This is a genomic window from Pseudomonas sp. rhizo25, assembly GCF_031931935.1.
Lineage (GTDB): Bacteria > Pseudomonadota > Gammaproteobacteria > Pseudomonadales > Pseudomonadaceae > Aquipseudomonas > Aquipseudomonas synxantha.
Genome location: NZ_JAUJXA010000003.1, coordinates 403,227 through 518,569, shown reverse-complemented (window position 1 = coordinate 518,569; position 115,343 = coordinate 403,227). Strand labels below are relative to the sequence as shown.

Genomic DNA, 115,343 nt, shown 5'->3' with positions numbered 1-115,343 from the left:
TTGCACAAGTGCGGGTGGTGTATGTCCCGGTAATAGGGGACAACGCACTTTAATAGTGCGAATGATGGCTCTTTAATGCTGCCATTGACACCGTGACAATATATTGGATCCATTATTCAAGTGCGCCGCTCAACTCGAGCGGCTTTACTGCTATTTAATATTTAAATATCACCGCGTCAAACGAGGCAGCTAAAAAGCAAGGGTTCCCAGTAAACACTACGTGCGACTTACTCAAGTTGAACCTGCGTCACATTTTAGCCGTGGAAATAGTGGTAGACGAAAGATTTCAAGTTGTGTCAGTTTTCTTACGCCTTCAAAAGAGGTGAGTGATAGGACTATCCTCGCCCGCGAGGTTCCTATCGAACAAAGACTGATGCACTTGCAAACAAGGAAGTACGTTTATGTCAAAAGTAAAAGACAAGGCTATTGTATCTGCCGCGCAAGCCAGCACTGCTTACTCGCAAATCGATAGCTTCAGCCACTTGTATGACCGTGGCGGCAACCTCACGGTCAATGGCAAACCGTCCTACACCGTCGACCAGGCAGCTACCCAGCTGCTGCGGGATGGCGCCGCGTATCGGGACTTTGATGGCAACGGCAAGATCGATCTGACCTACACCTTCCTCACCTCGGCTACCCAGAGCACCATGAACAAACATGGCATCTCAGGGTTCAGCCAGTTCAACGCCCAGCAGAAAGCACAGGCCGCACTGGCCATGCAATCCTGGTCGGACGTGGCCAACGTCACCTTCACCGAGAAAGCCAGCGGTGGTGATGGTCACATGACCTTCGGCAACTACAGCAGCGGCCAGGACGGCGCGGCGGCGTTCGCCTACCTGCCCGGCACTGGCGCAGGCTACGACGGCACCTCTTGGTACCTGACCAACAACAGCTACACGCCGAACAAGACCCCGGACCTGAACAACTATGGTCGGCAAACCCTCACCCATGAAATCGGCCACACCCTGGGCCTGGCTCACCCTGGCGACTACAACGCCGGGAATGGCAACCCGACCTACAACGACGCGACCTATGGACAGGACACGCGCGGCTACAGCCTCATGAGTTACTGGAGCGAGAGCAACACCAACCAGAACTTCAGCAAAGGTGGCGTCGAGGCTTACGCTTCCGGCCCGCTGATCGACGACATCGCCGCGATCCAGAAGCTCTACGGTGCCAACCTCAACACCCGTGCCGGTGACACCACTTACGGGTTCAACTCCAACACCGGGCGTGATTTCCTCAGCGCCACATCCAATGCCGACAAGCTGGTGTTCTCGGTCTGGGACGGTGGTGGCAATGACACCCTGGACTTCTCCGGTTTCACCCAAAACCAGAAGATCAACCTCAATGCCACCTCGTTCTCCGACGTTGGCGGGCTGGTGGGCAATGTGTCCATCGCCAAGGGCGTCACCGTCGAAAACGCCTTTGGTGGCGCGGGCAACGACCTGATCATTGGTAACCAGGCCGCTAACCTCATCAAGGGCGGGGCTGGCAACGACCTCATCTACGGTGGTGGCGGTGCGGACCAACTGTGGGGCGGCGCCGGCAGCGATACCTTCGTGTACGGTGCCAGTTCCGACTCCCGGCCAGGCGCTGCGGACAAGATCTTCGACTTCACCTCGGGTTCGGACAAGATCGACCTGTCCGGTATCACCAAGGGTGCGGGCGTGACCTTCGTCAATGCATTCACCGGGCATGCCGGCGATGCTGTTCTGTCCTACGCCTCAGGCACCAACCTGGGTACGTTGGCCGTGGACTTCTCCGGGCACGGCGTGGCGGATTTCCTCGTTACCACCGTCGGCCAGGCAGCGGTCAGCGATATCGTAGCGTGATGTAAGCGCGCGGTGCTTCGGCGCCGCGCTCTATGATGGAGCTTGAAATGCCGCGTTTTTCCCATTTGATCGCCTGTGTGTCGCAGGTGTTGTTCGTGTCGGCAGGAGCCCATGCAATGGCGAGCAGTCTGGTTTTACCCACCACCGCGCAATTGGCCGGGCATTGGGAGTTGAAGCAGCAGGATAAGGTGTGTGCCCTGGAGTTGCTGGAGCAGGCCAATTCCCTGGATGGCGATATCGCGTGTGCCGCGCAATGGCTGGGCGATAAGCCACTGACCTGGTCGCCCACACCGGATGGTATATGGCTGTTTAACGCTGAGGGCTCAGGGATTACGCACTTGAATCGCCAAAGCGAGGGTGAATATCAAGCCCGCACTAAAACCGGGGAAGTTGTCGAGCTGAAACGGATACCTTAGTTCAAGTTATAAGCATATAACTCGATTTAATAGTTGGCCGAGCCCTGTTTGGGGCAAGGGTGATTATTGCGCGTCATTCGCTCCAAGGAAGATCAAATAATATGGCGAAGTCCCATAAGGTTGCGCCCTTATACAGGGCGTTGGGTGAATACAAGAGTATTTTGATCAGCATCGGCTGCTTTACGGCGCTGATTAACCTGCTGATGCTGGTGCCGTCGATTTACATGCTGCAAGTGTATGACCGTGTGTTGTCCTCCCAGAATGAAACCACGCTGGTGATGTTGACGCTGATGGTCGTGGGCTTCTTTGCATTTATCGGCCTGCTGGAAGTGGTGCGCAGTTTTGTCGTGATCCGTATTGGCAGCCAGTTGGAGCGGCGGTTCAATCTGCGCGTCTACAAGGCCGCGTTCGAGCGCAACCTGCAGCGCGGCCAGGGGCATGCCGGGCAGTCCCTGGGCGACCTGACCGCTATCCGCCAATTCATCACCGGGCCTGCGCTGTTCGCATTCTTCGATGCGCCGTGGTTTCCGATCTACCTGTTCGTGATTTTCCTCTTCAACGTGTGGCTCGGCGTACTGGCCACGGCCGGTGCGGTGCTGTTGATTGGGCTGGCGTGCCTGAATGAATACCTGACGAAAAAGCCGTTGGGCGAGGCGAGTATCTTCTCCCAGCAGTCGACCCAGTTGGCTACCAGCCATTTGCACAACGCCGAGACGATCCAGGCCATGGGCATGCTCGGCGCACTGCGCCAGCGCTGGTTTGGGGTGCACGCGCAGTTCCTCGGTTTCCAGAACAAGGCCAGCGACACCGGTTCGGTGATCAGCTCCCTGAGCAAATCCCTGCGCCTGTGCCTGCAATCCCTGGTATTGGGCCTCGGCGCCTTCCTGGTGATCAGGGGCGAAATGACCGCCGGCATGATGATCGCAGGCTCCATTCTGATGGGTCGCGTACTTAGCCCCATCGACCAGCTGATTGCCGTGTGGAAGCAATGGAGCTCGGCCAAACTGGCCTACCAGCGCCTCGACGAACTGCTGCGCGAATTCCCCCCGGAAGTCGAGCAGATGGCCTTGCCGGCACCCAAGGGCCAGGTCAGTTTCGAGCAGGTCAGCGCCGGTCCGCCGGGGCGACGCATGGCGACTTTGCATCAGGTCAGCTTCAACCTGGCGGCCGGGGAAGTGCTCGGTGTGCTGGGCGCGTCGGGCTCCGGCAAGTCCACCCTGGCTCGGGTGCTGGTGGGCGTCTGGCCGACCCTGGCCGGCACCGTGCGCCTGGACGGCGCGGATATCCATCGTTGGGACCGCGACGACCTCGGTCCGCATATCGGATATTTGCCCCAGGACATCGAGCTGTTCAGCGGCAGCATCGCTGACAACATCGCGCGCTTTCGCGACGCCGACCCGGAGCAGGTGGTCAAGGCCGCGCAACAGGCCGGTGTACATGAACTGATCCTGCGCCTGCCCCAAGGCTATGACACCGTGCTGGGCGACAACGGCGGCGGCCTGTCCGGTGGCCAGAAACAACGGGTGGCCCTGGCCCGTGCCCTGTACGGCAACCCGCGCCTGATCGTGCTGGATGAGCCCAACTCCAACCTCGACACCGTCGGCGAAGCCGCTTTGGCCAGCGCCATCATGCAGATGAAAGCCCAGGGCAGCAGCGTGGTGCTGGTGACCCACCGCTCCTCGGCGCTGGCCCAGGCTGACAAGCTGCTGGTGCTCGGCGAAGGCCATCTGCAAGCGTTCGGGCCGAGCCAGGAAGTGCTGCGCGCATTGTCCGGGCAGCAGGAAGCGCCGAAAGAAAAAACCGGTGTCAGTTTCAGTCGTCAGTACCAGGCCGGAAGGAATCCAGGCGCATGAGCAGCATGACCGTTGAACCTCGTTTTAAAGAACACGACGCTGGCTTCTTCGTAAAAATGGGCTGGCTGCTGACCGTTGTCGGTGCCGGTGGGTTTTTCCTCTGGGCCAGCCTCGCGCCGTTGGACCAGGGCATTCCTGTCCAAGGTACCGTAGTAGTGTCCGGCAAGCGCAAGGCCGTGCAAACCTTCAGCCCCGGCGTAGTCAGCCGAATCCTGGTGAAGGAGGGCGAACTGGTCAAGCAAGGCCAGCCGCTGTTTCGTCTCGACCAGACCCAGAACCAGGCTGACGTGCAGTCGTTGCAAGCCCAGTACCGCATGGCCTGGGCCAGCGTGGCGCGTTGGCAGAGCGAGCGCGACAATCTTGCCGGTGTCACCTTTCCCGCTGAGCTGAGCGCCAACCCCGACCCGGCCCTGGCGTTGGTACTGGAAGGCCAGCGCCAATTGTTCAGCAGCCGCCGCGACGCGTTTGCCCGTGAACAGGCCGGGATTCGCGCGAGCATCGAAGGCGCCACCTCACAGTTGGGCGGCATGCGCCGTGCCCGCAGTGACCTGACCGCCCAGGCCCAATCCCTGCGCGATCAGCTCGGCAACCTGCAACCTTTGGCCGACAACGGCTATATCCCGCGCAACCGCCTGATGGAATACCAGCGCCAGTTGTCCCAGGTGCAACAGGATCTGGCGCAGAACGCCGGGGAAAGCGGGCGCATCGAGCAGGGCATCCTCGAGTCGCGCCTCAAGCTGCAACAGCACGGCGAGGAATATCAAAAGGAGGTGCGCAGTCAATTGGCCGATGCACAATTGCGCAGCCTGACCCTGGAACAGCAACTGACCTCTGCCGGTTTCAACCTGCAACACAGCGAGATCAACGCGCCGGCCGATGGCATCGCGGTCAACCTCAGCGTGCACACCGAAGGCGCCGTGGTGCGCGCCGGTGAAACCCTGCTGGAGATCGTGCCCCAAGGCACGCGCCTGGAAGTGGAAGGGCATCTGCCGGTGCATCTGGTGGACAAGGTGGGGCCCCATTTGCCGGTGGACATCCTCTTCACCGCCTTCAACCAGAGCCGCACGCCCCGCGTGCCGGGAGAGGTCAGCCTGATCTCCGCCGACCAGATGCTCGATGAAAAAACCGGTGCGCCGTATTACGTGCTGCGCACCAGCGTCAGCGAAGCGGCGATGGAAAAACTCCATGGCTTGGTGATCAAGCCCGGCATGCCCGCCGAGATGTTCGTGCGCACCGGCGAGCGGTCGTTGCTCAATTACCTGTTCAAGCCGCTGCTGGATCGCGCCGGCTCCGCGTTGACTGAGGAATGAGCATGAAGTCAGTGTTCATTTCGCTGGTGCTGGTGTGTGGCAGTGCCCAGGCCGCCATGGGCCCGTTCGATGTGTACGAGCAGGCCCTGCGCAACGACCCGGTATTCCTCGGTGCTATCAAAGAGCGCGACGCCGGCCTGGAAAACCGCACCATCGGCCGCGCCGGGCTGCTGCCGAGGCTGTCCTACAACTACAACAAGGGTCGCAACAATTCCGAGGCGCACCTGCCCGACGGGCGTGGCGGCAGCTATCGCGACGACCGCAACTACAACAGCTATGGCTCGACCTTCAGCCTGCAACAGCCGCTGTTCGATTACGAAGCCTATGCCAACTACCGCAAGGGTGTAGCCCAGGCGCTGTTCGCCGACGAAAGCTTTCGTGATAAGAGCCAGGCGTTGCTGGTGCGGGTGCTGAGCTACTACACCCAGGCACTGTTTGCCCAGGATCAGATCGACATAGCCCGCGCAAAGAAAAAGGCCTTCGAGCAGCAATTCCAGCAGAACGAGCACTTGTTCAAGGCCGGCGAGGGCACGCGTACTGACATCCTGGAAGCCGAATCGCGCTATGAACTGGCCACCGCCGAAGAGATCCAGGCCCTGGATGAGCAGGACGCCTCGCTGCGGGAATTGGGCGCATTGATTGGCGTGCAAAGCGTCAACATCAATGACCTGGCGCCGCTGAACCAGAGCTTTGCCGCGTTCACCCTGACCCCGGCCAACTACGACACCTGGCATGAACTGGCGCTCACCAACAACCCGGTGCTGGCCTCCCAGCGCCAATCCCTGGAAGTGGCGCGCTATGAGGTAGAACGCAACCGCGCCGGGCATTTGCCGAGAATCACCGCCTATGCCACTTCGCGCAAACAGGAATCCGACAGCGGCAATACCTACAACCAACGCTACGACACCAACACCATCGGCGTCGAAGTGAGCATGCCGCTGTATGCCGGCGGCGGCATCTCGGCCTCCACCCGCCAGGCCAGCCGCGCCATGGAGCAGGCGGAGTACGAGCTGGAAGGCAAGACCCGCGAAACCCTGATCGAATTGCGGCGTCAGTTCAGTGCCTGCCTGTCGGGGGTGAGCAAGCTGCGCGCTTACCAGAAAGCCTTGGTCTCGGCCGAGGCCCTGGTGGTTTCGACCAAGCAGAGCATCCTCGGCGGCGAACGGGTCAACCTCGATGCGCTGAATGCCGAGCAGCAGCTGTACAGCACCCGCCGCGACCTGGCCCAGGCGCGGTATGACTACCTGATGGCCTGGACCAAATTGCACTACTACGCGGGCAACTTGCGCGACACCGACCTGGCCAAGGTGGACGAGGCCTTCGGCCCTGTGAAATGAGCATCCATAACAACAAATAAGGATGGTTTAAATGATCACTGATTCACCGCGTTTCAAACCCTTCACCGCCGGCTCCTTGCTGCTGCTGTCCGTTGCGGCACAGGCGCAATACGCCGAGACCGGCCAACCGGGTAACCCGGCCAGCTGGCGTTCGGCCGAGTACCAGAGCGACTGGGGCCTGGGGCGGATGAAGGCCGACGAAGCCTACGCTGCCGGGATCAGCGGCAAAGGTGTGAAAATCGGCGCGCTGGACTCGGGTTTCGACCCCAACCACCCCGAAGCCGCCAAGGACCGCTTCCATGGGGTGACCGCCACCGGCACCTACGTCGACGGCAGCGCCTTCAGCACCACGGGCGCGCTCAACCCCAACAACGACTCCCACGGCACCCACGTCACCGGCACCATGGGCGCCGCCCGCGACGGCGTGGGCATGCATGGGGTGGCCTACAACGCCCAAGTCTATGTGGGCAACACCAACGCCAACGACAGCTCCCTGTTCGGGCCGACCCCGGACCCCAAGTATTTCAAGTCGGTGTATAGCGCCCTGTTAGATTCCGGCGTGCGCGCTATCAACAACAGCTGGGGCAGCCAGCCCAAGGACGTCAGCTACCAGACCCTGGATGACCTGCACAAGGCCTATGCCCAGCACTACAACCAGGGTACCTGGCTGGACGCCGCGGCGGATGTGGCCAAGGCCGGCGTGATCAATGTGTTCAGCGCCGGCAACAGCGGTTATGCGAATGCCAGCGTGCGCTCGGCCTTGCCGTATTTCCAACCGGAACTGGAAGGCCACTGGCTGGCGGTGTCAGGGCTGGATAAAGCCAATAACCAGAAGTACAACAAGTGCGGCATCGCCAAATACTGGTGCATTTCCACTCCCGGCGCGCTGATCAACAGCACCATTCCCGACGGCGGTTATGGGGTCAAGTCCGGCACCTCAATGTCGGCGCCCCATGCCACCGGGGCGTTGGCGCTGGTGATGGAACGCTATCCCTATATGACCAATGAGCAGGCGCTGCAGGTGCTGTTGACCACCGCCACGCAGCTCGACGGCTCGATCACCCAGGCGCCCAACGCGATCGTCGGCTGGGGCGTGCCGGACCTGGGCAGGGCGATGCATGGGCCGGGGCAACTGCTCGGGGTCATGGATGTGAGCCTGGCAGCCGGGCAGGGCGATGTGTGGAGCAATGGCATCTCCGACCAAGCCTTGCTCCAGCGCCAGGCCGAGGACCGTGCCGAGCACACCGCCTGGCAGCAGACCTTGATCGACAAGGGTTGGCAAAACGGCGTGGGCGCCAATGCCAGCCAGCAGGACCAGACCGACTACGCCATTGGCAACGCCCGCGACCAGGCCGCCGCCAAACGCGTGTACGAGGGCAGCCTGATCAAGTCCGGCGCCGGCAGCCTGGTGCTCAGCGGCGACAGCACTTATCGCGGCGCGACCACCGTCAACGGCGGCCTGCTGGCGGTCAATGGCTCGCTGACCTCGGCGGTCACGGTGAACAACAGCGGTACCCTCGGCGGCTCCGGGCGCATCGCCGCGCTGTCGGTGAACAGCGGCGGCCGCGTGGCACCGGGCAATTCCGTGGGCACCTTGCAGGTGGCGGGGGATGTGAATCTCGGTGCGGGCTCGACCTATGCAGTGGAACTGACGCCCACCAGCAGCGACCGCATTGTTGCGGGCGGTAAGGCGGTATTGGGCGGCGGCACCGTCACCCTGGCGATGGAAAACAGCCCGACGCTGCTCAGCCAGAGCCAGGTGCAAAGCCTGATTGGCCGGCAATACTCGATCCTTGAAGCGGCGGGCGGTATCCAGGGCCAATTCGGGCAAGTGCTGCCCAACTATCTGTTCCTCGGTGGCACCCTCGACTACGCCGCCAATGCTGTACAGCTGAACGTCGGGCGCAACGACGCGAGTTTTGCCAGCGTTGCTGCCACCCGCAACCAGCGCAACGTAGCGGCGGCTGCCGAGCAACTGGGCGCTGGCAACCCGGTGTATGAAAGCCTGCTGCAGTCGCAGTCGGTTGCCACCGCGCAACAGGGCCTGCAGCAACTGTCCGGCGAAATCTACCCTGCTGTTGGCGCGATGCTGATCAACGACAGCCTGCAACTGCGCAACGCTGTGGGCGAGCGCCTGCGCCATGTGCCGGTGAGCGGTGAAAGCAACCTGTGGTTCAAGGCCCTGGGCGCCTGGGGCAAAAGCGACAGCCGCGGTGAAACGGCGGGTTCCACCACCTCCATCGGTGGCCTGCTGGCGGGCGTGGATGGCGCACTGGATGAGCAGACCCGTGTGGGTGTGGTCGCCGGCTACAGCGACAGCTCGTTGAACATGGGCAGTGGCACGCACTCATCGGCGTCCATCGACAGCTACCACTTCGGCGCATATGCCGGGCGCGAACTGGGCGACTGGCGCCTGAGTGTCGGCGGTGCCTACAGCTGGCATCGCGGCGATGTGAAGCGCGACCTGCAACTGGGGGACGTCAGCGGCAAGCAAAAAACCAAGCTGGATGCGACCACCGCGCAACTGTTCACCGAAGCGGCGTACCGCATTCACTTGCAACCGCTGGCGTTGGAACCGTTCGCCAACCTGGCCTACGTGCATTTGGACAGCGAGTCATTCCACGAAAAAGGTGATGCCGCCGCCCTGGAGCGTGGCAGTGACCGGCGCGATGCGGTGCTCAGCACCCTCGGCGTGCGTGCCTTGAAAACCCTGGCCCTCAATGACCACCAGCAACTGGAACTGTCCGGTTCGTTGGGTTGGCAACACAGCCTGACGGCGGTGGAGTCGGAAGAACATTTGGCGTTTGTCGCAGGCGGGCCTTCATTTGCCGTGCGCAGTGCGCCGTTGCTGCGTGACGCCGCCCTGGTGGGCGTACAGGCCAGCCTGGCGCTGAATGCGTCGACGCGGGTCAACCTGGATTACAACGGCCAATTGGGTGGGCGCGAGAAAACCCAAGGCGTGGGCTTGAGCCTGAACTGGCAGTTCTGAAGAAAATGTGGGAGACGCAGCCCTAATACTTGTAGGAGCGAGCTTGCTCGCGAAAAAACCATAGGCGACGCGTTTATTCAGGAAGCACGCGTAATCGTTGACGTTTTTCGCGAGCAGGCTCGCTCCTACAGTCATCCCACAGGGAAAGTGATTCACCTACCGGCAATAAGAAAACTAAGGAAGGTCACCGTGAAAAAACGCAAGTCAGGGTTAACCATCGCCATCCACACCGGCCCGGGCTACCCGCTCAAGGCGCTGAGCTGCGTGCCATACGGCGCGCTGCTGTGTTGCCTGGCCAGCCTGGGAACCGCCCAGGCCGCACCCTACGTAGAAACTGGCAAGCTCGGCGACGCCGCCAGTTGGCGCAGCAATGAGTTCAAGGCCGATTGGGGCCTGGGCGCCGTGCACGCCGACACCGCGTATGCCGCCGGCTACACCGGCAAGGGCGTCAAGCTTGGGATCTTCGACCAGCCGGTGTACGCCCAGCATCCGGAGTTCGCCAGCCCCGACAAGGTGGTGACGATTGTCACCGAGGGCATCCGCCAATACACCGACCCGTATATCCCGGTGAAGGCCGGCGATGCCTTCCGCTACGACGGCACGCCGTCCAAGGACTCCAACGGCAAGCTGGGTAACCACGGCACCCACGTCGGCGGCATTGCCGCGGGTAACCGCGATGGCGGGCCGATGCATGGCGTGGCGTTCAATGCGCAAATCCTTACCGCCGAAAACGGTGACCCGGGTCCGGAAGACGGAATCATCCTCGGCAACGACGGCGCGGTGTACAAAGCGGGCTGGGATGGGCTGGTCGCCAGTGGCGCACGCATCATCAACAACAGCTGGGGCATTGGCATTGGTGATCAATATGCCAAGGGCGGCCGCGATCCGGCGTTCCCCAATTTCACCGTCAATGAAGCCCAGGCGCAGTTCAATACGATCCGGCCGATCCTCGGCACGATCGCAGGCGGTGCTTATCAAGGTGCCATCGATGCGGCGCGCAGCGGTGTGCTGACAATCTTTGCCGCCGGTAACGACTACAACCTCAACAACCCGGATGCGATTTCCGGCCTGGCCTATTTTGTGCCGCAGATTGCGCCGAACTGGCTGTCAGTGGCGGCGTTGCAGCAGAACCCGGACACCACCAGCCCCAATCCCTATGTGATCAGCACCTTCTCATCGCGCTGCGGCTATGCGGCGAGCTTTTGTGTGTCGGCACCCGGCACCAAGATCTACAGCTCGATCATCAATGGCACCGACCTCACCAACCTGACCACCGACTGGGCCAACAAAAACGGCACCTCCATGGCAGCGCCCCATGTGGCAGGTGCTGCAGCAGTGCTGATGGAGCGCTTCCAGTACATGAGCGGCGACCAGATCTCCACGCTGCTCAAGACCACCGCCACCGACCTCGGCGCGCCGGGCATCGACTCGCTGTACGGCTGGGGCATGATCAACCTGGGCAAGGCGGTCAACGGGCCGGGGATGTTTGTCACCGCAGAGGATATTCCCGCCGAGTTCCGTATCGATGGCGCTTACGGCAGCGGCCAGTTCGTGGCGGACCTGCCGGGGATCGGCGCAGTGGTAGATGCCGGTAAGCCGACCCAGCGGATTTGCAACGATGTGCACTGCGGGCTGGATGTGTGGAGCAACGACATCTCGGGCCATGGCGGCCTGACCAAGCAGGGCATCGGCACCCTGGTGCTGACCGGCACCAACACCTATAGCGGCCCGACCCTGGTCAACCAGGGCTTGTTGGCAATCAACGGCTCGCTGACTTCCGACGTCAGCGTCGGCCAGGCCGGCGTGCTCGGTGGCTCGGGGCGCATCGGTTCGCTGACCGCAAAAAACGGTGGCACCGTGGCGCCGGGTAATTCCATCGGCACCTTGAACGTGGCGGGTAACGTCACCTTTGAGCCGGGCTCGACCTATGCCGTGGAGTTGTCGCCCACCAGCAGCGACCGCATCGTCGCCGGTGGTACCGCCACGCTTAACGGCGGCACCGTGACCCTGGCCCTGGAAAACAGCCCGACGTTGTTGAGCGCGACCCAGGCCCAAAGTCTGATCGGCCGCCAATACAACATCCTGCAAGCGGCAGGTGGTGTGACCGGCAGCTTTGGTGCGGTATTGCCCAACTACCTGTTTGTTGGCGGCACCTTGAACTACGCGGCCAATGGTGTGCAGCTGGACGTGACGCGCACCAACAGCTTCGCCAGTGTGGCCGCTACGCCGAACCAGCGCGCCGTGGCCGCCGCCGCCGAGCAGTTGGGCGCGGGCAATGGTGTGTATGAAAGCTTGCTGCTGGCTCCCACGGCCGCCTCGGCCCAGGGTGCATTCCAGCAACTGAGTGGTGAAGTCTACCCAGCGCTGCAAACCGCATTGGTCAATGACAGCCGCTACGTTCGCGAAGCGGTAGGCGAGCGCCTGCGCAATGGCGAGATGGGCGCCACCAGCCAAGCCATCGACACCCGCGGCAACGTGTGGGTCAAGGCCCTGGGCGCCTGGGGCAAGACTGACAGCCGTAGCGACACGGCAGGCTATAACACCTCCATCGGCGGCATGCTCGCCGGGGTGGACGGGGCGCTCGACGACGCCACGCGCATCGGCCTGGTGGCGGGTTACAGCGACACGTCGTTGAACATGGGCAGCGACACCCACAGCCGTGCCTCGGTCGACAGCTACCACTTCGGAGCCTATGCCGGGCATGAAATCGGCGCCTGGCGCCTGAGCGGTGGCGCAACCTACAGCTGGCACCGTGCCGATGTGAAGCGCGACCTGCAATACGGCGATGTCAGCGGCAAGCAAAAGGCCAAGGTCGATGCACACAGCACCCAGGTGTTCACCGAGGCGGCGTATCGCATCAACCTGCAACCGCTGGCCCTGGAGCCGTTCGCCAACCTGGCCTACGTGCACCTGGACACTGACAGCTTCAAGGAGAAGGGCGATGCCGCTGCGCTGAAAAGTGGCGATGACAGCCGCGACCTGGTGTTGAGCACCCTGGGTGTGCGTGCCTTGAAAACCTTCAACGTCAACGACCAGCAGCAACTGGAGGTGTCCGGCACCCTGGGCTGGCAGCACAACCTGAGCAGCACCGATTCCGAGCAGCACCTGGCGTTCGCTTCCGGTGGCCCTTCGTTCAGCGTGGAAAGTGCGCCGATGGTGCGCGATGCCGCACTGGTCGGGGCACGGGTCAGCCTGGCGTTGAGCAAGGAGGCGCGGGTGAACTTCGACTACAACGGCCTGCTGGCCAGCAAGGAGAAAGTGCACGGCGTCGGTTTGAGCCTGGACTGGGCGTTCTAAAGGCGTCACTCCCCTGATGGCGCCCACGGTGGCCATCAGGGGGCTACTGGTGTTTTGGCTTTCTCTACAAATCCAACAACAGAGAGGCACTACCAATGGGTATCTTTGACTATAAAAACCTCGCTACCGAGGACTCCAAGGCGCTGTTCGCCGATGCCCTGGCGATCACGGTGTATGCCTACCACAACCTGGATCACGGCTTTGCCGTCGGCTACCAGAACAATGGTCTCGGCCTTGGCCTGCCGGCCACACTGGTCGGCGCGCTGATTGGCAGCAGCGATTCCCAAGGGGTGATCCCCGGTATCCCCTGGAACCCCGACGCGGAAAAAGCCGCCCTCGATGCGGTACAAAAAGCCGGTTGGACCCCCATCAGCGCCGATACCCTGGGTTACAGCGGCAAGGTTGATGCCCGGGGCACTTTCTTCGGTGAAAAGCCTGCCTACGCCACGGCGCAGGTCGAGGTGCTGGGCAAGTACGATGACGCTGGTAAATTGCAGGAAGTCGGCATCGGCTTTCGTGGTACGTCGGGACCTCGGGAAAACCTGGTCACAGACGCCATCGGCGACGTGATCAGCGACCTGCTGGCCGCGTTCGGGCCCAAGGACTATGCGAAAAACTACACGGGCGAAGCCTTTGGCAACTTGCTCGGCAACGTCGCGGCCTACGCCACGGCCCAAGGCCTGAGTGGCAACGACGTGGTGGTCAGCGGCCACAGCCTGGGCGGCCTGGCGGTCAACAGCATGGCCGACTTGAGCGACGGCAAATGGTCGGGGTTCTATAAGGACGCCAACTACGTGGCCTATGCTTCACCCACCCAGAGCGCCGGCGACAAGGTGCTGAACGTCGGCTATGAAAACGACCCGGTGTTCCGCGCCCTGGATGGCTCGTCATTCAACCTGTCGTCCCTGGGTGTGCACGACACGCCCCACGAATCGAGCACCGACAATATCGTCAGCTTCAACGACCACTACGCGTCAACGCTGTGGAACGTGCTGCCATTTTCCATCCTCAACCTGTCGACCTGGGTTTCACACTTGCCCACCGGTTACGGCGACGGCATGACCCGCATCCTCGATTCCGGCTTCTACGAGCAAATGACCCGCGACTCCACGGTGATCGTCGCCAACCTGTCCGACCCGGCACGGGCCACCACCTGGGTGCAGGATTTGAATCGCAACGCAGAGGCGCACAAGGGCGACACCTTTATTATCGGCAGCAATGGCAATGACCTGATCAAGGGGGGCAGGGGCGCGGACTTTATCGAAGGCGGCAAGGGCAATGACACCATCCGCGACAGCAGCGGGCACAACACGTTTTTGTTCAGCGGGCAGTTTGGCAATGATCGGGTGATTGGCTATCAAGCAACCGACAAGCTGGTATTCACCGATGTGCAGGGCAGTACGGATTATCGCGAGCACACCAAGGTGGTGGGCGCAGACACGGTGATCAGCTTTGGCGCGGATTCGGTGACGCTGGTGGGTGTGAGCAGTGTGTCGGGGGAGGGGATTGTTATCGCTTAAGTTGGAATGCGGTTGAAAACTGTGGGAGGGGGGTTGCTCCCTCCCACATTTGATCCTGGTTCGCCTGGAAAGATTAGTTTTCCTTGCGCACCGTGGCCACATCATCGGCCTTGATGCGAATGCGCTTGCCGGCAATATCGGTGAACTCATAGAAGCCGTCGGCTGTCTTGGCGTTGGGTGTGTCCTTGGTCAAATACTGCGTACCATTTTGCAATGTCACGACGGTTTGCGTGGAGCAACCGGCCAATACCAGAAAAGTGAGCGCAACCAGTGGAAGCCCCAAATTCTTCATGTTCATTACCCTTACCTTAACCCTGAAAAGTCCCGCCACCCATGGCTGGGGGCGACAAATATTACGCGATCAACTCCCTCATCTGATCGCTTTTTTACAAAAAGTTGCAGGGACCATTTATCTATTACCGATTGCAACAAGCCCTTAGCAGCGGCACTCTGTATGCATAACCAGTATTTGATTGCCTTGCGCCATGGTCAACACCCTCGAAAACCCCTTGTATTACTTGCATAACTTCCGCCAGGTGCTGGCTTGGCTGGGGCAGCGCTATGCCGATTTGCTCGAGGCGCACGAAGAGCATTTCATTCAGCAATTTGACAGGTTGCCCCAGGCGTCACAGGCGTTATTGGTGCGCATGGTGATGCGCAAGGGCGTGCATTTTCGCGGTGCCAAGCTCAATTACCTGGAAATCGGTTGCCCCCATGCAGCGGTGGGCCCGTTGCGCGAACTGGGCTGGGTGGACGACCAAAGTCCGCTGCCGTTTGCGACCTTGTTCACCTTGCTGCAAAAAGGCGAAATCCTGAATGCGTTCAGGCCCTGGATCGACCAGCCCAAGGCCAACAAGGCAGCCTGGCTCGAGCCACTGGCCACGCAGTTCAGCGAACAGCGCAGTTTTGCCCAATGGTGTCCCGATGTCGACGATGTGCTCTATAGCCTCACGGTGATGGAGTTGTGTGATCGCCTGCGCCTGATGTTCTTCGGCAATCTGCATCAGGACTGGTCGGAATTCGTGCTGGCAGACCTGGGCATCTACACCTATGAAAAAGTCCCGTTCTGCGCCGAGTCACGTGGTTTGCGCACCCGTGACGACGTGCAGGGCTTCCTGTTCCTGCACCAATGTCAGCAAGCCTTTGAAGCCGGTGAGGCATTGGATGCGGTGCTGGCACACATCGCCACGCTGCATACCGATAACCCCTGGCTGGAAAAACGTCGCGCCAAACTGCTCTTCCAGATCGGCCAGTATGGCGAGCGCTGTGGCGAGTTGGCGCTGGCTGAACAGGTTTACCGACACTGCACCTATCCCGGCGCACGGGCGCGGTTGATCCGTGTATTGGAGCGCCAGGAGGATTACGCGCAGGCCATGGCCTTGGCGATCGCCGCCCAACAAGCCCCGGAAAGTGCCGCGGAGCACCAGCACCTGCTACGGGTGCTGCCCCGCTTGCGGCGCAAACTGGGCGAGCCGGCGCTGCCCAAGGCCAAGCCACAGGCCGTTGCGCGCCTGGACCTGGCACTGGTGCCGGAGCCGATGATGTCGGTGGAATTTTGCGTGCAGGCGCATCTGAACGAGCCGGACGCACCGGTGTATTACGTCGAGAACGGCCTGATCAATTCGCTGTTCGGCCTGTTGTGTTGGGACGCGATTTTCGCGCCGCTGCCGGGGGCGTTCTTCCACCCGTTCCAGCGTGGGCCGGCGGACCTGCACAGCGAGGACTTCCATCAACGTCGAGAAGCCTTGTTTGCTGCCTGCTTCGAGCAACTGGAGGATGAGCGCTACAAGGCCACCATCCGCCAACGTTACGCGGACAAATGGGGCATCCAGTCGCCGTTCGTGTTCTGGAACCTGCTCAGTGAAGAGCTGCTGGAACAAGCCCTGGCCTGCCTGCCCGCCGAACACCTGCGCCATTGGTTTGCGCGCCTGCTGGTGGACATCCGCGCCAACCGCGCCGGGATGCCGGACCTGATCCAGTTCTGGCCCGCACAAAAGACCTACCGCATGATCGAGGTCAAGGGCCCCGGCGACCGCCTGCAAGACAACCAATTGCGTTGGCTGGCGTTCTGCGCCGAGTACCAGATGCCGGTCACGGTCTGCTACGTGCGCTGGGCGGAGCAGAGCGCTTGAGCTACAGCGTGGCCGTGCGGGCGTTGTGTGAGTTCACCGCCAAGGTCGGCGACCTTGACCTGCGTTTTACGCCATCGCCCAGCGCCCAGGAAGGGATCGTCGGTCACCGCACGGTGGCTTCCCGGCGTAGCGCGCACTATCAGAACGAGGTCGCCCTCGAGGGCGAATACCTGCAGCTCAAAGTGCGGGGCAGGGCGGACGGCTACGATCCCGACGCCAACCGCCTGGAAGAGGTCAAGACCTACCGTGGCGATCTCGCCGCCCAGCCCGCCAACCATCGGCAACTGCACTGGGCGCAGGTCAAGGTGTATGGCTGGCTGATGTGCCAGAAACTCGGCCTCGACGACATCGACCTGGCGCTGGTGTACTTCGATATCGTCGGCGAAGGCGAGACCCTGCTGAACCAACATTTCAACGCGCCAGACCTGGAGCACTTCTTCAAGCAGCAGTGCGCGCTGTTCCTGGACTGGGCCCGGCAGGAAATGCAACACCGCACCGCACGTAACAGCGCCGCCCAAGCCCTGGCGTTTCCCCATGCCGAGTTTCGTCCTGGGCAACGTGCCTTGGCTGAATCGGTCTACAAAGCCGTGAGTACCGGCCGTTGCCTGATGGCCCAGGCGCCCACCGGGATCGGCAAGACCGTCGGGACCATCTTCCCGCTGCTCAAGGCGCTGGCGCCACAGCAACTGGACAAAGTGTTCTTTCTCACGGCGAAGACCCCTGGACGCAAGCTTGCCCTGGACGCTGCCCAGGTGCTGTACGCCAGCAGCCCCGATCTGCCGCTGCGGGTACTTGAGCTGGTGGCCCGGGACAAGGCATGCGAGCACCCGGACAAAGCCTGCCACGGCGAATCCTGCCCCTTGGCCAAGGGCTTTTACGACCGTCTGCCCGCCGCGCGCCAAGCCGCGTCCCAAGTGCGCCTGCTCGATCAACGCAGCCTGCGCGACGTTGCCTTGGCCCATGGGGTGTGCCCGTATTACCTGAGCCAGGAAATGGCGCGCTGGAGCGACCTTGTGGTCGCCGACTACAACTACTTTTTTGATTTCGGCGCCATGCTGTTCGGCCTCGCCCAGTTGAACCAATGGCGCGTCGCAGTGCTGGTGGACGAGGCACATAACCTGGTGGAACGGGCCCGTTCGATGTACAGCGCCAGCCTTGACCAATACAGCCTTAAGACCCTGCGTGACACGGCGCCCGAGGCGCTGAAGAAACCCTTGCAGCGCCTGAACCGCGAGTGGAACGCCCTGCACAAGGAGCAAGTCGCACCGTACCAGGCCTATGCCAGCCGGCCCGAAAAACTGCTGCAAGCCCTGAGCCTGTGCATCAGCGCCATGGGCGACTATTTCAACGATCACCCCGAAGCCCTCAGCGGCGACCTGCAGGCTTTCTACTTTGAAGCCCTGCAATGGGCCAAAGTGGCGGAGCTGTTCAATGAACATTTCATCTTCGATATCAGCAAGCGCCAGTTCAACGGCAAGCGCAGCAGCTCAACCCTGTGTCTGCGCAATGTGGTGCCGGCCGAGTTCATCCGGCCCCGATTGACCGCAGCCCGCAGCAGTGTGCTGTTTTCCGCAACCTTGAGCCCGCGTCACTATTACGCCGACTTGCTCGGCATGCCAGCGGACACCGCCTGGGTCGATGTGGAGTCGCCGTTCAAGGCCGAGCAATTGCAGGTGCGTATCGTCGATGCCATCTCCACCCGGTTCGTGCATCGCCAGGCCTCGCTTACGCCTATTGTCGAGCTGATTGCGCGGCAATTTGTCGAGCAGCCGGGTAACTACCTGGCGTTCTTTTCCAGCTTCGATTACCTGCAACAGGTGGCGCAGTTGTTGGCCGAGCGGCACCCGCAGATTGCGCAGTGGCTGCAATCTCGGGGCATGGCCGAGGCCGAACGCCAGGCCTTTCTCGACCAGTTCACCCAGCACAGCCAAGGCATTGGCTTTGCGGTACTGGGCGGTGCGTTTGGCGAAGGCATCGACTTGCCCGGTGCGCGCTTGATCGGCGCCTTCATTGCGACCCTGGGCCTGCCGCAACTGAACCCGGTCAACGAGCAAATGAAGGCACGCATGGGCGCGATCTTCGGCGCCGGCTACGATTACACTTATCTTTATCCTGGCCTGCAGAAGGTCGTACAAGCCGCGGGCAGGGTGATCCGCAGTCAACAGGATCGCGGTGTGGTGATGTTGATCGATGACCGTTTCGGCGAAGCGCGGGTACGGCAATTGCTGCCGCGTTGGTGGGCGATCGATAACTGACAGACGTACGGCGGTCAAAATGTGGGAGGAGGCTTGCCCCCGATGGCGGAGGGTCAGCTACAGATGTGCTGACTGACACACTGCTATCGGGGGCAAGCCCCCTCCCACATTTGGATCGCATAGGTATCTACACAACTTCGTAGCAGCCGACCGTAACCACGATGCGCAGCGAGCCGCTCCTGATCTTGATCTGCTTTTGATTTTGATCTCAGGCGCCCCGTTAAACCACGCTGGCCGGAATTCGACAGGGATTTGGGGGGTAAGCCGGCAGGGATGCCGGTTTAGCCGCCCCGCGCCATGGATGGCGCGTGGCGGCGGCCCCCCAAATCCATGGCGGATTACGGGCACACCGAGCCTGGGCGAGGTGCCGAGTGGTGGGGCAAGAGCGCTTGGTTACTTTGCGCTTTTCAAAGTGACCCGCTGTAAAAGCGGAACCAATAGTGGCCGTTGCCCAAATAACGGATATGTACTCGGTCTGATCCAACATTCTGCTCGGCTGTCAGGCCGCCATCGGGGGCAAGTCGAATCGTCGCACCGCCCCTCCCACATTTGGATCGCGGTGCTTCAGTTAGATAGCTATAAGCTCCCTTGCCAGAGAAGCAGCGGTGTACCAAAGTTGTGTAGATACCTATGGCTGTCGGGGGTAAGCCCCACATTCAAAGCGTGTTCGTTCCACCCTGGGCGTGAACAAACTTGAACTTCATCGAAGCCCACGTCTTCTAACCAGATTAGTTATCGTGTGGAGCCCCGTCGTGCCCAGAATCATCTCTCCAAACACGCCCGAAGCGGCCCTGACCGACCACAGCGAGCACAACGCGAAGATCTTCGGCTCGCCCAAGGACCGTCTCGACTTCTATCGCCGAGAGATCCAGTACGAAACCTCCATCCTGGCCAACCGCACTGACGCCTACCTCACGGCGCAGTCATTCCTGGTCATTGCCTTTGTCTCCGGCATGGGCAACCTCAACCCGGAGTGGGGCAAACTGTTCACCCTGGTGGTGCCGGTGATCCTCGCCGCGCTGGGTATCTTAAGCTCGCTCAACGCCTGGCCTGGTATACGTGCCGCCTATGAAATCATCGACCACTGGCACTACAAGCAAAGCGAGTTGCTGCGCAGTGAACCGGTGATGGGCATGGCCTACGATGAATCGCCACTGTTCTCCGAGATGGAGTCGACGCACAAGGGCTATCGCAAGTCGCTGCTGTTCTCCATGCGTGCGCCGTGGTTGTTCATGGTGTTCTGGCTGGTATTGGGGATCTATGCCTTCTATATCCAGGTCGACAACCCGTTGCGATGAGCAATTGGAATGAACTTCATTGCCTGACGTGGCGCCTTACCTCTATGCCGTACAGTTTCCCCCAGCGCTGCAAAGAGGTGCGCCATGACCAACAGCAAAGACCCCCAGCTCGACAATCGTAATGATCCCGCCATCGACGGTGGCGAGCCGGCTCCCGGCACCGCTGCCGATGCCCCCAAAGACCCCAAGGCCGATAGCGACCCCAAGGCCAAGGAAAACGACTACAGTCCAGACTTCAAGCCTGAGCGCGAGCCCAAGCCTGAAACCGATGCGGATATCGATACCCAAGGCGGCTAGAGGAGAGGCTCATGTCAAAAGAACTCGACGACGAACTCAACGATCCGGGCAATGAAGACCCGGGTTCATTGATGGATGATGCCGAAGTCCCGCTTAATGATCTGGATGAGGCGGCGGACGTCGGCAATACCGAAAATCAGGACTGACCCTTCGCCCCGGCACGTCGTTCATACCAGCCCAGCATCGGCTGGGTACTCAGGCCGTGAACGACGATGCTCAGGGCGATCACCGACAGGGTGAGGTTCACCGCCACCGTGCTGCTGGTGCCGATCAGCCCATGGTTGAGCGCGTAGAACAGGTAGTAGATGCTACCGATCCCGCGAATCCCGAACCAACTCATCAGCCCGCGTTGCCGACGGTCCAGCAGGCCGCCCCAAGGCATGGCAAATACACTGACCGGGCGAATCACCCCGAACAGCAACGCCGCCACCGCCAGCGCGCGCCAGTCCCAGTGGCTGACCAGCACGATGCCCAACAGCGTCACCAGGAACACTTCCATGGAACGCTCCACCAGGCTGCCGAACGACAGCATGTCGTTCATCATCACTCCGGCGGCGATTTGCGTGTCCTGCAATTGGCTGACGTCGCCGTGCAGGGCCTGTTCAGGTTCCACCTCAAGGTGACCCACCACCGGTTGCGCCAGGTGTTCGGCCGGTGTATCGGCGTTGCCGGTGGATTTGACCTCCGCTTGGCGCAGACCCAAGCCCGCCGCAAACACGGCAAGGAAGCCGTAGCCGCCGACGGCTTCAGCTGCCACGTAAGCCAGGGCGATCAGTGCCAGGGTCAGGTAGTCATTGGGCGACAAGGTGCTGTCGGCATTGGTGATGCGCATGCGCAACGTGACCCGGCCAATGCCACGCCCCATCCAGTAGCCAATCAGCAGCCCCGCCGGCACCGCCCATAGCAGGTTTTTCAGTACCCAGCCGCCCAGCCAGTCGCCGTCAAACCCGCCGTGTTGCATGAACAGCAGGCCGAATATCACAAAGGGGAAGGCTGTACCGTCGTTCAAACCGGCCTCGCCGGACAAACCGAAGCGCAGGGCGTCATAGTCCTGGGCATTGTTGACCTGCACCAGGCCGGCCAGCACCGGGTCGGTCGGCGCGAGCATGGCGCCCACCAGCAGCGAGACGCCCCACGACAGTTGCAACAGGTAGTGCAGCACCAGGCAGGTGCCGAGGATGGTCAGCAACATCACTGGCCCCGCCATGCCAAACGCAATGCGCCAAGTGCGATGGCGCAGTGGCAGGCGTAATTTCAAGCCGCTGACAAACAGCGAAAACAGCACCGCGACTTCGGTCAAGTGCTCCATCCAGCGCGCCGAGCCCTTGATATCCAGGTGCAACAGGTCCACGCCCAACGGGCCGATGGCGATGCCCAGCAGCAGGCAGACTGCCGAGGTGGTCACGGGCATCCAGCGCAGGTAGGAGGAGGTGAGGGCGAGGGTGAGCAATACGGCGCCGAGCACGGCCATCCAGAGAATAAAAGTCATCGAGCGTGTTCCAGGGCCGTGGTCTATGCAGGTTTGAGGACGGCCGAGGGATGCAGGTTCAATGTGATTACAGCCACATGTTGGCCGTTGAACGAGTGCTGGGTATGCACTATGTTGAATCCTCCTTCCCGTTCACCTATTAACGGGTCCACGCTTTTTCATTTTGAACCAGAGGCCCTGGCATGCGGTTTTCCCCCTTCGTCGAACGAATTGCAGGGCAGGGCGTCGCCGCCTGGGATATCCACCACGCTGCGTTCCAGGCGGCCAGCCAGGGCGAAGACATCATTATCCTCAGCGTCGGCGACCCGGATTTCGCCACGCCATCCTTCATCACCGACGCCGCCGTCAACGCCCTGCACATGGGCGACTCCCATTACACCGAAATCCCCGGTCGCCCGGCCCTGCGCGAGGCGGTCGCGGCGCGCTACAGCAACACCCTGGATCGCCCGCTGACGGCCGACAACGTGATCATCGTTGCCGGTGCGCAGAATGCGTTGTTTATCAGCTCGCTGTGCCTGCTGCAGGCTGGCGACGAGGTATTGGTGCTCGATCCGATGTACGTCACCTACGAGGCCACGCTCAAGGCCGGCGGTGCGACCTTGGTGCGAGTGCCATGCAGTGCGCAATCCGGCTTTCGCCTGGATTCACAACTGCTCGCTGCTGCGATCACCCCGCACACGCGGGCGATGTTCTTTTCCAACCCGAACAACCCCACCGGTGTGGTGCTCAACCCGCAGGAACTGCAAGCCATCGCCGACCTTGCGATCGCCCATGACCTGTGGGTGGTGGTGGATGAGGTCTACGAAAGCCTGGTGTTTGACGGCCAGTACCACAGCCTTGCGGCGCTGCCGGGCATGGCTGAGCGCTGTGTCGTCATCGGCAGCTTGTCAAAGTCCCATGCCATGACCGGTTGGCGTATCGGTTGGCTCATCGCCACGCCACAGATGGTGAAGCACGCCGAAACCCTGATGTTGAGCATGCTCTACGGCTTGCCGGGCTTTGTGATGGAGGCGGCGACGGCGGCGGTGTTGGCCCATGACCAGGTGACTGAAGGCATGCGCGAGATCTACCGGCGCCGACGCGACCTGGTGGTGGCTGGACTGAGTGCTTGCCCAGGCATCCAGGTACAGGCGCCGCAAGCGGGCATGTTTGTGCTGGTGGATGTGCGTGGCACAGGCCTCAGCTCCCTGGAGTTTGCCTGGCGCCTGTTTCGCGAGGCCGGGGTGTCGGTGCTGGACGCGGCGGCCTTTGGCGAGCCGGCCCAGGGGTTCGTCCGGCTGTCGTTTACCTTGGGTGAGGAGCGTCTGGCCGAAGCCTGTCGGCGAATTGCTCAGTTTGTCGCTAATCAGCCAAGGGCGGTAAACGCCGTTTTACCGGTGTTTTCTTGACGATCGCGGTGTTGGTTTCGGCATAGGCATTGAGCCGGTCGAGCAGGACGTCCAGATGCTCCATCGTGCGCACATGCAGGCGTGCGATAAAACAATCCTCGCCGGTGACCTTGTCGCATTCGGTGAACTCGGGGATCGCCTGGATCTGACGTTCCACCTCCTGCAATTTGCCGGGCAGGGGGCGGATGCGCACGATGGCTTGCAGCAGATAGCCGAAATGCCTGGGGTCGATAACGACGGTGTAGTGAGTCAGCACTCCGCGTTCTTCCAGGCGTCGCAGGCGTTCGCTGACGCTCGGTGAAGACAGCCCGGTGATGCCCGCCAGCGCCTTGAGGGACAGTCGCGAGTCGTCCATCAAGGCCGCGATCAATTGCTGGTCGATGGTGTCGATCATGCTATCCGCCTAATAAGGAAAGGTGTTTTTCAGGTTTTGCCTTTTTTAGTCACTGTAGCCGTGTCGAGCAGATTGCCATAATTGAGCCTCACTTGAGGAGTTTCAATCATGGATTCATCCCTCCGTCGCGGGTCGTGGGAAATGGTCGCCGCCATGCTGATCTCGGGCAGCATTGGCTGGTTTGTGCTGGTGTCTGGCGTGTCGGTGATCGAAGTGGTGTTCTGGCGCTGCGTGATCGGCGCGCTGACGCTGTTGCTGGTCTGCGCATGGCTGGGTTATCTGCGCCTGGACCTGCTGAACTGGGCGACGCTCGGGCTGGCAGTGCTCAGCGGCGTGGCTATCGTCGGTAACTGGTTGCTGCTGTTCGAATCTTATTCGCGTGCATCGATTGCCATCAGTACGGCGGTATACAACGTGCAGCCGTTCATGCTGGTGATGCTGGCAGCGCTGTTTCTCGGTGAAAAAATCACCGTGCAGAAACTGGCGTGGTTGAGCGTAGCCTTCCTGGGCATGTTGGCGATTGTCACCGCCCATGGCGAGCAAACGAGCGGCGGCAATTATCTGGTGGGTATTGCATTAGCCCTCGGCGCGGCCTTCTTGTATGCGATAGCCGCGTTGATCATCAAGCGCCTCAAGGCGGTGCCGCCGCATCTGATGGCTCTGATCCAGGTGGTCACTGGCGCAGTACTGCTGGCGCCGCTGGTGCCCTGGAATGGCTTGCCGACATCCACCAATGCCTGGGCCGCATTGGTGACGTTAGGCGTGGTACACACAGGGCTGATGTATGTGCTGCTGTATGGCGCGATCCAGAAACTGCCAACCGCGATCACCGGCGCACTGTCGTTCATCTACCCGATTGCGGCGATTTTCGTCGACTGGATTGCCTTCGGGCATCGCCTGGGTTGGCTGCAATGGCTGGGGGTGGCGGCGATTCTGCTGGCGGCGGCAGGGTTGCAGCGGGGCTGGTGGTGGCCCCGCTCCCCCAGGGTCAGTGCGTGCCCTGATAGATGAGGTTTTCCGGGTTGAAATGCTCTACGGCGCTGCCCGGTTGCGGCAACCCAAGGATATGCCCCTTGATCTTGCCCACCACATGCATTTCGCAGGGCTTGCAGTCGAACTTCAAGGTCAGCACTTCGTCGCCGTGAATCAACTGCATCGGCGCTACCTTGGTTTTCACCCCGGTCACGCCCTTGGCCTGTTTTGGGCACAGGTTGAACGAGAAACGCAGGCAATGCTTGGTGATCATCACCGGTACTTCGCCGGTTTCTTCGTGGGCTTCAAAGGCCGCGTCGATCAGCTTGACGCCGTGACGATGGTAGAAGTCCCGGGCTTTCTGATTGTAGACATTGGCCAGGAACGACAGGTGCGCCTCGGGGTAGACCGGCGGTGGCGAGGTTTCAGCCTTGCGCCCGCCCCGTGGGTGCGCCTTGATGCGGGCAGCGGTCAGCGCCTCGATCACTTCACGGCGCAGTGCCTTGAGCTGCGAGTTGGGGATGAAGAAGGCCTGCGGCGCATCCAGCTCGATGCGGGTGGCGTGGTATTCGGTGGTGCCGAGCTGGCCAAGCAGGTCGCGCAACGTGTCGAGCGCCTGTTCCGGCTTGTTGGCCACGCCAAACGGGCCGGGCAGGGTGACGTTGGCGCTGATGCCTTCTTCGCTGGTGGCGGTGACTTGCAGATGGTCTTCACGCAGGCGTGCCACCCATGACAGGCCGATACGGCGCTCGGCCGAGGTCTTCAACAGCGCCTGTTGCCAGTTATGGTCCAGGTTGCGGTTCAGCGGGTGGTTGGGGCGCAATTGATGCAGGCCGGCGGGCATTTCATTCGGTTCGACGCGATAGCGGTAGCGCTTCTCGCCGTCTTCTTCGAACTCACCCTTGGGCTCGGCGATATTGGCGCGGAACCCCACCACTTCACGCTTGACCAGCACATTCAGGCCATCACCGTTGGACAGTGGCTCCTGGGTGACCACCTGCAAGTCACGCTTGCCGGCTTTTTCCACCACACCCACCGGCAGGCCGGTAAAGGTCGGGGTGTCGAACGCGCCGATGTCGATCTTGCGGTCGGTGACGAAGTAATCGGTGCTGCCACGGTGGAAGGTTTTTTCCGGGTCGGGCACAAAGAAATGCGCGGTACGGCCGCTGGAAGCGCGGGCAAGGTCCGGGCGGTCTTCGAGGATTTCGTCGAGGCGCTGGCGGTAGTAGGCGGTGATGTTCTTCACATAGCCCATGTCCTTGTAGCGACCTTCGATCTTGAACGAGCGCACGCCGGCTTCGACCAGGGCACGCAGGTTGGCGCTCTGGTTGTTGTCCTTCATCGACAGCAGGTGCTTTTCAAACGCGACCACGCGGCCCTGGTCATCTTTCAATGTGTACGGCAGGCGGCACGCCTGGGAGCAATCACCGCGGTTGGCACTGCGGCCATTTTGCGCATGGGAGATATTGCACTGCCCGGAGAACGCCACGCACAGGGCACCATGGATAAAGAACTCGATGGCGGCATCGGTCTCGTCGGCGATGGCGCGGATCTCTTGCAGGTTCAGCTCTCGGGCCAATACCAATTGCGAGAAACCGGCCTGGTCGAGAAATTTGGCGCGGCCCAGGGTGCGGATGTCGGTCTGGGTGCTGGCGTGCAGCTCGATGGGCGGAATATCCAGCTCCATCACGCCCAGGTCTTGCACGATCAGTGCGTCGACACCGGCATCGTAGAGCTGATGGATCAGCTTGCGCGCAGGCTCCAGCTCGTTGTCATGCAAGATGGTGTTGATGGTGGTGAACACGCGGGCGTGGTAACGCCGGGCGAATTCCACCAGTTGAGCGATATCGCTCACCTCGTTACAGGCATTATGGCGCGCGCCGAAGCTCGGCCCGCCGATGTAGATGGCGTCGGCGCCATGCAGGATAGCCTCGCGCGCAATGGCGACATCGCGGGCAGGGCTGAGCAATTCCAGGTGATGCTTGGGCAAGGACATAGTTTTTTTAGTCAGGCTTGTCACGGTCGAGGCGCGCATTGTAGCCGTGAAATGCCTGGGCGGCATCTACCGCAGGGCTGTCGGCCCCCAGGCCACCCCGGACTCAACAGGTGCCCCCCACACCGGATTGGCCAAACCAGTCAGCCAGGTTGAAGGCTTTGACCATTGCCGCTGCAACGCTCTGGAGCGACTATTCCAGCTGATTTATCGAGTCAAAAAGTCCTGAAAATAAAAATACAGAAGGATTGGAAACGATGCGTGAGTATTTGGCTGCCACCACCGGGTTTGATTACCAGCACACCGTCGACGCCGCGCTGGCCGGCAATCTGCAGGCGTTGAATGCCTGCGTAGAATGCTGTGACCGCCACGTGCTCCCCGGGCGTATCGCTTTGTTCTGGGAAGGCAAAGATGGGCGCAGCGCCACGTCGACCTTCACCGAGCTGCAGGAACAGGCCGCACGTTTCGCCAACTTCCTCCTGTCCCAGGGCGTCAAGCGCGGTGACAAGGTCGCCGGCCTGTTACCGCGCACGGCCGAGTTGCTGGTGGTGGTGCTCGCCACCTGGCGCATCGGCGCGGTGTATCAGCCGCTGTTTACCGCCTTCGGCCCCAAGGCCATCGAGCATCGCCTGAACAGCTCCGGGGCAGCGCTGGTGGTCACCGACGCGGTCAACCGTCCCAAGCTGACCGAAGTCGCCGGCTGCCCGACCATCGTCACGGTGGCCGGGGCCAGGGGCGAGGGCATCGTGCGCGGTGACTACAGCTTCTGGGCCGAACTGCCCAACCACGCCAACGTCTGCGAGCCGGTGATGCTGGGCGCCGACGATCCGTTCCTGCTGATGTTCACCTCGGGCACCACCGGCCCCTCCAAGGCGCTGTCGGTGCCACTCAAGGCTATTGTTGCGTTCCAGGGCTACATGCGCGACGCCGTGGACTTGCGCCCCGAAGATGCGTTCTGGAACGTCGCCGACCCGGGCTGGGCCTACGGCATCTATTTCGGCGTGACCGGGCCGCTGGCCATGGGGCATCCGATCACTTTCTACGATGGTCCGTTCACCCTGGAAAGCACCTGCCGGGTCATCAATAAATATGGGATCACCAACCTCGCCGGTTCGCCCACGGCGTACCGCCTGCTGATTGCCGGAGGCGAGCAGTTCGCCCGTTCGATCAAGGGCAAGCTGCGCATCGTCAGCAGTGCCGGCGAGCCATTGAACCCGGAGGTGATCCGCTGGTTCGCCGATAGCCTGGGAGTGACCATCCACGACCACTATGGCCAGACTGAACTGGGCATGGTGCTGTGCAATCACCATGGCCTGGCGCACCCGGTGCATGTGGGTTCGGCGGGCTTCGCCTCGCCCGGACACCGCATCGTGGTGCTGGATGAACAGCATCAGGAACTGCCCGCCGGCCAGCCCGGGATTCTCGCCATCGACCGCGAACAATCGCCGATGTGCTGGTTCGCCGGCTATGAGGGCGTCAAGACCAAGGCCTTTGTGGGCAAGTACTACCTCAGTGGCGACACCGTGGAGCTGAACCCGGACGGCAGCATCAGTTTTGTCGGGCGCAGCGATGATGTGATCACCACGTCCGGTTACCGCGTCGGTCCGTTCGATGTGGAAAGCGCCCTGGTCGAACACCCCGCCGTGGTTGAAGCCGCCGTAGTCGGCAAGCCTTGCCCGGAACGTACCGAGCTGGTCAAGGCCTTCGTGGTGATCAGCGAGCAATATCGCGCCACCCCGGAGTTGGCCGAAGAGCTGCGCCTGCATGTGCGCCAGCGCCTGGCTGCCCATGCTTACCCACGAGAAATCGAATTTGTCAGCGACTTGCCCAAGACCCCGAGCGGCAAGTTGCAACGTTTTATTTTGCGTAATCAGGAAATTGCCAAGGCCCAGGCGGCCGTGGCTTGATCCCTTTCAAAGGAAACAATGATGCAGATTGAAAACAAGGTATTCCTGGTCAGCGGCGGTGCTTCAGGCCTCGGTGCGGCCACAGCTGAAATGCTCATTGCGGCCGGCGCGAAGGTGATGTTGGTCGACCTGAATGCCGACGCTGTGGCGACCAAGGCTACCCAGCTGGGCGACAACGCCCGTAGTGCCGTAGCCGATATCAGCCAGGAAGCCGCTGCCGAAGCGGCCGTTAACGCGGCTGTCGAGGCGTTTGGCGGTTTGCACGGGTTGATCAACTGCGCCGGTGTAGTGCGCGGCGAGAAGATCCTCGGCAAGAATGGCCCCCACGGGCTGGCGAGCTTTGCCCAGGTAATCAACGTCAACCTGATCGGCAGCTTCAACCTGTTGCGCCTGGCCGCTGCGGCCATTGCTGAAACCGAGGCGAATGCCGATGGTGAGCGCGGTGTGATCATCAATACCGCCTCGGTGGCGGCGTTCGATGGCCAGATCGGCCAGGCGGCGTATGCTGCCTCCAAAGGCGCGATTGCCAGCCTGACCTTGCCCGTTGCCCGGGAATTGGCGCGGTTTGGCATCCGTGTGATGACCATCGCCCCGGGCATCTTTGAAACCCCGATGATGGCGGGCATGACCCCGGAAGTACGCGACTCCCTGGCTGCTGGTGTGCCATTTCCGCCACGTCTGGGCAAACCCGCCGAATATGCCGCGCTGGTGCGACATATCCTTGAAAACAGCATGCTCAATGGCGAGGTGATCCGTCTTGACGGCGCCTTGCGTATGGCGGCCAAGTAAGGAGCCACCTGTATGAATGACCCAATCGTTATTGTCAGCGCCGTGCGTACCCCCATGGGCGGGTTCCAGGGCGATCTCAAGAGCCTGACCGCGCCGCAACTGGGCGCGGCCGTGATCCGCGCCGCTGTCGAACGTGCCGGTATCGCCACCGACGCCGTCGACGAAGTGCTGTTTGGCTGCGTGCTGCCGGCCGGGCTCGGGCAGGCACCGTCCCGTCAGGCCGCCCTGGGCGCCGGGCTGGACAAGGGCACCCGCTGCACCACCCTCAATAAAATGTGCGGTTCCGGCATGGAGGCGGCGATTCTTGCCCACGACTCACTGCGTGCCGGTAGCGTCGACGTGGTAATTGCCGGTGGCATGGAGAGCATGTCCAATGCGCCGTACCTGCTGGACCGCGCACGCAGCGGTTATCGCATGGGGCACGGCAAGGTGCTCGACCACATGTTCCTCGACGGCCTGGAGGACGCCTACGACAAGGGCCGCCTGATGGGCACCTTTGCCGAGGACTGCGCCGAGCACAACGGTTTTACCCGTGAAGCCCAGGACGCCTTCGCCATTGCTTCCCTGACTCGTGCGCAGGAAGCCATCACCCATGGCAGCTTCGCCAGCGAAATCGTCCCAGTGCAGGTCACCGTGGGCAAGGAGCAGAAAACCATCCTGCACGATGAACAACCGCCGAAAGCCAAGCTGGACAAGATTGCCAGCCTGAAACCGGCGTTCCGTGAAGGTGGCACCGTGACGGCGGCCAACTCCAGTTCGATCTCCGATGGCGCCGCTGCGCTGTTGCTGATGCGCGAATCCGAGGCCCACAAGCGCGGGCTCAAACCGCTGGCGGTGATTCACGGGCATGCGGCGTTCGCCGATGAGCCGGGGCTGTTTCCGGTGGCGCCGGTGGGGGCGATCCGCAAACTGATGAGCAAGACCGGCTGGAACCTCGATGAAGTCGACCTCTTCGAAATCAACGAAGCCTTCGCCGTTGTGAGCCTGGTGACCATGAGCAAGCTGGAGATTCCCCACGACAAGGTCAATGTCCACGGCGGGGCCTGCGCCCTGGGCCATCCGATTGGCGCCTCCGGCTCACGCATCCTGGTAACCCTGTTGTCGGCCCTGCGCCAGAAGGGCCTCAAGCGTGGCGTTGCCGCCATCTGCATCGGCGGCGGTGAAGCCACGGCCATGGCCGTCGAATGCCTGTACTAAGGACTGCTTATGCTGCCCAATGACGAACAACTGCAAATCAGCGACGCCGCCCGGCAATTCGCCCAGGAACGTCTGAAACCGTTCGCCGCCGAATGGGATCGCGAGCATCGCTTCCCAAAGGAAGCCATTGCTGAAATGGCCGAACTGGGCTTTTTCGGCATGCTGGTGCCAGAACAGTGGGGTGGTTGCGACACCGGCTACTTGGCCTATGCCATGGCCCTGGAAGAAATCGCCGCGGGAGATGGCGCCTGCTCGACCATCATGAGCGTGCATAACTCGGTGGGCTGCGTGCCGATCCTCAAGTTCGGCAATGACCAGCAAAAAGCCCGGTTCCTCACGCCCCTGGCCAGCGGTGCCATGCTCGGCGCCTTCGCGTTGACCGAGCCCCAGGCCGGTTCCGATGCCAGCAGCCTGAAGACCCGTGCGCGCCTTGAAGGCGATCACTACGTACTCAACGGCTGCAAACAGTTCATCACCTCCGGGCAAAACGCCGGGGTTGTGATTGTGTTTGCGGTCACCGACCCGGCAGCGGGCAAGCGTGGCATCAGTGCGTTTATCGTGCCTACCGATTCACCGGGCTATACCGTGGCACGGGTTGAAGACAAGCTCGGGCAACATGCCTCCGACACCTGCCAGATCCTGTTTGAAGACGTGAAGGTGCCGGTGGCCAACCGCCTGGGTGAGGAGGGCGAGGGCTACAGGATCGCCCTGGCCAACCTTGAAGGCGGTCGCGTCGGCATCGCGTCGCAATCGGTGGGCATGGCCCGTGCGGCCTTCGAAGCAGCCCGCGATTACGCCCGTGAGCGCGAAAGCTTTGGCAAGCCGCTGATCGAACACCAGGCGGTGGCCTTTCGCCTGGCGGACATGGCCACGCAGATTGCCGTCGCCCGGCAAATGGTGCATTACGCCGCCGCCCTGCGCGACAGCGGCAAGCCGGCCTTGGTCGAAGCGTCCATGGCCAAGCTGTTCGCTTCGGAAATGGCCGAGAAAGTCTGCTCAGCCGCCTTGCAAACCCTGGGCGGTTACGGTTACCTGAGCGACTTCCCCTTGGAGCGGATCTACCGCGATGTGCGGGTCTGCCAGATTTACGAAGGCACCAGCGATATCCAACGCATGGTCATCTCACGCAATCTTTAAGGAGCCGATACATGAGTTACGAAACCATCTTGCTTGACGTTCAGGGCCGTGTCGGGCTGATCACCCTCAACCGCCCCCAGGCGTTGAACGCCTTGAATGCACAACTGGTCAGCGAGCTGAACCAGGCGCTGGACGGCCTGGAAGCTAACCCCGAGATCGGCTGCATCGTGCTGACCGGCTCGAAGAAAGCCTTCGCTGCCGGTGCCGACATCAAGGAAATGGCCGAGTTGACCTACCCGCAGATCTACCTGGACGACCTGTTCAGCGACAGCGACCGCGTGGCTAACCGCCGCAAGCCGATCATCGCGGCGGTAAACGGCTTTGCCTTGGGTGGCGGCTGTGAACTGGCGCTGATGTGCGACTTTATCCTGGCCGGCGACAGCGCCAAGTTCGGCCAGCCGGAAATCAACCTTGGCGTGTTGCCAGGCATGGGCGGCACCCAGCGCCTGACCCGCGCAGTGGGCAAGGCCAAGGCCATGGAAATGTGCCTGACCGGTCGCTTTATCGATGCAGTAGAAGCCGAGCGCTGCGGCATTGTGGCGCGTATCGTGCCGGCCGATGAGTTGCTTGAGGAGGCGCTGAAGGTCGCTACCCTTATCGCTGGCAAATCCGTGCCGATCAGCATGATGGTCAAGGAAAGCGTGAACCGCGCCTTTGAAGTCAGCCTGTCCGAGGGCGTGCGTTTTGAGCGCCGGGTGTTTCATGCGGCATTCGCGACCCAGGATCAGAAAGAAGGCATGGCGGCATTCGTGGCCAAGCGTGCGCCGCAGTTCAAGGACAAGTAACACCGTCTCTACCGCACTGGAGATGCAAATGTGGGAGGGGCGGTGCGACGATTCGACTTGCCCCCGATGGCGGTGGGTCAGCCACAGATGTGCTGACTGACACGGCCTCATCGGGAGCAAGTCGAATCGTCGCACCGCCCCTCCCACAGTTTTTAGGCGCTGTCTTAGTCAGAGCTGGTAGTTTTTCAGCTCCCTGGCAATCACCATCCGCTGGATTTCGCTGGTCCCTTCATAGATCTGTGTGATCCGCGCATCCCGGTAGTAGCGCTCCACCGGGTAATCTTCCAGGTACCCATACCCGCCATGGATCTGCATGGCCTTGGAGCACACGCGCTCGGCCATTTCCGAAGCAAACAGCTTGGCCTGTGAGGCTTCCGATAAGCACGGCTTGCCGGCAGTGCGCAGGCGCGCAGCGTGGAGGATCAGCAGGCGCGCAGCATTCAGCTGGGTTTGCATGTCGGCCAGCAGGTTGGCCACGCTCTGGTGTTCGATGATTGCCTTGTCGAACTGCACCCGATCACGGGCGTAGGCCAGCGCCGCTTCAAAAGCCGCGCGGGCGATGCCCAGGGCCTGGGCGGCAATGCCGATGCGCCCGCCTTCCAGGTTGGAGAGGGCGATAGCCAGGCCCTTACCGCGCTCACCCAGCAAGTTGGCCTCGGGCACGCTGCATTGGTTGAGGGTGACGGCGCAGGTGTCCGAGGCTCGAATGCCCATTTTGTGTTCAGTGCGATCAACCACAAAGCCCTGGGTATCAGTAGGCACCAGGAACGCTGAAATACCCTTCTTGCCCAGTTCCGGGTCGGTCACCGCAAACACGATGGCCAGCTTGGCGCGCTTGCCGTTGCTGACAAATTGCTTGGCGCCGTTGATCACCCATTGGCCGTCTTTCAATTCAGCACGGGTACGCAGGTTATGGGCTTCCGAGCCAGCCTGGGGTTCGGTAAGGCAGAAGCAGCCGATGGCCTGGCCACTGGCGAGTTCGGCCAGCCAGGTTTGTTTTTGCTCTTGTGTGCCGTAGTTGAGGATCGGCCCGCAACCCACTGAATTATGGATACTCATCAGGGCGCCGGTGGCACCGTCACCCGCGGAAATTTCCTCGACCGCGAGGGCGTAGGCCACGTAGTCCACATAGGTGCCACCCCATTCTTCCGGGACCACCATGCCGAGCAGGCCGAGCTCGCCCATCTTGGCGACCAGGGCGTCGTCGATCCAGCCGGCTTTTTCCCAGGCCTGGGCATGGGGGGCGATTTCGCCGCGGGCAAAGTCCCGCGCCATGTCGCGGATCATGACTTGTTCTTCTGTATATTCAAGATCTTGCATGGCTTATTTCTCAATCTGCACGAAGTCGCGGAAGAAGCTTTTGACATGAGCGGCGTCCAGCTCATTAACGCTCGACGGATTCCAGCGCGGGGTTTTGTCCTTGTCGATGATCAGCGCACGAACTCCTTCGATCAGGTCGCCGCGCTCGAACCACTGGCGGTCCAGGTGCAACTCCAGGTCAAAGCACTGTTCCAGCGTCAGGTGGCGACCACGGCGGAGCATTTGCAGGGTAACGGCCATGGCTAGTGGCGAGCGGGTCTGCATCAGGTGGGCGGTGGTCAACGCCCATTCATGGGTGTCGGCGATCGTGACTGCCTGTAACTGCTCGATAATGCTCGGTACATCCGGCAAGGCGAAGAAATGGTCGATGACCGGCCGCAAGGTCGCCAGTGGCGCATCGGGCAATTGCTGCGCGGCCAGTTTGGCGAGCACGCCCTGCAGGTCCTTGAGGGGCGAGTCGTGCCATTGCAGACGATCAAGCTGCTGGTCCAGTTCGGGGAGCGTTGCGCTGTCAATATACCAGTCGGCCAATCCGCAATATAGGGCGTCCGCCGCGCGGATCTGCACCCCGGTGACGCCCAGGTAAGTCCCCAGTTCACCGGGAATACGCGACAGGAAATAGCTGCCGCCCACGTCCGGGAAGTAACCGATGGCCACCTCCGGCATGGCCAGGCGGCTGCGCTCGGTAACCACTCGCAGGTCTGCGCCTTGTACCAGCCCCATGCCGCCGCCGAGGACGAACCCGTCCATCAGCGCCAGCACGGGTTTAGGGTATTGGTGGATGATCAGGTCGAGCGCATATTCCTCGACGAAGAAATCCTCGTGCAGGGTGTTGCCGTTCTTGAAGCTGTCATACAGGGAACGGATGTCGCCGCCGGCACAAAAGGCTTTCTCTCCGGCGCCGCGCAATACAACGGCATGGACCTGCGGATCATCGGCCCAGGCCCGTAACTGCGTGGTCAGCAGGCGCACCATGTGCAGGGTGATGGCATTTAATCCGGCGGGGCGATTGAGGGTGAGGTGGCCAATATGGTTGCGCACTTCAGCTAAGACATCTTCCTGAAGACCCTCGCTGCGGCTTGCTTCGGATAAAACCTGAGCAGTCATCTGTAACTCCCTGCTTTTATTGTTCTTTGTATAAATGTTCGCGGACGAACCATCCCGTGATCGTACCAGTGCAAATTTGCCCCGTACAACCCGGAATCATGCAGGTCGTTTTTGCATTTATGCAGGGTTGGGGCCTGGGGGTGTCCCGCCGCCAAAATGCTTCGCCAGGGCGTGCGCACACTGGAGGATGGCCTTGCGCGCAGCGAGGTGTTCACCAGGGTAGTTGATAAAACCGTGGTCCATGCCTGGATACTCTGTGTGTCTTACTTGCACGCCGGCTTTTTTCAACCGGCGTGCATAAGCCCGGCCCTCATCACGCAGTAAATCGCAGCCGGCGGTGAGAATCAGCGCTTTTGGCAAGCCCTGTAACGAAGCCCGGTGCGCAGGCGACAACCAGGGGTGGTCCAAAGATTGCCCTTCGCCCACATATTGGCCCAGATACCAGGTGAGCATTTCAGCGGTCAGGCCGGATCTACCCGCGAACTCGGCCCGGGAACGAGTGCGCGCCAGACAATCGAGAAGCGGATAAAGCAGCATTTGGAAACCAATGGTGGGACCGTGGCGTTCATGGGCAATCTGGGAGATAACCGCTGCCAGGCCACCCCCGGAACCTCCACCGGCGACTGCGATCCGGCGGCTGTCCAGTCCCAGAGTCGTGCCTTGGGCGGCCACCCATTCGGTGACGGCGTAGCAATCTTCCACGGCGGCGGGAAAGCGAGATTCCGGTGGCCGGGCGTAATCTACGGCAACGACCGCGCACCTGGCCCACTCGCACATGATCCGACAGAAGCTGTCATGGGTATCCAGGTCACCAGCTACCCAGCCACCGCCATGAAAATACAGCAGGACCGGGGCAGGCGCGGTTGTCGACTGCCGGTACAGGCGTATACGCACCGAGCGCGGCGCCGTCTCGACCGAGCAATCCTGAACGCTCATCACCACAGCATCACGCACCGCGGCGCGGACTTTCTCGGCTGTCATCACTGGCCGGTCCATGCCTGGGCCTCTATTTCTATGAGATAGGCAGGCGCGATCAATTGATTGACGCCCAACAGCATGGTGGTCGGCGGACAATGGCTGAAAAACTCCTGATGAGCCTTGGCGATCTGCGGCCACCAGGCGACATCAGTGGTGTACATGCGTGTGGCGACCACAAGAGTCCTGTCGACTCCCAGCTGCTTGAGCGCGGTTTCGATGATTTCCAGGCAGCGTCTGGTCTGGCGGTATACATCACCGGGAGCGTAGGGATTGCCCTGCTCATCGAACGCCACCGTGCCACTGGTGACAATCAGGTTGCCAGCGCGTAGCGCTCGACAGTAGCCGCCGTTCTTTTCCCACGGTGCTGCGGAAAAGCAACGCGTGATGGTCGCGCCAGCCGGTTGCAGCGCGACGTGGATATGACTCAAACCACGAAATTGCAGACTGTTGGTACGCCATGCTGGCTGTTGCTCGTCGATCAGGCGCACATCGGGAAAGCGTTGCAGCAGGCGAGTAAATGCAATCCTTGCTTCGAGCTTGAAAAGCAGCGTGCCCATGCAAAAATGCGGGCCACGGCCGAACGCCAGGTGGTCATGTTGCTGGCGATGGATGTCGAAGCGATCAGGGTCGTTGAAATGCCGCGGATCACGATTGGCCGCGGCGCGGACCAGGTATACCAGGTCACCCTTGTGCAGGGTCTGGCCATGCAGCGTGACGTCTTCGGTGACGACCCGATGACTCAACTGCCCGGCGGGGCAAATGCGCAATGCTTCCTCGATGGCATTGGGGATCAGCCCCGGGTTGGCCTTGAGTTCGGCCAACGCCTGTGGATGGGTGAGCAAATAGAACAGGATAATGCCCAACTGATCGGCGCTGGTCGTCGTGGCTGCTACCAATATAAAGGCCAACTGAGCCACGAAGTCGTCTTGGGTCATCCCGGCCTGTTCGCCGGCGGCAATCACTTGGCTGACCAGATCAGCGCCAGGTGATTGGCGACGTTCATCGACGAGACGCGAGAAGTACTCGTACATCTCTTCCATCGCCTGCAAGGCCTCTCGCGGCCCGAATGCCGGATCAGTGCTACCCACCATGAACACGATGATCGCATCCGTCCAACGCCTGACCTTCAGTGCTTCCTGCGCAGGTATGCCGAACATGCGCGCCAGGATCAATGCGGGAATCTTATTGAACAGTTCTGTCATCAGCTCTGGCTGGGGGCCTAATTGCGCCAGCAAGTCATCGACGATCTGCTCGATATCATCTGCCAGTGCCTCAATGGCACGCGGGGTAAAGGCCTTGCCCAGCACCTTGCGCCCGGCTTCATGGGCCTTGCCGTCCTGGGCGTACATCCAGCGCGAAGCCTTGTCGATGAAAGGTTCCAGTGCCGCTCGCTGGTGCGGGGGTACCTGGGCATTTACCAGTTCGCGCATGCGATTGGAGGAGTAACGGCGGGCATCGGCCTGTGCGGCGGATACGTCGTCAAACCGGGTTAGCAACCAGGCCTTGTAGTGTTGCGACCAGAACAGTGGGTGGTGATGACGCAAGTAGGCAAATGCTGCGTAGGGCTCACCTATGGTTTCAGGGTCGGCAAAATCCGGTAGTGACTGGAGTTCCATGTCAATGCTCCTCATAGAGCGCGCGGGTGAACTGCTGGACATAATCAGGTGAATCGATCAGTGCGCTGACCAGCACCTGGGGCGGTTTGAGCTGCGTGACCAACGCTTCGATCTGCGTTGAGCTGACCTCCACGCCAATCCGTTGAGGCTTGCGCACTCCCCATGGATACAGTTGATCAGCAAACTCACCGATCAGGTCCTCGAGGGTCGCAGGTGGCAGCAGCCCGAGCGCTTCGGCCTCCTGAATCACCAGATCCAGTGCCTTGGCATAGGCCAGCCCCACAGCCTGTGCATGGGTGAACCCGGTGGCCTTGCGACATTGCTCGAGGATCTGCACTTCGACGCTCTGGGCGATGTTGGCGGGCGGGCTGTCGACGAACCGTGGCCGCGCCAGGGCGCTCTTGATCACTTGATAGGCCATGATCGAGCTGTCACCGGCAAAGGTATTGGCAACCTCGCAATCCATGCGCTGAGTGACGATCTGGTTGTAATGATGGAATCCCTGGGATCCACACAGCTCTCTGGACAGGGCGATCACTTCGAGTCCTTGCCATGCACCCACTGCCTTGCACAAGGCTGCCAGCACGTGGAGTTCCTTGCGCTTGGCCTCCTGTGCCCAGTCGGCTTCAAAGCGCTTGCGCACTGCCTGCTCCAGGTACTTGAGCGCGAGCGCCTTGAGCTGTATGGCATAAAGGCGTTGACGAAACATCGGCTGGCTCAACAACGCCACTTGGCCCGAGGGCGCCTGGATGAGGCGGTGATGGGCGAAACGGTAGCTCAGGTGAGCGGTCAGGCCGGCAATGTGGCGAATGCCTGCGATGAAGATCAAGCGCTCTTGCAGGAACGTTTTCAGCGCCTCGATAAAACGCAGAGGTAACGGTAGGTCGCTGACGAACGTGCCCTCGTCAGTGAAGTGCGCATGGCGTTGCAGCAGCGCGTCAACGGGCAACTTCACCTGGCAGAAACGTATTGCCGCCACTTGGTTGGCGTGTATTCCACCCTTGGGATCACACGTCATTATTTTCACGCCATTGAGCAGTCGACCATTTTCGCGCTTGCGAATAACCACGCGAAACCAATGGTGGCCTTGATCCTCTCCGTCGACGATCAGGCGGGCAAGTACCATCAGTACCTGGGCGGCGCGCAAGGCGTTACCTATCCAGCATTTGCAGGCCTCGGGCGAAGGGGAGTCGAGCACCAGGCTATGGTTTTGCCGGTCGTACGTCACCGTCGTTCGCACATTGCGCACGTCGGTTCCCCCTGCGACTTCCGTACAGCCGAAGGCGTAGACCTTGCGCAGGTGGATCACTTCGTCTCGATAGCGCTTTACCTGTGCGGCAGAGCCATGGTTGAACAACGTGTCGACGGCAATCATGTGATCGACTATCGAGGAGTGGAGCGCGTAATCGAAGGCGCCCACGTACCCCATCAACTCACAGAGCGAAGAAAACTCCGATTGCCGTGGTTGGCCCAACCACAGTTCGTTATTGATCAGGCCGGTGTCAAAGATCGCATGCATGCGCTTGATGGTCAGGTCCATGTAGCTTTTCAGCGGCATGTGATGGCGTTGGCGCGGCTCGAACAGAGACGAGCCGAGTAATTGTTCGAATAGGTCGTTCAAGGTGAAGCTCTCCTGTTTCGAATGAGCATTTCGAAACACCCGAGCAGGAGCACTGGCAGGAAAACTACGAGGAGGGCATCAGATACCGAAGTGATGGAGGCAGCTGCTGCTATTGATCCAAAGCCAGACATTCCTTGTCTTCGCTACTGGTACAGCAAGGCCCCAGACATCTTTTGAACTGCAGACGACTTCAAGTGCTATGTAGACTCTAGTCGTCATCCGCCAGGTCGCAAGCGGCGCATTGCACCATTTGTCGTGTGGTGCGGATAAGGCCTCAGCCCACACGACTTGCCAGCACCTCGCCGATACTGCGCCGCCGCGCATGGACTTCGGCGGCATGAATCAACTGTTCCAGCTCCGTGGGTTCGACATCGAAGAATTGCTCCATCTCGGCCAGCGCCAGCTTGAGATCGGCAGCGGTGATAGCCGGATCGGTCACGGGGGGGCTGCCGATGAAAACCGGCGCAGGTTCGACAGGGCCTTTGGGGTAACGCGTGCGCGTGGCGTTGTTGTAGGCCAGGGCACAGGCCAGCAGGGCGCCGGCGCCGAGCATCACCGGCGCCAGCTCGTGCCAGCCCAGTGCGATTGAGGCTGGGTCGGCCAATACCAGGGTCATGGCCAGGCCGCCGGCGGGTGGGTGCAGGCAGCGCAGCCAGCAGATCAGGATCACCGTCATGCCGGCCGCAAGGCAAGCACTGCCCAAGGTGCGCCCCAGCACCCGTGCTACCAGCAACGCCACGATGCCGGCGCAGAGATAACTGCCCATGATCGACCACGGCTGGGCCAGGGCCCCGGATGAGACGGCAAATAGCAGCACCGCCGAGGCCCCAAGCGGGCCGAGCAGGTGCAGGGCGACCTCCATGCCGAACACTTGGGCACAGGCCCAGACACTGAACATTGTGCCCAGCGCCATGCCGATTGCGGCACGGCTCCATTCGGAGGGGCGGGTATTGATTGCAGCGGGTAACCAGCGAGCGAGCATTGAAAGACGGTCCATAAACAGCGGGCGAAAAAAAAGGCCTGCCTGGTTTCCCGGTACAGCCCTTTGAAAGTTCCAACGTTTGGGGGAGGAACACTGCGCAGTGTGCCGCTGATAAGGCGTCGGCACCACTGCATATTAATGAGGTTTAAATGCAAAAATGATGCAGTCAAACACTATCGCCATAGGTAATCGGCCCGACCGGTGTTGGCGTGGCCGTGCAGATTTTACCCAGCACACGGATGCTTGCTTCTTCATTGAACAGGCGGGCCTGCAGGTCTTCCCGCAGCTTGGGGTCGTCTGCCAACGGCCCCTTGAGTGCCACCAACGCGTCGCGTAACTCCATCAAACGATCCAGTCTGGGTAAAGGTACAGTGAACAGATCCTCTCGCACGGCATTGTCCTCTTAATGAAGTAAGCCATCGCGTGGGCAGCCTACAGCGTCCTTGTTGTCATGGAGTGCCTTGGCCCGATTGACAGCAGATGAGCCCTGACAATCGGGTAGTAGATATTTAGTGCACGTGGCAGCGAGTCTACAGTTGGGTTCCAAGCGCAGGAAGGGAAAGTGCACCAGCCATTACGCAAAGGAATGTAGGTGTTTTCTTGGTGCCTTTGATGAAAGACGCCCACTGGCTGAAGAGTGGGCGTTCTTTCTTACGTTGCCATGGGAAAAGCACTCAAGGCGCCGAAGTGGTAGCCAAATGCAGCAGTACATAAGGGGTCTTGTCGAACTCGCCGGTGAGCGTCGGCGTGATCGCACGCAGACGTGGATCGTCCAGCGTTTCAAAGTCTGCCTGGCTCATGACGACCCAAGCCGGTGCCAGGATCGGTTTCAAATCGGCAGGCAATTGGGTAAATAACGGCACCTTGTCACAATCGTAATTAACCATGAACTTTATGGCTTTCGCGTCTTTGCCCAATGCGTGCAGTACCAGCGGGGCCGGCTGCTGCAGGACCCTGGCTTTGACGGCAAGACTGAACGTGCGGGTGTCGTACAGCCGGCGTTCCAGGGGCTCAACCACCATGATGTAGGTGGTCCAGAGCGCCAGCACGGCGGCCAAGGCGGGACCGTAGTGGCGTAGCCGCGCCTTGAGCAGTGCCAGCAAAGCCACGACCTGGAGCAGCCCGAGCACGACGAAGATCAGCTCGAGGCTGGCCAGCGGCTCTGGATAACGTCGCCGCGCCACCACCAGGCCAATCGCCAATAGTGTTGGCAGCAGCGTCCAGAGACCCAGCGTCAGCCCACGTAGCCAGGCAAAGAGGCGGCCTTGGCTGACCTGGAAAGGGTAGGCGGCGATGATGGCTGCAAACGGCAGCATCGGCAGGATATAACGCGCCTTCTTGGCCTGGGGCACCGACAGGCCCAGCATCACCAGCACACCGGCGGCGGCGCAATAGCACACCAGACTCAACGCCGGGTCCGGCCCGCGCCGGCCGCCAACCACCACGGCCAGCAGCACCAGTAATGCCAACGGATAGGCCAAGGCGTAGTTGCCCATGGAGCTGGTGAAGTAATACAGCACGCCGCCGGAGCCTTCGCTGCCGTCCATGCGCCCAAGGAACTGCATGCGAATCACGTCATGCATGAAGTCTTCGCCGCCACTGAGCTTGGCCAGCAGCAATAACAAGCCGACACACGCCGCCAGCAGCGCCAGTGACAGCAGGCCGAAGCTGAACAGCTGGCGCCATTGGCGGTTGATCAGGTAATAGCTGCACAACACGCCAGTGGGGATTACCAGGCCAATCGGCCCACGGATCGCAAACCCCAGCAACAGCAATAGAAACACCCAATGCAGGCGTTTGGCGGCAGCGAAGTGATCATGGGCATACCCCAGGTAAAACACGGCCAGAGCCACGGCAGCTAGCATCTGGTCCAGGGAGACCGAGCGGGTTTCGCTGACAAAAGTGCTGCTGAGCAGCAACATCGCAATGCTCAGCAGGCCCCAGCGCGGCGAGTAGGGCGCGATCAGGCGATACACCAGCATCACGATCAGCGCCGATGCGAGCGCGGTAGGCAGCCATGCCGTCAGGCTGGTGACTTGGCCGAAAGGCAACGACAACAGCCAGGTCAGCAGGGTCGACGTCGCCAGGTAGTCGGCATAGGGCTGACCGTAGGTGGTGGGGAAAAAGCTTGGTCCATGGCGCAGCATTTCCTGGGCAAAGACCACGAAGCGCGAATCGAAGCCGATGATCGCCTGGTGCCAGTTGCCGGCAATGAACAGCACCAGCGCCAGGAGCCCAAGCCCCAGCGACTGGCGGCGGATCGTTGCACTCTGCAGGGACGGGAAAACCTTGTTCACCTAGCCGACATCCCTGACCTGTTCCACCCAGTTTTGCTGGGGAATCGGCAACTCGCAGGAATCGCCACGGCCGATGGGGAAATACTTGAAGCCTTTGCGTGTCAGGCGCTCACCGTCATACAGGTTGCGGCCATCGAAGATCACCGGGGTTTTCAGGCGTTGGTGAATCAGGTCGAAGTCCGGTGCCTTGAATTGCTGCCATTCGGTACACACGATCAGTGCATCGGCGCCGCCCAGGGTGGACTCCGGGGTGCCCATCAGCATCAGCCGCGGGTCATCGCCGTAGATGCGCTGGGTTTCCTGCATGGCTTCGGGGTCGAAGGCGCGCACATTGGCGCCGGCAGCCCAGAGGGCTTCCATAAGCACTCGGCTGGGGGCGTCGCGCATGTCATCGGTATTGGGTTTGAAGGCCAGGCCCCACAAGGCGAACGTCTTGCCCTTGAGGTTGCCCTTGAAGAACGCGTTGATACGCTCGAAGAGCTTGCTCTTCTGCCGCTGGTTGATGGCTTCCACGGCTTCCAGCAGGTCGCTGGAGCAATTGGCTTGCTTGGCGCTGTGGATCAAGGCACGCATGTCCTTGGGGAAACATGAGCCGCCATAGCCGCAGCCCGGGTAGATGAAGTGGTAGCCGATCCGCGAGTCGGCGCCAATGCCCAGGCGCACTGCTTCAATATCGGCGCCCAGGTGTTCGGCCAGCTCGGCGATCTGGTTGATGAAGCTGATCTTGGTGGCCAACATGCAATTGGCGGCGTACTTGGTCAGCTCGGCACTGCGCAGGTCCATGAAGATAATGCGGTCGTGGTTGCGGTTGAACGGGGCGTACAGGTCGCGCATCACTTCACGCACTTGCTCACGTTCGCAGCCGATGATGATGCGGTCCGGACGACGGCAGTCGGCGACGGCCGAGCCTTCCTTGAGGAATTCCGGGTTGGAGACGATATCGAAGTCCAGGTGACGGCCTGCAATATGCAGGTTCTTTTCGATATGGGCGCGCAGGGTGTCGCCTGTACCGACGGGCACGGTGGACTTCTCCACCAGGATCACCGGCTCCACGCGGTGGCGGGACACGGCGTCACCCACCGACAGTACGTATTTCAGGTCGGCCGAACCGTCCTCGTCGGACGGCGTACCCACGGCGATGAACAGCACTTCACCGTGCTCGACGGCGAGTTTTTCGTCGTAGGTAAAGTGCAGGCGTCCGCTTTCCAGGTTGTCCTTGACCATCGCGGCCAGACCCGGCTCGAAGATGGTCACGTGGCCTTTTTGCAGCGACTCGACCTTGCTCTTGTCAACGTCCATGCAAATGACATCGTGACCGACTTCGGCGAGCACAGTGGCCTGTACCAAACCAACGTAACCACTACCAAATACACTGATTTTCATGGGGTATTCCTGGGACTTGAGGTGCTAGCACGACGAGAGTTGATAACCAGTACACCGAGGATGACCAAGGCCACCCCCAGGGTTTTTGAAAGCGAGAAACCTTCGTTGAACACCGGCAGGCTGGCGGCCAGCAGGTAAACCAGCGCGTAGCTGATGCTGAGCAACGAATAGGCGCGGCCAAGGGGCAAGTCCTTCAGCGCGCCGAGCCAGCAGAGCATCGACAGCGCATAGGCGCTGATCGCCAGGATCACCACGCCCAAGGCGCTGAGGTCGATGCTGTTGCTGGTGAAGGCTGCCAGCCATTCGGCGGGCAAGGGCAGGCGAGTCATGCTCCAGCGCATGCCTAACTGGGCGCCACTCACCAGGCCGACACTGCCCAAGGCCAGGGTGAAACCCCGTGCGCGGCTCATACCTGGCGCCCCAGCAAGGCAACACCGGCGATCACCAACACCACACCCAGCCAGTGACGGCCATCGATGGGTTCGTGAAACACAAAGCGCGCCACCAGCGTGACCAGCACGAAATTCAAGCTGAGCATGGGGTAGGCAATGCCCACTTCCAGGCGCTGCAGCACCAGCAGCCACACCAGCAGGCCCAGGCCCAGGCACACCAGCGCCGACCATAACCACGGCGAGCGCAGTTTCAACGCCCAACCATCCGGCACGTCACGCCAGCTTTCTACGGCGAACTTTTGCGAGACCTGGCCCATGCAGGTGAGCAGGCAGGCTGTGAGCAACAGCAGCAGGGTGATCATGGCGCGACCTGCGGGAAAATCAGGATCACGATCTTGCCCTGTGCATAGCGCTTGCCATCGGCAGGCAGCAGCGCGAGTTCTTCCTTTTCGCCGGCGCTATTGACCCGCATCACCACGCCAACAGCGCCGGTACGCCGGGTTTGCTCCATCCATGCCTGAATCGCGTTGCGGTCCACCAGGCGCGGGGCCGTATCCGCATAAGTCAGGCCGTACTTGACCTCTCCTGAGGTGTTGTACAGCGTGATATCGGGGCGTTTCAGGCGCCATGACAGCGCTGAGGCGGCGCCAAGGTCATTGCTCAACAGGGCGACGGTGGGCTGCAACTCGTCGATGTGATCAATGATGAACTGGTCAGGGGTCTTGTTATAAACCACCGAATGGGGCAACGCCGCAGGCACCAAGACCACCAGCAACCCACTGCCGATCAGGGGCGCGGCCCACAATGTCAAGGGGCGCGCCGCTTGCAGAAGATTGACGACGATCCAACCGAACAAGAAGGTGAACACCAAGACCAGGCTGAGGGTTTCCTCGCCGGGTTCGTACACCGGTTTCTTCAACTGGAACCAGCTGAGGGCCAGCAGCACCAGTACACCGATCGCCAGGTTCAACCAGCCGTTGATGCGCAGGACGCGGCCGTGACGCTGAGTGAGTTTGTCACTCAGGGTCGAGCCCATCAGCAGCGCCAAGGGCAACATGCACGGCATGATGTAGGAAGGCAGCTTGCCCTTGGCCAGGCTGAAAAACGCCAGGGGCATCAGCAGCCAGAGCAGCAGGAACGCCGTCTTTGGCACGCGTTTTTGCAGCCACGCCTCTTTGGCTGTAGACGGCAGCAGCGCAACCCATGGCAGCGCGAAAGCTACCAGCAGCGGCAGGTAATACCAGAACGGTTCGGCATGCTGAGCGTCTTCACCGGCGAAGCGTTGGATATGCTCGTGCCAGAAGAAGAAGTGCCAGTAGTCCGGCTCTTGCAGGTGCACGGCCAACGCCCACGGCACGCTGACCACAATCGCCACCAGCACGGCCACAACACCGAACTTTAACAATTCACCCAAGCGTTTTTGCCAGAGGGCGTAGGGCAGGGCGACCAATACCGGCAGCAACCAGGCCAGGAAGCCCTTGGTCATGAAACCCATGCCGCACGCGAAACCCAGCAGGGCCCAGGACCACAGTCGACCACGCTGCGTGCTGCTGTCGAAGCAGAACCACAACGCCACGCCGGTCAGGTTGACCCAGAAGGTGAACTGCGGGTCCAGATTGGCATAGCCGCCGAGCGCCGCGACACTGACGAAACTCATGTACAGAACGGTGCTGACCAGGCTTTTCTGCGGGTCGTTCCACAGCCGGCGAGATACCAGGTAGACCAGCAGAATGCTCAAGGCGGTGCTCAAAGCCGAGGCAAACCGTACGCCGAACAGGTTCTGCCCGAAGAGCGCCTGACCCAGCGCGATCATCCAATAGCCTGCGGCGGGTTTTTCGAAGTAGCGGATGCCCATGAAGTGCGGCGAGGCCCATTTGCCGGTCAGCAGCATTTCCTGGCTGATCTGCGCATAACGGGTTTCATCCGGAATCCACAGGCCATGGGTGGCCAGCGGCAGCAGGTAGACCACAGCAAACACCAGCAGGAGCAGGGGCAAAGCCCAGCGGCGGATCATGCTTGCTGTACTCCGAGCCAACCCTCGCGGCCGCTCAATGCGCCGCGCACCAGCTGTTGCTGGGGCAGGGTGGCCACATCTGCAGGCAACAACTCACCCAGGGGTTTGAACTCGATGCCACGCTGCCCTGCCTGGGCGAGCAATTGGCGAAAATCATTGGCCATCAGAATCCCTTCTACTTCTGCGTGGATCGTGTAGACGTTGAGCTTCGAGGCGTTGAACCGATCAAGAATGAAGCTATTGAAGTCCTTGGCAGCCACTACCGGCCCGACGATCTCGTCGAAGGTCGGCAGGTCAACCGGAATTTGTGGGGTGCCCGCACTGCCATCGGCCAAGGTCGGTCGAAACAGGCTGGTGCCCCGGCAATCACTGTTGTAGCGAAAGTTGAACCCTTGCTTGGCTTGCACCACACGCTCATCGGCACGCCAACCGGCGGCCGCCGAACAATCCACGCGCTCACCAAGGATGTCGCTCAAGGTCTGTACACCGCGGCGAATCTGCTCGACCAACTGTGCCTCGCTCCAGCGCCCGGCGTTGGCCTGCCAGCCATGGTGGTCCCAGGCGTGCAGGCCGACTTCATGCCCGGCGGCCTTGGCCTGGCGCATCAAATGCCCCAGATCACGGCCGATCGGCTTGCCTGGCCACGCGGTGCCGGCCAGCAGGATGTCCCAGCCATACAGGCCGGCGGCATTGGAGCGCAGCATCTTCCACAGGAATTGCGGGCGGATCAGGCGCCACAGGTGGCGCCCCATGTTGTCCGGCCCGACACTGAAGAAGAACGTCGCCTTCACTCCAGCTTCGTCCAGGGACTCGAGCAACCGTGGCACACCTTCACGGGTGCCACGGTAGGTATCGACGTCGATGCGAAGACCTGCCTTCATTATTTGGCTTCGTCAATAGACTGGGCGATTTCAACCATGGCCTCGCGTAAGAAGAAATCCAGGGTGTTGCCGATGGTTTCGCTCATCTGCACGGTCGGCTCCCAGTTCAGCAGGCGCTTGGCGTTTTCGATGCTGGGCTTGCGATGCGCCACGTCCTGGTAACCGGTGCCGTAGAACGCCTTGCTTTCCACGTCGCGGAAACCGGCAAACGGTGGGAAGTTATGGCGCAGCGGGTGGGCTTCGAACTGACGCAGCAGCTCTTCGCCCAATTGGCGAATGCTCGCTTCGTTTTCCGGGTTGCCGATGTTGATGATCTGGCCGTTGCAGGCATCGTTGTCGTTATCGATGATGCGGGCCAGGGCTTCGATGCCGTCGGCAATGTCGGTGAAGCAACGTTTTTGCTCACCACCGTCGAACAGGCGGATCGGCGTGCCTTCCACCAGGTTGAGGATTAGCTGGGTGATGGCGCGCGAGCTGCCGATACGCGCCGAGTCCAGGCGGTCCAGGCGCGGGCCCATCCAGTTGAAGGGGCGGAACAGGGTGAAGTTCAGGCCCTTGTCGCCGTAGGCCCAAATCACTCGATCCAGCAGTTGCTTGGACACCGAGTAGATCCAGCGCTGCTTGTTGACCGGGCCGACCACCAGGTTGGAGGTGTCTTCGTCGAAGTACTGGTCCTGGCACATGCCATAGACTTCGGAGGTTGATGGGAAGATCACACGCTTGTTGTACTTGACGCAGTAGCGCACCAGCTTGAGGTTTTCTTCGAAGTCCAGCTCGAACACGCGCAGCGGATTACGGGTGTATTCAATCGGGGTGGCGATGGCCACAAGGGGCAGGACCACGTCGCATTTCTTGATGTGGTACTCGATCCACTCCGAGTGGATGCTGATATCGCCTTCCACGTAGTGGAAGTTGGGGTGGCTGCGCAGGCGCTCGATGGCGTCGGAGCCGATGTCCAGGCCGTAGACCTCGTAACGGTCGTCGCGCAGCAGGCGCTCGGACAGGTGGTTACCGATGAAACCGTTTACCCCCAGGATCAGCACGCGGGTACGGCGTGGCTTGCGCCCGGACTCAGCGCCGCGCAGTACGGAACCGTCCACCAGGCCCAGCTCATCGGCCAGGGCCGGGCCGGCCAGGTACAGGCCATTTTCATTGCGCTGGCCGAACCGGATCACCAGAGAGTCTTCGCCGCAGGCAATACGCAGCGGGTTGACGCTGATCACGCGACCTGGCGCCAGGCCTTCGTTGCCCTTGACCACCTCGGCTTGCCAGACAATCAGCTTGTGCTCGCCAACGGCGCAAAAGGCGCCCGGGTACGGCTGAGTCACGGCGCGAACCAGGTTGAACAGGGTTGCGGCCGGTTGCTTCCAGTCCAGCTTGCCATCGGCGGCGGTGCGGCGGCCGAAGTAAGTGGCTTGGCTTTCATCCTGGGCGGTTTCAGTCAGCTTGCCCTGGGCCAGTTGTGGCAGCGCATCGCGCAGCAGAGTAGCGGCGGCATCACGCAGCTTGGCGTGCAGGCTCAGGCCGGTATCGGTGCGATCGATGCTGACCTTCTGCTGGGCCAGGATGGCGCCGGCATCGGCACGCTTGACCATGCGGTGCAGGGTGACGCCAGTTTCAGTTTCGCCGTTGACCAGCACCCAGTTGGCCGGTGCGCGGCCACGGTATTTGGGCAGCAACGAGCCGTGCAGGTTGAACGCGCCTTTGCGGGCGGTGGCCAACAGCGCTTCGCTGAGCAGGTTGCGGTAGTAGAAGGAGAAGATGTATTCCGGGTTCAGCTTGGCGATGCGCTCGATCCACAGGGGGTGGTTGGCGTCTTCCGGGGCGTGTACCGGGATGCCATTGCGTGCGCATAGCTGGGCGACGGAGCCGTAGAAGTTATTTTCCCTGGGGTCATCGGCATGGGTGAACACGGCAGCAATTTCGTAACCGGCACTGAGCAGGGCTTCAATGCCTGCACAGCCAATATCGTGGTAAGCGAAGACAACAGCTTTTGAACTCATGACTGGACCTGATCGGAAGGAGAAGTAGAAGTATGGGAAGACACCAGGCCGTCTACCACGACGACTGGAGCCGGTGCTGCCGGCTGGTTGCGCAGCACTTTTTCAATAAAGAAGCGTGGGCGGGCGCGTACATCGCTGTACATGCGGCCCAGGTATTCACCCAACAGGCCCATGCCGATGAACTGGCCGCCGGTGAACACGAACAGCACGGCGAACAGCACGAACAGGCCGTCACCGGCCCAGTCGGCGCCGAAGGCCAGGCGCATGATGATAAGTGCGAAGGCAAACAACACACCCAGGGCCGCCAGGCTGAAACCAACGATGGACAGCAGGCGCAATGGCGTGGTGGTCATGCAGGTCAGCAAGTCGAACATCAGGCTGATCAGGCGCATGGCGCTGTATTTGGATTCGCCGTGTTCCCGCTCGGCGTGGTGTACGAGGATTTCCGTGGTGTGGCGGGCGAAGCCGTTGGCCAGGATCGGGATAAAGGTGCTGCGTTCACGGCAGGCGAGCATGGCGTCGACGATGGTGCGGCGGTAGGCGCGCAACATGCAGCCGTAGTCGCTCATGGCTACGCCGGTGGAGCGTTGCACGGCCAGGTTGATCAAACGCGAAGGCCAGCGGCGAAAGGCCGAGTCTTGGCGGTTGTTGCGCACGGTGGCAACCACGTCATAGCCCAGGGCGGCTTGCTCCACCAGGCGCGGGATTTCTTCGGGCGGGTTCTGCAGGTCAGCGTCGAGGGTAATCACCACGTCACCACGGCACTGCTCGAAGCCGGCCATGATCGCAGCGTGCTGGCCATAGTTGCGATTGAGGATCACCGCTACCACGTGGCTGCCTTCTGCAGCGGCGGCGTCTTCGAGCAGTTGGGCTGAATCGTCGCGACTACCGTCATCCACCAGGATGATTTCGTATTCGTAGGCCAGTTGCTCGCACGCTGCAGTGGTACGACGCAGCAATTCGGGCAGGCTCTCTTGTTCGTTGTAGACCGGGATAACGATCGACACGCAATGAATAGGGTAGGGTTTCAAAGTTTCATAACCTCGGGCTGGAGCAACTTGACGCGTGAAAACAGCAGCAATTATTGGGCAAAACTACAGCCCGCAGATTACAAGGCGGCGCTAAAGATAAAGCGTAATCAACAGGTTAGTCGACAAACCGCGGATTGCTCTGAAGTACTGCCTACAAGGTTAAGCGCAAAAATGTGCAACGAATATGAAAGGCGGATGAAAAACTCGTTTATTTGACAGGTAGACAGCTAGGGTTCAGCTAAGTAACTAAGGCATTACAAGTACAGCGGCGTGGGCAAGATGGGAGCGCTCGACAGGGGGGTTGGTTCAATTTTGGCGCGGCGGGCCAGCCGATGAGGCTTATTCAACAATCTTCTCTGCATTGGCGCTCAAGTGCCGGTAAAGTAAGCCATCTCTTGCCAGGGTACTCGAATGAATAGCGTGCAACTTTTATGCGGCCAGTTGCGGCCCGCGCTGATGGGACTGTTGATGACGGTGGCCTGTGCCACCAGCGTGCGGGCCGATGACGGCGTCGCACTGACCAGCATCGAGCAGGTGCCGGAAGGCGTGGAAGTACGCGGTAAACAGGTCGCTGCCTACACCTGGGATGACCGCCAGGGCAAAAACCTGCTGGTGCTTGCCGAACAGGTCAGCGAGCGGGACGACGATGGTACTCAGTCGGCCTTCATCTACGCGGCGCAGTACCTGCTGGGCGGCGACCGGCCCAAGCGTGTGTGGATGCTGTACGACGACGTGCAGCACTGCGAATTCGACGCCGGGCTGCGCTTTGACCGCGCCGCCACCAAGGTCACCGACCTGCTGGGCGACGGCAATACCCAGGCCACGGTCGGCTATTCGCGTACCTGCACCAGTGATGTCAGCCCTAACGAATTCAAGCTGATCATGCACGTCGGCAAGTCCGAGAAGTACCGCCTGCGAGGCCTCGACCGTGTGGGTGCCAGTTGGTGGGATGAAGACGCCGGAGCCTTGCGCGGCATGCCATTGCCCACCGACTGCAGCGTCGCGGCCCAGCAGGCGCTGGTCAGCCAATACAAGGAGCAGGGCACCGAACTGCCGCTGCCAGGCTGCTATGGCGACGAGAAAGACTTCGCCAAGGCGCCGGACGGCTACCTCACCTTCATGCGCAAACATTGGTTCGCGCTGATGCAGCAGCAGGATGCCGACTGGAGCCAGTCCATGGCCCAGCCTCAGGCTTCTGGCGAGGAGGACGCCGCGGAGCCGTGATGCCCTGATATTCGCCACTCAAAATGTGGGAGGGGGCTTGCCCCCGATGGCGGCGGGTCAGCCACAGATGCATTCACTGACACGCCCTCATCGGAGCATGGGTATCTACACAACTGCCCATGCTGACTCGCTGCTTGCTCTTGCTCTTGCTCTTGCTCTTGCTCTTCTTTTGATCTTGATCTTAGGCGCCCCGTTAAACCACGCTGGCGGATTACGGGCACACCGAGCCTAGGCGAGGTGCCGAGTGGTGGGGCAAGAGCGTTTGGTTACTTTGCGCTTTTCAAAGTGACCCGCTGTAAAAGCGGAACCAATAGTGGTCGTTACCGCAGCAACGGATATGTACTCGATCTGATCCAGCATCCTGGTCGGCTGTCAGGCCGCCATCGGGGGCAAGCCCCCTCCCACAGGGTCCAGTGGCGTACCAGAAGTTGTGTAGATAGCCGTGCTCATCGGGGGCCCATACCCTCCCACATTTGGATGTGTAGATAGCCATGCCGATCATGGGTTAGACTTTGCCCTCGCCAATTCACTAAATACATCGATTAATCAACAGGTTAAGCGATTTATTTAATCCAAAGGCTGATCTACCTTGACTGAGTCTATCCGCAACCCCCTGACCCTTTACCTCACCCGCCTGGCACCTTCCAGCCAACTGACCATGCGCTATGTGCTACAGGATGCCGCCGATCGCCTGGGCTTTGAGGACATCAACCTCGAAGAGATCGACTGGCACCTGCTGCAACCCGATCATGTGATCGCCCTGGTCGCGGCGTTGCGCGAGGACGGCTATGCGCCGAATACCTCGTCGTTATATGTGAATGCCGTGCGCGGCGTGATGAACGAAGCGTGGCGCATGAGCTTGATCAGCCAGGACCACCTGTTGAAGATGCGCTCGGTCAAGGCCGCACCGGGCACACGCCTGGGCCAGGGCCGTAACCTGCGTCGCACTTTGATCCGCGAGATGCTCGAGGTCTGCGCAGCCGACCCTCGCCCCCAGGGCCTGCGGGACGCCGCAGTAATCGGCCTGCTGTATGGCTCGGGCATGCGCAAGTCAGAGTCGGTCAACCTTGACCTGGCACAGATCAATTTTGACGAACGCAGCCTGCGGGTGATCGGCAAGGGCAACAAGGAGCTGATCAAGTACGCGCCGGACTGGGCGTTTGCCAAACTACGGACCTGGCTGGAATTCCGTCGCGGGCAACTCAAGGAAGGCGAACAGGACGACAGCTTCCTGTTCAACCGGATCCGCCGGGGCAGCCATATCACCCGCGAACGCATCACCAAACATGCGATTTACTACATCGCCCGCCAGCGCGGCGACCAGGTGGGCGTGAAGATCATGCCCCATGACTTCCGCCGCTCGTTCATCACACGGGTGATTGAAGAGCATGATTTGTCGATTGCACAGAAGCTGGCGCATCACACCAATATCCAGACCACCGCCAGCTATGACGTGCGTGACGACAACGAGCGGCGGCGGGCGGTGGATCGGTTTGATTTGTAGCCTCAGGATTAATGAAGATCAAAATGTGGGAGGGGGCTTGCTCCCGATTAGCGATGGACCAGCTACACATAAGCTGACTGACACACCGCTATCGGGGGCAAGCCCCCTCCCACAATTGGTCTTTCAGAGGGCTTAGAGAATCGGCTTGCCGCCAGTCACCGCATAGCGTGACCCAGAGATATAGCTGGCCTCATCCGAAGCCAGCAAGACATAAATCGGCGCCACTTCCACCGGCTGCCCTGGACGCCCCAGCGGGGTTTCGCCGCCGAAGTTTTTCACGTCCTCATCGGTCATGGTCGCGACGATCAATGGCGTCCAGATCGGGCCCGGCGCCACACTGTTGACGCGAATGCCCTTGTCACCCAGCAACTGCGCCAAGCCACCGGTAAAGTTGGCAATCGCGCCCTTGGTGGCAGCGTAGGCCAGCAGTGTTGGCTTGGGCATGTCCGAATTGACCGAGCTGGTATTGATGATCGAACTGCCGGCCTTCATATGGGGCAGGGCCGCCTTGCAGATGCGAAACATCGCGGTGATGTTGATATCGAAGGTCTTGACCCATTCTTCATCCTCGATCTCTTCGAAGGTTTCGTGAGTCATCTGGAACGCGGCGTTATTGACCAGGATGTCGATACGCCCAAACTGTTCGACGGTCTTGTCCACCAATGCCTGGCAAGTGGCTTTTTGCGCGATATCGCCAGGCAGCAGCAGGCATTGGCGACCGGCTTCTTCGACCCAGCGCGCGGTTTCCTTGGCGTCGTCGTGCTCATCCAGGTACGCAATGGCCACATCGGCACCTTCGCGGGCGAAGGCGATGGCAACGGCGCGGCCGATGCCACTGTCGGCACCCGTGATCAGGGCAATTTTATTGGCCAGGCGGCCGGAGCCCTTGTAGCTCTGTTCGCCACAGTCGGGGTACGGATCCATTTTTTTCTGGGAACCCGGCACGGCTTGGGCTTGAGGGGCGAAAGGCGGGCGTGGATAGTCAGTCATTTCAGTCTCCATAGGTTTCCAAAGGTGCTATGGAGTTAGTAATTACGTGGCCGGCGATAGTTGTAATGGATGCCCGCAAGGCCCGACGAATGGTTTACGCCTTGCCTCAGGAGGAGGGCGGGACGCTGGAGGCCAGATGCGCCGGCAAACGGCGCAAGGTCCACAGCGTGGTAAGCATTGCGGCGAGCGCACACAACGCGATGCCAATCAACATCGGCGCCGGGGTATGGTCGGCGAATATCCCCACCAGGGTCATCGCTACGGCGGCAGTGACCATCTGGATGGCGCCCAGCAGCGCCGATGCAGAACCTGCCACTGCGCCATGATCTTCCAGCGACAGCACCCCAGCCGCCGGTAGCAGCAGGCCGAGGCAGCCAAACCCGGTAAACAGCAGCGCCATCATCAAGACCAGGCTGTCACCCCATAGCGTGGTGGCCGCCAGCAGGGCCATGACCGCGGCTACGCCCATTACCGACCAGCGGATCAGTGGCGCCAGGCCGAAACGCGCGCTCAGGCGTGCGGTCAGCTGGCTCATGGCGAAGAATGAAGCCGCGTTAAGGGCAAAGCACAGGCTGAACTGCGTCGGAGTCAGGCCGAAATACTCGATGTACACGAAGGGCGCACTGCCGATAAAGACGAAGAAGGTAGCGAGGCCGAAACCGCAGACCACCGACAACCCTGTGAATACCGGATCGCGCAGCAGCGCTCCGTAGCTGCCAAACGCATTGCCCAGGGTCTTGCCCAGGCGACGCTCGGCTGGATGGGTTTCCGGCAGTTGCACGATGGTCATCACCAGGCACAGCACGGCCACCACCGCCAGCACCGCAAACACTTCGCGCCAGCTCCAGATCGAAATCACCAGGCTACCGGCCAAGGGCGCGAGGATCGGCGAAACACTCATCACCAGCATCAGCAAGGCCATCAGCCGCGCGGCTTCATGGCCGGTGTACAGGTCGCGAACAATCGCCCGCGGGATCACCATTCCCGCGCAGGCACCGAATGCTTGCACAGCACGAAAGCCGATCAGCATTTCGATGGTCGGCGCCAGGGCGCAGCCGATACTGCCGATGGTAAAAATCACCAGCCCCACGTAGATCGGCAACTTGCGCCCGAACACATCGCTGATCGGGCCGTACAACAGCTGGCACACGCCGATGATCATGAAGAACACCGTCAGGCTCATTTGCACGGCGGCCGGCGAGGCCTGGAGGCTGGCGCCGAGGGTCGGCAGGGCAGGCAGGTAGATGTCGATGGCAAACGGGCCAACAGCGGTGATCAAGCCCAGCAGCAGGGCGAGGTGGGCAATACTTCGAGACATGGGTAGATCCGGGGCGCAGCAAAGGTCGGTTAGCTTAAGGGATCGGTGCAAATCCGCAAACTTAGGCTTCACTAACCAGAGACTCTGGCCGATAACGGTAGCAGGGGCGGTCAAGCGGTTGGGTTCCCAACCGGCAGTCCAGGTACGGGGATACGAGCATGACGATCAAATTACGCTTGATGTTGTTGATTGCGACCGGATTGCTCACTGCGTTGGTCATGAGCGTGGCCGGTTACCTGGGAAATAACCGGATGGGGGCAGCGGTAGAGGACAATGAAGTCAGCATGACTGTGCTGCGCAATCACATGGAAGCCGACATGATGCACGATGCCCTGCGCGCCGATGTGTTGTCGGCCATGCTGGTGGGCCTGGGGAAAAGCACCAGCACCAGGGATGAGGTCAACACTTCGCTGAAGGAGCACGCCGAGCACTTTCGCCAGGTGCTCGGAGACAACCTCAAGCTGCCGGTGGAAGACACGATCAAGGAAAGCCTGGAAAAAATCAAACCCAGCCTGGACACCTACATCAGCGCCGGCGAGCGCATCGTCGCTTTGGCGCTGGATAACCCCGAAGCCGCGCGGGGGCAATTGAATGCCTTTCATACCGCCTTCAGCCAGTTGGAAGATCAGATGGCTGCCCTGAGCGAACTGATCGAAGGCCATACGCAAAAAACCAGTGCCGGCACGCAACATACCATCAGCAACGCTAACTTCACCCTCGGCGCGGTATTGATTGCCAGTCTGGTGTTGCTGTTGGGCCAGGGCCGCTGGGTGACCATGAGCATCATGGGACCACTGCAAACCGCCAGCCGCATCGCCGCGAGCATCGCCCGGGGCAACCTGAGCGAGCCGATTGTGGAGCCGCGTCGCCAGGATGAAGCCGGTTTGTTGATCAGCAGTCTGGCCACCATGCAGCGCGACCTGCGCGGCATGATCGAGGTGGTGCGCAGCAACGCCCATGGCGTCAATGGCATGAGCGAGCGCCTTAGCCAAGGTTGCCATGAAGTGGCCGACAGCAGCCAGCAACAAAGTAGCGCTGCCAGCACCATGGCGGCAGCCGCAAGTGAAATGACCGCCAGCATCGAGGAAATCACTCGCCACGCCGGGCGCGCCCTGGACATGGCCAACCAGGCTGAAAATTTGGCCAAGGACGGTGGCCGTGTCATTCACCAGGTGGTCAAGGATATGGACGGCATCGCTCGTTCAGCGCAGCAGTCGGCCCAGGTCATCCGTACGCTGGATAAGGAGTCCGAGGCCATCTACAGCATTATCCAGGTGATCAAAGGCATTGCTGACCAGACCAACCTGCTTGCCTTGAACGCTGCGATCGAAGCGGCCCGTGCGGGCGAGCAAGGGCGCGGTTTTGCCGTGGTGGCCGACGAGGTGCGCAGCCTGGCGGGACGCACCAGCGCATCGACCCAGGAAATTGCCAGCATGGTCGGGCGTATCCAGCAAAACACTCGCGAGGCGGTGACCAGCATGGAGGAGGGCGTCTCACAGGTGGACAAAGGCATGGCCGTGACCGCTGAGGTGGAGCGAGCTATCCGCGACATTCTTCAGGCCACCTTGAATACCACCGAGTTGGTTAACGATATTTCGCGCACCATCAGTGAGCAGAGCCTGGCCAGCAACGAAATCGCCCATCAGGTGGAAATGATTGCCGGCATGTCGCAGAACAACAGCCGCGTTATTGGTGAAACCGCCTCGACCACCGATGAATTGGCCGGTTTGGCGAGCAAATTGTCGCAGTCCGTGGATCGGTTCAGCCTGTAGCGCAGACGTTTTTTTGGCCGGCTCCTTGTGGGCCGGTTTTTTTTTGCGTGAATGCCATCCTTCAGCAACGGCTCAAGGCCGCGTACCGGCGCATGATACCCGGCCCTTGCCCGTGCCTATTCGTATGATGCGTTGAATCGTGCCCACAAAAAAAGATTGAATATTCACACCTAATGTTATTTAAATAACAAAACAAGAGCGACGTGACCTGCCTGGTCGTGCCGCAACAAGGTGGAATAGCAATGAGCAAGATCGCAGTCATCGGCAGCAACATGGTGGATTTGATTACCTATATCGACCGTATGCCGGCCCAGGGCGAAACCCTGGAAGCGCCCGGCTTTGCCATGGGTTGCGGCGGTAAAGGGGCCAACCAGGCAGTGGCGGCCGCCAAGCTTGGGGCTGATGTCCTGATGCTGAGCAAGGTCGGCGACGACATGTTTGCCGACAACACAGTGGCCAACTTCCAGCGCTTTGGCATCGACACCCGTTATGTGCAGCGCGTGCCTGGCGTTTCCAGTGGCGTCGCGCCGATTTTTGTCCGGGCCGATTCCCATAACAGTATCTTGATCGTCAAGGGCGCCAATGCGCATTTGCTGCCGGTGGACATCGAGGCGGCGGCCGCCGACCTGCGTGACTGCACGCTGATCGTGCTGCAACTGGAGATCAATCTGGAGACGGTCTACCACGCCATCGAATTCGCTCACCGACAGGGTATCGCGGTGCTCCTCAACCCCGCACCGGCCCTGGCCGGCTTGAGCCGTGAGCACCTGGCGCACCTTGACTTCCTGATCCCCAACGAATCGGAACTGGCGTTGATCACAGGCGAAGTCGTGGACTCGCCGGAATCGGCCCGAACCGCTGCCCGCGGCCTGGTGACCAGCGGTATCCGTCACGTGATCGTTACCCTCGGCGAGCACGGTGCGCTGTACGTGGGGGAGGAGGGGGAGTTCCAGGTGCCGGGGGTACGGGTTGACGCCCGTGACACCACCGGTGCCGGCGATGCCTTTATCGGTTGCTTTATTCACCACTGGAACCGCGACCGCCATATTCGTCAGGCCATGGAGCAGGCGGTGGCGTATTCCGCGTGCTCGGTCATGGGGCTGGGGACGCAGAGTTCCTATCCCGACAGCGAAACGTTCGATCGCTTTAAGCAACAGCGCTGACACCTTCACCCAGCCCGGAGAACAATAATGAACAAACCTGCGCTGCAACAGACCCCCGATGGTTTCTACCTGAACCGCACGCCCTGGTTCGCCTTTATCCTGCTGTGCAGCATCTTTGCACTGTGGGCCGCCGCGGCGAGCATGAACGATGTGCTGATCGCCCACTTCAAGAAAGCGTTTTTGCTGAGTGATTTCCAGACGGCCTTTGTGCAGTCGGCGTTTTACCTGGGCTACTTTTTTGTGGCGATTCCGGCTGCGATGGTGGTCCGTCGTTTCAGCTACAAGAGCACGATTCTGGTGGGGCTGCTGCTGTACATGCTGGGTTGCTTGTTGTTTTTCCCGGCCGCGTCCACGGCCAAGTACGGCATGTTCCTGCTGGCGCTGTTTGTGATCGCCGCCGGCCTGTCGTTCCTGGAAACCGCCTGCAATACCTACTCGACACTGATGGGGCCCCGGGAAACCGGGACCCGGCGCTTGAATATCTCGCAGACCTTTCACCCGTTCGGCGCCATGGCCGGGGTGTATGTGGGCAGTTTCGTGATGTTCAAGGACACCGACGCCACCACTGAACAACTGGCTCAGATGAGCGCTTCCGAGGCAGCGGTGCAGCAATTGCAGATGATCCAGTCCACGTTGTTGCCCTATAAGTGGATGATTGCGGTGCTGGTGCTGATGTTTATCCTTGTCGCGATTACCCGGTTCCCCGCGTGCAAAGGCAATAAGCCTGCCGACAGCAAGCCGGGCAGCGTGCGTCAAAGCCTGGGGCGGCTGTGGCGTAACCCGCGCTTTACCTTTGGCGTATTGGCGCAGTTTCTTTATGTAGGCGCACAGGTCGGCGTATGGAGCTTCACCATTCGCCTGGCCATGCAAATGGGCGGCATGAATGAACGCAGCGCTTCATGGTTTCTGCTGACCACCTTTGCCGCCTACTTTGTCGGCAAGTTGATCGCCAACCTGTTGATGCGGCGCCTGCATCCCGCCAAGGTCCTCGCGATCTACGGGGTGCTGTGTATCGTGCTGCTGGCCTACACCATTCTGGTGCCGAACATTTCGGCGGTATATGCAGCGGTCGGCGTGAGTATTTTCCTCGGTCCTTGCTGGCCGACCATCTACGGCCTGACCATCGATGGCCTGGGTGAAGACACCGGCGTTGGCGGTTCATTGCTGGTGATGAGCATTGTCGGCGGCGGGGTGATCCCGATCTTCCAGGGCCTGTTGTCTGACGCCAGCGGCGGCAACATGCAACTGGCTTACAGCGTGCCGTTACTCTGCTTCATTGTGATCGTGATGTATGCACTCAAGTGCATGCGCCAACCCGGCGCCTTGGCGGTGGGCGCAACCGGGGCGGTGGCCTCATGAAGACACGTATCGCGTTGTACCCTGCGGTGTTTGGCGAGCAGGAGAAAATCCTGCTGCAATCGTCGGCCTTCAAGGTCAGTGCCTGGACTTACCCCTCCGGCGTGCTGGCCGTAAGCCTGGAGAATAGCCGTGGCCGATTGGTGATACTGCCTTATCAGGGGCAGATGATCTGGTCAGCCGTGTTCGACGGTTGCGACTTGACCATGAGCAATCTGTTTGAGCAACCCCGGCCCAGCCCGACGATCATCGAGACCTACGGCTGCTTCATGTTTCACAGTGGCCTGCTGCGCAACGGCTGCCCGGCGCCGGATGATACGCATGCCTTGCATGGCGAAATGCCCTGTGCGCCCATGGACACGGCCTGGCTGGAGGTGGACGAGGGCGTTGTACGCCTGGGAGGCTCGTATGAATATGCCAAGGGGTTCGGCGATCGCTATCGGGCGAGTCCCAGCGTGACACTTCGCGCCGATTCAGGCCTGTTCGATATCGACATGCAGGTGACGAACCTGGCCGGCAAGCCCATGGACCTGATGTATATGGCCCACATGAACTATGCGTATGTGGACGGCGCGCGGTTTGTCGAGCCATTGGGCATGCAGCGCCAGCGTTTGCGCACCAGCGTGCCGGACCATGTCAAGCCGACGCCGGCATGGAGCGCCTACATGGCGCAGCTGGCCGAGCAGCCTGCGCAATTGGCCTGCCTTGAACAGCCGGCCTTGTACGACCCGGAGATCGTGTTTTTCTTCGACGGCGTTGGCACCGACGCCACGGGCCAGGCGCACTTTCTGCTGGATCATCCCAGCGGTGCGGCGTTCTACACCCGCTACCGTCCCGAACAGTTTGCCCACGCTGCCCGCTGGATCCTGCACACGCCGGATCAGCAAGTGGCGGCATTCGTGTTGCCGTCCACCTGCGAACCCGAGGGCTATAACGCCGAGAAAGCCAAAGGCCACGTACGCATGCTGGCGGCTGGAGCCAGCGCTTCGTTCAGTGTCAGCACCGGTTATTTGAGTGCACAGGAACGGCAACGGTTGCTGGGTTAAACCAGCAACTGCGCGCCATTGGCCTGGATGACGTCCTTATAGCTGCGGGGGATTTTCTTGTCGCTGACCACGTACTGAAAGTCTTCCAGGGCGGCGAAGTGCGCGGTGCGCACCGTGTCGAACTTACTGAAATCGGCAAGCAATACGCGTTGCTGAGCCTGGCGCATGACCTTCTGCTTGACCTCGACTTCATTGAAGTTGAAGCACGTTACGCCAAACGCCTGGCTGACGCCGGCGGCAGTCACAAAGGCCCACGTCAGGCGCACGCTGTCGAGGATGCTGCTCTCGGCGTTGCTTTCGAAAACCTGGTTCTTGCGGTGAAAGGTGCCACCGCACAACACGATGTGGCAATTGGGCTTGTTCTGCAGTTTGAGCAGCACGTTCAAGGAACTGCACACCGCAGTGAACTCCAGCGCATCAGGGATGAAATCAACCACAAAAGGCGAGGTGGTGCCACAGTCGAAAAATACCGTATCACCGGCCTGGATCAACGCGGCGGCGAGTTTGCCGATGCGGCGTTTTTCCTCGACGTGGCGGGTGTCCTGCTCGGCCACCCGGTAATCGCCGCTCTCATTGCCGATGCGGGTGATATAGCCACCCAGCAGCCGCAGGTGATCGCTGAAGTGGTTGAGATCGCGGCGCAGGGTCATCTCGGAAACGTCCAGCAGTGCAGCCATTTCCTTCAGATGAATGGCGTTCTGGTCTTGCAGGGCTTGTTGGATAAGCTTCAATCGCTCGGCTTTTCTACTGTCCACGAGTCTTCCAGGGCTTGATTGTTAGTGTTAAATAAGTAACATTATTTGTTATTATTGTAACTAATTAACGTGAGCGCTGTGACAAGCGCCTCACAATCATTGGCAACATACAGGCAAGGGCCCATTAAATGAACAGTCTCCCACCCGCCGCATTGGCCAAATACATCGATCACACCTTGCTGGCGCCCGACGCCTCCCGTGCACAGATCCGCACCTTGTGCGAGGAAGCCCGCGAGCATGGCTTTTATTCGGTGTGCCTCAATTCCGCACAGGTGCCTTATGCCGCTTCGTGCCTGACCGACGACAGGGTGGTGATTTGCGCCGTGGTCGGCTTTCCACTGGGCGCCGGCCTGAGTGACACCAAGGCTTACGAAGCCCAACAGGCGATTGCCGCCGGGGCAGGGGAGATCGATATGGTGCTCAATATCGGCTGGTTGAAGGACGGGCTGCTGGACGCCGTGCGCGAAGACATCGCCCTGGTCCAACAGGCCTGCGGCGCCGTGCCGTTGAAGGTCATCCTGGAAACCTGCCTGCTTGATGACAAGCAGAAGGTCCAGGCCTGCGAAATCTGCCGTGACCTGGGTGTGGCCTTCGTCAAGACGTCCACCGGGTTCAGCCGAAGCGGGGCTACGGTCGAAGATGTGGCACTGATGCGCAGAACTGTGGGTGCCAGGGTTGGGGTAAAGGCATCCGGTGGCGTGCGCGATTATCCAACGGCGTTGAAGATGATTGAAGCCGGCGCGACACGTTTGGGCAGCAGCTCTGGGATTGCGATTGTGGGTGGGGCGATGACGGCGGTGAGTGGTTATTGAGGTTTTTTGTCAGCGCGGTAAAGCTGTATATATAACTCTACTAAATAGTCATTTAGTTTAGTTATATATATTGGTTATATGGCAAGGGCAGAGCTAGCTCATCCTTTACGCTAGTGTGGGTACATGCACGATACTTAACATTTGAGCATCATAAAGGGACAGTTTATATGCGGGGAAGGCTTACGTCAGGTCTATGGGTGGCATGTCTCGTGACCAGTGCCACGGCGCTGGCGGATGAACTGCCGCGTAGCGAGCAGGTAAAAGCTTTCCGCGCTGCTGGATTTAACCAAGAGACGTCGGAGTGCGAAGTCGAGACAACAGGCAGCTACACGCCGGCAACCATGGAGTTGATTGAGGACCTGAACGGTGACGGTCGGCCGGATGCGTTGATTACCGAAGGCAGCACTGACTGTTATGGGCAAGCAGGTACCGGATTTTATCTAGTCAGCCAGCAGCCTGACGGTGGCTGGAAACTCATGCTCAAAGAAATCGGCGTCGCTGAGTTTCTCCCTGGCAAAGGCAGTAATGGTTGGCCTGATGTCGAGGTCGGCGGCCCGGGTTCTTGTTTCCCAGTACTGCGTTATGACGGACAACGTTATCGATTTCACCACAGCGTTGGTGAACGGTGTGCTGACTCGCCGTAAACGTCCGATGGCCCAAGGGTCAAACGGAGGCAAGTCAGTGAGGGCGACGATGGCTGCTTTTGAATCTGGGGCGCGGTGATCGTCGCATTAGTGAAATGCGACGAACAGAGCCCCTGAAGGACAGTCCCAATGGTTCGCATAATGTATATTATGTTAAATTTGATATTATGAAGGAAGCCTGTCACTCGCCCCCTAATATTTCTGTAAGGTTCTGCAATTCAATGGATCATCAGTGATGCGTCACAATTGATTGCCGATACTGGTCACGGCGCGAATGCTGCTGTCCGAAGACCGCACTCGGCTCGTCATTGAAGCCCAGGATAAAGGCGTACGCAGCGGGCCTTGAGCGCGCGCCTTTTGAGAGCGCGGAGAAACAACGCGAAGGGAATCAAGAGCAGGCGGGTTCAATCACAACCGGCTGAGCTGAGTCGGTCCAGCATGATATTGCGGGAGCTGTCGAAGAAGGTATTCGATCAGGCTGCCCGAATCTCATTGAATTACCGATCACGCCCTGCAGCTGGCGCAACTCACCACCCTCCTCCTTGAGCCGCTCCAGATACACATCAACGTTCAGTAATTGATAAGGATCCTCTCAGGGTTTAGCACTCACGCCGATTGCCCAAGCAAGAGCAGCGTCTTGCGGTCCGGCTCACCCGAATAAAACTGCTCGAGCGCCTGCTGATACACAGCGGGGCCGGACGGGACACTCTTGAACAGCGTAAGGCAGGAGCGAAATTTCAGGTCATCGGGCGAGCCGAATATCCGCTCGGCACTCACACCTCGGTGCTGCAAAACGGCTGCGACGCACGCCTCCAGTCGTGGCCCAAGCAACTCATGCTGGAGGTAGGCACGAGCCTCGGCAAGACCGGAAATCGCGAAGCGTCCGGCCATATCGGAGCGACCCAGCCCCCGCAATTGCGGGAAGACGAACCACATCCAATGGCTCGTCTTGCGGCCCGCGCGCAGCTCGTCCATGACTCGACTGAACACCGGGCGCTGAGCCTCGACGAAACGGGACAGATTGAACGTATCCTGCATGATTCGCTGCTCCTACGATAAGCGCGTCGGTAATCTCAGTTCTGCGCACAGTCCGCCGCCTTCGCGATTTCTCAAGGTCAGGGTGCCGCCGAGGGCTTGTGCCAGTTGCTGGGCGATAGCCAGGCCCAGGCCCGTGCCGCCGGTGCTGCGGTTGCGCGAATTTTCCACGCGGTAAAATGGCTCAACCACCCGGGCCAGCTCCTCTTCGGCGATGCCGGGACCACGATCCATCACGGTCACCGAGAGGCTGTCGCCGTCCTTCGATTCGACCCGCAGCTGCGCTGCACCGGCGAATTTGAGCGCGTTATCCGTGAGGTTTACCAGCACTCGGCGCAGCGCGTGGGGCCGCGTGTGAATCACTGCGGCGCTTTTGCCGCTGAGCTGCACGTCCTTGCCCATGTCCTGGTAGTCGAACACGAGGCTGTCGAGGAATGAATCAAGATCGGTACGGCGGCTTTCTTCGGTGGCACCATGCACGCTGCGGGCATAGGCAACGCCTTCACGCACCAGATGCTCCATCTCGCCGAGGTCATTCCACAATTTGTCTTTGTCGCCGCAGTCGTCCATCAATTCGGCACGCAGTTTCATGCGCGTGATCGGGGTTTGCAGGTCGTGGGAAATCGCCGCCAGCAGTTGCATGCGCTCTTTCAGATAGGCAGCAATGCGCGCCTGCATGGCATTGAAGGCGATGGCAGCGTGTGCGACTTCGGTCGGGCCTTGTTCATCCAGATGCACCGGGTGAGTATTGGGATCGAGGTTTTCCACGGCCTGGGCCAGGCGGGTCAGCGGGCGTATGGCAATGCGCACGGCCAGCCACGCGCACAGAATCATCAAGGCCAACTGGCCCAGCAAAACCACCGGCAGCCACGGCGACAACGGCACCATTGAGGGGCGCACGTCGATGGTCACGGGGCTGCCGTCAGCCAGTTTCAGATGGACCTGGAAGTGTTTGATAGGCCCGGGAATGTCTGTCACGGTCATCGGGTAATCCTTGCCGATGGCCTCCTTGATCGAGGTCACTGCAATCGGCGTGTCACGCAGGGCGGCGCCTGGCGAGCCTTCATCGAGCAGATAGCGGTAATTGCGTCGATCCAGTTGTTTCAACCAACTCATGCGTTCCTCGGCGGGCAAGCGGTCGAGGATGGCAATGGACGTCGACACATCGGTTTCCAGATTACCGAGCATGGTGTTTTTCGCGGTTTCGTAACGCTCGTAATACTGCACGCCGAAGGACAAGGCCTGCGCCAGGGTCAGCCCTACCAGAAAGATCAGCGACAGCCGCGAGACGAGGGTACGAGGCCAATGCAGCGAAGGCTTCATGCCGGTGCTCCAAGCACTTGCACCGGCAGCGAGAAGACATACCCTTCGCTGCGCACGGTTTTGATGTAAGCCGGCTCGCGGGCATCGTCAAGCAGGCGTTGGCGCAGGCGGCTGACCAGCAGATCAATGGAACGGTCGAACAGGTCGGCGTCACGGCCCTGGGTCAGGTTGAGCAACTGGTCGCGATTGAGTACCCGTTGCGGATGGTCGAGGAACACCCGCAGCAGGCGATATTCAGCGCCGCTGAGGGCGACCATGGTGCCGTTTTCATCAAGCAGATGGCGGGCGGATGTGTCCAGGCGCCAGCGCCCGAACTCCAGCAACCTTCCGGTTTCGGTAACGACCAGGTTGGGCGGCAGCATGCGCGTACGGCGCAGCACAGCGTTGATGCGCGCCAGCAATTCACGGGCGGCGAACGGCTTGACCAGGTAATCGTCGGCGCCCATTTCCAAGCCGATGATGCGATCGGTTTCGTCGTTGCGGGCGGTTAGCATCAGCACCGGCGTGGCCTTGTGTTTACCGGCGCGAATGTCGCGGCAGAGCACCAGGCCATCGTCGCCTGGCATCATGATGTCCAGCACGATCAGGTCAACCGGCGTGGACTCGAGAAACGAGCGCATCTGGCGGCCATCCGCAACCACGGTAGTGCGCAGGCCGTTCTTCTTCAGGTAGTTGCCTACCATCTCTCGAATCTCACGGTCATCGTCCACGATGAGGATGTGATCAACGTGTTCCATGGGCCAAGCCTCTGTCAATGGGAATTGCGGCTCAGTCTATAGAGACTGAGTCCGTTCGCCCGCGGCGGTTTGTATTGCAGTGTATCTGCTCTGGCGAAGGATACATGCAGAGGCAAAAACAACAATTTCCGGGGGGTTGTATGGCCGTGTATCAGGACCGGGTCCTGATACGAACCGAGTTATCCGCGCCTGTTTTTGACACAGACGAGATACCTCGCGGGTTTCTAATGAGCCACATCGAGGCCAACCCAAGCGCCTCGGCTCAACTGAACCACCCAATCATTGAAGCCTTGAGAAAACGACCATGAACACCAATACCCTCTATGCCGCTTGCCTGTTTGCCGCCCTGAATATCTGCACCTTCTCGGCCCGCGCCGAAGCTGACGTCACGCCGCAAACCTACACCTACGGCACGCACCTGGACATCCAGAAAGTGCTGGCAATGACACAGGATGCCGGGGCTTCCTGCGGCATTGTCGATGCCCAACTGACCTACCTGAATTCGCAGGGCAAGACCGAGATCCTGAACTACCGCAAATTTGCCGATTGCCACAGCGATAACTGAGTTCGGCCCACATTTCATCAGGTGACCCTTATGTTCCTCATCGCATTCCTGGGCGGCTTATTGACCGTCCTCAGCCCTTGTATCCTGCCGGTCGTGCCATTTCTGTTCGCCGGTATCAACCGCACACGCTCATCGATCCTGCTTACCCTTGGCGGCATGGTCCTGACCTTCGCGCTGATTTCCAGTCTGGCCGTGGTCAGCAGTGAATGGGTGATTCAGGCCAACAACACCGGGCGTCATGTGGCACTGGTGGTGATGGCGCTGTTTGCCTTGTCGCTGATCTCGGCGCGAATCAGCGGCTGGCTGGCCAGCCCGTTCGTGTTACTGGGCAATCGCCTCGACCCCCAGACGCGCAAAATGTCCGGGCCGCTGGGTTCGCTGATGATCGGCGTCGCCACCGGCCTGCTCTGGGCGCCGTGCGCCGGGCCTATCCTCGGGGTGATCCTTACCGGCGCCATGCTGCAAGGCGCCAATGCGCAAACCAGCCTGCTGCTGGCAGCCTACGGCCTGGGCAGTGCACTGTCGTTGGGTACGCTGATTTTCGCCGGACGCGGTTTAGTCAATCGCCTGAAGGCCTCGATTCCGGTCACCGGCTGGCTGCGTCGCGCCACCGGTTTTGCGGTCCTGGCCGCAGCGCTGATGATTTCTACCGGTGCCGACAAGACGCTGTTGGCCGGGGCGTCGTCCGAAGGCGTCAGCGTGCTGGAAAAAGGCGTGCTGGAACGCGTCCCCAAAGTCGTCGAATACCTGGTAAGCAAGGCCAAGGCCGAGCCCACCCTCGACAACGCCCAAGGCCCGATGCCGTCGCTGGCCGGCGCGGTGGAATGGCTCAATTCGCCCGCACTGACCAGTGAGTCGCTCAGAGGCAAAGTGATGCTCGTCGATTTCTGGACTTACGACTGCATCAATTGCCAGCACGCCCTGCCGTATGTGAAGGACTGGGCGCAGAAATATGAGAAGGATGGCTTGGTGGTAATCGGCGTCCACACTCCGGAATACGGCTTTGAACGGATCATCAGCAATGTCAGGGATGAGGTGAAAAAGCTCGGCATCACTTACCCGGTGGCCATCGATAACAACTACGCGATCTGGCGCAACTTCGATAACCAGTACTGGCCTGCGCACTACCTGATCGACGCCAAAGGGCAAGTGCGTTTCACCCACTTCGGAGAAGGTGGCTACAAGACGCAGGAAAAGATGATTCAGCAACTGCTGCAGGAGGCGAAAGCTGCAGCCGCGTAACCCTTAAAGAAACAATGGCCCACAGGCAACGCGCCGTGGGCCATTGGCTTTTTCTCCTGGGGCCTGGGTTGCGCGACCACAAACTGCCGCTCACCCCAGGTTAATCGGACACGATGCTTTTGGCCTCAAGAAATGCTTCCAGCCCAAAGACTCCAAACTCCCGGCCGACACCGGACTGCTTTACCCCGCCGAACGGCGCCAGCAGCTCTGGCGAAATTCTGTTGATCAACACCGAGCCGGCCTGCAGCTGGTTCGCCAGGCGTTGGGCACGTTCCGGTTGCCGGGAAAACACATAAGCCTGCAAGCCGTAGATACTGGCATTGGCAATGGCGACCGCTTGTTCTTGCGAGTCATACGCCATGATCGATAGCACCGGGCCGAATATCTCCGCTTGCGCGATGTCCATGTCACTGCTGACGTCGGCAAAGACCGTAGGCCTGACGAAATAGCCCTTATCCAAGCCGGTCGGTCTGCCCTCCCCGCCGATAATCAACGTCGCGCCTTGCGCCTGCCCGCGGCGGATGAAAGCTTGTACGCGGTCGAATTGGGTGCGATTGACCAGCGGCCCGAGAGCAGTGGCCGGATCCTGCGGATTGCCGACGACCATCGCTCCAACCAGGCTTTTGACGCGGTTGATAATGTCTTCGGCGTGCGTGCGTGGCACCAGCAGACGTGTGCCGGCGACACATGCCTGACCGTTGTTCATGAACGCAGCACTCAGAGCCAGGGGAATGGCGATGTCGAGATCGGCGTCATCCAGGATGATAGAGGCCGACTTCCCCGTGAGCGACAGACTCACTCGCTTCATGGTCTCGATTGCGGCGTATGCAATGAGCTTTCCGGTGGCGGTAGACCCGGTGAATGAAATTTTCGCAATGAGTGGGCTGGCGCTTATTTCATCACCCACATCACTACCGCGGCCCAACAGAATGTTGAAAACCCCTTTGGGCAACGCTGCGCGATGCAACGCTTGGGCGAGCACGGTGGTCTGCAAGGGGCTCAACTCGCTCGGTTTGATGACCGAGGCACAGCCAGCCGCAATGGCCGATGCCAGTTTGCTGCATATCGTCCCGGCGGTGCTGTTCCAGGGGGCAAACAGCGCCGCGACTCCGACCGGCTCCATCACCACGGTCGCGTCACCGACCGTACGACTCAGGTCGAAGTGGTTCAACACCTGCGCCGCATTGGTAAATGACTGCGAAGCGTAGCGACTGACCCATTGCGCACGGGCAAACGGCGCACCGTACTCTTGGATGGCGGTATCGCGAATTTCATTCGTGCTCGCCAGCACGGCAATCTGCAACTGCTCGAGCATGTCGATACGCTCGGCCTTGGAGGTGCGGCTCATCGCGACTTGAGCACGCGAAGCCGCCGCGATAGCGCGCCTGGCATCTTCACGATCAGCCAGGGTGAGCGTACCAATGACCTCCTCGGTAGCCGGATTGATGCATTGCACCGTTTCATTGCCCTGAACGGGAACGAATGCTCCATCAATGTAACTGTGATTGATCTTCCACATCGTGGCGTACCTGATTATGGGCCCCAGTTGGCGGTCTGTGGCGAGTAGTCAACCGACTTGATAGCGTGCGGATAGGCCCGCTAAGTCACGGCAATTTCCCAAGGCGTTGCATGAGTGCCGTGTCCTGTCGGAAACTGGTCCTTCGCCAGATCATTGATACCCTCAGCGTGTTACTTCGCCGTGGCGGCTTTTTCGATCAGGCGAGCGACCGGTTCCGGGTTTGAAACCATCACGACATGTGACGCGCCCTCGACCACTTCCACGGCTTTGGCAGCGGCGCGCTTGGCCATGAATGCCATGGCTTGCGGGGGAATGTTCTTGTCCTTGTCGCCGTAGATGTACCAGGACGGAATATGTTTCCAGGCGGGGCTGCCGGACGCTTCGTTGAGCGCCGCTTCCGTTACCGGACGTTGGGTGGCGGCCATCAATGCAGCCTCTTTCGCGGGGACATCAGCGGCGAACTGGTTGTGAAATTTGTCCTGCTGGATGTACAAATCCTTGCCCCCATCGGCCAGCGGTACAGGCGCAGCCAGCGTTGGGCCCAGCGTGCTGCCCGGGAATTTGCCGGCCAGCCCGGCGACGGTTTCCCCGGCCTCAGGTGCAAACGCACTGACGTAAACCAGGGCTTTGACGTTGACATGATCGTTGGCCGCATCGCTGATAACGGTGCCGCCATAGGAATGGCCGACCAACACCACCGGCGAATGAATGCTCGTCAGCAATGCCGAGATTGCCGAACCATCGCTCTTTACACCGCGCAATGGGTTGGCAGCAGCAACCACCGGGTAACCGTCCTTCTCAAGAATCTTCACGACGCCATTCCAACTCGACGCATCGGCAAACGCGCCATGCACGAGCACAATCGTGGGTTTTTCAGTTTGCGACCAAGCGTGTGTCGCCATGCTCAGGCTGACGGCGACGGCCAGTGCGGTTAATACTTTTTTCATTGTTAACTCCGGGGTTGACGGGAAATCAGGGAGCGAAGCGAGTGAAGACAAAGTCGTGATTACGCACTCGCGCCTGGTGACAGGCGAAGCAGGTTTCGTGTTGGGCTTCATCGGCCGGTTTACCGTTGATAAACCGCCCGAATCCCCAACCACCGGTTGCTGCATATTTTTTCGAGTCCTTGACCATCACCTGCACGGTCGTGGCCGACCCCGGGATGGACGCCGGCTCGAATTCCGGGGACTGCACATGTTTCCAGGCCAGCTTTACCAGCACTGTGCCATCGGGGAATGGCAGCGTTGAGTCCTGATAAGCCTTAATGGCCGAGTCATTGCCCAGCACGGCTCGCAGTTCATTCAGGGGTGCTGCTTCCTGCGCTGGCGCAATCAGCGGCCATAGGCGGTAGTTTTCAGGCAATTTCACGCCATAGATCGGTGAGGCGTCGCCAGTACTGGCGTCGCCCGAGGCAACACCGGTAGCGGTCAACGCTGCGATTGCAATGGCAGCCGGCATCGCGGCAAGAAATTTCAGCTTCATCATCGCCCTCCTCTCAGCCAGTTTTTTCAAAGATGATCGGCATCGATCACCGCCTGGGCGAAGGCTTTCGGCGCTTCCTGCGGCAAGTTGTGACCAACACCACCGGTGATCAATCGGTACTCATACTTGCCAGTGAAGCGCTTGGCGTACGCTTCGGCAGGTGGGTGCGGTGCGCCGTTCGCATCACCTTCCAGGGTGATGGTGGGCACGCTGATGGATGGAAATGCCGCGAGTTTCTTCTCCAGCGCGTCGTATCTGGCCTCGCCCTTGACCAACCCCAGGCGCCAGCGGTAGTTGAAAATCGACACGGCCACGTGATCAGGGTTTTGCAAGGACGCCGCGCTGCGCTCATAAGTGGCGTCGTCGAAATTCCACTGTGGCGACGCCAACTTCCAGATGAGCTTGGCGAAGTCATGGGTGTTTTTCTCGTAGCCCAGGCGCCCGCGCTCGGTCGCGAAGTAGAACTGGTACCACCACTGCAGTTCGGCGGCTGGCGGCAATGGCGCCTTGCCCGCCTCTTGGCTGCCTATCAGGTAACCGCTCACAGCGACCAGGGCTTTGACTCTTTCCGGCCACAGTGCGGCAACGATATCTGCAGTGCGGGCGCCCCAGTCAAACCCACCCAGCACCGCCGTCTTGATCTTCAGCGCGTCCATGAAGTCGATCAGGTCGCTCGCCAGCGCAGCAGGTTGACCATTGCGAACTGTCTTGGCCGAGAGAAAATGCGTATCGCCATAACCGCGCGCAGAAGGGATCAACACTCGATATCCCTTGTCCGCCAAAGCAGGAGCGACATCAGTGTATGCGTTGATATCGTAGGGCCAGCCGTGCAACAAAATGACCACAGGGCCATCGGCTGGGCCGAGTTCCGCGTAAGAAACGTCCAGCAGCCCCGCTTTCACATGCTTAAGAGCACCGAGAGAGGTGTGAGCTCCCGGCGTGATCGCCCCAATGGTGGACGCGGGTACATCAGCCGCGCTGGCTTGGGAAAAACCGACAGCCACCGCTGCGAATTGCAGCACCGCTGCTGCCAACAGCGAAGGGGCAAGACCCCGCAGGCGGCTGGATTTATGTTGGTTGTTCAGCAAGGTCATCTCCATGGTGTTTCTCCGTAGCGAGCCGCCGAATAGCGGCCCGGTGTGTTGACTCGATTGCGTGCGAGCTACTGGGCTGTCTTCGTTGCGCTCAGCTTGGCGCGAAGCGGCCGGAAGGCCTCCCGCAACTCCTCGCTGAACAATTGAGGTTGCTCCCAGGAAGCGAAGTGGCCGCCCTTGTTAACCTGGCTGTAGTAGGAAAGTGATGGGTAAGCGCGTTGCGCCCAGCTTTTTGGCGCCTGATAGATCTCGTGCGGGAAGACCGTGATCGCCACCGGCACCTTGATGCTTGCGGTGTTCTGCGCGGCAGCGCTGAAATTGTTGTTGTTGTTTTCCCAGTAGAAACGCGATGACGATGCGCCTGCGTTCGTCAGCCAGTACAGGCTGATATCGTCCAACATCTCGTCACGGGTCAATACCCGTTCAGGCTGACCATCACTGTCCGTCCACGCGGCGATTTTTTCGTACATCCACGCCGCAGTACCGGTAGGCGAATCGGCCAGCAGGTAACCGATAGTCTGCGGGCGCGTAACCATCATCGCGCCGTATGCTGCATTGCGGCCGAAGAAGGTGCTCAAGGAATCAAACGCCTTGCGTTCAGGCTCAGTGAGCCCGACAGGGGCCGGGTCACCACTATTGATCGGCTTGACCAATTCGGGCGGGATGGTGGCCGGCATGTTCAAGTGAATGCCCAACAGACCCGGCGGATTCAGGCGGCCCAATGCATCCGATATCACTGAACCGTGATCTCCGCCCTGGGAAACATAGTGGGTATAACCCAGGCGCTTGATGAGCACATCCCAAGCCTTCGCGACTCGATCCGGCCCCCAGCCCAATTCAGTTGGCTTACCGGAAAAACCGTGTCCCGGAATCGATGGAATGATCACGTCGAACGAATCTTCAACTTTACCCCCGTAAGCAACGGGATCCGTCAGCGGGCCGATAGTTTTCAGGAACTCGAATTGTGAGCCAGGCCATCCGTGTGTCAGAAGCAGTGGCATCGCGTTGGGGTTTCGCGAGCGAACATGGATGAATTGAATATCGACGCCGTCGATAGTCGTGATGAATTCAGGCAGCGCATTGAGCTTTGCTTCGGCCTTGCGCCAGTCATAGCCGCTGCCCCAATACTTCACCAGCGCCTGGACCTGGGCCAACTGCACGCCTTGGGAAACGTCATTGACGGTCTCTTTGTCCGGCCAGCGGGTTGCCGCAATGCGCTTTTTCAGATCGGTCAATTGAGCTTCATCGACATGAATTCGATAAGGTCGGATCGATTCGGGATTGGTCGAGGCCGAGCTGGCAACTGACGCATCGGCGGCCGGGCCAGCAGCCCAGGCACCACCGCTGCCGGCTATCAGTGCCAACCCCAAAACGCCCATTCTCACGGAAGAAGCCAGACTATGGCGCCAGGTGAAACCGAACGTAGCTGCAGGCATTTTGAATTTCCTATAAGTCATTGGTCGACAACGTCGCGAAACGCGCAGAGATAGACGCGAGTTAAATGAGTCATCCATTGGAGAAGGTTTGCGCCTTCTCGATGAGTTCATTTAAAGCCCCGCAGGTATCCCGTATGTGTCATCAACCGACTTAAAAGAATCGCTGTGTATCTATCTAAAGCGCAGATACACAACGATACAAACCGACCACACGCTCATCAGAAAGCCAATGCCCCGACTTTCGGGGACGTTGAAAACATAGGTGAACCTGGGAATGTCCAATCCTTAGCTCCCGCGCAACGTCGTGCCTTCATACGCCGTGCGATACACACCAGGCGCTTGCAACAACGGTATGACTTGCACAGTAAACCGATTGAATTGCTGCGGGTGCCTAGGCTGCTTGGGTCAATTTCTTTTCAACCCACTCATATATTTATGCAATTCCACTTATCATCACGCACACCAGTACATTCATTCCACTTCCAGGTGGGTAGAGTTCCAAATACGGTACTCATCTCTACACCCCTTACGCACGCCCAATGGCACAGCAACAGGAGCGGCCCGTGAACAAGTTGGCTGAGATGCATTGCTTCGTGGTAACCGTCGATACCGGTAGTATTTCAGAGGCCGCAAGGCGTCTTGGAACAGCCAAGTCGGTGGTGAGCCAGCGCATCCGGCAGTTGGAAAAACGCCTTGGCATTATTCTTTTCGATCGAGGTCGCCAAGTAAGCCCGACTGAGGCGGGAAAAGTGTTTTATCAGCACTGCGTACGTATCCTTGCGGATGTTGAGCACGCCGAAGAAGCCATTCTTACGTTCACATCTGAATTAAGCGGCAACCTTCGTTTGTCGGCACCGATGGCGTTCAGCAGCCGTTATCTGACGCAGATTCTTTCGTCCTTTGCGCTGCGCTACCCGTCGTTGCGCCTGGATATTGAATATGATGACCGTTATGTGAATTTACAGGAGGAGAACTTTGATGCTGCGATTCGCATTGGTGAATTGCCTGACTCCTCCCTGGTCGCCAGAAGCATTGCTGGAAACCGCCATCTCATCTGTGCAAGTCCTGGGTACATAGCCACTTATGGTGCGCCGCAAACGCCCGAGGAGTTGGCCGAGCACCATGCCCTGCTGTATGTGCATCGTGAGCCTCACGGCATGTGGGCATTGCCGGTAGGTAACTTGACAGAGTCTTTCCGGGTTCGAAGCCGGATGCGCACAAACAATGGATTTCAATTGCTGGAGGGTGCAAAAGCTGGCATGGGGCTGGCGATATTGCCTACCTTCCTTGCCGTGGATGCAATCGTTGCCGGTGAGCTTCAGATCGTGTTGACTTCTCACGAGCCTCGGGGCGGTAACATATCGCTGGTTTATCGTCAGTCGCAGCGCACATCGCCTAAGTTGGAGGCCTTGTCGAACTTTCTGATCGAACAGATTGGCAGCCCTCCTATATGGGAGCAGCAACTGACGGCTTATCTGGAAACCGTCAGTTGAGTGTGCGCAAAGCCCGAGATCTTCGTTTGCTTTGAAGGCCTGGTCATGTCAGCTGTTGAGGTGTTGACTGAACCAGCTGGCAGCGGCTTCACTCGTAACCTTGAAGTTTTCAACGTAGGGAGTGAAGTGCCCTCCTTTGATCATCACAAGCTTCTTTGGCTCCAGCGCTTTTTCATAGGCCGTGAGGCATATGTCCGTGGCGGTCAAGAGATCGTTATCCCCCACAATCATCAGGAACGGCGTTGGGCTGATACGCGAAATAAAATGACCTGGTTCGTTCTCCCGGAACAACTCGGTGCTCCTCAAGGTCACCTCATTCTTCCAGTTCGGCGCAAAAGACGTAGTGTTCATAAAGTACTCATAACTGTCTGCTCCTACCATGGCACAGGCAACGCTCGGGTCATTGGACACAGCCGCAATGGTTGCAGGTTGTGCACCTGCAAAACGGGCCTGCCGGTCATTGTCATAGCGAGCAAGCATGGCAGGCACCAGGTCCGAGCGTAGCCGACGCTTCGCCGACTCATAGCCACTGATCGAGGGAACCTGAGCAACAACGCATTTTACGCGACGATCGATTGCAGCAACTTCTATGACATGCCCGCCGCTCAGACTTGTTCCCCAGATGCCAATTCGCTGTGGATCAATGCCTGGAAGTGATTGCACAAAAGTAATGGCGTCGCGATAGCCCCGACGTTGCAATACAGGGTCCATCTCCTGGCGCGGCGTGCCTTCACTTTCGCCAAAGTTTGCATGGTCATAGACCAGTACATGAAAACCTTGCGAACAGAACACCTCCGCATATTTATCAAGATATTGTTCCTTGACCGATGTAAAACCATGCGCCATGACAATAGCGGGTGTTGCAGACGAGGTGTTTTCTGGGTCGTAAAGCCAGCCCTTTAATAGAGTACCCTCGGAAATAAAACTGATATTGCTGCGTTTCATAACGTCCTCATCATATTCAAACTGTTGCCTGTGCACTAAAGAGCGCGCGCACAACGGCCTTTAATCGTGGTACATCACGCAAATCACGGTGGTAACCCAGCCAGAGTTCCCGGCCGGGTGGAGGCGCTCCCAGATCGATCACTTTAAGTTCCGGGATTTTCTCACCCACGACCACCGGCAACACTGCGAGCCCCAGCCCTGCCGCGCATAACTGCGCCTGAATGATCCGGTCGTTACTGCGTTGCATGACGGACGCTTCGGGTAGCAATTTCTGTAGCCATGCCACATCCGGAAAATGGTTGAGGTCTGCATTCATCAGAATCAGGTTGACCCCCTCCCCTGTACCGCTGGCGACGCTGTAGTTCTGCGCCGCGTACACCGCATATCGAACGTCCATCAATTTGCGCTGAACGATATCCGGTTGGTCGAACGGGACGTTTCTAAGTGCAACGTCGGCTTCACGTCTGGATAAGTCGAGCATGCGCGGCGAAGTCAGGATTTCCACTCGAATATTCGGATGCTTGCGCGCGAAGCTCACCATCAAGTCAGGCATTACATAACCAGCGAACCACTCTGGACAGGTAATTCTTATAGCGCCCTCAAGGTGCTCATCATGGACTGCCATCTTGCGATTTAGCGCCAAGGCGCTTTGTTCCATGCTTTCTGCCAGCTCGAGAATGGATTCGCCTTCGGCCGTGATCACCAGCCCCTCCCCGGTGCGCTGGAACAGTTTTTGGCCCAGTGCTTCTTCAAGGGCCTGCACACGGCGGCTGACGGTAGGTCGGCTGACCCTCAGTTGCGTTGCTGCATCGGCATAGGTTCCGGCACGCACAACGGCAAGAAAGACCTTAACATCGCCCCACTCCATATAATTGCTCCTTGTCTTTAGTGCCGTTGTGCTCAATCACGCAGCACTCATTTCTGAACGGGATGCCAGAGGTAGTCCTCGCCCTTCTTTTCCACCTTGCCAATACCTGGGAAATCAATATGGGCGTCGGCAACCCAGTATCGGTCAGTGGATGTGGAGGCATCCTCCAAGGCCGCCTTACGGGTACTGATCGCCTGACTTGGGGTGCTGTCATAGATGACGGTGACTTGCGGCTCAGGGAATTGAACCGGTTGCACATGGATTACATCACCCCAGAACAGCAATTGGTCCCCTCCTTCACTGACCTTGAACCCGGTGTGCCCTGGGGTATGCCCGCGCAAATCGATGGCTTCTATGCCCGCCAAAAGCTTGTCGCCCCATTTGAATGTTCTGACACGGCCAGCTTCCTGGTAAGGCTTGAGATAACGTTTGACCGCAGAGAATGCTTCGGGCTTGTCCTCCTTGCCCAACGCAATGGAGGGGTCCGACATCCAGTAGTTCAACTCATTGTCATTGACCTCCACTACCGCGTTCTTGAACGCGCGCTGCTGCCCGTTCAACAACCCTCCAATATGATCGGCATGCAGATGGGTCATCAGTACCACATCGATCTGATCGGCGTTGTAGCCAGCGGCCTTCATGCTTTCCTGCAGGCGGCCGGCGGTGCTTCCGGTCAGTTCGCCACCGCCGGTATCTATCAGGATTTGCTTGTCCCCGGTATCGACCAGATAAACATTGACGGACATGCGCGCATCTTTATTCAGCCCTGCCTGTTCAAGCAGCGTGCTTATGCGGGCGCCGTCGCCCCCCTCGAGGATCTTGACCATATCGGCAGGAAGGTAGCCGTCATAGAGGGCGACCACCTTGAACTTGCCGACATTCATCGAGTAACTGGCCTGGGCGTCGGGCAGCGCAGATGCGAACACACTATTGGAGATAGACAGTGCGAATGCGAACGGCAGTACTGCTGAATACATTGATTTAAATAGGTTCATTGTGTGGTTCCTGAAGTTGGTTGTGTTGCGAAACTGTCCGCTATTGAACCCACTGAGATAAACGTTTTTGTGTGAAAACCGGGCGTACAAAAATGTACGTCAGCCCAGCAGCGGTCGTTCGCCAAATACGAAACGTTGATTCGCTTTTTGCCGGCTTATCAAGCAGTCGAGTTCGGCTCTATCGTTTCCTCAGCACGCATCTGACCTCAGGTTCAACAGGAAGAAAATGCATGAGAGAAACACTCGGTAACCCCTCAAGAAGGACTCTACTGGCAAGCGGTGTTGCAGTCGCCGCAACCCTGGCAGCAGGCAGTGGGCTGACCAGTGCTTACGCTGCCGGTGAGCCTCATACCAAAGACTCGGACGCAAGCTCCCGCGTGGATGTGATCATTGTGGGGGGCGGGTCTGCCGGTGCGGTATTGGCCAGGCGCTTGAGTGAGAACAGCAACCGTCGGGTACTGCTGCTTGAGGCGGGTCACAGTTATGGTCCGCAAAACTATCCGGAAATTGTCGCCAACAGCGACATTGTCGGAGCCAATGCTAACCCTGAGTTCGAATGGGGTTACAAGACTCAGCCAGGTTACGTCGACCACCCTATTGGGGCGCTGCGTGGCAAGGTACTGGGAGGCAGCTCGGCTATTAATGGGGCGGTGGCGATTCGCGCACGTGACACCGACTTCAAACGCTGGAATTTGCCCGGTTGGAGTTACGAAGAACTGCTGCCTTCGTTCAAGAAACTTGAAACCCGCAGCGGCGGCGACACTGCCTTGCATGGGCACGAAGGACCACTGCCAGTACACCAACTCAAGCGCGCAGACGTAACGCCGATGCAGCAGGCGTTCATGGATGCGACGTTGGCCAACGGATTCAAAATCATCAACGATTTCGATGGGGTCGACGCTGACGGCGTGGGGCCCTATCCAATGAACATCGTCAATGGTGTGCGCATCAATACCGGCATGGCGTACCTGAGCGAAGAGGTCCGGGCGCGTAAGAACCTCGTAATCCGCTCAGACAGTCTGGTGGACAAAGTCATTTTCGAAGGCACGCAGGCTATTGGCGTACGGCTGGCCGATGGCGAGACGTTGCACGCCGGCGAAGTGATCCTGTCGGCCGGAACCTATGGCAGTGCGGCCATCCTGCTGCGCTCCGGGGTCGGGCCGAAAGCAGACTTGCAGGCGTTGAAAATCGAGCAAGTGGTGGAGTTGCCCGTTGGCCAGCACCTGATGGATCACCCCTTCTATTACAACGCCTACGCAGCCCGGCCCGAACTGATCGGCCGACAGTCACCTGCCATTGGTGCCAAGTTGTGGACCCACAGCAGCAGCGCCAGCCATGGCGATCTTGATCTGCACATCACCGCAACCCATCTGTTCCCGCACGACCAGAGCCCGACCAAGGTGGGGTTCGTACTCGCTGTAGCCCTCACCCGCCCCTCGTCCCAGGGCACGCTGACCCTGGCCAGCCGTGATCCATTTGTTGCACCGCGCATCGACCTGAATTTCCTCGCAAGGGAAGAAGACCGCCAGCGCCTGCTGGAGGGTATTCGCCTGGCCCGCAAGATCGGTAACACCGCACCGCTGCGGGAGTTGATTCACTCGGAGCTCAACCCCGGCAAAGGCAACGACTCGGATGAAGCCCTGCTGGCCAGCGCCCGGGCTACCCTCGATACCTATCACCATCCCACTTCCTCTGCGCCCATGGGGCGTCCAGGCGATGCGCGTGCGGTGGTAGATCTGGATGCGCGGCCATTTGGCCTGCAAGGGTTGCGAGTAGTCGATGCGTCCATCTTTCCGGATGTGCCCTCGGTCGCCACCAACATCACCGTAATTGCCTTGGCCGAGAAAATAGCTGGCCAGTACGCATGACCCACGAGGCGACACAATGAGCAAATTACCGGTATTGAACTGGATCAATGGCCAATGGCTGGACTCTGGCAATTACAAAGACTCTATTGATCCGGCAACCTACGCATCCATCGGACAATACGCCGAAGGTGGGTTGAATGAGGCCAGCCTTGATATCGAGGCTGCGCAGCAGGCATTTGGTCATAGCCCGTGGAAAGACGATGTGACGTTGAGAGCCCAAATGCTACTGGAGTTGGCTGATGCGTTCGAGCGAAATGCCGAGGCATTGATCGAACTGCTGGCGCTGGAGAACGGAAAGAGTGAGGTGGACGCGCGACATCTGAAGCGTTTTGGCCTGGAATTGGGAGGCAAGACGCCAATGATGGTGTTCGCGGACGCCGATCTGGATGCTGCGATCCCCGTGCTGGTCAAGGCGCTGACCGTGTTTGCAGGGCAATTTTGTATGACCGGCTCGCGATTGCTGGTTCATTGAAGACTGGAAGGGCAAGTTGGTCTGTGATGATTTTGGTGGCTACAAAGCCAGCTTCGAGCTCGGCGTGACCGAGATCGGCTGTATGGCCCATGCGCGGCGCAAGTTCTTAGCCTACTGAAGATCAGCCCTACTGCTGGGATATGGGGGCCACTCTCTCTCTGTATTCACGAGGCGAACACGTCATAATGCGCTTGAAAGCGTGGCTAAAAGCACTGTCGGAGTCATAGCCCAGCTTTTGTGCTATGGACGAAATGGTCGTGTGGTTTGTTTTCAACAATCTCGTAGCTAATTGCATGCGCCAGCGCAAGACGTACTCTAAAGGGGCGACACCAGATTTTTGCTTGAATCGCAAAGCGAAGGTCGAGCGAGAAACACCCGCGATTTTGGCAAGGCTCTCTACTGACCAAGAACGCGCCGGATCGGCATGAATGGCTTGAATGGTTGCCCCGATACGTGGATCAGATATAGCAAGCAACCAGCTCGGTGCGGTATTTCCTTCTTGGATCAAATAAATTCGTAGAACCTGCACTAGCATGATGTGGCCGAGATGCTGAACCACAATCGAGTTACCAAGAGCCGGATTGGTAAGTTCATGAGCAATACGCTGCAAGGCCCAATTCAGCACGGAAGCTTGATCCGAACCACTTTTGATGACGGCGACGGGAGGCAATCCGTCAAATAGAAGGCGAGCCTCCTCACCGAAGTCAAAACGTCCCCCGATCAGGAAAAACTCATCGGCTGTCCCACAACTGGCGATGCCATTGACGGCATGGCGATAAATCGCATCCGAGTGGATGGCCGGAAATGACAAGTCGCTGCGGAGTGAAAACGCCCGCTTGCGTGGCAGAAGAAAGCAGTCTCCGGCCGTCAATCGGATAGGTTGCTCCACGCCTTGCACCATTAGCCAACAAGTCCCTTCAACGATTGCATTGAACTTGATGCCGTCGGGTGGTGGAAAATCGATGGCCCAATCTCCACCAGCCTTCAGACCTGCAAAAAAGGAGTTATGAGTATTTAGAAGAGAGAGGGTTTCGGAAAGGGGATCCATAAGGTGCGTAGGACGATCTCGACAGATAATTGGACTTTGCTGCATTCACAGTCCCAAGTCTAGTCTAGACAATGGTGTCCATGGGTTTTGCCCCAATTCCATGTCAGATTCACAAGGACACGCCATGACCAGCAAACAGTCTCCCATCCACTCAGGTTACGGAGCGGTAACCACCGCCGCAGAGGTACTTGAAGGGTGCGATCTATCCAACACCACCGCCATTGTCACCGGGGGTCATTCCGGGCTGGGCCTGGAGACGACAAGAGCACTGACGAAGGCGGGCGCGCGTGTCGTTGTCGCAGCGCGTGATGTAGACGATGCTCGCGCAAAAACTAGCGGAATCTCCAATGTAGAAATCGAGCGACTTGATCTTTCCGATCTGACCAGCGTACGCGACTTCGCTCAGCGTTTCTTGGCAAGCGACCGACACGTCGACATCCTGATCGGCAGCGCGGGAATCATGGCTTGCCCGGAAACCCGAGTAGGGGCGGGTTGGGAGTCACAGTTCGCCATCAATCATCTGGGGCACTACGCCCTCGTGAATTTGCTATGGCCTGCACTCAAGGGTCGAGCAAGGGTGGTAGTAGTGTCATCGGCGGGGCATCACCAATCGGGTATCCGCTGGAACGATGTGCAATTTACGCAGGGCTACGACAAGTGGTTGGCATATGGGCAGTCGAAGACGGCCAACGCATTGTTTGCTGTCCACCTTGATCGGCTTGGTCAACACGAGGGTGTACGGGCTTTCTCCCTTCACCCCGGCAAAATTCTCACTCCGCTCCAGCGTCATCTGGCGCAAGATGAAATGATTGCCGCCGGCTGGCTAGACGTCAATGGCCACCTTGCCGATCAGACGTTCAAGACGACGCAGCAAGGTGCGGCAACCCAAGTTTGGGCCGCAACAGCTCCACAGTTGAATGGCATGGGAGGCTTATATTGCGAGGACTGTGAGATCGCTTCGCTGGATGCAAACGAACCACCATCCTTTGCCGGCGTTCGGCCTTATGCCGCCGACCCAGACCAAGCCGAACGCCTTTGGGCACTATCGGCTCAGCTTACAGGGATTGACGCTTTTGAAAGGAAATGAGTGATCGGTACAGAATGTCCATACCTATGTTGCTATCTGTCCGAGGCTGGAGAACTTTTTTGGCTGCGCAGCGTAGAAACTGCCCATCGAGTCGCCGCCGCTGTCGCACACGACGGAAGAACTGGGCAAAGACCCTGGGCGAACAGTTGGGATCCTGAACATCACGCCCCGGCAGCTTGCCGTTGAGGGCGCCATGGAGGCTTGCAAGGACGCAATCAAGGCGATAGGCAAATAGCCGGCCGGAAGGGGCTAGCCGGTCAATTGTGATCGATGAAGCTCTGACGGTGGACGGAAAGGAAGCGTCCCTGACGGAACGCCCCTTCCTCTATGACTCAGCGGCGAAAGAGACGATCTAGAACCAGCAGCGCTACTGCACCAATCGCGATTGCAGCAACTGGTTTTTCTTTAACGAACGTAGATACGCCGTCCAGTACGTCGCCGTAGGTCTGGGTCAACTGACCAGCCGCTTGACGACCAGCGCCTTCTGCTTCCAGCTTAGAATCACCAAACAGCTTCCCGACGACGCTCTGTGTCTTTCCAGCAACCTTTTCTGCAACACCTTCGACTTGTTCACTCTTCATAAATCACCAAACCTTTGCGTGTAATTAGTTAGCTCAGGTTCAACCTGAGCCAGGCGCTAGCTGCACAGTGTTAGGGGGATGGGCGTTAGCATAAGTTCAAAGTTGTTGAGGCTCGTGAGGTGACCGCTGGATTCCTGCTCGAATTCCTCGCGTTTCGTTTGCACTCCAGCCCCGCCGACCACATCAGCCCGCCCTACAAGATCTTGTAGTCGCTAACCCTCCACAAGTCCTCTATAAAAAACCGCACTTCCCCCTCCCCCAAGGAACACCCTGCCATGCACATGGAAGAGCACACGCTGAGCGCAATGGATGACGAGCTTAAACTTATGCTGGGTCGCTTTCGGCATGAACAATTCGTCGAAAAACTAGGGTGGCGATTGCCTATCCCACCGCACCAGGCCGGTTATGAATGGGATCAATACGACAACGAGCACGCCCGCTACCTCCTGGCGTTCAACGAGCATCGTTCAATCGTCGGCTGCGCCCGGTTGATACCCACCACATTCCCCAACCTGCTGGAGGGCGTGTTCAGCCTTGCCTGCGAAGGCACACCACCCAGGCATCCCGCCATTTGGGAAATGACACGCTTCACCACCCGCGAACCGCAACTGGCCATGCCTTTGTTCTGGAAAACCCTCAAGACCGCCAGCCTGGCGGGTGCCGATGCCATCGTCGGAATCGTCAACAGCACGATGGAACGCTATTACAAGATCAACGGGGTCAAGTACGAACGCCTGGGGTCGGTAATCGAGCATCAGGGCGAAAAAATCCTCGCCATCAAACTCTCGGCTCACCGCGAACACCACCGTGGCGCCCGCTTACCTTCAGCCTTCACGTCTGAGGCGTTATTGGAAGAGACTGCTTGATAATAACGGCCGAGTCGTCCTCTTGGGCGACTCGGCGCAGCAGGTGAACCTCAGATATAGCCCAGCGCGACGGCGTAAGACACAGCCTGTACGCGGTTGCTGGCGCCGATTTTGCGTTGGATGTTGCGATGATGGTAGTTCACGGTGTCGGTGCACACGCCCATGATCACGCCAATTTCCTCCGAGGTCTTGCCATCGGCGGTCCAGCGCAACACATCACATTCGCGCTCGCTGAACTCCACATCCTTGTTGAACGCACGTACATCAGTCTCCAGCGCCGAAATCTTCTCCAGGGCCGCCGCCGCAAACGCTTTGGTCACTGGCTTCAATGCTTCGAATTCCTGAAGGCTGATGGCGTTGTCCTTGCGTGCCAGGCTTAACACCCCGACCCTGCCCTGGGTGTTGAACGAAGGTTGGGCCAGGCCATGGCATAGCCTCGAGTCGTTGGCTTCTGACCACAGGTCCGGGCAGTCTCGGAACAACTCATTGCTCCATAAAATGGGGGCCGACGAGATTTTGCTGTGTTTCACCGTGGGGTCGATCAGCGCATAGTTAGCGGCTTGATAGCGTTGTAGCCAGTGCTCGGGATAGTTGCCGTACATATAGGTCTTGGGCCGCATGAACGGCGTCACGCTGCACATGCCATAGGCGAAAAAATCGAATCGCAGTTCACGCAAGGCTCTCAATGCAACAACGGTGAACTCCTCCATGTTCATGGCTTTTGCAAAGATACTGTAAAAATAAGCATCCCATCCCAACAGCTGTCCTAATTCCATTTTGAACACCTATAACACTCCAAGGGAGTCGTGAGACTAAACCAACCTGAACATCTGTCAACTCCCAAAATCAACAGTCATAGACTGCTTCGCACTAGCGACATGTTTTTTATGTCTAACCCAACTAACTAGCCATAGGCCACTGTTTCTCAGCCGACGAATGAGCCTGCCCCTTCATAATAATGCAACACTCCATCCGACCGATCGCGCCCGCCCTGAGCCACTACAAGATCTGGTAGTTCCAAGCCCGAGAAACGCAGGTGTATAAACAACACCGCACAAAACGATCAATGCGAAACAGTTCAAAAGCATTCAATTTCGTCGCATGCAATTAACTAATTATTTAATTGATGTCCGCAATTTCAATCAACTAAGGAGAACATTGCCCATGCCCGGTTCGCTTTCATCTGGCGGCTTTAATGACCATCTTGAACTACGCCAAAAAAACCGCGCCACTGTTGATCAGTACATGCGTACCAACGGCGAAGACCGCCTGCGCCGGCATGAGCTGTTCACACAAGATGGCAGCGGCGGCTCCTGGAACACTGAAACCGGTGAACCCCTTGTCTTCAAGGGCCACGCGAAGCTGGCCGCGCTCGGCGTATGGCTGCAACAGTGCTTCCCAGACTGGCAATGGCACAACGTCCGGGTGTTTGAAACCGACAACCCCAACCACTTCTGGGTGGAAAGTGACGGTCGCGGCACTACTCGAGTTCCTGGTTATCCGGAAGGTTATTGCGAAAACCACTACATCCACTCCTTCGAGCTGGACAACGGCAAGATCACGCAAAACCGTGAGTTCATGAACCCGTTTGAACAACTTCGCGCCTTGGGCATCCCGGTGCCAAAAATCAAGCGTGAAGGTATCCCCGCCTCATAAGTCCTTTATTCATTGGAGATCGAGCATGCCTGATAGCACAGTGCACCAACCTATCACTGACGATACTGAACTACGTCGCAAGAATCGCGCCACGGTTGAACAATATATGCGCACCAAAGGCCAGGACCGCCTGCGCCGGCACGAATTGTTTACCGAAGACGGTTCAGGCGGCTTATGGACCACCGACACGGGTGCACCGATTGTAATCAGTGGCAAAGCTAAGTTGGCTGAACATGCTGTTTGGTCACTCAAGTGTTTCCCGGATTGGGAATGGTACAACGTCAAGGTATTTGAAACCGATGACCCCAACCATATCTGGGTCGAGTGTGATGGCCACGGCAAAATTCTCTTTCCTGGTTACCCGGAAGGTTATTACGAGAACCACTTCTTGCACTCCTTCGAGCTGCAAGACGGCAAAGTAAAACGCAATCGCGAATTCATGAATGTCTTTCAACAATTGCGCGCCTTGGGTATTCCAGTGCCGCACATCAAGCGTGAAGGCATTCCTGCCTGATCCTTTTGGGAGAGTGATCGCATCATGGAAGACTTACTGAAACGGGTTCTGAAGTGTGAAGCGTTGCAGCAACCTCAATGGAGCGAGCCCTCACAATTGCATGACGCGCAGGCCTATCTCAGGGACAGCGCGTCACTGATTCGCGTTGAAGATATCCTGGTGTTGCGCGCGACCCTGGCCAGGGTCGCGGCTGGCGAAGCGATGATCATCCAGTGCGGCGACTGCGCCGAGGACATGGATGAAAGCGCTGCCGACCATGTGACCCGCAAAGCCGCGCTGCTGGACATATTGGCCGGGACGTTCAGGCTGGTCACCCAGCAACCGGTGGTGCGGGTGGGGCGAATTGCCGGGCAGTTTGCCAAGCCTCGCTCCAACCACAGCGAACGCATCGGCGATGTTGAGTTGCCGGTGTACCGCGGCGATATGGTCAACGGTCGTGAGGCCGTCCCCGGCCATCGCCAGCATGATGCGCAACGCTTGGTACGAGGCTATCGCGCCGCTCAGGACATCATGCAACACCTGGGATGGAAGGAACCGTCCGGCCAGGAGCAGCTCACCGGCTCCCCTGCCTGGACCAGTCACGAGATGCTGGTGCTCGACTACGAACTGCCGCAAGTGCGCCAGGACGAACAGGGCCGGACATTCCTTGGCTCTACCCATTGGCCGTGGATTGGCGAGCGTACCCGTCAGCTGACGGGCGCTCACGTAGCGCTGCTCAGCGAAGTGCTCAACCCGGTGGCCTGCAAGGTCGGCCCGGATATCACCCAGGATCAGTTACTGAGCCTGTGCGAGCGCCTGGACCCCAGGCGCGAGCCCGGCCGGCTGACGCTGATTGCCCGCATGGGCGCCCACAAGGTCGCCGACCGCCTGCCACCGCTGGTTGAAGCGGTGCGCCGTGCTGGCCACAAGATCATCTGGCTCAGCGACCCGATGCACGGCAATACCATCGTCGCGCCCTGTGGCAATAAGACCCGCATGGTGCAGACCATCACCGACGAAATCACCGCCTTCAAACATGCCGTGATCTCGGCCGGTGGCGTGGCCGGCGGTCTGCATCTGGAAACCACTCCCGATGACGTCAGCGAGTGCGCCTCCGATGCCGCCGGCCTGAGCCAGGTTGCCAGCCACTACAAAAGCCTGTGCGACCCGCGCCTGAACCCCTGGCAAGCCATTACTGCGGTGATGGCCTGGAAAGCCTGCCCTCCTCCCTCTTTTGTTTCCCTTTGACTGGAGTTTGTCGCCATGACCGGCATTCCATCGATCGTCCCCTACGCCCTGCCTACCTCCCTCGACCTGCCCGCCAACCTCGCGCAATGGCACATTGACCCCGAACGCGCCGTACTGTTGGTGCATGACATGCAGCGCTACTTCCTGCGGCCGTTGCCGGATGCCTTGCGTGACGAAGTGGTGGGCAATGCCGCACGCATTCGCCAGTGGGCTGCCGACAACGGCGTGCCAGTGGCCTACACCGCCCAGCCGGGCAGCATGAACGAGGCGCAACGCGGGCTGCTCAAGGACTTCTGGGGCCCGGGCATGAAGGCCAGCCCGACCGACCGCGAGGTCGTCGACGCCCTCACCCCCCAGCCCGGTGACTGGCTGCTGACCAAGTGGCGCTACAGCGCGTTCTTCAATTCCGACTTACTGCAACGCATGCACGCCAGCGGGCGCGATCAGTTGATCCTGTGTGGGGTGTATGCCCATGTCGGGGTGTTGATTTCCAGCGTGGACGCGTACTCCAACGATATCCAACCCTTCCTCGTTGCCGACGCTATTGCCGACTTCAGCAAGGAGCACCATTGGATGGCTATGGAATACGCCGCCAGCCGTTGCGCCATGGTCATCACCACCGATGAGGTGGTGCTATGAGCCAAGCCGCCGCCCGCCTAATGGAACGCATCCTGCAACCGGTGCCCGAACCCTTTGCCCTCTTGTATCGTCCGGAATCCAGCGGCCCAGGGCTGCTGAATGTGCTGATTGGCGAGATGTCGCAGCCGCAGGTCCTGGCTGATATCGACTTGCCCGCCCCCTCGATCGGGGCCCCTCGCCTGGATGTACTGACGCTGATTCCCTACTGCCAGATTGCCGAACGGGGCTTTGCGGCGGTGGACGATCAGTCGCCGCTGCTGGCGATGAAGATTACCGAGCAGCAAACCATCAGCATCGAGCAGATGCTGGCGTTACTGCCCAACGTGCCGATCCAGTTGAATAACGAACGCTTCGATCTCAGCGACGCCAGCTATGCCGAGATCGTCAGCCAGGTGATCGCCAACGAAATCGGCTCCGGGGAAGGCGCCAACTTCGTGATCAAGCGCACCTTCCTGGCGGAGATCAGCGAGTACCAGCCGGCCAGTGCGCTGTCGTTCTTTCGTCATCTGCTGGAACGGGAGAAAGGCGTCTATTGGACATTCATCATTCACACCGGCGGCCGCACCTTCGTCGGTGCGTCTCCCGAGCGCCACATCAGCGTCAAGGATGGGCTCGCGGTGATGAACCCCATCAGCGGCACTTACCGCTACCCTCCTGCCGGCCCCAGCCTGACGGAGGTCATGGACTTCCTGGCCGACCGCAAGGAGGCCGATGAGCTGTACATGGTGGTCGATGAAGAACTGAAAATGATGGCGCGTATTTGTGAAGACGGCGGACACGTCCTCGGTCCATACCTCAAGGAAATGACCCATCTGGCGCACACCGAGTACTTCATCGAAGGCAAGACCCGTCGCGATGTGCGCGAAATCCTGCACGAAACCCTGTTCGCCCCGACGGTCACCGGCAGCCCGCTGGAAAGCGCCTGCCGGGTGATCCGGCGCTATGAGCCGCAAGGCAGGGCGTACTACAGCGGCATGGCTGCGCTGATTGGCAGCGATGGCAAGGGCGGACGCTCCCTGGACTCGGCGATTCTGATTCGCACCGCCGACATCGATAACAGCGGGCAGGTTCGGATCAGTGTGGGTTCGACCATCGTGCGGCACTCCGAACCGATGACCGAAGCCGCCGAAAGCCGGGCCAAGGCTGCGGGCCTGATCGCCGCGCTGAAAAACCAGGCTGCCTCGCGCTTCGGCGACCACCTGCAGGTGCGCGCGGCATTGGCCAGCCGCAATGCCTACGTCTCGGATTTCTGGCTGATGAACAGCCAGCAACGGCAACAGACCCAGGCCGACTTCAGTGGCCGCCAGGTGCTGATCGTCGACGCCGAAGACACGTTCACCTCAATGATCGCCAAACAGCTGCGGGCCCTGGGCCTGGTGGTGACGGTGCGCAATTTCAGTGATGAGTACAGTTTCGACGGTTACGACCTGGTGATCATGGGCCCTGGCCCTGGCAACCCGAGCGATGTGCAACAGCCGAAAATCGACCATCTGCACGTGGCCATCCGTTCCCTACTCAGCCAGCAGCGACCGTTCCTCGCGGTGTGCCTGAGTCATCAGGTATTGAGCCTGTGCCTGGGCCTGGAGCTACAACGCAAGGCCATTCCCAACCAGGGCGTGCAAAAACAGATCGACCTGTTCGGCAACGCCGAACGAGTGGGTTTCTACAACACGTTCGCGGCGCGCAGCTCCAGTGACCGCCTGGACATCGACGGCATCGGCACCGTCGAGATCAGTCGCGACAGCGAGACCGGCGAGGTACATGCCCTGCGTGGGCCGGCGTTTGCCTCCATGCAGTTTCATGCCGAGTCGCTTTTGACCCAGGAAGGCCCGCGCATCATCGCCGACCTGCTGCGACACGCCCTCATCCACACACCTGTCGACAGCAGCGTTTCGGCCGCCGGGAGATAACCATGCACAACTACGTCATTATCGACGCCTTTGCCAGCGTCCCGCTGGAAGGCAATCCGGTCGCGGTGTTCTTTGACGCCGATGATTTACCGCCCGCGCAAATGCAACGCATCGCCCGAGAAATGAACCTCTCGGAGACCACCTTTGTGCTCAAGCCGCGCAACGGTGGAGATGCGCTGATCCGAATTTTCACACCGGTCAACGAACTGCCTTTTGCCGGGCACCCGTTGCTGGGTACGGCCATTGCCCTGGGAGCACATACCGACAACCACCGGCTGTATCTGGAAACCCAGATGGGCACCATCGCCTTTGAACTGGAGCGCCAGAACGGCAGCGTCATCGCCGCCAGCATGGACCAGCCGATCCCGACCTGGACGGCCCTGGGCCGCGACGCCGAACTGCTCAAGGCCTTGGGCATCAGTGACTCGACCTTTCCCATCGAGATCTATCACAACGGCCCGCGCCATGTGTTTGTCGGCCTGCCGAGCATTGAAGCGTTATCGGCCCTGCACCCCGACCACCGTGCACTGTCCAACTTCCATGACATGGCGATCAACTGTTTTGCCGGCGCAGGACGGCGTTGGCGCAGCCGCATGTTCTCACCGGCCTACGGCGTTGTGGAGGATGCGGCCACAGGCTCCGCCGCCGGGCCATTGGCGATTCATCTGGCGCGCCATAGCCAGATTGAGTTTGGCCAGCCAGTCGAGATTTTACAGGGTGTGGAAATCGGCCGCCCCTCACTGATGTTCGCCAAAGCTGAGGGCCGCGCCGAGCAACTGACGCGAGTCGAGGTATCAGGTAATGGCGTCACATTTGGACGGGGGACCATCGTGCTATGAACAGCTCAATACAAGGCAAGCCGCTGTTGGGTAAAGGCATGTCGGAATCCCTCACCGGCACATTGGATGCGCCCTTCCCCGAATATCAGACACTGCCCGCCGACCCCATGAGCGTGCTGCACAATTGGCTGGAGCGTGCGCGCCGCGTGGGCATCCGCGAGCCCAGGGCGCTGGCGCTGGCCACCGCCGACAGCCAGGGCCGGCCCTCCACGCGGATCGTGGTGATCAGCGAGATCAGTGACGCCGGCGTGGTGTTCAGCACCCATGCCGGCAGCCAGAAAGGCCGGGAACTGCTCCACAACCCCTGGGCTTCGGGTGTGCTGTATTGGCGCGAAACCAGTCAGCAAATCATCCTCAATGGCCAGGCCATGCGCTTGCCAGACGCCAAGGCTGATGATGCGTGGCTCAAGCGCCCATATGCCACGCACCCGATGTCATCGGTGTCTCGCCAGAGTGAAGAACTGGAGGACGTGCAGGCCATGCGTAACGCCGCCAGGCAACTGGCGGACGTGCAGGGTCCACTGCCGCGTCCCGAGGGATATTGCGTGTTCGAGTTGCGACTTGAATCGCTGGAGTTCTGGGGAAATGGGCAGGAGCGCTTGCATGAGCGGTTGAGGTATGACCGCAGCGATACAGGCTGGAGGGTGCGGCGTTTGCAGCCCTGAGTAGCATCGGAAATAGCCGGCCTTTCACAAAACCTTCTCCGTGACACATCTCGGTCAAAGGTGGGAGGGGCTTGCACCCGATGAGCATAGGTATCTACACAACTTTGCAGTCGCCAACAGCAACTACGATGCGAAGCGAGCCGCTCTTGATCTTGATCTGCTTTTGATCTCAGGCCCCCCAAATCCCTGTCGGATTACGGGCACACCGAGCCTAAGCGAGGTGCCGAGTGGTGGGGCAAGAGCGTTTGGTTACTTTGCGCTTTTCAAAGTGACCCGCTGTAAAAGCGGAACCAATAGTGGCCGTTGCCCAAATAACGGATATGTACTCGGTCTGATCCAACATTCTGGTCGGCTGTCAGGCCGCCATCGGGGGCAAGCCCCCTCCCACAGTGTCCGACGGCGTACCAGAGGCTGTGTAGATACCTGTGCCCGCTACCTGCGTCCTAACGTCGCAGCAGCCAGCTCTTGGAAAATCCCACACAAGCCTTAGAATCGCGCGCTCGCTTGCAGTCGTCGGGACTTGATGACTGGAGGCTTCAGCAACGCGTACCTGAATGGCTGGCCACACATTCGTCGATGTGTGTCCGACTCAACCACCCTCATTTGCACAACACACTTCGGTTTGGCAATCGCACGCACGCCTGTGCCTGTTTCGCTGTTCGATTCTAGAGGTCTTTATGTCTCCGCGTTTGCTGGCCATGGCGCTGGCGCCCCTGCTCGGGCTGTTCATTGTTGCTCTGGGCAACGGCTTTCTTTCATCCCTGACCACCCTTCGACTGGACGCGGCCGGTGCCTCGGCCACCATGATCGGTATCGTTTCCTCGGCGTACTTCATAGGCCTGACGCTGGGTGCCGTCTTTAATGATCGATTGATTCTGCGCATCGGTCATATCCGCGCCTACGGCAGCTTTGCCTCGCTGATCGCGGTGACCATCCTGCTGCAGGGGTTGTTCTATGACACGTGGGGCTGGTTCGCGCTGCGTCTGGTCAACGGCTGGGCGACGGTCGGGGTGTTCCTGGTGATCGAGAGCTGGCTGTTGCTGGCCGGCGACGCGAAGATCCGTGGGCGCTTGCTCGCGCTGTATATGATCGTGCTGTATGGCGCGGGCGTGCTGGGCCAGGCAGCACTGGGCAAGATCACCGGCCTGAGCGAAAGCGCGCCGTTCATGGTGGCCGGCATGCTCGCTTCGTTGTCGGTGCTGCCTATTGTGATCCTGCCACGGGTGTCGCCGCTGCTGGATCAGGTTGAACCCCTCAAGCCACGGCAACTGCTGGGCGTGACGCCGACCGGGCTGATCGGGTGTTTTGGCTCGGGGGTCACCATTGCGGCGATTTACACCTTGCTGCCGCTGTACCTGCAACGCGCCGGCCTGGACGTCGGCGAGGTCGGCAGCATGATGGCCTGGACAATCCTCGGCGCCATGCTCCTGCAATATCCGGTCGGGCGCTGGTCCGACCACAAGGATCGCTTGCAGGTGCTGACAATTCTGGCGATGGCCTGCACGGTCTTGTCGCTGGTGATCGTATTGTTGCCGTTGTCGTCGCTGATGCTGGCCGTGTTGCTGTTCCTGCTCGGCGGCGCGGTATTTGCGCTTTACCCGGTTGCCGTCAGCCATGCCGCCGACCGCGCCCCTGCCGAGGCGCTGGTACCGATGATCCAGGGCTTGCTGCTGATCAACTCGTTGGGCTCGGCAATCAGTCCGATGATGATCTCACCGCTGATGAATTCGTTCGGCGCAAATGGGCTGTTCTGGGTATTCGCGCTGGTCAACCTGTGCATGGTCACCTTTTTCTTATGGCGCCGTAACAAACGCGCCGCTCCGGCCAATCCCGCACCTTTTGCCGCTGCGGCAACGTTCTCGCCGACCGGTGCTGAATTGCGCGTGACCGAAGATCTGCGCCAGGCGGCGCAGGATCATCCGCCCATGGTCGATGCGTTGAGTGGCGAGCCTACGCACTCCCAGTCCTGAACCACACCCAATCGCCCCCAGCCTGCGCGGCTGGGGGGATTTCGCTCTTAAGCGCTTTCCCGGTTCTGTTGTACTGTCGGATGTGGGCTCAACGCCCAAGCAGCCATCAACCGCTGCGGACTCTGGCAAGTTTTACGCTTGAGCACAAAACCCTGGCACTTTTGCGCAAACTGTTGACGGTTCTGCACCATATCCAACTGCATCTGTGCCAGTTCCTGTTCGCGGCAGCGTTCAACCTGCTGAATATCCATCGCGGCTTTACGTGCGCGTGCTTGAGTGTATTTCTCATCGGTCAACGCACTGCTGGCCTGCTGCATGAGCCACAGGCCAAATGCGTCTGGGCAACGCGGTCCGATGCCTTGGATCATTCCGTATTGCTGGGCTTGGAGGGCACTGATGGGCAGGCATTCTTCGGTGAGTTTATGCGCGATTTCACTGCCGACGGCCCGTGGCAGGCTGTAGGTCCAGTATTCGGAGCCATAAAGCCCCATGGTTTTGTAATGCGGGTTGAGCACGACACCCTCACGGGCCAATACAACATCGGCGGCCAGCGCCAGCATCACGCCGCCTGCGCCAGCGCTGCCGGTCAGGCCGCTGATTACCAGTTGCCTGGCTGTTAGAAGTTCCAGGCACACATCGTCGATGGCCTGGATGTTGGACCAGGCTTCCAGCCCAGGCACCTTGGCCGCCTGGATGACGTTGAGATGAACGCCATTGGAAAAACTGCCGCGCCCGCCCTTGATCAGCAACACCTGGGTATCTCGCGCCTTGGCCCAGCGCAATGCAGCCACCAGGCGTTGGCATTGTTCGGTGCTCATGGCGCCGTTATAGAACTCGAACGTCAGTTCACCGACGTGTCCGGCTTCGCGGTAGCGAATCGGTTGATAGGCCAGCGCATCGGACGTCTGGCAGGCGATGGAGCTATCCAGCACCGGCACGCCGGCCAACTGCTCAGCCAGGACGTGCCGTGCCGGCAGCTTGAAGGTCTCCTCCCCTGGCTGGGCTTTGCGTTTGAGCGAGCCGATCCACAGGCTGCGGTCGCCGGCCGCCACCAGCACGGCGTCGTCCTGTACCGCGAGGATTGCTCCCGGCGTACCCTGGCGTGAATCCAGGTGTGCGTCGTACAGGTAATACTGCCCGCCCTCAAGGCTTGCCAGCACGCCGGGCTGGCCATCAGCGGCGTCGATGCTGCGTTTGATGAAGCTTGCACAATCGAACCAACTGAAGGTGCGGTCGGCCTGGGTCATGTTCGGCTGCAAACGCCCGATGACGTTGGGTTGTGTGTAGTCGAGCGGCACCGGGACGAAACCGTTGGCAAACTTTTGCACCACATCGCGGATGCAAACCATCGCGGCGTCACTCACCGGGCCGTTGTACAGCTCGGATTTGCGCACATCAGTGGGCATGTCGAATTCGCAGGTGGACCAGATCGGCCCGGCATCCATCTCCTCCACCGCTTGCAGGGCTGTGACACCCCAGCGGCTGAGCTGCCCGGTGATGGCCCAATCCAGTGCACTGGCGCCACGGTCGCCGACAATGCCCGGATGGATGATCACTACCGGGCGCTGCGCATGGCTCCACAGCTGCTGTGGCACACGGTCCTTGAGAAAGGGGCAGATCACCAGATCGGCGCCTGAAGCCTCGATCTGCCGGCACACCGAGGCTTCATCGGTGAACACCACCACGCTGGGGTCGTGACCCGCCTGGCGCAGGTCCAGCCAGGCGCGCTGGGTCAAACCGTTGAACGCCGATGATAACAAGAGGATCTTCAATGACCGCATGGCTGACTCTTCCTTGAGAATGCGCGGCCAGAGACACTCCTTGAGCCGTCCCTGGCCTTTGATGGAATCACAAGATTATAGCGCTCGCCGGTACGGTCACCTGATCAGGATCAATCTTGCGTGCCCAGCCCGGCGATCAACGCATCGAGCACCACACGAACCTTGGGCTGCGCCTGGCGGCTCTTGACCCAGGCCAGGTTGATCTCAAACCCTGCTGTCGCCAATTGCGGCAAGACCTGGACCAAGGTTCCGTCGTGCAACTGCTGCTGGATCAGCCATGTTGGCAACTGGACGATACCGCAGCCAGCCAACGCGGCCATCAGCAACCCTTCACCATTACCCACCACCCACTGCGGCGCAGCGTGCTTGTGCAGCGTCATGCCCTGTTCGCCGGTGTAGCGCCACGGGCTGGTACGCCCATCCGCCCAGCCATAGGCGATGCACTGATGGTGGGCGAGGTCGTGCTCCGACACCGGTGTGCCATGACGGGCCAGGTACGCCGGCGCGGCACACAAGACATGCCACTCATGCGCGAGCACCTTGTGCCCTAGCGTCTGCGGCCACTCATCCGCATTGCCGATGTGCACGACGATGTCGGCGCCTTCCCGGAACGGGTCGACCAGGCCATCACAGAAGGTCAGGTGCGGCACCAGCAGCGGATGTGCCTGCATCCATGGAACAAGGAATGGCAGCACCTGGGTGCGACCGAATGTGCCTGGCAGGTCAATGCGCACTCGTCCACGCGGCTCGGTATTTTCCGCTTGCAGGGACAGCTCGGCTTCTTCCAGGTCAGCCAGCACCCCGGTGCAGGTACGCAGGAACGCCGTGCCCGCATCGGTCAATGCCAATACACGCGTCGTACGCTGGAACAGCCGGGCGCCCAGGCGTTTTTCCAGCCTGGCAATGGATTTACTCACGGCAGACGCGGTCAGGGCCATGTTCTCGGCGGCAGCGGCGAAGCTGCCGCATTGCGCAACGCAGACAAACACGTCAATGCCCTTCAAACGTTCGGAGGCAAACATAGACGGTCCTTATTCATGAATTCATTTCCTTAGTCGTTGGAAAAAGCATCCTAAATCAGAATTCACGGCACCAGTAAGCTATGTCTATCCATACAAGCGGCTCATGGCGCTTGCACTTGGTCAATGGACGATGAGGCTCGAATGCTCGCCACGCTTAAAACCTACCCCGCTACCCTCAACCTACTGCTGTGCGCTTCATTGGTACTGACCCTCGCCCGGGCGGTCACCCTGCCCTATCTGGTGATCTACTTGTCGGGCAACTTTGACCTGGGCATTGCCGACATCGGCCTGGTCATCGGCAGCACGCTGATCATCGGCTCTTTATTGAGCCTGTATGGCGGGTTCCTGGTGGACCGCATGCGCAGTTACCCGCTGATTCTCACCTGCTGCGCAGTATTCACCCTGGCTTTTCTTGGCGCGTACGGCGCGTCCCAGCTGTGGCTGTTCTACCTGTGCCTGGTACTGGTCAACCTGGCGTATGCGGTGATTGATATCGCGGTCAAGTCCGGATTCGGCAGCCTGCTCCCCGTCGATCAGCGCAGCGAAGCGTTTTCGATCAAGTACACCCTGACTAATATCGGCTATGCCATCGGGCCATTTCTCGGCGCTGGGGTGGCCAGCCTGGACATCAGCCTGCCGTTCCTGCTGTCGGCGGGGCTTGGGGCCGGCTACTTCCTGATCTACTGCGTATGGGGCGACAAAAACCTGGCGACTGTGGAAACGGGTCAACCACCCACGCAGTTCCTGGCGGTCGGCAAGGTATTGCTGCGTGATTACCGCCTGGTGTGCTTTACGCTCGGTGGTTTATTGAGTGCGGTGGTGTTCGGCCAGTTCACCGCTTACCTCTCGCAGTACCTGGTGGTGATCACTACGCCCGAGACTACCTACCGGATCATCAGCACCGTGGTGGCGACCAACGCCCTTATGGTGATCAGCCTGCAATACAGCCTCGGCAAGCGTATTTCCCCTCGGCACCTGAACGCCTGGCTGGCGGCAGGGCTGAGCTTGTTTATCGTCGGGCTGGGCGGTTTTGCCCTGTCGACCACGCTGGTGGTGTGGGTGATTGCCATGGCGATCTTCACCCTCGGTGAAATCATCGTCTTCCCGGCCGAATACATGTTCATCGACAGCATTGCGCCGAACCACCTGCGGGGCATGTATTACGCGGCGCAGAACCTGGGCAACATCGGCGCCGCGCTCGGGCCGGTGCTATGCGGCCTCGTGCTGGCGACGCAACCGGCGCAGTATATTTTCTACATGCTGATGCTGTTCATCGTTGCCGGTGGGTTGTTCTACTGGCTGGGCGGTCGCATTGCCAGTGATGGGAACCTTGAACCGCTCAGGTGAGGCGCTCAACCTGCCCCGCTCGCCGAACCTGAGCGCGATCCCCGCCAGGCGACGGGTGCAACGGCCAGGAACTGCCTCAGCTCCATCAGTAACATCTCGCTCGAGTACCGCGTAGCGCCTGAATTGGCGCATTTCAACGCCGGCATGATGTTTTCCACGCCGCCGTAGTGCCAGGTACAGCCTTCTCGTTCATCCTGTTGAAGGGCCCGGGTAAAGATCGACAGGTCCCGACGTGGCCGAGGAATTCCTGAAATACGCTCCACCCAGCTCTCGTAACGCTGCCTGACTTCCAGCGCAGCACCGTGAACAATCGCCACGACACCGCAGCGTGTCCGGTTGTGAAAGGCGATGTTCGACAAGCCGAAATAAGGTTGCTGGTAGTCCAGATGGTCCGTAACGAGCGCAGCCGGCAGATGGAACACCGCCAGATCGACATCCTTGTATTCCACCAGCCGCGTATCGGGATGGTTCAACAGGCGTTCACTGCGCGCCAGGTGGTGCATCCCCTCAAGATAGCAATGGGCGTACTGCCCGGGATGCTCCAACACGTGGCCCACCTTCGGCAACACAGCTCGGTAGGTCTGCAGCAAGGCCGTATCGGCATCGAGTACGCCCGGTCGTTTTACTTGGGCCGCCAATGAATTGAGGGTAAAGGCCACTCTCAGCGCTTGGGGCGACGTTCCTCTGGAGAAGTCGCCAAGCCTGGCCACATCAATCAACAAGTCCTGGTGCCGCAGTGCGCTGGCAGGCGACAGAAACGCATAAATCGAAGCCAGCCCATCCAAGTCGAAATGATCGCTGGTGACAATCCTTGCCTCACCCACCGGATTGCCTTCGCGCAGATAACGGAATGCGCTTTGCGTTGACAGGTTGGCTTTATAACGCTGCGGTGTGTGGTTCGATGGCCAATGTGAAAGGGTCAGTAAGGTGGCGGCGTTATCAATGGAGTCCAGCGAGATGTTGGGCACCTGTGCGGTATGCCCCAGCGGTAGATACCGGAACGGACTGTCAGGGTCGATACCGATGGCGTGTTCAATGCCAGCTCCCGGATCAGCCTGCGTACGAGCGGGTATGGTCAAGCGACAGAAACCTGTCTTGATCGGTCCACGCACCAGCTCTCCACTGGTGCCGAGGGCATAGCGCAAGCGAGAGAGGTTTTCTCGACGGATATCGCTCGGGTCGCCATTGCTCAAGACCGTCCCACTGCCCCCGATGGCGCTGGGCAAATCAATGAAGTGGTTGTTGACGATGCCAATGGCCCGCCCACCCAGTACCCGCGTTTCAAGGCTGGACAGCTGTGCGGCGATATCCGGATCGGCCACTAACTCAGATGAACACAAGCGGTTCATGCTCGAACTCCCTTCGAAGAAATAATCAGGCTGCATCCAGCGCTGCGCGCTCGGCTTTGCTTCGTATAACCGGCCGGACGCTGACGAATATGAGCAGCGACAGTGCGGCGTACACCCCAAAGAGCCAGGCTGCGGCACTCGATGCACCCGCCACGCCCCCGGGTGAAGAGAAGCCGCCAAGGTTGACGATCATGCCGGCCAATGCGGCCCCGATCGCCGTAGCGATCAGTTGAACCGTGGTGATCGAAGCGCCAGCCAACTCCTTTTCATCCTCGGCCACGCTTTCCAGCACGCGTGTGAGCAGATGCGGCCACGCCAGGCCGATCCCGGCACCGACCGCCAGCATTCCCGCACACACGCCTGCCACATTGAGCAGTGATGGATCGAACCGTGGTACGAATACAAACGCCAGTACCAAGCCGGCAAAAATGAAGAACGGCGCGATGCCAATGGCACGCAGCGCGGTAGTGGACTTCAGCCCGGAACTGTAAAGCGCCCCCAAGGTCCAGCCCGCCGCCATCAACGCACTGATATAGCCCGCCAGCAACGGTGTCTGCAGGTGCAAGACTTGCAGGAAATACGGCACAAAGACTTCGCTGGTCATGCCGATCACCATCAGGCTCATGGACACGTAAAGCGGCAGTAACGCACCGCGGGCAGCCAGGCCGCCCTTGGGCATCAAGCGCCAGGTCGAGCGGGCCTCTACGCGATAAACCAAATAGAGCAGCAAGAAACCCACGGCCAGGCCGAGCACGCTGTAGATCGCCTCAGGCTTGATACTGCCGACCGAAATGGCCAACACTACGGCGCTCAGAAGCACCAGTTGCGCCCACGGCACCCCGACAGGTCGGGAGGTATCCGCGCTTTTCTTCGGTAGCAGTGCCCAGGCCAGTACCATGAACAACGCGGTGACCGGAATCAGGGCCCAGAATGCGGCGCGCCAGGCATCGTACTCGGCGAATACCCCGCCCACCGCAGGCCCGATCAGCGTTGCAGCACCCCACATGCCTGAGATCAGCGCCATCGCCCGTGGCCACAAGGGCTCGGCGAACACCAGACGAATCATCGCGTAAGGCAGCGCGAACAGCAGCCCCCCGCCCAGGCCTTGAATAGTGCGGCCAAGAATCATGACCGCCATATCCGGCGCCAGGCTGCACACCCCGCTGCCAATGGCAAAGATCACCCCGGCCCAGACATACGCGGCCCTGGCGCCCAGGGCCGTGAGGCACTTGGTGGACAGCACCGAGCCAATGATCGAGGCGACCACAAACAAGGTCGTGTTCCAGGCGTAGTAGTCCAGCCCACCGATATCGGCTACCACTGACGGCAGTATGGTTGTCACCAGATAGACGTTGATGGCGTGAAGTGCGACGCCTCCCGCCAACGCCGCAGAGCGTAATCCGTTCTTCCCAAGGAGTAGCGCTGACCAACCTGTAGTAGATGTCATCCTGATATCCAAGTCTGATTAACCTGGGATCACTGTATTACAAAAGATAAACCTTGTGTAATTAGCCTGTCTTTTTTAAGTGATTTTCCTGACCGCCAAAACTGACTATGCTGGCAGGCCCCGCCCTTATGCAATGGGTGACGCCACAGTCGACGGACGTCAGTGATGCCTTCATTTTCCATGGTTACGTGCAACCTATGACCACCAGAGCTAACGACGACACCCAGGCCTCCACAGCCGATCGCATCCTGTTCATGCTCAAGACCCGTGGCCCCTTGAAGACCACTGAGCTGGCGACCCTGCTTGAAGTGACCTTCGAAGCCACCCGGCAGCACATTCAGAAATTGCAGGCGTCAGAGCTGATCACCGGCATTTGCGCACCGACCAGCGGCGCCGGCCGGCCGTCCCTGAGATGGGCGTTGACCGATACCGGCCACGGCAAGTTTCCGGACGCCCACAGCGTGTTGACCCTGCACCTGATCGAATCCATCGAAGGGGTTTTCGGCACCGAGGGGGTCGAGAAAATAATCGCCAGCATGGAAACCACCAATCGACGCGAGTACCTCCAGGCCTGCGAGAAAGCCTCATCCCTGGAAGAAAAGGTACGCATCCTGGTGGGCATCCGTGAACGTGCCGGTTACATGGCGCAAATGGAGGCGGCGGGCGACGGCTGGCTGCTGATCGAGAATCACTGCCCGATCTGCGCGGCGGCCCGCAAATGCCAGGGCTTCTGCCGGTCGGAACTGCAGATATTCCGCGCAGCCCTGGGCGACAGCGTCGTGGTCGAGCGTTGTGAATACCTGATTTCCGGGGATCGGCGTTGCGTCTACAGCATCCAGCCGCGCATGTGAGCCGTCCTTCCCCTGTCGCCCTTTAATTGCGCCATGCTCGACAACGAGGCAGCCCTTGGACTATTTCGCCGCCCTCACCGCCTTCGTCGAAGCTGCCGAAGGCAATAACTTCTCCCGCGCCGCCGAGCGTCTGGGCATCAAGGCGTCCACGGTGTCGCGCTACGTGAAGGATCTTGAGCAGGACCTGGGCATCGCGTTGTTCAACCGCTCCACTCGCACGCTGCACCTGACGGAAGGTGGCCAGACCTTCCTGATGCACGCTCGCAGGGTGCTGGATGAGCTGGAACACGCCAAGGCCGCCACCTCGGCGTTGAACCAGCAACCCCGAGGCTTGTTGAAACTCAACCTGCCGCCGGCATTTGCCCGGCATCACATCCTCCCGGCCTTGAACGATTTTCGCGCGCGCTACCCGCAAATCAGCGTGGAGCTGGTGCTGGATAACGCCCAGGTCAACCTGATCCATGCCGGCGTCGACCTCGCCATTCGCATTGGCGCGCTGGCCGATTCCACGCTCAAGGCCCGCAAACTCAGTGACGGCCGGTACTATGTGGTGGCCAGTCCGGCGTTCGCGATGCAGTACCCGCCCCCGTCAACGCCCACCGACCTGGCCGGCTTGCCTGCCGTAGTGGGCACGACTTCCAGCGCTATCACTTTTGTGAACGGTGACCTGGCGTTACCGCTGATGCATGCCGCCGGTATTCGCATCAACGACCTCGACGCGCAGTTGATCGCTGCGCGCCAAGGCCTGGGCTTTGCGTTGCTGCCGGATTGGCTGGTGGCCCGCAGCATCGACGCCGGCGAGCTTGTGGTGTGGTTGCCGCAGTGGCGCATTCGCGATGTCGAGCGGGGGTTTGCCGTGTGGTTTGTCTACCCGCCCAAGCGCATCGTGTCGTCCAAGGTCAGGTGTTTTATCGACTTTATCGTTGAGCGACTGGGCCAGGCACCGAACTGGAAATGATTCAGCTGAAACGAATATCCAGGGCGCGCAGATAGGTTTGCAGCCCGGCATCCTGGATCGGGATCAGGAACGCTTCGGTGTCTGATTCATTGAAGTGCGCGTGCCAGTACCCAGGCGGTGTGACAAACGCCAGGCCCGGCGACCAATCCACCCGCTGAGGGTTGCGGATCTGCCCATCCGCATCCAGCTCGGTGCCTACCAGGGAGTAGCACCCCACCGGGCAATCAATGATGAAGTCCAGCGCAATCGACTGATGCCGATGGGGTTTCTGCACCGAGCCCGCCGGCAGGATCCCGTACATTGCCCACAGCACATGGGTCACCGTGCGGGTCTGCGGGAAGTTGCGATTGCCCAGCAGAATGCTGATGCGGCTGCGGTCCTGCGCACGGGGATCATCCGCAGCTTCACGCAGTTTTGCGTTGGCCAGTGCCGCGGGGTACAGCGTCGGCGTAAAACGATCTGCGCTGCGTGTCACCCCCAGGTAACGCAATAACGGTTCATCATGCACGTAGTAAAGGCGCGCATCCTGGCTCGCGCGAAAGTGCGCCGCCTGCAAGCCGGGCAAGGCGATGAAGCAGCCTTTGGACCATTGAATCTCATACGCCCCCTGAACCACGCTGCCCTCCCCGGCAATCACGTAGAACACCTGGGAGGTCGCATTCGGTTGCAGGCTGAGGGTGTCGCCCCGATTAAGGCGCATGAAGTTCGCGCACAGCCCGGGCCCGGTTGCCGGCCCTTCACAGCCCAGGGCGTCGCTGAGGTCCAGCGGTATCACGCGCGAGGGGCCGCTGGCATACAGCGAGGCGGGAAAGCTGTGGTAGGGAATCCGTGGGATGAGATTGGCGCTGATGGGGTTGGCCGCCTTGCTGTATTCGAAGTACTCGGCGTCCACTTGGTTCATGTCGCTTGGTGCGGGTTGCAATTCACGGTTCATCTGGCTCACCTCGGTCTGCGCTAGTGAGGGAACTATAGGCATGGCGGCTCAGCGGATTAACCCCTGGAGCTGCACAGCAGTTGTGCAAGATGGGAACGCTGGCAAGCGTTGTAGTGCCTTTCGGTCATTTGGATTGAACGATCATTTACTCAACCTCCTCTATCGCAGGACATGTAAATGGAGGAAGTCATCATGATCGACTCAGCAACCGGAATGAGACCCGGCCAGCGCTACACCGTGCAAAACCTGGAGCGCACGAAGAATTTCGGTGGATTCTTCCTGGATGGAAAGTACTACCTCGGTCCTGAGCTGATGACCGCCGTCGGTTGGCTGGAAGGCCAGAAATTCCTGTATGACGAACTGGATGCCAACGGCGAGCCGGTGTTTCCAGATCGGGTCGCCGGCACTATCGAAGACCTGACCCTGGTGTTGAACGATGGCGCACGCCTGGAACTGCAGGAAATGCAGGTTGACGCCCCAATGCAGGCGCCTGAATCCGCACCGGCCAGTCAACGCCGGGAAGAGACCGTCAGGCGAAAAACCAGTCAGCCACCCTACTTATTGATTGCAACAGGCGCCGCCTTGCTGGTAGCCGGCATTGCGATTGCGCGTGCCTGTCGAATGAACACTCAACGCCGCAGATAACTGCCTGCGCGCCCGCACTCTTACTACCAAAGGTACGCACGTATGTCTTACGACTATGAAGGTTCTGCAAGTGTCATCACCGCATCGCGTCATCTGGGCACTGGCTCAGATGAATGCCTGAATGACTCGGTAGACATCCACATGAGCAGCAGCGGTAAACCCACCGTCGTGCGCTTGGCATTCGATACCCCGCTTGAGTGGCCAGGCCACCCGAACTTCGTGACGGTCAATTTGCCCGACGGCACCTCTGTGAGCGGGGTGATTGTTGAAATTCAAAGACCCACCGATGGGCCAGGCTGGGTCACGTTCACTGTGGATGACTGAGACCGTTTGCGGGCGACACTAACGGCCCTGGCAGCCTAAATCTATCTAGCTGATGCCGAGCGATCCAAATGTGGGAGGTGGCTTGCCAGTCATGAAGGCTTTTTGTAGAAGCGAGCTTGCTCGCGAAAAACTCACAGGCGCCGCGTTCATTCAGGAAGCAGGCGTTATCGTTGAGGTTTTTCGCGAGCAAGCTCGCTCCTACAGAGGGCGATGTACGCTTAACTGACTGGCACTGGGGCAAGCCGCCTCCCACATTTGGATCGCTCGGCATCAGTCGGATAATCTTAGTGGTCACCCCTTGCTGTGTTCCGGCGACGACGGGCCTTTGGTTACGCCACGGGGGCCGGCCACGCTCCATATCACCGCGCCGACAAATGGCAGCACCACCACCAGCGCAGTCCATCCGGCCTTCGTGCCCAAGGTTTTATCGCTGCGCCATACGCTGTTGACGATCCACAGATCGAGTAACACGAGAATGACTGCCAGGCCTATCCAGAAATACGTGGTTTGCATGCTGCACCTCCAGGTCAGTGATGCAAGTTAGGTCAAGGGCGGGTGCGTGAGGTTCAATATAAAGGCAACTAAGCGAAGCGACGGTTGACCCTATGGGTTCAGTTTCGGCGCGCTTGAATTGATCGCAAAAGTTATACGACGCGGCACGAATTAACGCTGAGTTGTATAAGTTTTTTGCACTGCACTACCATTCATCACCGCGCCGTCACCAGCTTCATTCACTCCTAGCGCGCCTGGACCCGGCCCGGCGTACAGGTTGGAATCGACAACCCCAGGCTCTCACGCAACGTCGAGCCTTCATACGCCGTGCGGTGGACACCGCGCTCCTGCAGCAACGGAATGACTTCCCGGGTGAATCGATCAAACTGCCCTGGGTGCCCGATATAGATATTGAACCCATCCACGGCCCTTGCTTGCAGCCAGTCGGCCATTTTCTCTGCGACCGTGACGGCGCTGCCAACGAAGGCGCCGGGGCGCAGTTGCCGGCCAAACTCGACGGCTTGGCGCAGGGTAAAGCCTTTTTCCCGGGCGTGATCAGCGATGCGCTTGGCCGCAGTGAAAAAGCTGCTGCGCGCCGCCTCCAGGCTCTCTTGGGGGAATGGCGCATCCAGGTCGTACTGGCTGAAATCATGCCAACCGAAGTTACGTCCGAATTCCTTGAGTGCCAGTTCAAAACTATGGTCGAGCTGATGGTAGTGCTGCTCGATTTCCCTGGCGTGCGCATCGGTATCGCCCACGTAGATTTCTGCCCCGGGCATGATCAATATCTGCTCCGGATCGCGCCCCCGTTGCAGCGCCCTGCCCTTGATATCCCGGTAAAACGCCTGACCCTGCTCGATGCTGGCCGCATGGGTGAAGATGACATCCGCCGTGGCGGCGCCCAGGTCACGGCCGGGCTCTGAGTCGCCGGCCTGGAAGATCACCGGCTGGCCCTGGGGTGAGCGCTGAATATTCAGCGGCCCGACCACGGAGAAATGTTCGCCCTGATGATTCAGGCTGTGCAGCTTGCTCGGATCAAGAAACTGGCCGGTAGCCCGGTTGCGCACAAAGGCATCTTCCTCATAGGAGTTCCACAAGCCCTGCACCACTTGCACATGTTCAGCGGCGCGGCCATAGCGCGTGGCATAGTCATAATGTTCGTCGCGGCTGTAATTGCCCGCAGTGCCGGCATCGCCGCTGGTCACCACGTTCCAGCCGGCGCGGCCTTTGCTGATCAGGTCCAGGGATGCCAGGCGCCGGGCGACGTTATAGGGTGAGTTGTAGGAGGTGGTCAGCGTACCGACCAGACCGATATGCCGGGTGCTCACCGCCAATGCCGATAACAGCGTCAGCGGCTCCAGGCGATTGAGGTAATGGGACGGTGAGCCTTCGGTTATGAACTGACTGTCGACGATAAACATCAGGTCGAACAGCGCCGCCTCGGCCTGGCGCGCAATGTCGATGTACCAGTCGACGTTGACGCTGGCATCGGCCGGCAATTGCGGGTCAAGCCATAGATTATGCCGGCCCGGCCCGCCGCAACCCATGGTCAGGGCGCCGAGTTTGAGCTGTCTTTGAGTCATTGTGCAGGGGTTCCTTGAAGAGTCCCGGGCTGGGCTTCGGCCACGGCGGGCTGCAAGGACGCCGTGAATGAAGGGTCGAACAGGGTGGCGGCCGAGTAGGACTTGACCAGGCCCTGGCTGGCAAAAAACTCGACGGTCTTTTGCGCTTCCACAGGCGTCTGGGCCGTCAATGGCTCGACGGTGGTGCGCGCACGGGCAAACCAGGCGCGGGCGATGTCAGCGTCGGCGCGGGTGCGCTTGGCCCAGGCGTCGGCATACGCATTGGCGTTGGCCGGGTTCTGCCGAGCCCAGTCACGGGCTTTTTTCAGGCGCTGGAGGAAATCGCTGATGGGCCCGCGCTTGGCCTCGACGGCACCGGCATTGGCGGCAATGAAGCTCTGGGCGGGAATCAACCCCTCAGCGGTCGCCAGTACCCGCGCACCCTGGCGCTCCTGTTGCGTGACGTAGGGTTCCCAGGTGGCGATGACGTCAACCGAACCGCCTTCCAGCGCATGGGAGGCATCCAGCGCACTGAGGTAGCGAAATTCTAGAGAGTCCCGCGCAACCCCGGCTTTATCCAGGGCCGTCAGCAACAGTTGTTGGCTCCATGAGCCTTTCCAGATCGCTGCGCGTTTACCGGCAAGATCGGCCAGGCTGTGGATCGACGATCCCTTTTTCACCAGGATCGCCACGCCCTCGAGGTTCTGTCGGCTGACCGCGATCACCTTGATCGGTGCGCCCAATGCGCCCAGGAACAATACCGGCGCATCCCCCAGCAGGCCTATATCCAGGCTGCCGACGTTGAGCGCTTCGGCCACCGGCGAGCCGGCGGTGAATTGCTTCCAATCAAGTGTGTAGGGCAGATCATCCAACACTCCCGCCGCTTCCATCACGGCCTGGGCGTTGTAGCTCTGGTCGCCGACGACCAGGGTTTGTGCCTGTGCCGTCAGGCATAGTAAGGCGGAGGTCAACCCCACCGCCAGTGTTGTCAGGTAACGCACGTTCGTCTCCAGATGCCCGGTCAGGGCATTTCAAGTCGATCCGCGCGCGCGGTCTCGGCAATGGTTGTCAGGGTTGATACGATGAGGTTGCAGTGACCAGGTGTAAAATACCCATAATGCATAACGTAATTCTTTAATAATGCAGCTATTGCATCTAATCGATCTTCTGGCCGACTTCTCCATCCTCAACCCTTTAACCGACCCATCATGGGCTCGCTACGCGGGCCATGCTCAAACGTCATAATCCTGCAGGCGTCTGCGTGGTAATCTCACGCCACCACGAATAGACATTGATCGTCACTTGACGATGACCAAAGCCAGGAAAGAACATGCCCAAGATTTCTCACTCAGCGCTACGCCGCAACTTCCGTGACCTGCTTGCAACGCCCATCTGCGTTGAAACCGCTTCCGTATTCGACCCCATGTCTGCCCGCATCGCGGCCGACCTGGGTTTTGAAGTCGGGATTCTGGGCGGCTCAGTCGCTTCCCTGCAGGTACTGGCGGCCCCCGATTTTGCGTTGATTACCCTGAGTGAGTTCGTTGAGCAGGCCACCCGCATCGGCCGTGTCGCCCAGTTGCCGTTCATTGCCGACGCCGACCACGGCTATGGCAACGCCCTGAATGTGATGCGCACCGTCGAAGAGCTGGAACGTGCCGGCGTCGCGGCGCTGACCATTGAAGACACCCTGCTGCCTGCGCAATTCGGGCGCAAATCCACAGATCTGATTTCGGTCGAGGAAGGCATCGGCAAGGTCAAGGCCGCCCTTGAAGCGCGGGTCGACCCTGAGCTGTCGATTATTGCCCGCACTAACGCGGGCGTGCTGCCCACCGCAGACGTGATTGCACGCACCAAGGCCTATGAAAAGGCCGGTGCCGATGGCATTTGCATGGTCGGGGTCAAAGACTTCGAGCACCTGGAGCAGATCGCAGAGAACCTCACCGTGCCGCTGATGCTGGTGACCTACGGCAACCCGCAACTGCACGACAGCGAGCGCCTGGCCAGCCTGGGCGTACGCATCGTGGTGGCCGGACATGGCGCCTACTTCGCCGCAATCAAGGCCACCTACGACAGCCTGCGTGCGCAACGCCAGCTGACCCACAGCACTTCGAACCTCAGTGCAACGGAACTGACCCACACCTACACCTTGCCCGAAAGCTATGTGGCGTGGGCAGAAGAGTTCATGGACGTTAAAGAGTAATTACTGTCGCGGTACTGCCTGAATCACTCAGGGGCCAGCCGCTTGCGCATGCCTGCGCTAGCGGCCGGACCGGCCTGTACAAGGCACTGGTCCAGTGGCACCACCGCACCTTCAGCCGTTGCCATCATCGGCTGCACCGGACGGCCCGTATTGCGTTCCACCACCTCCACACTGGCGCCCTCTTCGGCGTAATGCCGGTTGCCCCACGCCACCAGAGCCATCAGCACCATCCGGAAGTCCTCACCCTTGGCCGTCGGCACGTATTCGTAGCGTGGCGGCCGCTCGCTGTAGGCGCGGCGCTCCAGCATCCCGGCTTCGACCAAGCCATTCAGGCGCCGGGTCAGCATGTTGGGCGCGATACCCAGGCTGCGCGAGAACTCATCGAAGCGCCGTAGACCGTGCAACGCGTCACGCATGATCAAGATGCTCCACCACTCCCCTACCCGCTCAAGGCTGCGGGCGATCGGGCATTCGTCACTGATGAGGGATTTGCGCTGCATAAGAAGTCCTGGGTGCGAGTTCACACTTGTGTGGCGCCATGTTACTTTCATGATGATAGTTACGTCCATACGCTAGGTATCCCTCAAGCAACAGGAGTCGATTGATCATGAGTAAACGTATCGTCGTAACGGGCATGGGCGCGCTGACGCCGTTGGGGTCTAGCGTGGAATCCACGTGGCAACGCTTGCTGGACGGACAGTCGGGTATCCGTCGTTTGCCGCAAGCATTGATCGGTGATTTGGCGATCAGTATCGGCGGCCAGGTGCAAAACATCGAGCAAGACCCCGAAGCCGGATTTGACCCAGATCGACTGTTGGCCGCCAAGGAACAGCGCAAGATGGATCGTTTTATCCTGTTCGCCCTGGCGGCGGCGGATGAAGCCTTGAAGCAAGCCGATTGGGCGCCTAAAACACCTGAGGAGCAGGAACGCACCGCAACCATCATCGCTTCCGGTGTCGGTGGTTTCCCGGCGATAGCCGACGCGGTGCGCACCACCGATAGCAAAGGCCCGCGGCGTTTGTCGCCATTCACCATTCCGTCATTTTTGAGCAACATGGCCGCCGGGCACGTGTCGATCAACTACGGCCTGAAAGGTCCCCTGGGCGCGCCGGTGACTGCGTGTGCGGCCGGCGTCCAGGCCATCGGTGACGCAGCGCGCATGATCCGCGCCGGGGAAATCGATGTCGCAGTCTGCGGCGGTGCCGAAGCGGCAATTCATCGGGTCAGCCTTGCCGGCTTTGCCGCGGCGCGGGCGTTGTCCAGCGCATTCAATGACGCGCCGGAGCGTGCTTCACGACCGTTCGACCAGGCACGCGATGGTTTCGTGATGGGCGAAGGCGCCGGCATTCTGGTGATTGAGGAACTGGAACATGCCCTGGCCCGCGGTGCGCAGCCGATTGCCGAGCTGGTGGGATATGGCACCAGTGCCGACGCCTATCACATGACAGCCGGGCCCGAAGACGGTGACGGCGCGCGCCGGGCGATGACCCAGGCATTGCGCCAGGCAGGTATCGACGCGTCGCAGGTGCAGTACTTGAACGCCCACGCGACCTCCACGCCGGTAGGTGACAAAGGCGAACTGGCGGCGATCAAGACAGTCTTCGGTACCGGCAGCGGGCCGGCCATCAGCTCGACCAAATCCGCCACCGGCCACCTGCTCGGCGCAGCAGGAGGGATCGAAGCGGTCTTCACCGTGCTTGCGCTGCGCGATCAGATCGCGCCGATGACGCTCAACCTGGACAGCCCGGACGCCCTCGCCGACGGCCTGGACATGGTGCGCGTTGCTGCGCGGCCCATGCCGATTGAATATGCGCTGTCCAATGGCTTCGGCTTTGGCGGCGTGAACGCCAGCGTGCTGTTCCGACGTTGGACATGATCAGGGGTTTGCCCCTGGGGTAAATTTCGCGGACCATGGCGCCTTTCTGTCCTTGCCAACAAGAGGTGCCCATGGCCAACCACGACCTGTCCTACACCCCCGACCCGGATGCCGATTCCATTTCTTCCGATGTTATCGGCTTCAACGGCATCCTGGTTTCCACCCAAGTGCCAACCCGCGCCGACGGCAGCCTGGAACTGGGCGATATCACCCTGCAAAGCGAATGCACCCTGCAAGCCTTGAAAGTCGCGCTGGAAAAAGCCGGCAGCTCCATGGACCGGGTCATGCACCTGACCATCTACCTCACCGACATGGCCGACCGTGGGGCGTTCAACGAAGTCTACAAGCGCTTTTTCGCCAAGCCATGGCCGGTCCGCGCGGCGGTGGGCGTTGCTGCGCTGGCTGTGGAAGGCATGCGTGTCGAAGTGACGGCGATGGCGGCCAAGGCCTGACAGCCACCGAGTATTTGCATGGTGCGCCGCGAACCAAATGTGGAGGGGCTTGTTCCCGAGCCGCCGTTACCGCAGGAATGGATATGTACTCGGTCTGATCCAACATCCTGGTCGGCCCTGAGGCCGCCATCGGGAGCAAGCCCCCTCCCACAGGTACAGCGCCATACCAGAAATTGTGTAGATACCTATAGCCATTGGGGCAAGCCCCCTCCCACTTTTTTTACCGAGTGCAGTCAATCAGACCGCCACGAAATCAAGTCCCCTCGTCGCAAATTCAGGGGCACGCCAGAGCTGCCCTCCCCCTGATCGATGCCAATGATCAGGCGGTTGACCCAAGTGATTGGACGCTCTGCCTGCCAGCTTCTAACCTGACGGCCTGCACCATCACAGAAGCCTGCCATGATCGTTCGTCCCAAGCCCAACCTCCTGGGTATCCTGTTTTCCCTCAAGGGCTCGATTGCCAAGCGCATTGCCTGGCGCAGCCTGATGGTCACGCTGCTCGCCTCAGTGATCGTGCTGGTGGAAACCCTGCACCCGGCGTACTTTTCCAAGGTTAACGCCACGCCTTTCACCCTGCTGGGTTTGTCATTGTCGATTTTCATGAGCTTTCGCAACAATGCCTGCTACGACCGCTGGTGGGAGGGCCGCAAGCAACTTGGGCAAATGATCATTGAGGTGCGCTCGCTGATCCGCGAAACCCAGGTGCTGGGCGACACCGTCGAGCGTGCCGGCTTGTTGCGCGGCCTCTGCGGTTTTGCCCACGGCTTGATCGCCCACTTGCGCCATGAAGATGAAACCCGTGCGATAACACCCTGGATAGCGGTGCAGGCAAGCCACCCCAACCTGCCTGACAGCGTGCTGCAAACACTCGGTGCGCGGTTTTCCGCACTGGCCTGTCAGGGTGTGATCAGTGAGTGGCGCTACACCCAACTGGAGGCCCGGCTGGTCAGCCTGAGCCAGGTGCAGGCGTCGTGCGAGCGTATCAAGACCACACCGCTGCCTTTCCCCTACACCCTGCTGCTGCACCGTACCATCTACCTGTTCTGCATCCTGCTGCCGTTCGCCATGGCCGAGCCGCTGGGATGGTTGACGCCGGTGTTCACCGCTATCGTCAGCTACACCTTCTTTGGCCTGGATGCGATCGGCGACGAATTGGAGGACCCGTTCGGCTTCGACGAAAACGACCTTCCGTGCGATGCCATCCTGCGCACACTGGAGCGCGAGATTCTCGCGGCCCTTGGCGAAGACGACCTGCCCCCTGCCCTTGAGCCGCTGGATTACGTGCTGACCTGACGCCGGTTTGACACTCGCCCTGCACTGACCGAAGCTTGGGGCTTTGCTGCTCGAGCTTTCGGACACCCGCATGTCAAAGTCACGCCGTTATTCCATCATCGGCCTGTGTGCCCTGTTGCTGATTGTGTTAGTCAGCTGGTTTTTTTCCCGCACCGCACCGGTCGCCGTGGCACCGGCCATTGCCCATGGTTACTCCAAGGCATTGAAGCAGGCACATAATGGCGAACCGGGCGCGGCGCGGGTGCTGTATCAACAGCTGGGGCGCCCGGATCTGTCGCCTGAACGCCGCGCCGCCTTGCATGCCGAATTGCCCAATTACCCCAGCCCTCAAGCCCTTAAGCTGGCGGATAAAGACTTGGCCAATGAATCGCCAGTGGTGCGCGAGGCCGCGATTCACAGCATCGTCGGACTGGTACCCAGCGGCCAGCGCACCTTGCTGCTCGGCCCGGTCCTGGATGATCCCGAACAGCCAGTGCGCTTTGCCGCCGCCAATGCCCTGCTCGGCCTGTCGCCGGATACCCTGGGCTTGTATTTCGGCCCCCTGCAGCAGGTGCTCGACGAGTTCGTGAAAACCCTCAAGGCCCAGCCCGAGACCGCCGAAGGCTGGATTCAACTGGCGCGCCTGTACATCCACAGCGCCCTGTTGCCGCAGGCACAAAACGCCCTGGAGCAGGCGATGCGTTTGCAGCCGGATAACTTGCAGGCGGTCGTGTCGCAGATCGAACTGCTGGACAAGCAAGGCAAGAGCGACGAGTCGCGCCAGCTGTTGGCGCGGCAATTGGCGGCGCATCCGGAGTCGGCTTACCTGCAGCATGCCTTGGGCATGTGGCTGCTGCACCATGGCGAGCGCCCGTATGCGCTGCTCGGCCTGTCCAAGGCGGTAGAGCTTGAGCCGGACAACCAGGATTACCGCTACGATCTGGCCACCACCCTGCATGCCCAAGACGAAGTCGAGGCGGCCCAGCGTCAACTGGAAGAAATCGTCCAGCGTCATCCGGCCAACCGCAAGGCCCGCGTGCTACTGGTCAACTACTGGAAAGAAACCGGGCAACTGCAAAACGTCCAGGTACTGCTCGCACAACTGGAGCAGCAGAACCCGGACGACCCGGCGCTGCAACAAGGCCTGTAGGCACAGGCTTGCTCGCAACGTAATTGCCGGCCCTGTGCAATTTTTACGAAACGTTGAACCGCCACTGGCCACTACGGTCAAGTAAATATGGCGCGTCCTTCTCGGCGTGCCCCTTACTTGTACGTGACCTGAGGGCACTTCTTGTCTACATCCAAAGAGCTGTTCAGTGAAAAGGCGGCCACCGGCATCGAAGGTCTTGATGACATTCTTGCCGGAGGCCTATCGCGCAGCCATCTGTTCCTCCTGGAAGGCGAACCCGGCACCGGTAAAACCACCGTGGCGTTGCACTTCCTGCAGGCCGGCGCGCAAAACGGTGAACGCTGCTTGTATATCACCCTGTCGGAGACTGAGCGCGAATTGCGCCAGGGTGCCAAGTCCCATGGCTGGGACCTGGATGACAATATCTTTATTTTCGAATTGACCCCACCGGAGAGCCTGCTCAACGCCGAGCACCAGCAAAGCCTGCTGTATTCCTCCGACCTCGAACTGGGTGAAGCCACCCGCCAGATTTTTGAAGTGGTGGAACGGGTCAAGCCGACCCGCGTGGTGGTCGACAGTCTCTCGGAAATCCGCCTGCTGGCGCAGAGTTCCCTGCGCTACCGCCGGCAGATCCTGGCGATCAAGCATTACTTCGTGCGCTATGACGCGACTGTATTACTGTTGGATGACCTGACCACCGAATCCCTGGATAAGACTGTGCACAGCGTGGCCCACGGAGTCATTCGCCTTGAAGAACTGACCCCCAACTACGGCGCCGAGCGCCGCCGCGTACGGGTGGTGAAATACCGCGGCCAGAAATACCGTGGAGGCTTTCATGACTTCACCATCATGGGCGACGGCATCCACGTGTTCCCGCGCCTGGTGGCGGCTGAGCATCGTGGCGGATACAACCGCCAGACATTGACCAGTGGCATCCAGGAGCTGGATTCGCTGCTCGGCGGCGGCATTGAGACCGGTTCCAGCAGCCTGATCCTTGGCCCGGCGGGTACCGGCAAGTCCCTGATCTCGATGATCTTCGCCGCCGCCGCCGTAGCCCGGGGCGAAAAGGCCGCACTGTTCATCTTCGATGAAGAACTGGGCCTGCTGTTCGAGCGTATGAAAAATATGGGCATCGATCTCGCGGCGTTGCAAGACACCGGCAACCTGCTGATCGAGCAGGTCGACGCCGCTGAGTTGTCGCCCGGCGAATTCTCGCACCGGGTACGTCGCTGCGTGGATGAAGGCGGCATCAAGACTGTGGTCATCGACAGTATTAACGGCTACCAGGCTGCCATGCCGGAAGAGAACGCGCTGATCCTGCACATGCATGAACTGCTGCTGTACCTCAACCGCCGCGGTGCCGCGACCTTCATGACCGTGGCCCAGCATGGGTTGGTCGGCGATATGCAAACCCCTGTGGACATTACCTACCTGGCCGATACCGTGATTCTGCTGCGCTATTTTGAAGCCCTGGGCAAAGTCCGCCGGGCCATTTCAATCATCAAGAAAAGAACCGGCTCCCATGAGTCGACCATTCGTGAATACCGCATCGGTAGCCGAGGCATGACGGTTGGTGAGCCGCTGGACAACTTCCAGGGTGTACTGCGCGGCATTCCGATTTACATGGGCGCCGGTTCCCCACTGCTAAAGGATGAGGGCTAGTGCCGGCTCTTTCTCCAGTCTCGGAACGTGCCATCGTCCTGGCGCCCATGGGGCGCGACGGTTCGCTGGCGCTGATGATGCTCAATGAGGCGGGCTACAGTGGCATGGTGGTCAGCAGCCTCACCGCGCTGTGCGAAGCCATGGAGCAAGGCGCCGGCATGCTGATCATTGCGGCCGAGGCGTTGCGCGGCGTCGATCTTGAGCCGTTACTCAATTATTTGCACCAGCAGCCAGCCTGGTCCGACCTGCCTATCGTGCTGATGACCCATCACGGCGGCAAAGAGCAGAACGGCACATCGCACTTTAGTGGCTTGCTGGGCAACGTGACGTTCCTGGAGCGGCCCTTCCACCCGGTCACGCTGATCAGCCTGGTCAGTACGGCGCTGCGCGGTCGACGGCGCCAATACGAAGCACGCGACCGGTTGATCGACCTGAGCGAAAGCGAATTGCGCCTGCAACGCACCTTGGAAACCCTTGAGCAGCAGGTTGAAGAGCGCACGGCGCAGTTGCGCAATAACGAAGAAGCGTTGCGCCAGTCGCAGAAAATGGAAGCCGTCGGCCAGTTGACCGGCGGCATCGCCCATGACTTCAACAATATGCTCACCGGGATCATCGGTAGCCTGGAGCTGCTGCGCAGGCGCGTGTCCCGCGGCAAGCTGGATGATCTGGACAGCCTGATCGACCTGGGCGTCACCTCGGCAAACCGTGCTGCCGCCCTCACCCACCGCCTGCTGGCTTTCTCCCGGCGCCAGTCTTTGGATTCCAAACCCGTGGAGATCAACCAGTTGGTGTCCTCCATGGGCGAGTTGCTGCAACGCAGCATCAACGAAAGCATCGCACTGGACATGCGCCTGACCAGCACGCTGTGGACTGCCGAAGCCGACCCCAATCAACTGGAAAGTGCCCTGCTCAACTTGGTCATCAATGCCCGGGATGCGATGCCAAACGGCGGCAAGTTGATTGTCGAAACCTGTAACCGGCACCTGGATAGCGTATTCACCGCGGCCTACGGCACCTTGCAGCCCGGCGATTACGTCGAGCTGAGCGTCAGCGATACTGGCTGCGGGATTCCGGAACATCTGATGAACCGCGTGTTCGACCCGTTTTTTACCACCAAACCTATCGGCCAGGGCACGGGGCTGGGGTTGTCGATGATCTACGGCTT

The 115,343-nt window shown here is 59.9% G+C and carries 99 protein-coding genes and 5 pseudogenes (2 of these 104 cut by a window edge); 58 read left to right on the top strand and 46 right to left on the bottom strand.

Annotation, left to right across the window (positions count from 1 at the left end):
• From QZR30_RS09320 to QZR30_RS09280, 9 genes are all read left to right on the top strand, one after another.
• Nucleotides 1-33, top strand: the final stretch of a protein-coding gene (locus QZR30_RS09320) for a DmpA family aminopeptidase (protein ID WP_046068082.1). It extends 1,071 nt beyond the left edge of the window; 33 of the gene's 1,104 nt are visible here — the last part of the coding sequence; the start codon falls outside the window, past its left edge; it ends in the stop codon at nt 31-33.
• A 368-nt stretch (nt 34-401) separates the two neighbouring features.
• Nucleotides 402-1,835, top strand: a complete 1,434-nt coding sequence (locus tag QZR30_RS09315; protein ID WP_046068083.1) for a serralysin family metalloprotease — start codon at nt 402-404, stop codon at nt 1,833-1,835.
• A 47-nt stretch (nt 1,836-1,882) separates the two neighbouring features.
• Nucleotides 1,883-2,251 carry an AprI/Inh family metalloprotease inhibitor gene (locus tag QZR30_RS09310; RefSeq protein WP_046068084.1) on the top strand — a complete coding sequence of 123 codons (369 nt, stop codon included), beginning with the start codon at nt 1,883-1,885 and terminating at the stop codon, nt 2,249-2,251.
• A 101-nt stretch (nt 2,252-2,352) separates the two neighbouring features.
• Nucleotides 2,353-4,104, top strand: a complete 1,752-nt coding sequence (locus QZR30_RS09305; RefSeq protein ID WP_274354713.1) for a type I secretion system permease/ATPase — start codon at nt 2,353-2,355, stop codon at nt 4,102-4,104.
• Nucleotides 4,101-5,414: an HlyD family type I secretion periplasmic adaptor subunit gene (locus QZR30_RS09300; protein ID WP_311903224.1), complete on the top strand. Its 1,314-nt coding sequence runs from the start codon at nt 4,101-4,103 to the stop codon at nt 5,412-5,414. The genes QZR30_RS09305 and QZR30_RS09300 overlap by 4 nt, the downstream gene beginning before the upstream one ends.
• 2 nt (nt 5,415-5,416) lie before the next feature.
• Nucleotides 5,417-6,751 carry a TolC family outer membrane protein gene (locus QZR30_RS09295; RefSeq protein WP_046068087.1) on the top strand — a complete coding sequence of 445 codons (1,335 nt, stop codon included), beginning with the start codon at nt 5,417-5,419 and terminating at the stop codon, nt 6,749-6,751.
• A gap of 31 nt (nt 6,752-6,782) precedes the next feature.
• Nucleotides 6,783-9,740 carry an autotransporter serine peptidase EprS gene (gene eprS / locus QZR30_RS09290; RefSeq protein WP_311903223.1) on the top strand — a complete coding sequence of 986 codons (2,958 nt, stop codon included), beginning with the start codon at nt 6,783-6,785 and terminating at the stop codon, nt 9,738-9,740.
• A gap of 189 nt (nt 9,741-9,929) precedes the next feature.
• The gene (locus QZR30_RS09285) at nt 9,930-13,037 is read left to right on the top strand and encodes an autotransporter outer membrane beta-barrel domain-containing protein (protein ID WP_046068089.1); all 3,108 of its coding nucleotides are present in this window, start codon (nt 9,930-9,932) and stop codon (nt 13,035-13,037) included.
• Between the two features lie 95 nt (nt 13,038-13,132).
• Nucleotides 13,133-14,557 carry a polyurethane esterase gene (locus QZR30_RS09280; RefSeq protein WP_046068090.1) on the top strand — a complete coding sequence of 475 codons (1,425 nt, stop codon included), beginning with the start codon at nt 13,133-13,135 and terminating at the stop codon, nt 14,555-14,557.
• A 73-nt stretch (nt 14,558-14,630) separates the two neighbouring features.
• Here QZR30_RS09280 and QZR30_RS09275 read toward each other — a convergent pair whose 3' ends face one another.
• A complete protein-coding gene (locus QZR30_RS09275) occupies nt 14,631-14,855 on the bottom strand; it encodes a YgdI/YgdR family lipoprotein (protein WP_005788446.1) in 225 nt (74 codons plus the stop codon).
• 187 nt (nt 14,856-15,042) lie between these two features.
• On the opposite strand from QZR30_RS09275, the gene QZR30_RS09270 reads away from it, so the two are divergent.
• From QZR30_RS09270 to QZR30_RS09250, 5 genes are all read left to right on the top strand, one after another.
• Nucleotides 15,043-16,689, top strand: a complete 1,647-nt coding sequence (locus QZR30_RS09270; RefSeq protein WP_046068091.1) for a VRR-NUC domain-containing protein — start codon at nt 15,043-15,045, stop codon at nt 16,687-16,689.
• Nucleotides 16,686-18,944, top strand: coding sequence for an ATP-dependent DNA helicase (locus QZR30_RS09265; protein ID WP_311903222.1), 2,259 nt, complete (start codon nt 16,686-16,688; stop codon nt 18,942-18,944). Before QZR30_RS09270 ends, QZR30_RS09265 begins: the two co-directional genes overlap by 4 nt.
• Nucleotides 18,945-19,696: 752 nt before the next feature.
• Nucleotides 19,697-20,242: a hypothetical protein gene (locus QZR30_RS09260; protein ID WP_043050489.1), complete on the top strand. Its 546-nt coding sequence runs from the start codon at nt 19,697-19,699 to the stop codon at nt 20,240-20,242.
• 84 nt (nt 20,243-20,326) lie between these two features.
• The gene (locus QZR30_RS09255) at nt 20,327-20,539 is read left to right on the top strand and encodes a hypothetical protein (RefSeq protein ID WP_046068093.1); all 213 of its coding nucleotides are present in this window, start codon (nt 20,327-20,329) and stop codon (nt 20,537-20,539) included.
• 11 nt (nt 20,540-20,550) lie between these two features.
• On the top strand, nt 20,551-20,685 hold the full coding sequence (locus QZR30_RS09250; protein ID WP_014718417.1) for a hypothetical protein: 135 nt from the start codon (nt 20,551-20,553) through the stop codon (nt 20,683-20,685).
• Here the strand turns inward: QZR30_RS09250 and QZR30_RS09245 are convergent.
• Complete coding sequence (locus tag QZR30_RS09245) at nt 20,676-22,028, bottom strand: cation:proton antiporter (RefSeq protein WP_046068094.1); 1,353 nt, start codon at nt 22,026-22,028, stop codon at nt 20,676-20,678. The two genes, QZR30_RS09250 and QZR30_RS09245, sit on opposite strands and share 10 nt — an antisense overlap.
• Before the next feature lie 182 nt (nt 22,029-22,210).
• Here QZR30_RS09245 and QZR30_RS09240 point away from each other — a divergent pair.
• Nucleotides 22,211-23,371 (top strand): annotated as a pseudogene (locus QZR30_RS09240) (pyridoxal phosphate-dependent aminotransferase); the annotation flags it as partial.
• On the opposite strand, the gene QZR30_RS09235 reads toward QZR30_RS09240, so the two are convergent.
• Nucleotides 23,370-23,810, bottom strand: a complete 441-nt coding sequence (locus QZR30_RS09235) for an Lrp/AsnC family transcriptional regulator (protein WP_046068096.1) — start codon at nt 23,808-23,810, stop codon at nt 23,370-23,372. The pseudogene QZR30_RS09240 and the gene QZR30_RS09235 overlap by 2 nt on opposite strands.
• Before the next feature lie 108 nt (nt 23,811-23,918).
• Between QZR30_RS09235 and QZR30_RS09230 the strand changes: the two genes are divergently transcribed.
• Nucleotides 23,919-24,821, top strand: a complete 903-nt coding sequence (locus QZR30_RS09230; protein WP_056845931.1) for a DMT family transporter — start codon at nt 23,919-23,921, stop codon at nt 24,819-24,821.
• Here QZR30_RS09230 and QZR30_RS09225 read toward each other — a convergent pair.
• Nucleotides 24,799-26,778: a peptidase U32 family protein gene (locus tag QZR30_RS09225; RefSeq protein ID WP_059397379.1), complete on the bottom strand. Its 1,980-nt coding sequence runs from the start codon at nt 26,776-26,778 to the stop codon at nt 24,799-24,801. The genes QZR30_RS09230 and QZR30_RS09225 overlap by 23 nt on opposite strands.
• Before the next feature lie 254 nt (nt 26,779-27,032).
• On the opposite strand from QZR30_RS09225, the gene QZR30_RS09220 reads away from it, so the two are divergent.
• The 5 genes from QZR30_RS09220 to QZR30_RS09200 are packed head-to-tail and all read left to right on the top strand — an operon-like array spanning nt 27,033 to nt 32,590.
• Nucleotides 27,033-28,682, top strand: coding sequence for an AMP-binding protein (locus tag QZR30_RS09220; RefSeq protein ID WP_311903221.1), 1,650 nt, complete (start codon nt 27,033-27,035; stop codon nt 28,680-28,682).
• 21 nt (nt 28,683-28,703) lie between these two features.
• Nucleotides 28,704-29,471, top strand: coding sequence for an SDR family NAD(P)-dependent oxidoreductase (locus QZR30_RS09215; protein ID WP_046068100.1), 768 nt, complete (start codon nt 28,704-28,706; stop codon nt 29,469-29,471).
• Nucleotides 29,472-29,483: 12 nt separating this feature from the next.
• A complete protein-coding gene (locus QZR30_RS09210) occupies nt 29,484-30,668 on the top strand; it encodes an acetyl-CoA C-acyltransferase (RefSeq protein WP_311903220.1) in 1,185 nt (394 codons plus the stop codon).
• A gap of 9 nt (nt 30,669-30,677) precedes the next feature.
• Nucleotides 30,678-31,805 carry an acyl-CoA dehydrogenase gene (locus QZR30_RS09205; protein WP_043050479.1) on the top strand — a complete coding sequence of 376 codons (1,128 nt, stop codon included), beginning with the start codon at nt 30,678-30,680 and terminating at the stop codon, nt 31,803-31,805.
• An 11-nt stretch (nt 31,806-31,816) separates the two neighbouring features.
• A complete protein-coding gene (locus tag QZR30_RS09200; RefSeq protein ID WP_046068102.1) occupies nt 31,817-32,590 on the top strand; it encodes an enoyl-CoA hydratase in 774 nt (257 codons plus the stop codon).
• 168 nt (nt 32,591-32,758) lie between these two features.
• Here QZR30_RS09200 and QZR30_RS09195 read toward each other — a convergent pair whose 3' ends face one another.
• The 15 genes from QZR30_RS09195 to arnC all read right to left on the bottom strand — a co-directional run bounded on the left by QZR30_RS09195 (nt 32,759) and on the right by arnC (nt 50,215).
• Nucleotides 32,759-33,910, bottom strand: coding sequence for an acyl-CoA dehydrogenase family protein (locus tag QZR30_RS09195; RefSeq protein ID WP_046068103.1), 1,152 nt, complete (start codon nt 33,908-33,910; stop codon nt 32,759-32,761).
• A gap of 3 nt (nt 33,911-33,913) precedes the next feature.
• Nucleotides 33,914-35,017 (bottom strand): enoyl-CoA hydratase/isomerase family protein, encoded by a 1,104-nt coding sequence (locus QZR30_RS09190; protein WP_056847886.1) that lies wholly within the window; start codon nt 35,015-35,017, stop codon nt 33,914-33,916.
• 117 nt (nt 35,018-35,134) lie between these two features.
• Nucleotides 35,135-36,013 carry an alpha/beta hydrolase gene (locus tag QZR30_RS09185; RefSeq protein ID WP_311903219.1) on the bottom strand — a complete coding sequence of 293 codons (879 nt, stop codon included), beginning with the start codon at nt 36,011-36,013 and terminating at the stop codon, nt 35,135-35,137.
• On the bottom strand, nt 35,998-37,611 hold the full coding sequence (locus QZR30_RS09180) for a cytochrome P450 (RefSeq protein ID WP_068967143.1): 1,614 nt from the start codon (nt 37,609-37,611) through the stop codon (nt 35,998-36,000). Before QZR30_RS09180 ends, QZR30_RS09185 begins: the two co-directional genes overlap by 16 nt.
• A gap of 1 nt (nt 37,612) precedes the next feature.
• Entirely contained in the window at nt 37,613-39,232 is a 1,620-nt protein-coding gene (locus QZR30_RS09175) for an acyl-CoA dehydrogenase family protein (protein WP_311903218.1), read from the bottom strand.
• Nucleotides 39,233-39,506: 274 nt separating this feature from the next.
• Nucleotides 39,507-40,214 carry an HPP family protein gene (locus tag QZR30_RS09170; RefSeq protein WP_046068106.1) on the bottom strand — a complete coding sequence of 236 codons (708 nt, stop codon included), beginning with the start codon at nt 40,212-40,214 and terminating at the stop codon, nt 39,507-39,509.
• A 166-nt stretch (nt 40,215-40,380) separates the two neighbouring features.
• The gene (locus QZR30_RS09165; protein WP_267896711.1) at nt 40,381-40,569 is read right to left on the bottom strand and encodes a type VI secretion system contractile sheath small subunit; all 189 of its coding nucleotides are present in this window, start codon (nt 40,567-40,569) and stop codon (nt 40,381-40,383) included.
• A gap of 319 nt (nt 40,570-40,888) precedes the next feature.
• Nucleotides 40,889-42,511, bottom strand: a complete 1,623-nt coding sequence (locus QZR30_RS09160) for an ArnT family glycosyltransferase (protein WP_311903217.1) — start codon at nt 42,509-42,511, stop codon at nt 40,889-40,891.
• Complete coding sequence (locus QZR30_RS09155; RefSeq protein WP_046068108.1) at nt 42,512-43,894, bottom strand: UDP-glucose dehydrogenase family protein; 1,383 nt, start codon at nt 43,892-43,894, stop codon at nt 42,512-42,514.
• Nucleotides 43,891-44,304 carry a 4-amino-4-deoxy-L-arabinose-phosphoundecaprenol flippase subunit ArnF gene (gene arnF, locus QZR30_RS09150; RefSeq protein ID WP_311903216.1) on the bottom strand — a complete coding sequence of 138 codons (414 nt, stop codon included), beginning with the start codon at nt 44,302-44,304 and terminating at the stop codon, nt 43,891-43,893. The genes QZR30_RS09155 and arnF overlap by 4 nt, the downstream gene beginning before the upstream one ends.
• Nucleotides 44,301-44,648 carry a 4-amino-4-deoxy-L-arabinose-phosphoundecaprenol flippase subunit ArnE gene (gene arnE, locus QZR30_RS09145; RefSeq protein ID WP_046068110.1) on the bottom strand — a complete coding sequence of 116 codons (348 nt, stop codon included), beginning with the start codon at nt 44,646-44,648 and terminating at the stop codon, nt 44,301-44,303. Before arnE ends, arnF begins: the two co-directional genes overlap by 4 nt.
• Nucleotides 44,645-46,300, bottom strand: coding sequence for a lipid IV(A) 4-amino-4-deoxy-L-arabinosyltransferase (gene arnT / locus QZR30_RS09140; protein ID WP_056847882.1), 1,656 nt, complete (start codon nt 46,298-46,300; stop codon nt 44,645-44,647). Before arnT ends, arnE begins: the two co-directional genes overlap by 4 nt.
• Nucleotides 46,297-47,181, bottom strand: coding sequence for a 4-deoxy-4-formamido-L-arabinose-phosphoundecaprenol deformylase (arnD, locus tag QZR30_RS09135; protein WP_046068112.1), 885 nt, complete (start codon nt 47,179-47,181; stop codon nt 46,297-46,299). Before arnD ends, arnT begins: the two co-directional genes overlap by 4 nt.
• Nucleotides 47,181-49,184 carry a bifunctional UDP-4-amino-4-deoxy-L-arabinose formyltransferase/UDP-glucuronic acid oxidase ArnA gene (arnA, locus tag QZR30_RS09130; RefSeq protein ID WP_046068113.1) on the bottom strand — a complete coding sequence of 668 codons (2,004 nt, stop codon included), beginning with the start codon at nt 49,182-49,184 and terminating at the stop codon, nt 47,181-47,183. Before arnA ends, arnD begins: the two co-directional genes overlap by 1 nt.
• Complete coding sequence (arnC, locus tag QZR30_RS09125; protein ID WP_056847881.1) at nt 49,181-50,215, bottom strand: undecaprenyl-phosphate 4-deoxy-4-formamido-L-arabinose transferase; 1,035 nt, start codon at nt 50,213-50,215, stop codon at nt 49,181-49,183. Before arnC ends, arnA begins: the two co-directional genes overlap by 4 nt.
• Before the next feature lie 411 nt (nt 50,216-50,626).
• Between arnC and QZR30_RS09120 the strand changes: the two genes are divergently transcribed.
• Nucleotides 50,627-51,439 carry a M949_RS01915 family surface polysaccharide biosynthesis protein gene (locus tag QZR30_RS09120; protein ID WP_311903215.1) on the top strand — a complete coding sequence of 271 codons (813 nt, stop codon included), beginning with the start codon at nt 50,627-50,629 and terminating at the stop codon, nt 51,437-51,439.
• 589 nt (nt 51,440-52,028) lie between these two features.
• Complete coding sequence (locus QZR30_RS09115) at nt 52,029-52,943, top strand: site-specific integrase (RefSeq protein ID WP_059397367.1); 915 nt, start codon at nt 52,029-52,031, stop codon at nt 52,941-52,943.
• Nucleotides 52,944-53,075: 132 nt separating this feature from the next.
• Here QZR30_RS09115 and QZR30_RS09110 read toward each other — a convergent pair whose 3' ends face one another.
• Together QZR30_RS09110 and QZR30_RS09105 are read right to left on the bottom strand one after the other, a co-directional pair.
• Complete coding sequence (locus QZR30_RS09110; RefSeq protein ID WP_046068117.1) at nt 53,076-53,933, bottom strand: SDR family oxidoreductase; 858 nt, start codon at nt 53,931-53,933, stop codon at nt 53,076-53,078.
• A 106-nt stretch (nt 53,934-54,039) separates the two neighbouring features.
• Nucleotides 54,040-55,251 (bottom strand): multidrug effflux MFS transporter, encoded by a 1,212-nt coding sequence (locus QZR30_RS09105; protein WP_311903214.1) that lies wholly within the window; start codon nt 55,249-55,251, stop codon nt 54,040-54,042.
• Nucleotides 55,252-55,409: 158 nt separating this feature from the next.
• Here QZR30_RS09105 and QZR30_RS27995 point away from each other — a divergent pair.
• The 5 genes and pseudogenes from QZR30_RS27995 to QZR30_RS09085 all read left to right on the top strand — a co-directional run.
• Nucleotides 55,410-56,165: pseudogene (locus tag QZR30_RS27995) on the top strand (MCP four helix bundle domain-containing protein); the annotation flags it as partial.
• A complete protein-coding gene (locus QZR30_RS27990; RefSeq protein WP_419178864.1) occupies nt 56,160-57,023 on the top strand; it encodes a methyl-accepting chemotaxis protein in 864 nt (287 codons plus the stop codon). The pseudogene QZR30_RS27995 and the gene QZR30_RS27990, both read left to right, overlap by 6 nt.
• A 242-nt stretch (nt 57,024-57,265) precedes the next feature.
• Nucleotides 57,266-58,186 (top strand): ribokinase, encoded by a 921-nt coding sequence (gene rbsK, locus QZR30_RS09095; protein WP_046068120.1) that lies wholly within the window; start codon nt 57,266-57,268, stop codon nt 58,184-58,186.
• Between the two features lie 27 nt (nt 58,187-58,213).
• Nucleotides 58,214-59,545 carry an L-fucose:H+ symporter permease gene (gene fucP / locus QZR30_RS09090; protein ID WP_124400643.1) on the top strand — a complete coding sequence of 444 codons (1,332 nt, stop codon included), beginning with the start codon at nt 58,214-58,216 and terminating at the stop codon, nt 59,543-59,545.
• Nucleotides 59,542-60,588 carry an aldose 1-epimerase family protein gene (locus tag QZR30_RS09085; RefSeq protein ID WP_311903213.1) on the top strand — a complete coding sequence of 349 codons (1,047 nt, stop codon included), beginning with the start codon at nt 59,542-59,544 and terminating at the stop codon, nt 60,586-60,588. The genes fucP and QZR30_RS09085 overlap by 4 nt, the downstream gene beginning before the upstream one ends.
• Here the strand turns inward: QZR30_RS09085 and deoR are convergent.
• Nucleotides 60,585-61,343 carry a DNA-binding transcriptional repressor DeoR gene (gene deoR, locus QZR30_RS09080; RefSeq protein ID WP_056847876.1) on the bottom strand — a complete coding sequence of 253 codons (759 nt, stop codon included), beginning with the start codon at nt 61,341-61,343 and terminating at the stop codon, nt 60,585-60,587. The two genes, QZR30_RS09085 and deoR, sit on opposite strands and share 4 nt — an antisense overlap.
• Nucleotides 61,344-61,471: 128 nt before the next feature.
• Here deoR and deoC point away from each other — a divergent pair, with 128 nt between their 5' ends.
• Both deoC and QZR30_RS09070 read left to right on the top strand, forming a co-directional pair.
• Nucleotides 61,472-62,155 carry a deoxyribose-phosphate aldolase gene (gene deoC, locus QZR30_RS09075; RefSeq protein ID WP_046068124.1) on the top strand — a complete coding sequence of 228 codons (684 nt, stop codon included), beginning with the start codon at nt 61,472-61,474 and terminating at the stop codon, nt 62,153-62,155.
• A gap of 209 nt (nt 62,156-62,364) precedes the next feature.
• Nucleotides 62,365-62,799: a hypothetical protein gene (locus tag QZR30_RS09070; protein WP_311903212.1), complete on the top strand. Its 435-nt coding sequence runs from the start codon at nt 62,365-62,367 to the stop codon at nt 62,797-62,799.
• Between the two features lie 606 nt (nt 62,800-63,405).
• Here the strand turns inward: QZR30_RS09070 and QZR30_RS09065 are convergent.
• The 3 genes from QZR30_RS09065 to QZR30_RS09055 are packed head-to-tail and all read right to left on the bottom strand — an operon-like array spanning nt 63,406 to nt 65,894.
• Nucleotides 63,406-63,837 carry a DUF1810 domain-containing protein gene (locus QZR30_RS09065; protein ID WP_311903211.1) on the bottom strand — a complete coding sequence of 144 codons (432 nt, stop codon included), beginning with the start codon at nt 63,835-63,837 and terminating at the stop codon, nt 63,406-63,408.
• 12 nt (nt 63,838-63,849) lie between these two features.
• Nucleotides 63,850-65,157 carry an ATP-binding protein gene (locus QZR30_RS09060; RefSeq protein ID WP_046068137.1) on the bottom strand — a complete coding sequence of 436 codons (1,308 nt, stop codon included), beginning with the start codon at nt 65,155-65,157 and terminating at the stop codon, nt 63,850-63,852.
• A complete protein-coding gene (locus QZR30_RS09055) occupies nt 65,154-65,894 on the bottom strand; it encodes a response regulator (protein WP_046068138.1) in 741 nt (246 codons plus the stop codon). The genes QZR30_RS09060 and QZR30_RS09055 overlap by 4 nt, the downstream gene beginning before the upstream one ends.
• Nucleotides 65,895-66,198: 304 nt before the next feature.
• Between QZR30_RS09055 and QZR30_RS09050 the strand changes: the two genes are divergently transcribed.
• Nucleotides 66,199-66,459 (top strand): DUF2790 domain-containing protein, encoded by a 261-nt coding sequence (locus QZR30_RS09050; protein WP_311903210.1) that lies wholly within the window; start codon nt 66,199-66,201, stop codon nt 66,457-66,459.
• A 30-nt stretch (nt 66,460-66,489) separates the two neighbouring features.
• Nucleotides 66,490-67,701 (top strand): cytochrome c biogenesis protein DipZ, encoded by a 1,212-nt coding sequence (locus tag QZR30_RS09045; protein ID WP_311903209.1) that lies wholly within the window; start codon nt 66,490-66,492, stop codon nt 67,699-67,701.
• A gap of 100 nt (nt 67,702-67,801) precedes the next feature.
• Here the strand turns inward: QZR30_RS09045 and QZR30_RS09040 are convergent, their stop codons facing one another.
• From QZR30_RS09040 to QZR30_RS09015, 6 genes and pseudogenes are all read right to left on the bottom strand, one after another.
• Nucleotides 67,802-69,220, bottom strand: coding sequence for an aldehyde dehydrogenase family protein (locus tag QZR30_RS09040; RefSeq protein WP_311903208.1), 1,419 nt, complete (start codon nt 69,218-69,220; stop codon nt 67,802-67,804).
• Between the two features lie 17 nt (nt 69,221-69,237).
• A pseudogene (locus QZR30_RS09035) lies at nt 69,238-69,384 on the bottom strand (creatininase family protein); the annotation flags it as partial.
• Nucleotides 69,385-69,390: 6 nt separating this feature from the next.
• Nucleotides 69,391-70,167 (bottom strand): alpha/beta fold hydrolase, encoded by a 777-nt coding sequence (locus tag QZR30_RS09030; protein ID WP_059397345.1) that lies wholly within the window; start codon nt 70,165-70,167, stop codon nt 69,391-69,393.
• Nucleotides 70,168-70,192: 25 nt separating this feature from the next.
• Nucleotides 70,193-70,702: a cytochrome P460 family protein gene (locus tag QZR30_RS09025; RefSeq protein ID WP_059397344.1), complete on the bottom strand. Its 510-nt coding sequence runs from the start codon at nt 70,700-70,702 to the stop codon at nt 70,193-70,195.
• 26 nt (nt 70,703-70,728) lie between these two features.
• Nucleotides 70,729-71,802, bottom strand: a complete 1,074-nt coding sequence (locus tag QZR30_RS09020) for an alpha/beta fold hydrolase (RefSeq protein WP_046068144.1) — start codon at nt 71,800-71,802, stop codon at nt 70,729-70,731.
• A gap of 62 nt (nt 71,803-71,864) precedes the next feature.
• Nucleotides 71,865-73,232 carry an epoxide hydrolase family protein gene (locus tag QZR30_RS09015; RefSeq protein WP_057022311.1) on the bottom strand — a complete coding sequence of 456 codons (1,368 nt, stop codon included), beginning with the start codon at nt 73,230-73,232 and terminating at the stop codon, nt 71,865-71,867.
• A gap of 563 nt (nt 73,233-73,795) precedes the next feature.
• Between QZR30_RS09015 and QZR30_RS09010 the strand changes: the two genes are divergently transcribed.
• Complete coding sequence (locus tag QZR30_RS09010) at nt 73,796-74,725, top strand: LysR family transcriptional regulator (protein ID WP_056847868.1); 930 nt, start codon at nt 73,796-73,798, stop codon at nt 74,723-74,725.
• 48 nt (nt 74,726-74,773) lie between these two features.
• On the opposite strand, the gene QZR30_RS09005 is transcribed toward QZR30_RS09010, so the two are convergent.
• The 3 genes from QZR30_RS09005 to QZR30_RS08995 are packed head-to-tail and all read right to left on the bottom strand — an operon-like array spanning nt 74,774 to nt 77,533.
• Nucleotides 74,774-75,670 carry an alpha/beta hydrolase gene (locus tag QZR30_RS09005; protein WP_046068147.1) on the bottom strand — a complete coding sequence of 299 codons (897 nt, stop codon included), beginning with the start codon at nt 75,668-75,670 and terminating at the stop codon, nt 74,774-74,776.
• A 16-nt stretch (nt 75,671-75,686) separates the two neighbouring features.
• Nucleotides 75,687-76,538 carry a LysR family transcriptional regulator gene (locus QZR30_RS09000; protein ID WP_046068148.1) on the bottom strand — a complete coding sequence of 284 codons (852 nt, stop codon included), beginning with the start codon at nt 76,536-76,538 and terminating at the stop codon, nt 75,687-75,689.
• A 47-nt stretch (nt 76,539-76,585) separates the two neighbouring features.
• Nucleotides 76,586-77,533, bottom strand: coding sequence for an MBL fold metallo-hydrolase (locus QZR30_RS08995; RefSeq protein WP_080944617.1), 948 nt, complete (start codon nt 77,531-77,533; stop codon nt 76,586-76,588).
• Nucleotides 77,534-77,763: 230 nt separating this feature from the next.
• Here QZR30_RS08995 and QZR30_RS08990 point away from each other — a divergent pair, with 230 nt between their 5' ends.
• From QZR30_RS08990 to QZR30_RS08980, 3 genes and pseudogenes are all read left to right on the top strand, one after another.
• Complete coding sequence (locus QZR30_RS08990; RefSeq protein WP_046068149.1) at nt 77,764-79,401, top strand: GMC family oxidoreductase; 1,638 nt, start codon at nt 77,764-77,766, stop codon at nt 79,399-79,401.
• Between the two features lie 16 nt (nt 79,402-79,417).
• Nucleotides 79,418-79,867: pseudogene (locus tag QZR30_RS08985) on the top strand (aldehyde dehydrogenase family protein); the annotation flags it as partial.
• Nucleotides 79,866-79,979 (top strand): annotated as a pseudogene (locus QZR30_RS08980) (IS66 family transposase); the annotation flags it as partial. The pseudogenes QZR30_RS08985 and QZR30_RS08980, both read left to right, overlap by 2 nt.
• Nucleotides 79,980-80,000: 21 nt before the next feature.
• Here QZR30_RS08980 and QZR30_RS08975 read toward each other — a convergent pair.
• A complete protein-coding gene (locus QZR30_RS08975) occupies nt 80,001-80,921 on the bottom strand; it encodes an AraC family transcriptional regulator (protein WP_046072457.1) in 921 nt (306 codons plus the stop codon).
• 124 nt (nt 80,922-81,045) lie between these two features.
• On the opposite strand from QZR30_RS08975, the gene QZR30_RS08970 reads away from it, so the two are divergent.
• Complete coding sequence (locus tag QZR30_RS08970; protein ID WP_311903205.1) at nt 81,046-82,008, top strand: SDR family NAD(P)-dependent oxidoreductase; 963 nt, start codon at nt 81,046-81,048, stop codon at nt 82,006-82,008.
• A 332-nt stretch (nt 82,009-82,340) separates the two neighbouring features.
• Here QZR30_RS08970 and QZR30_RS08965 read toward each other — a convergent pair whose 3' ends face one another.
• Complete coding sequence (locus QZR30_RS08965; protein ID WP_046068153.1) at nt 82,341-82,589, bottom strand: CsbD family protein; 249 nt, start codon at nt 82,587-82,589, stop codon at nt 82,341-82,343.
• A gap of 275 nt (nt 82,590-82,864) precedes the next feature.
• Here QZR30_RS08965 and QZR30_RS08960 point away from each other — a divergent pair, with 275 nt between their 5' ends.
• Nucleotides 82,865-83,455 (top strand): acyl-homoserine-lactone synthase, encoded by a 591-nt coding sequence (locus QZR30_RS08960; protein WP_046068154.1) that lies wholly within the window; start codon nt 82,865-82,867, stop codon nt 83,453-83,455.
• Nucleotides 83,456-83,505: 50 nt separating this feature from the next.
• On the opposite strand, the gene QZR30_RS08955 is transcribed toward QZR30_RS08960, so the two are convergent.
• Nucleotides 83,506-84,231: an autoinducer binding domain-containing protein gene (locus tag QZR30_RS08955; protein WP_046072458.1), complete on the bottom strand. Its 726-nt coding sequence runs from the start codon at nt 84,229-84,231 to the stop codon at nt 83,506-83,508.
• A gap of 388 nt (nt 84,232-84,619) precedes the next feature.
• Here QZR30_RS08955 and QZR30_RS08950 point away from each other — a divergent pair, with 388 nt between their 5' ends.
• From QZR30_RS08950 to QZR30_RS08915, 8 genes are all read left to right on the top strand, one after another.
• Nucleotides 84,620-85,111, top strand: a complete 492-nt coding sequence (locus QZR30_RS08950) for a PhzA/PhzB family protein (protein WP_046068155.1) — start codon at nt 84,620-84,622, stop codon at nt 85,109-85,111.
• Between the two features lie 25 nt (nt 85,112-85,136).
• On the top strand, nt 85,137-85,625 hold the full coding sequence (locus tag QZR30_RS08945; protein ID WP_046068156.1) for a PhzA/PhzB family protein: 489 nt from the start codon (nt 85,137-85,139) through the stop codon (nt 85,623-85,625).
• Between the two features lie 24 nt (nt 85,626-85,649).
• Nucleotides 85,650-86,852 (top strand): 3-deoxy-7-phosphoheptulonate synthase, encoded by a 1,203-nt coding sequence (locus tag QZR30_RS08940; RefSeq protein WP_046068157.1) that lies wholly within the window; start codon nt 85,650-85,652, stop codon nt 86,850-86,852.
• A gap of 15 nt (nt 86,853-86,867) precedes the next feature.
• Entirely contained in the window at nt 86,868-87,491 is a 624-nt protein-coding gene (locus tag QZR30_RS08935) for an isochorismatase family protein (protein WP_056847860.1), read from the top strand.
• Nucleotides 87,492-87,511: 20 nt separating this feature from the next.
• Complete coding sequence (locus tag QZR30_RS08930) at nt 87,512-89,401, top strand: anthranilate synthase family protein (RefSeq protein WP_420794070.1); 1,890 nt, start codon at nt 87,512-87,514, stop codon at nt 89,399-89,401.
• A gap of 2 nt (nt 89,402-89,403) precedes the next feature.
• A complete protein-coding gene (locus QZR30_RS08925; protein ID WP_059397339.1) occupies nt 89,404-90,240 on the top strand; it encodes a PhzF family phenazine biosynthesis protein in 837 nt (278 codons plus the stop codon).
• The gene (phzG, locus tag QZR30_RS08920) at nt 90,237-90,905 is read left to right on the top strand and encodes a phenazine biosynthesis FMN-dependent oxidase PhzG (protein WP_059397338.1); all 669 of its coding nucleotides are present in this window, start codon (nt 90,237-90,239) and stop codon (nt 90,903-90,905) included. The genes QZR30_RS08925 and phzG overlap by 4 nt, the downstream gene beginning before the upstream one ends.
• A gap of 677 nt (nt 90,906-91,582) precedes the next feature.
• Complete coding sequence (locus tag QZR30_RS08915) at nt 91,583-92,875, top strand: MFS transporter (protein WP_046068162.1); 1,293 nt, start codon at nt 91,583-91,585, stop codon at nt 92,873-92,875.
• A gap of 47 nt (nt 92,876-92,922) precedes the next feature.
• On the opposite strand, the gene QZR30_RS08910 is transcribed toward QZR30_RS08915, so the two are convergent.
• Together QZR30_RS08910 and QZR30_RS08905 are read right to left on the bottom strand one after the other, a co-directional pair.
• Nucleotides 92,923-94,656, bottom strand: a complete 1,734-nt coding sequence (locus QZR30_RS08910; RefSeq protein ID WP_059397337.1) for a hydrogenase maturation protein — start codon at nt 94,654-94,656, stop codon at nt 92,923-92,925.
• Between the two features lie 110 nt (nt 94,657-94,766).
• A complete protein-coding gene (locus QZR30_RS08905) occupies nt 94,767-95,678 on the bottom strand; it encodes a LysR family transcriptional regulator (protein ID WP_311903204.1) in 912 nt (303 codons plus the stop codon).
• A gap of 141 nt (nt 95,679-95,819) precedes the next feature.
• Here QZR30_RS08905 and QZR30_RS08900 point away from each other — a divergent pair, with 141 nt between their 5' ends.
• Complete coding sequence (locus tag QZR30_RS08900; protein ID WP_311903203.1) at nt 95,820-97,025, top strand: MFS transporter; 1,206 nt, start codon at nt 95,820-95,822, stop codon at nt 97,023-97,025.
• 5 nt (nt 97,026-97,030) lie between these two features.
• Here the strand turns inward: QZR30_RS08900 and QZR30_RS08895 are convergent, their stop codons facing one another.
• Together QZR30_RS08895 and QZR30_RS08890 are read right to left on the bottom strand one after the other, a co-directional pair.
• The gene (locus tag QZR30_RS08895; protein ID WP_311903202.1) at nt 97,031-98,374 is read right to left on the bottom strand and encodes a DUF6687 family protein; all 1,344 of its coding nucleotides are present in this window, start codon (nt 98,372-98,374) and stop codon (nt 97,031-97,033) included.
• Nucleotides 98,375-98,399: 25 nt separating this feature from the next.
• The gene (locus QZR30_RS08890; protein WP_311903201.1) at nt 98,400-99,821 is read right to left on the bottom strand and encodes an MFS transporter; all 1,422 of its coding nucleotides are present in this window, start codon (nt 99,819-99,821) and stop codon (nt 98,400-98,402) included.
• A gap of 197 nt (nt 99,822-100,018) precedes the next feature.
• Here QZR30_RS08890 and QZR30_RS08885 point away from each other — a divergent pair, with 197 nt between their 5' ends.
• Both QZR30_RS08885 and QZR30_RS08880 read left to right on the top strand, forming a co-directional pair.
• Nucleotides 100,019-100,672, top strand: coding sequence for a helix-turn-helix transcriptional regulator (locus QZR30_RS08885; RefSeq protein WP_306957944.1), 654 nt, complete (start codon nt 100,019-100,021; stop codon nt 100,670-100,672).
• Nucleotides 100,673-100,727: 55 nt separating this feature from the next.
• A complete protein-coding gene (locus QZR30_RS08880; RefSeq protein WP_046068168.1) occupies nt 100,728-101,630 on the top strand; it encodes a LysR family transcriptional regulator in 903 nt (300 codons plus the stop codon).
• 1 nt (nt 101,631) lies between these two features.
• Here QZR30_RS08880 and QZR30_RS08875 read toward each other — a convergent pair whose 3' ends face one another.
• A complete protein-coding gene (locus QZR30_RS08875; protein WP_046068169.1) occupies nt 101,632-102,564 on the bottom strand; it encodes a cupin in 933 nt (310 codons plus the stop codon).
• 192 nt (nt 102,565-102,756) lie between these two features.
• Here QZR30_RS08875 and QZR30_RS08870 point away from each other — a divergent pair, with 192 nt between their 5' ends.
• Together QZR30_RS08870 and QZR30_RS08865 are read left to right on the top strand one after the other, a co-directional pair.
• Entirely contained in the window at nt 102,757-103,209 is a 453-nt protein-coding gene (locus QZR30_RS08870; RefSeq protein WP_046072460.1) for a hypothetical protein, read from the top strand.
• Nucleotides 103,210-103,251: 42 nt separating this feature from the next.
• Complete coding sequence (locus tag QZR30_RS08865) at nt 103,252-103,533, top strand: hypothetical protein (RefSeq protein ID WP_046068170.1); 282 nt, start codon at nt 103,252-103,254, stop codon at nt 103,531-103,533.
• A gap of 291 nt (nt 103,534-103,824) precedes the next feature.
• Here the strand turns inward: QZR30_RS08865 and QZR30_RS08860 are convergent, their stop codons facing one another.
• The 3 genes from QZR30_RS08860 to QZR30_RS08850 form a co-directional block, all read right to left on the bottom strand.
• Nucleotides 103,825-104,046: a PLD nuclease N-terminal domain-containing protein gene (locus tag QZR30_RS08860; RefSeq protein WP_046068171.1), complete on the bottom strand. Its 222-nt coding sequence runs from the start codon at nt 104,044-104,046 to the stop codon at nt 103,825-103,827.
• Nucleotides 104,047-104,270: 224 nt separating this feature from the next.
• Nucleotides 104,271-105,608 (bottom strand): LLM class flavin-dependent oxidoreductase, encoded by a 1,338-nt coding sequence (locus QZR30_RS08855; RefSeq protein WP_311903200.1) that lies wholly within the window; start codon nt 105,606-105,608, stop codon nt 104,271-104,273.
• A complete protein-coding gene (locus QZR30_RS08850) occupies nt 105,605-106,588 on the bottom strand; it encodes an ABC transporter substrate-binding protein (RefSeq protein ID WP_059397330.1) in 984 nt (327 codons plus the stop codon). The genes QZR30_RS08855 and QZR30_RS08850 overlap by 4 nt, the downstream gene beginning before the upstream one ends.
• Before the next feature lie 329 nt (nt 106,589-106,917).
• Between QZR30_RS08850 and QZR30_RS08845 the strand changes: the two genes are divergently transcribed.
• A complete protein-coding gene (locus QZR30_RS08845) occupies nt 106,918-107,787 on the top strand; it encodes an isocitrate lyase/PEP mutase family protein (protein WP_034119553.1) in 870 nt (289 codons plus the stop codon).
• Nucleotides 107,788-107,810: 23 nt separating this feature from the next.
• Here QZR30_RS08845 and QZR30_RS08840 read toward each other — a convergent pair whose 3' ends face one another.
• Nucleotides 107,811-108,287 (bottom strand): winged helix-turn-helix transcriptional regulator, encoded by a 477-nt coding sequence (locus QZR30_RS08840; protein ID WP_311903199.1) that lies wholly within the window; start codon nt 108,285-108,287, stop codon nt 107,811-107,813.
• A 107-nt stretch (nt 108,288-108,394) separates the two neighbouring features.
• Here QZR30_RS08840 and fabF point away from each other — a divergent pair, with 107 nt between their 5' ends.
• The 6 genes from fabF to QZR30_RS08810 all read left to right on the top strand — a co-directional run.
• Nucleotides 108,395-109,663: a beta-ketoacyl-ACP synthase II gene (fabF, locus tag QZR30_RS08835; RefSeq protein WP_274354744.1), complete on the top strand. Its 1,269-nt coding sequence runs from the start codon at nt 108,395-108,397 to the stop codon at nt 109,661-109,663.
• A gap of 71 nt (nt 109,664-109,734) precedes the next feature.
• A complete protein-coding gene (locus QZR30_RS08830) occupies nt 109,735-110,115 on the top strand; it encodes a RidA family protein (protein ID WP_046068176.1) in 381 nt (126 codons plus the stop codon).
• 399 nt (nt 110,116-110,514) lie between these two features.
• Complete coding sequence (locus tag QZR30_RS08825; protein ID WP_311903198.1) at nt 110,515-111,408, top strand: bestrophin family protein; 894 nt, start codon at nt 110,515-110,517, stop codon at nt 111,406-111,408.
• A 70-nt stretch (nt 111,409-111,478) separates the two neighbouring features.
• Nucleotides 111,479-112,537 carry a tetratricopeptide repeat protein gene (locus tag QZR30_RS08820; RefSeq protein WP_046068178.1) on the top strand — a complete coding sequence of 353 codons (1,059 nt, stop codon included), beginning with the start codon at nt 111,479-111,481 and terminating at the stop codon, nt 112,535-112,537.
• 141 nt (nt 112,538-112,678) lie between these two features.
• The gene (locus QZR30_RS08815) at nt 112,679-114,178 is read left to right on the top strand and encodes an ATPase domain-containing protein (RefSeq protein ID WP_311903197.1); all 1,500 of its coding nucleotides are present in this window, start codon (nt 112,679-112,681) and stop codon (nt 114,176-114,178) included.
• Nucleotides 114,178-115,343 carry the 5' portion of an ATP-binding protein gene (locus tag QZR30_RS08810; protein WP_311903196.1) on the top strand. Its footprint extends 505 nt past the window's final position, so only the first 1,166 of its 1,671 coding nucleotides appear in the window; it begins with the start codon at nt 114,178-114,180; its stop codon lies beyond the right edge, outside the window. Before QZR30_RS08815 ends, QZR30_RS08810 begins: the two co-directional genes overlap by 1 nt.

Coding starts and splice junctions, on each gene's coding strand:
- QZR30_RS09205 (WP_043050479.1), top strand. CDS start 30,678: ATGCTGCCCAATGACGAACAACTGCAAATCAGCGACGCCGCCCGGCAA.
- QZR30_RS08900 (WP_311903203.1), top strand. CDS start 95,820: ATGCTCGCCACGCTTAAAACCTACCCCGCTACCCTCAACCTACTGCTG.
- QZR30_RS09210 (WP_311903220.1), top strand. CDS start 29,484: ATGAATGACCCAATCGTTATTGTCAGCGCCGTGCGTACCCCCATGGGC.
- QZR30_RS08955 (WP_046072458.1), bottom strand. CDS start 84,231: ATGGAATTAGGACAGCTGTTGGGATGGGATGCTTATTTTTACAGTATC.
- QZR30_RS08935 (WP_056847860.1), top strand. CDS start 86,868: ATGACCGGCATTCCATCGATCGTCCCCTACGCCCTGCCTACCTCCCTC.
- QZR30_RS27990 (WP_419178864.1), top strand. CDS start 56,160: ATGCAGCGCGACCTGCGCGGCATGATCGAGGTGGTGCGCAGCAACGCC.
- QZR30_RS09235 (WP_046068096.1), bottom strand. CDS start 23,810: ATGATCGACACCATCGACCAGCAATTGATCGCGGCCTTGATGGACGAC.
- QZR30_RS08995 (WP_080944617.1), bottom strand. CDS start 77,533: ATGAACCTATTTAAATCAATGTATTCAGCAGTACTGCCGTTCGCATTC.
- QZR30_RS08820 (WP_046068178.1), top strand. CDS start 111,479: ATGTCAAAGTCACGCCGTTATTCCATCATCGGCCTGTGTGCCCTGTTG.
- deoC (WP_046068124.1), top strand. CDS start 61,472: ATGAACAGTCTCCCACCCGCCGCATTGGCCAAATACATCGATCACACC.
- QZR30_RS08890 (WP_311903201.1), bottom strand. CDS start 99,821: ATGACATCTACTACAGGTTGGTCAGCGCTACTCCTTGGGAAGAACGGA.
- QZR30_RS08830 (WP_046068176.1), top strand. CDS start 109,735: ATGGCCAACCACGACCTGTCCTACACCCCCGACCCGGATGCCGATTCC.
- rbsK (WP_046068120.1), top strand. CDS start 57,266: ATGAGCAAGATCGCAGTCATCGGCAGCAACATGGTGGATTTGATTACC.
- QZR30_RS09065 (WP_311903211.1), bottom strand. CDS start 63,837: ATGCAGGATACGTTCAATCTGTCCCGTTTCGTCGAGGCTCAGCGCCCG.
- QZR30_RS08925 (WP_059397339.1), top strand. CDS start 89,404: ATGCACAACTACGTCATTATCGACGCCTTTGCCAGCGTCCCGCTGGAA.
- QZR30_RS09220 (WP_311903221.1), top strand. CDS start 27,033: ATGCGTGAGTATTTGGCTGCCACCACCGGGTTTGATTACCAGCACACC.
- QZR30_RS09300 (WP_311903224.1), top strand. CDS start 4,101: ATGAGCAGCATGACCGTTGAACCTCGTTTTAAAGAACACGACGCTGGC.
- QZR30_RS09105 (WP_311903214.1), bottom strand. CDS start 55,251: ATGTCTCGAAGTATTGCCCACCTCGCCCTGCTGCTGGGCTTGATCACC.
- QZR30_RS09050 (WP_311903210.1), top strand. CDS start 66,199: ATGAACACCAATACCCTCTATGCCGCTTGCCTGTTTGCCGCCCTGAAT.
- QZR30_RS08855 (WP_311903200.1), bottom strand. CDS start 105,608: ATGACTCAAAGACAGCTCAAACTCGGCGCCCTGACCATGGGTTGCGGC.
- QZR30_RS09190 (WP_056847886.1), bottom strand. CDS start 35,017: ATGACTGCTCAGGTTTTATCCGAAGCAAGCCGCAGCGAGGGTCTTCAG.
- QZR30_RS08950 (WP_046068155.1), top strand. CDS start 84,620: ATGCCCGGTTCGCTTTCATCTGGCGGCTTTAATGACCATCTTGAACTA.
- QZR30_RS08860 (WP_046068171.1), bottom strand. CDS start 104,046: ATGCAAACCACGTATTTCTGGATAGGCCTGGCAGTCATTCTCGTGTTA.
- QZR30_RS09180 (WP_068967143.1), bottom strand. CDS start 37,611: ATGGAACTCCAGTCACTACCGGATTTTGCCGACCCTGAAACCATAGGT.
- QZR30_RS08975 (WP_046072457.1), bottom strand. CDS start 80,921: ATGGATCCCCTTTCCGAAACCCTCTCTCTTCTAAATACTCATAACTCC.
- QZR30_RS09315 (WP_046068083.1), top strand. CDS start 402: ATGTCAAAAGTAAAAGACAAGGCTATTGTATCTGCCGCGCAAGCCAGC.
- QZR30_RS09250 (WP_014718417.1), top strand. CDS start 20,551: ATGTCAAAAGAACTCGACGACGAACTCAACGATCCGGGCAATGAAGAC.
- QZR30_RS09185 (WP_311903219.1), bottom strand. CDS start 36,013: ATGGACCGGCCAGTGATGACAGCCGAGAAAGTCCGCGCCGCGGTGCGT.
- QZR30_RS08870 (WP_046072460.1), top strand. CDS start 102,757: ATGATCGACTCAGCAACCGGAATGAGACCCGGCCAGCGCTACACCGTG.
- QZR30_RS08960 (WP_046068154.1), top strand. CDS start 82,865: ATGCACATGGAAGAGCACACGCTGAGCGCAATGGATGACGAGCTTAAA.
- QZR30_RS08945 (WP_046068156.1), top strand. CDS start 85,137: ATGCCTGATAGCACAGTGCACCAACCTATCACTGACGATACTGAACTA.
- QZR30_RS09030 (WP_059397345.1), bottom strand. CDS start 70,167: ATGAAAAAAGTATTAACCGCACTGGCCGTCGCCGTCAGCCTGAGCATG.
- arnA (WP_046068113.1), bottom strand. CDS start 49,184: ATGAGTTCAAAAGCTGTTGTCTTCGCTTACCACGATATTGGCTGTGCA.
- fucP (WP_124400643.1), top strand. CDS start 58,214: ATGAACAAACCTGCGCTGCAACAGACCCCCGATGGTTTCTACCTGAAC.
- QZR30_RS09215 (WP_046068100.1), top strand. CDS start 28,704: ATGCAGATTGAAAACAAGGTATTCCTGGTCAGCGGCGGTGCTTCAGGC.
- QZR30_RS08905 (WP_311903204.1), bottom strand. CDS start 95,678: ATGTTTGCCTCCGAACGTTTGAAGGGCATTGACGTGTTTGTCTGCGTT.
- QZR30_RS09310 (WP_046068084.1), top strand. CDS start 1,883: ATGCCGCGTTTTTCCCATTTGATCGCCTGTGTGTCGCAGGTGTTGTTC.
- QZR30_RS08825 (WP_311903198.1), top strand. CDS start 110,515: ATGATCGTTCGTCCCAAGCCCAACCTCCTGGGTATCCTGTTTTCCCTC.
- arnT (WP_056847882.1), bottom strand. CDS start 46,300: ATGATCCGCCGCTGGGCTTTGCCCCTGCTCCTGCTGGTGTTTGCTGTG.
- QZR30_RS08840 (WP_311903199.1), bottom strand. CDS start 108,287: ATGCAGCGCAAATCCCTCATCAGTGACGAATGCCCGATCGCCCGCAGC.
- QZR30_RS09045 (WP_311903209.1), top strand. CDS start 66,490: ATGTTCCTCATCGCATTCCTGGGCGGCTTATTGACCGTCCTCAGCCCT.
- QZR30_RS09060 (WP_046068137.1), bottom strand. CDS start 65,157: ATGAAGCCTTCGCTGCATTGGCCTCGTACCCTCGTCTCGCGGCTGTCG.
- arnD (WP_046068112.1), bottom strand. CDS start 47,181: ATGAAGGCAGGTCTTCGCATCGACGTCGATACCTACCGTGGCACCCGT.
- QZR30_RS09170 (WP_046068106.1), bottom strand. CDS start 40,214: ATGCTCGCTCGCTGGTTACCCGCTGCAATCAATACCCGCCCCTCCGAA.
- QZR30_RS09015 (WP_057022311.1), bottom strand. CDS start 73,232: ATGCCTGCAGCTACGTTCGGTTTCACCTGGCGCCATAGTCTGGCTTCT.
- QZR30_RS09270 (WP_046068091.1), top strand. CDS start 15,043: ATGGTCAACACCCTCGAAAACCCCTTGTATTACTTGCATAACTTCCGC.
- QZR30_RS09110 (WP_046068117.1), bottom strand. CDS start 53,933: ATGACTGACTATCCACGCCCGCCTTTCGCCCCTCAAGCCCAAGCCGTG.
- QZR30_RS08970 (WP_311903205.1), top strand. CDS start 81,046: ATGACCAGCAAACAGTCTCCCATCCACTCAGGTTACGGAGCGGTAACC.
- eprS (WP_311903223.1), top strand. CDS start 6,783: ATGATCACTGATTCACCGCGTTTCAAACCCTTCACCGCCGGCTCCTTG.
- QZR30_RS08940 (WP_046068157.1), top strand. CDS start 85,650: ATGGAAGACTTACTGAAACGGGTTCTGAAGTGTGAAGCGTTGCAGCAA.
- QZR30_RS08895 (WP_311903202.1), bottom strand. CDS start 98,374: ATGAACCGCTTGTGTTCATCTGAGTTAGTGGCCGATCCGGATATCGCC.
- QZR30_RS09225 (WP_059397379.1), bottom strand. CDS start 26,778: ATGTCCTTGCCCAAGCATCACCTGGAATTGCTCAGCCCTGCCCGCGAT.
- phzG (WP_059397338.1), top strand. CDS start 90,237: ATGAACAGCTCAATACAAGGCAAGCCGCTGTTGGGTAAAGGCATGTCG.
- QZR30_RS09120 (WP_311903215.1), top strand. CDS start 50,627: ATGAATAGCGTGCAACTTTTATGCGGCCAGTTGCGGCCCGCGCTGATG.
- QZR30_RS09245 (WP_046068094.1), bottom strand. CDS start 22,028: ATGACTTTTATTCTCTGGATGGCCGTGCTCGGCGCCGTATTGCTCACC.
- QZR30_RS09040 (WP_311903208.1), bottom strand. CDS start 69,220: ATGTGGAAGATCAATCACAGTTACATTGATGGAGCATTCGTTCCCGTT.
- QZR30_RS09055 (WP_046068138.1), bottom strand. CDS start 65,894: ATGGAACACGTTGATCACATCCTCATCGTGGACGATGACCGTGAGATT.
- QZR30_RS08915 (WP_046068162.1), top strand. CDS start 91,583: ATGTCTCCGCGTTTGCTGGCCATGGCGCTGGCGCCCCTGCTCGGGCTG.
- QZR30_RS09020 (WP_046068144.1), bottom strand. CDS start 71,802: ATGGAGATGACCTTGCTGAACAACCAACATAAATCCAGCCGCCTGCGG.
- QZR30_RS08845 (WP_034119553.1), top strand. CDS start 106,918: ATGCCCAAGATTTCTCACTCAGCGCTACGCCGCAACTTCCGTGACCTG.
- QZR30_RS09025 (WP_059397344.1), bottom strand. CDS start 70,702: ATGAAGCTGAAATTTCTTGCCGCGATGCCGGCTGCCATTGCAATCGCA.
- QZR30_RS09280 (WP_046068090.1), top strand. CDS start 13,133: ATGGGTATCTTTGACTATAAAAACCTCGCTACCGAGGACTCCAAGGCG.
- QZR30_RS09275 (WP_005788446.1), bottom strand. CDS start 14,855: ATGAACATGAAGAATTTGGGGCTTCCACTGGTTGCGCTCACTTTTCTG.
- QZR30_RS09230 (WP_056845931.1), top strand. CDS start 23,919: ATGGATTCATCCCTCCGTCGCGGGTCGTGGGAAATGGTCGCCGCCATG.
- QZR30_RS09305 (WP_274354713.1), top strand. CDS start 2,353: ATGGCGAAGTCCCATAAGGTTGCGCCCTTATACAGGGCGTTGGGTGAA.
- QZR30_RS08965 (WP_046068153.1), bottom strand. CDS start 82,589: ATGAAGAGTGAACAAGTCGAAGGTGTTGCAGAAAAGGTTGCTGGAAAG.
- fabF (WP_274354744.1), top strand. CDS start 108,395: ATGAGTAAACGTATCGTCGTAACGGGCATGGGCGCGCTGACGCCGTTG.
- QZR30_RS09000 (WP_046068148.1), bottom strand. CDS start 76,538: ATGGAGTGGGGCGATGTTAAGGTCTTTCTTGCCGTTGTGCGTGCCGGA.
- QZR30_RS09085 (WP_311903213.1), top strand. CDS start 59,542: ATGAAGACACGTATCGCGTTGTACCCTGCGGTGTTTGGCGAGCAGGAG.
- QZR30_RS08910 (WP_059397337.1), bottom strand. CDS start 94,656: ATGCGGTCATTGAAGATCCTCTTGTTATCATCGGCGTTCAACGGTTTG.
- QZR30_RS08990 (WP_046068149.1), top strand. CDS start 77,764: ATGAGAGAAACACTCGGTAACCCCTCAAGAAGGACTCTACTGGCAAGC.
- QZR30_RS09255 (WP_046068093.1), top strand. CDS start 20,327: ATGACCAACAGCAAAGACCCCCAGCTCGACAATCGTAATGATCCCGCC.
- QZR30_RS09200 (WP_046068102.1), top strand. CDS start 31,817: ATGAGTTACGAAACCATCTTGCTTGACGTTCAGGGCCGTGTCGGGCTG.
- arnF (WP_311903216.1), bottom strand. CDS start 44,304: ATGAGCCGCGCACGGGGTTTCACCCTGGCCTTGGGCAGTGTCGGCCTG.
- QZR30_RS08930 (WP_420794070.1), top strand. CDS start 87,512: ATGGAACGCATCCTGCAACCGGTGCCCGAACCCTTTGCCCTCTTGTAT.
- QZR30_RS09155 (WP_046068108.1), bottom strand. CDS start 43,894: ATGAAAATCAGTGTATTTGGTAGTGGTTACGTTGGTTTGGTACAGGCC.
- QZR30_RS09195 (WP_046068103.1), bottom strand. CDS start 33,910: ATGCAAGATCTTGAATATACAGAAGAACAAGTCATGATCCGCGACATG.
- arnE (WP_046068110.1), bottom strand. CDS start 44,648: ATGATCACCCTGCTGCTGTTGCTCACAGCCTGCCTGCTCACCTGCATG.
- QZR30_RS08865 (WP_046068170.1), top strand. CDS start 103,252: ATGTCTTACGACTATGAAGGTTCTGCAAGTGTCATCACCGCATCGCGT.
- QZR30_RS08885 (WP_306957944.1), top strand. CDS start 100,019: ATGACCACCAGAGCTAACGACGACACCCAGGCCTCCACAGCCGATCGC.
- QZR30_RS08875 (WP_046068169.1), bottom strand. CDS start 102,564: ATGAACCGTGAATTGCAACCCGCACCAAGCGACATGAACCAAGTGGAC.
- QZR30_RS09005 (WP_046068147.1), bottom strand. CDS start 75,670: ATGAAACGCAGCAATATCAGTTTTATTTCCGAGGGTACTCTATTAAAG.
- QZR30_RS09295 (WP_046068087.1), top strand. CDS start 5,417: ATGAAGTCAGTGTTCATTTCGCTGGTGCTGGTGTGTGGCAGTGCCCAG.